General features: G+C 54.7%; 103 protein-coding genes and 1 tRNA gene. 29 read left to right on the forward strand and 75 right to left on the reverse strand.

The window, feature by feature from the left end:
- Positions 1 to 369 precede the first annotated feature (369 nt).
- The 9 genes from M0R70_06995 to M0R70_07035 all read right to left on the reverse strand — a co-directional run bounded on the left by M0R70_06995 (position 370) and on the right by M0R70_07035 (position 9,474).
- Complete coding sequence (locus tag M0R70_06995; GenBank protein ID MCK9419107.1) at positions 370 to 2,268, reverse strand: DUF294 nucleotidyltransferase-like domain-containing protein; 1,899 nt, start codon at positions 2,266 to 2,268, stop codon at positions 370 to 372.
- Positions 2,269 to 2,305: 37 nt separating this feature from the next.
- On the reverse strand, positions 2,306 to 2,674 hold the full coding sequence (locus tag M0R70_07000; GenBank protein ID MCK9419108.1) for a response regulator: 369 nt from the start codon (positions 2,672 to 2,674) through the stop codon (positions 2,306 to 2,308).
- Between the two features lie 469 nt (positions 2,675 to 3,143).
- Positions 3,144 to 4,484, reverse strand: a complete 1,341-nt coding sequence (locus M0R70_07005; protein MCK9419109.1) for a sigma-54 dependent transcriptional regulator — start codon at positions 4,482 to 4,484, stop codon at positions 3,144 to 3,146.
- Between the two features lie 156 nt (positions 4,485 to 4,640).
- A complete protein-coding gene (locus M0R70_07010) occupies positions 4,641 to 6,212 on the reverse strand; it encodes an ATP-binding protein (GenBank protein MCK9419110.1) in 1,572 nt (523 codons plus the stop codon).
- Between the two features lie 233 nt (positions 6,213 to 6,445).
- On the reverse strand, positions 6,446 to 7,300 hold the full coding sequence (locus M0R70_07015; GenBank protein MCK9419111.1) for a universal stress protein: 855 nt from the start codon (positions 7,298 to 7,300) through the stop codon (positions 6,446 to 6,448).
- Positions 7,287 to 8,369 (reverse strand): sulfite exporter TauE/SafE family protein, encoded by a 1,083-nt coding sequence (locus M0R70_07020; protein MCK9419112.1) that lies wholly within the window; start codon positions 8,367 to 8,369, stop codon positions 7,287 to 7,289. The genes M0R70_07015 and M0R70_07020 overlap by 14 nt, the downstream gene beginning before the upstream one ends.
- A gap of 1 nt (position 8,370) precedes the next feature.
- Positions 8,371 to 8,622, reverse strand: coding sequence for a hypothetical protein (locus M0R70_07025; protein ID MCK9419113.1), 252 nt, complete (start codon positions 8,620 to 8,622; stop codon positions 8,371 to 8,373).
- A gap of 138 nt (positions 8,623 to 8,760) precedes the next feature.
- Complete coding sequence (locus tag M0R70_07030; protein ID MCK9419114.1) at positions 8,761 to 9,264, reverse strand: universal stress protein; 504 nt, start codon at positions 9,262 to 9,264, stop codon at positions 8,761 to 8,763.
- Between the two features lie 39 nt (positions 9,265 to 9,303).
- A complete protein-coding gene (locus M0R70_07035; GenBank protein MCK9419115.1) occupies positions 9,304 to 9,474 on the reverse strand; it encodes a hypothetical protein in 171 nt (56 codons plus the stop codon).
- A gap of 268 nt (positions 9,475 to 9,742) precedes the next feature.
- On the opposite strand from M0R70_07035, the gene lon reads away from it, so the two are divergent.
- The 3 genes from lon (at position 9,743) to M0R70_07050 (ending at position 14,806) form a co-directional block, all read left to right on the forward strand.
- Positions 9,743 to 11,749: an endopeptidase La gene (gene lon / locus M0R70_07040; protein ID MCK9419116.1), complete on the forward strand. Its 2,007-nt coding sequence runs from the start codon at positions 9,743 to 9,745 to the stop codon at positions 11,747 to 11,749.
- Entirely contained in the window at positions 11,749 to 13,278 is a 1,530-nt protein-coding gene (locus tag M0R70_07045) for an ATP-binding protein (protein MCK9419117.1), read from the forward strand. The genes lon and M0R70_07045 overlap by 1 nt, the downstream gene beginning before the upstream one ends.
- Positions 13,279 to 13,444: 166 nt before the next feature.
- Complete coding sequence (locus M0R70_07050; protein MCK9419118.1) at positions 13,445 to 14,806, forward strand: sigma-54 dependent transcriptional regulator; 1,362 nt, start codon at positions 13,445 to 13,447, stop codon at positions 14,804 to 14,806.
- 124 nt (positions 14,807 to 14,930) lie between these two features.
- Here M0R70_07050 and M0R70_07055 read toward each other — a convergent pair whose 3' ends face one another.
- The 31 genes from M0R70_07055 to glnE all read right to left on the reverse strand — a co-directional run bounded on the left by M0R70_07055 (position 14,931) and on the right by glnE (position 49,821).
- On the reverse strand, positions 14,931 to 15,956 hold the full coding sequence (locus tag M0R70_07055; protein ID MCK9419119.1) for a hypothetical protein: 1,026 nt from the start codon (positions 15,954 to 15,956) through the stop codon (positions 14,931 to 14,933).
- Between the two features lie 35 nt (positions 15,957 to 15,991).
- Positions 15,992 to 16,495: a hypothetical protein gene (locus M0R70_07060; GenBank protein ID MCK9419120.1), complete on the reverse strand. Its 504-nt coding sequence runs from the start codon at positions 16,493 to 16,495 to the stop codon at positions 15,992 to 15,994.
- Positions 16,496 to 16,782: 287 nt separating this feature from the next.
- Positions 16,783 to 17,601 (reverse strand): alpha/beta hydrolase, encoded by an 819-nt coding sequence (locus M0R70_07065; protein ID MCK9419121.1) that lies wholly within the window; start codon positions 17,599 to 17,601, stop codon positions 16,783 to 16,785.
- A gap of 8 nt (positions 17,602 to 17,609) precedes the next feature.
- Complete coding sequence (locus M0R70_07070) at positions 17,610 to 18,143, reverse strand: hypothetical protein (GenBank protein ID MCK9419122.1); 534 nt, start codon at positions 18,141 to 18,143, stop codon at positions 17,610 to 17,612.
- A 119-nt stretch (positions 18,144 to 18,262) separates the two neighbouring features.
- Positions 18,263 to 18,799 carry an NADH-quinone oxidoreductase subunit NuoB gene (gene nuoB / locus M0R70_07075; protein MCK9419123.1) on the reverse strand — a complete coding sequence of 179 codons (537 nt, stop codon included), beginning with the start codon at positions 18,797 to 18,799 and terminating at the stop codon, positions 18,263 to 18,265.
- Positions 18,800 to 18,980: 181 nt separating this feature from the next.
- Positions 18,981 to 20,552 (reverse strand): NADH-quinone oxidoreductase subunit C, encoded by a 1,572-nt coding sequence (locus tag M0R70_07080; GenBank protein MCK9419124.1) that lies wholly within the window; start codon positions 20,550 to 20,552, stop codon positions 18,981 to 18,983.
- 90 nt (positions 20,553 to 20,642) lie between these two features.
- Positions 20,643 to 22,091 carry a hydrogenase 4 subunit F gene (locus M0R70_07085; GenBank protein MCK9419125.1) on the reverse strand — a complete coding sequence of 483 codons (1,449 nt, stop codon included), beginning with the start codon at positions 22,089 to 22,091 and terminating at the stop codon, positions 20,643 to 20,645.
- Between the two features lie 131 nt (positions 22,092 to 22,222).
- Complete coding sequence (locus tag M0R70_07090) at positions 22,223 to 22,894, reverse strand: hypothetical protein (GenBank protein ID MCK9419126.1); 672 nt, start codon at positions 22,892 to 22,894, stop codon at positions 22,223 to 22,225.
- A gap of 310 nt (positions 22,895 to 23,204) precedes the next feature.
- A complete protein-coding gene (locus M0R70_07095; protein MCK9419127.1) occupies positions 23,205 to 23,612 on the reverse strand; it encodes a hypothetical protein in 408 nt (135 codons plus the stop codon).
- A gap of 124 nt (positions 23,613 to 23,736) precedes the next feature.
- Positions 23,737 to 24,678, reverse strand: coding sequence for an FRG domain-containing protein (locus tag M0R70_07100; GenBank protein MCK9419128.1), 942 nt, complete (start codon positions 24,676 to 24,678; stop codon positions 23,737 to 23,739).
- A 112-nt stretch (positions 24,679 to 24,790) separates the two neighbouring features.
- Positions 24,791 to 25,240, reverse strand: coding sequence for a hypothetical protein (locus M0R70_07105; protein MCK9419129.1), 450 nt, complete (start codon positions 25,238 to 25,240; stop codon positions 24,791 to 24,793).
- Between the two features lie 96 nt (positions 25,241 to 25,336).
- Positions 25,337 to 25,960, reverse strand: a complete 624-nt coding sequence (locus tag M0R70_07110) for a hypothetical protein (protein ID MCK9419130.1) — start codon at positions 25,958 to 25,960, stop codon at positions 25,337 to 25,339.
- Positions 25,961 to 26,125: 165 nt separating this feature from the next.
- The gene (locus tag M0R70_07115; GenBank protein ID MCK9419131.1) at positions 26,126 to 26,872 is read right to left on the reverse strand and encodes a CsgG/HfaB family protein; all 747 of its coding nucleotides are present in this window, start codon (positions 26,870 to 26,872) and stop codon (positions 26,126 to 26,128) included.
- A 358-nt stretch (positions 26,873 to 27,230) separates the two neighbouring features.
- Positions 27,231 to 27,413: a hypothetical protein gene (locus M0R70_07120; GenBank protein MCK9419132.1), complete on the reverse strand. Its 183-nt coding sequence runs from the start codon at positions 27,411 to 27,413 to the stop codon at positions 27,231 to 27,233.
- Positions 27,414 to 27,434: 21 nt separating this feature from the next.
- Positions 27,435 to 27,971 carry a hypothetical protein gene (locus tag M0R70_07125; GenBank protein ID MCK9419133.1) on the reverse strand — a complete coding sequence of 179 codons (537 nt, stop codon included), beginning with the start codon at positions 27,969 to 27,971 and terminating at the stop codon, positions 27,435 to 27,437.
- Positions 27,938 to 28,141 (reverse strand): ribbon-helix-helix domain-containing protein, encoded by a 204-nt coding sequence (locus M0R70_07130; protein ID MCK9419134.1) that lies wholly within the window; start codon positions 28,139 to 28,141, stop codon positions 27,938 to 27,940. Before M0R70_07130 ends, M0R70_07125 begins: the two co-directional genes overlap by 34 nt.
- Positions 28,142 to 28,222: 81 nt before the next feature.
- The gene (locus M0R70_07135; GenBank protein ID MCK9419135.1) at positions 28,223 to 28,423 is read right to left on the reverse strand and encodes a type II toxin-antitoxin system VapB family antitoxin; all 201 of its coding nucleotides are present in this window, start codon (positions 28,421 to 28,423) and stop codon (positions 28,223 to 28,225) included.
- Between the two features lie 143 nt (positions 28,424 to 28,566).
- Complete coding sequence (locus tag M0R70_07140) at positions 28,567 to 29,226, reverse strand: formate hydrogenlyase (GenBank protein MCK9419136.1); 660 nt, start codon at positions 29,224 to 29,226, stop codon at positions 28,567 to 28,569.
- 129 nt (positions 29,227 to 29,355) lie between these two features.
- A complete protein-coding gene (locus M0R70_07145) occupies positions 29,356 to 30,294 on the reverse strand; it encodes an NADH-quinone oxidoreductase subunit H (GenBank protein MCK9419137.1) in 939 nt (312 codons plus the stop codon).
- A 268-nt stretch (positions 30,295 to 30,562) separates the two neighbouring features.
- Positions 30,563 to 32,608 (reverse strand): hydrogenase 4 subunit B, encoded by a 2,046-nt coding sequence (gene hyfB / locus M0R70_07150; GenBank protein ID MCK9419138.1) that lies wholly within the window; start codon positions 32,606 to 32,608, stop codon positions 30,563 to 30,565.
- An 83-nt stretch (positions 32,609 to 32,691) separates the two neighbouring features.
- Positions 32,692 to 33,126: an NADH-quinone oxidoreductase subunit B family protein gene (locus tag M0R70_07155; GenBank protein ID MCK9419139.1), complete on the reverse strand. Its 435-nt coding sequence runs from the start codon at positions 33,124 to 33,126 to the stop codon at positions 32,692 to 32,694.
- A 202-nt stretch (positions 33,127 to 33,328) separates the two neighbouring features.
- On the reverse strand, positions 33,329 to 34,897 hold the full coding sequence (locus M0R70_07160) for an NADH-quinone oxidoreductase subunit C (protein MCK9419140.1): 1,569 nt from the start codon (positions 34,895 to 34,897) through the stop codon (positions 33,329 to 33,331).
- A complete protein-coding gene (locus tag M0R70_07165; protein ID MCK9419141.1) occupies positions 34,897 to 36,387 on the reverse strand; it encodes a hydrogenase 4 subunit F in 1,491 nt (496 codons plus the stop codon). Before M0R70_07165 ends, M0R70_07160 begins: the two co-directional genes overlap by 1 nt.
- A gap of 194 nt (positions 36,388 to 36,581) precedes the next feature.
- The gene (locus M0R70_07170; protein ID MCK9419142.1) at positions 36,582 to 37,241 is read right to left on the reverse strand and encodes a hydrogenase; all 660 of its coding nucleotides are present in this window, start codon (positions 37,239 to 37,241) and stop codon (positions 36,582 to 36,584) included.
- Positions 37,242 to 37,408: 167 nt separating this feature from the next.
- The gene (locus M0R70_07175; protein MCK9419143.1) at positions 37,409 to 38,326 is read right to left on the reverse strand and encodes an NADH-quinone oxidoreductase subunit H; all 918 of its coding nucleotides are present in this window, start codon (positions 38,324 to 38,326) and stop codon (positions 37,409 to 37,411) included.
- Positions 38,327 to 38,344: 18 nt separating this feature from the next.
- On the reverse strand, positions 38,345 to 40,339 hold the full coding sequence (locus tag M0R70_07180) for a hydrogenase 4 subunit B (GenBank protein MCK9419144.1): 1,995 nt from the start codon (positions 40,337 to 40,339) through the stop codon (positions 38,345 to 38,347).
- Positions 40,340 to 40,449: 110 nt separating this feature from the next.
- The gene (locus M0R70_07185) at positions 40,450 to 41,598 is read right to left on the reverse strand and encodes a Na+/H+ antiporter NhaA (GenBank protein MCK9419145.1); all 1,149 of its coding nucleotides are present in this window, start codon (positions 41,596 to 41,598) and stop codon (positions 40,450 to 40,452) included.
- Between the two features lie 338 nt (positions 41,599 to 41,936).
- A complete protein-coding gene (locus M0R70_07190; protein ID MCK9419146.1) occupies positions 41,937 to 42,434 on the reverse strand; it encodes a hypothetical protein in 498 nt (165 codons plus the stop codon).
- Between the two features lie 12 nt (positions 42,435 to 42,446).
- On the reverse strand, positions 42,447 to 43,478 hold the full coding sequence (locus tag M0R70_07195) for a sulfite exporter TauE/SafE family protein (GenBank protein MCK9419147.1): 1,032 nt from the start codon (positions 43,476 to 43,478) through the stop codon (positions 42,447 to 42,449).
- 468 nt (positions 43,479 to 43,946) lie between these two features.
- A complete protein-coding gene (locus M0R70_07200; protein MCK9419148.1) occupies positions 43,947 to 46,403 on the reverse strand; it encodes a hypothetical protein in 2,457 nt (818 codons plus the stop codon).
- Positions 46,404 to 46,698: 295 nt separating this feature from the next.
- Complete coding sequence (glnE, locus tag M0R70_07205; GenBank protein MCK9419149.1) at positions 46,699 to 49,821, reverse strand: bifunctional [glutamate--ammonia ligase]-adenylyl-L-tyrosine phosphorylase/[glutamate--ammonia-ligase] adenylyltransferase; 3,123 nt, start codon at positions 49,819 to 49,821, stop codon at positions 46,699 to 46,701.
- A gap of 102 nt (positions 49,822 to 49,923) precedes the next feature.
- Here glnE and M0R70_07210 point away from each other — a divergent pair, with 102 nt between their 5' ends.
- The 14 genes from M0R70_07210 (at position 49,924) to M0R70_07275 (ending at position 69,158) form a co-directional block, all read left to right on the forward strand.
- Positions 49,924 to 50,364: a PaaI family thioesterase gene (locus M0R70_07210; protein MCK9419150.1), complete on the forward strand. Its 441-nt coding sequence runs from the start codon at positions 49,924 to 49,926 to the stop codon at positions 50,362 to 50,364.
- Positions 50,365 to 50,421: 57 nt separating this feature from the next.
- The gene (gene rnr, locus M0R70_07215; protein ID MCK9419151.1) at positions 50,422 to 52,563 is read left to right on the forward strand and encodes a ribonuclease R; all 2,142 of its coding nucleotides are present in this window, start codon (positions 50,422 to 50,424) and stop codon (positions 52,561 to 52,563) included.
- A 217-nt stretch (positions 52,564 to 52,780) separates the two neighbouring features.
- A complete protein-coding gene (gene selA / locus M0R70_07220; protein MCK9419152.1) occupies positions 52,781 to 54,220 on the forward strand; it encodes an L-seryl-tRNA(Sec) selenium transferase in 1,440 nt (479 codons plus the stop codon).
- 196 nt (positions 54,221 to 54,416) lie between these two features.
- Positions 54,417 to 56,318 carry a selenocysteine-specific translation elongation factor gene (gene selB, locus M0R70_07225; GenBank protein MCK9419153.1) on the forward strand — a complete coding sequence of 634 codons (1,902 nt, stop codon included), beginning with the start codon at positions 54,417 to 54,419 and terminating at the stop codon, positions 56,316 to 56,318.
- Positions 56,319 to 56,458: 140 nt separating this feature from the next.
- Positions 56,459 to 56,659 (forward strand): hypothetical protein, encoded by a 201-nt coding sequence (locus tag M0R70_07230; GenBank protein MCK9419154.1) that lies wholly within the window; start codon positions 56,459 to 56,461, stop codon positions 56,657 to 56,659.
- A gap of 161 nt (positions 56,660 to 56,820) precedes the next feature.
- Complete coding sequence (locus tag M0R70_07235; GenBank protein MCK9419155.1) at positions 56,821 to 57,621, forward strand: RluA family pseudouridine synthase; 801 nt, start codon at positions 56,821 to 56,823, stop codon at positions 57,619 to 57,621.
- A 1,254-nt stretch (positions 57,622 to 58,875) separates the two neighbouring features.
- On the forward strand, positions 58,876 to 59,181 hold the full coding sequence (locus M0R70_07240; protein MCK9419156.1) for a hypothetical protein: 306 nt from the start codon (positions 58,876 to 58,878) through the stop codon (positions 59,179 to 59,181).
- A 1-nt stretch (position 59,182) separates the two neighbouring features.
- Complete coding sequence (locus M0R70_07245; protein MCK9419157.1) at positions 59,183 to 60,565, forward strand: efflux RND transporter periplasmic adaptor subunit; 1,383 nt, start codon at positions 59,183 to 59,185, stop codon at positions 60,563 to 60,565.
- A gap of 55 nt (positions 60,566 to 60,620) precedes the next feature.
- Positions 60,621 to 63,695 (forward strand): CusA/CzcA family heavy metal efflux RND transporter, encoded by a 3,075-nt coding sequence (locus M0R70_07250; protein MCK9419158.1) that lies wholly within the window; start codon positions 60,621 to 60,623, stop codon positions 63,693 to 63,695.
- Between the two features lie 49 nt (positions 63,696 to 63,744).
- Positions 63,745 to 63,981, forward strand: coding sequence for a hypothetical protein (locus M0R70_07255; GenBank protein MCK9419159.1), 237 nt, complete (start codon positions 63,745 to 63,747; stop codon positions 63,979 to 63,981).
- Positions 63,982 to 64,068: 87 nt separating this feature from the next.
- Positions 64,069 to 66,051: a cation:proton antiporter gene (locus M0R70_07260; GenBank protein ID MCK9419160.1), complete on the forward strand. Its 1,983-nt coding sequence runs from the start codon at positions 64,069 to 64,071 to the stop codon at positions 66,049 to 66,051.
- Between the two features lie 149 nt (positions 66,052 to 66,200).
- On the forward strand, positions 66,201 to 67,103 hold the full coding sequence (locus M0R70_07265) for a PAS domain S-box protein (protein MCK9419161.1): 903 nt from the start codon (positions 66,201 to 66,203) through the stop codon (positions 67,101 to 67,103).
- Positions 67,104 to 68,942, forward strand: a complete 1,839-nt coding sequence (locus M0R70_07270; protein ID MCK9419162.1) for a PAS domain-containing protein — start codon at positions 67,104 to 67,106, stop codon at positions 68,940 to 68,942.
- Between the two features lie 117 nt (positions 68,943 to 69,059).
- A tRNA-Sec gene (locus tag M0R70_07275) sits at positions 69,060 to 69,158 on the forward strand.
- A 58-nt stretch (positions 69,159 to 69,216) separates the two neighbouring features.
- Here M0R70_07275 and M0R70_07280 read toward each other — a convergent pair.
- Together M0R70_07280 and M0R70_07285 are read right to left on the reverse strand one after the other, a co-directional pair.
- Complete coding sequence (locus tag M0R70_07280; GenBank protein MCK9419163.1) at positions 69,217 to 69,537, reverse strand: cytochrome C; 321 nt, start codon at positions 69,535 to 69,537, stop codon at positions 69,217 to 69,219.
- Between the two features lie 95 nt (positions 69,538 to 69,632).
- Entirely contained in the window at positions 69,633 to 70,649 is a 1,017-nt protein-coding gene (locus M0R70_07285; GenBank protein ID MCK9419164.1) for a cytochrome c3 family protein, read from the reverse strand.
- Between the two features lie 215 nt (positions 70,650 to 70,864).
- Between M0R70_07285 and M0R70_07290 the strand changes: the two genes are divergently transcribed.
- From M0R70_07290 to M0R70_07300, 3 genes are read left to right on the forward strand one after another with little or no spacing between them, the layout of a single operon-like run.
- Entirely contained in the window at positions 70,865 to 71,278 is a 414-nt protein-coding gene (locus M0R70_07290) for a ubiquinol-cytochrome c reductase iron-sulfur subunit (protein MCK9419165.1), read from the forward strand.
- 5 nt (positions 71,279 to 71,283) lie between these two features.
- Positions 71,284 to 72,378: a cytochrome bc complex cytochrome b subunit gene (locus tag M0R70_07295; protein MCK9419166.1), complete on the forward strand. Its 1,095-nt coding sequence runs from the start codon at positions 71,284 to 71,286 to the stop codon at positions 72,376 to 72,378.
- Entirely contained in the window at positions 72,375 to 73,226 is an 852-nt protein-coding gene (locus M0R70_07300) for a cytochrome C (protein MCK9419167.1), read from the forward strand. The genes M0R70_07295 and M0R70_07300 overlap by 4 nt, the downstream gene beginning before the upstream one ends.
- A 308-nt stretch (positions 73,227 to 73,534) precedes the next feature.
- Here M0R70_07300 and nrfD (M0R70_07305) read toward each other — a convergent pair whose 3' ends face one another.
- From nrfD (M0R70_07305) to M0R70_07375, 15 genes are all read right to left on the reverse strand, one after another.
- Positions 73,535 to 74,776, reverse strand: a complete 1,242-nt coding sequence (nrfD, locus tag M0R70_07305; protein MCK9419168.1) for a polysulfide reductase NrfD — start codon at positions 74,774 to 74,776, stop codon at positions 73,535 to 73,537.
- Positions 74,777 to 74,787: 11 nt separating this feature from the next.
- On the reverse strand, positions 74,788 to 75,714 hold the full coding sequence (locus M0R70_07310; protein ID MCK9419169.1) for a 4Fe-4S dicluster domain-containing protein: 927 nt from the start codon (positions 75,712 to 75,714) through the stop codon (positions 74,788 to 74,790).
- Between the two features lie 18 nt (positions 75,715 to 75,732).
- Entirely contained in the window at positions 75,733 to 76,248 is a 516-nt protein-coding gene (locus M0R70_07315) for a hypothetical protein (GenBank protein MCK9419170.1), read from the reverse strand.
- A gap of 151 nt (positions 76,249 to 76,399) precedes the next feature.
- Positions 76,400 to 77,653 carry a polysulfide reductase NrfD gene (gene nrfD / locus M0R70_07320; protein MCK9419171.1) on the reverse strand — a complete coding sequence of 418 codons (1,254 nt, stop codon included), beginning with the start codon at positions 77,651 to 77,653 and terminating at the stop codon, positions 76,400 to 76,402.
- A gap of 2 nt (positions 77,654 to 77,655) precedes the next feature.
- Positions 77,656 to 78,444, reverse strand: a complete 789-nt coding sequence (locus tag M0R70_07325; protein MCK9419172.1) for a 4Fe-4S dicluster domain-containing protein — start codon at positions 78,442 to 78,444, stop codon at positions 77,656 to 77,658.
- Positions 78,441 to 78,917 (reverse strand): cytochrome c3 family protein, encoded by a 477-nt coding sequence (locus M0R70_07330; GenBank protein MCK9419173.1) that lies wholly within the window; start codon positions 78,915 to 78,917, stop codon positions 78,441 to 78,443. The genes M0R70_07325 and M0R70_07330 overlap by 4 nt, the downstream gene beginning before the upstream one ends.
- Positions 78,918 to 78,953: 36 nt before the next feature.
- Entirely contained in the window at positions 78,954 to 79,403 is a 450-nt protein-coding gene (locus M0R70_07335) for an ATP synthase subunit I (GenBank protein MCK9419174.1), read from the reverse strand.
- The gene (locus M0R70_07340; protein ID MCK9419175.1) at positions 79,400 to 79,645 is read right to left on the reverse strand and encodes an AtpZ/AtpI family protein; all 246 of its coding nucleotides are present in this window, start codon (positions 79,643 to 79,645) and stop codon (positions 79,400 to 79,402) included. The genes M0R70_07335 and M0R70_07340 overlap by 4 nt, the downstream gene beginning before the upstream one ends.
- Before the next feature lie 130 nt (positions 79,646 to 79,775).
- A complete protein-coding gene (gene hemL / locus M0R70_07345; GenBank protein MCK9419176.1) occupies positions 79,776 to 81,059 on the reverse strand; it encodes a glutamate-1-semialdehyde 2,1-aminomutase in 1,284 nt (427 codons plus the stop codon).
- Positions 81,060 to 81,717: 658 nt separating this feature from the next.
- Complete coding sequence (mobB, locus tag M0R70_07350) at positions 81,718 to 82,209, reverse strand: molybdopterin-guanine dinucleotide biosynthesis protein B (GenBank protein MCK9419177.1); 492 nt, start codon at positions 82,207 to 82,209, stop codon at positions 81,718 to 81,720.
- 311 nt (positions 82,210 to 82,520) lie between these two features.
- A complete protein-coding gene (tatC, locus tag M0R70_07355) occupies positions 82,521 to 83,321 on the reverse strand; it encodes a twin-arginine translocase subunit TatC (protein MCK9419178.1) in 801 nt (266 codons plus the stop codon).
- Positions 83,314 to 83,664: a TatA/E family twin arginine-targeting protein translocase gene (locus tag M0R70_07360; GenBank protein ID MCK9419179.1), complete on the reverse strand. Its 351-nt coding sequence runs from the start codon at positions 83,662 to 83,664 to the stop codon at positions 83,314 to 83,316. Before M0R70_07360 ends, tatC begins: the two co-directional genes overlap by 8 nt.
- Before the next feature lie 123 nt (positions 83,665 to 83,787).
- Positions 83,788 to 84,147, reverse strand: coding sequence for a preQ(1) synthase (gene queF / locus M0R70_07365; GenBank protein MCK9419180.1), 360 nt, complete (start codon positions 84,145 to 84,147; stop codon positions 83,788 to 83,790).
- Positions 84,148 to 84,650: 503 nt separating this feature from the next.
- Entirely contained in the window at positions 84,651 to 85,664 is a 1,014-nt protein-coding gene (locus tag M0R70_07370) for an HNH endonuclease (GenBank protein ID MCK9419181.1), read from the reverse strand.
- The gene (locus M0R70_07375; GenBank protein ID MCK9419182.1) at positions 85,651 to 86,793 is read right to left on the reverse strand and encodes a PDDEXK nuclease domain-containing protein; all 1,143 of its coding nucleotides are present in this window, start codon (positions 86,791 to 86,793) and stop codon (positions 85,651 to 85,653) included. Before M0R70_07375 ends, M0R70_07370 begins: the two co-directional genes overlap by 14 nt.
- 283 nt (positions 86,794 to 87,076) lie before the next feature.
- Here M0R70_07375 and M0R70_07380 point away from each other — a divergent pair, with 283 nt between their 5' ends.
- The 8 genes from M0R70_07380 to M0R70_07415 all read left to right on the forward strand — a co-directional run bounded on the left by M0R70_07380 (position 87,077) and on the right by M0R70_07415 (position 95,711).
- Entirely contained in the window at positions 87,077 to 88,126 is a 1,050-nt protein-coding gene (locus tag M0R70_07380; protein MCK9419183.1) for a methionine synthase, read from the forward strand.
- A gap of 241 nt (positions 88,127 to 88,367) precedes the next feature.
- Entirely contained in the window at positions 88,368 to 89,168 is an 801-nt protein-coding gene (locus tag M0R70_07385) for an energy transducer TonB (protein MCK9419184.1), read from the forward strand.
- Positions 89,165 to 90,361, forward strand: coding sequence for a DUF401 family protein (locus M0R70_07390; protein MCK9419185.1), 1,197 nt, complete (start codon positions 89,165 to 89,167; stop codon positions 90,359 to 90,361). Before M0R70_07385 ends, M0R70_07390 begins: the two co-directional genes overlap by 4 nt.
- 137 nt (positions 90,362 to 90,498) lie before the next feature.
- A complete protein-coding gene (locus tag M0R70_07395; GenBank protein MCK9419186.1) occupies positions 90,499 to 90,720 on the forward strand; it encodes a hypothetical protein in 222 nt (73 codons plus the stop codon).
- A gap of 151 nt (positions 90,721 to 90,871) precedes the next feature.
- Positions 90,872 to 92,065, forward strand: coding sequence for an acetylornithine transaminase (locus tag M0R70_07400; GenBank protein ID MCK9419187.1), 1,194 nt, complete (start codon positions 90,872 to 90,874; stop codon positions 92,063 to 92,065).
- A gap of 120 nt (positions 92,066 to 92,185) precedes the next feature.
- A complete protein-coding gene (gene argF / locus M0R70_07405) occupies positions 92,186 to 93,106 on the forward strand; it encodes an ornithine carbamoyltransferase (protein MCK9419188.1) in 921 nt (306 codons plus the stop codon).
- A gap of 294 nt (positions 93,107 to 93,400) precedes the next feature.
- On the forward strand, positions 93,401 to 94,108 hold the full coding sequence (locus tag M0R70_07410; GenBank protein ID MCK9419189.1) for a gamma-glutamyl-gamma-aminobutyrate hydrolase family protein: 708 nt from the start codon (positions 93,401 to 93,403) through the stop codon (positions 94,106 to 94,108).
- A gap of 34 nt (positions 94,109 to 94,142) precedes the next feature.
- A complete protein-coding gene (locus M0R70_07415) occupies positions 94,143 to 95,711 on the forward strand; it encodes an ABC transporter substrate-binding protein (GenBank protein ID MCK9419190.1) in 1,569 nt (522 codons plus the stop codon).
- A gap of 110 nt (positions 95,712 to 95,821) precedes the next feature.
- On the opposite strand, the gene ccsA is transcribed toward M0R70_07415, so the two are convergent.
- The 17 genes from ccsA to rph all read right to left on the reverse strand — a co-directional run bounded on the left by ccsA (position 95,822) and on the right by rph (position 112,448).
- A complete protein-coding gene (gene ccsA / locus M0R70_07420) occupies positions 95,822 to 97,057 on the reverse strand; it encodes a cytochrome c biogenesis protein CcsA (protein ID MCK9419191.1) in 1,236 nt (411 codons plus the stop codon).
- A gap of 24 nt (positions 97,058 to 97,081) precedes the next feature.
- Positions 97,082 to 98,590: a cytochrome c biogenesis protein ResB gene (locus tag M0R70_07425; protein ID MCK9419192.1), complete on the reverse strand. Its 1,509-nt coding sequence runs from the start codon at positions 98,588 to 98,590 to the stop codon at positions 97,082 to 97,084.
- 248 nt (positions 98,591 to 98,838) lie between these two features.
- Positions 98,839 to 100,263, reverse strand: a complete 1,425-nt coding sequence (gene gltA / locus M0R70_07430) for an NADPH-dependent glutamate synthase (GenBank protein ID MCK9419193.1) — start codon at positions 100,261 to 100,263, stop codon at positions 98,839 to 98,841.
- 16 nt (positions 100,264 to 100,279) lie between these two features.
- Positions 100,280 to 101,146: a sulfide/dihydroorotate dehydrogenase-like FAD/NAD-binding protein gene (locus M0R70_07435; protein MCK9419194.1), complete on the reverse strand. Its 867-nt coding sequence runs from the start codon at positions 101,144 to 101,146 to the stop codon at positions 100,280 to 100,282.
- A gap of 80 nt (positions 101,147 to 101,226) precedes the next feature.
- A complete protein-coding gene (locus tag M0R70_07440; protein MCK9419195.1) occupies positions 101,227 to 101,463 on the reverse strand; it encodes a heavy-metal-associated domain-containing protein in 237 nt (78 codons plus the stop codon).
- A 14-nt stretch (positions 101,464 to 101,477) separates the two neighbouring features.
- Entirely contained in the window at positions 101,478 to 102,386 is a 909-nt protein-coding gene (locus M0R70_07445; protein MCK9419196.1) for a hypothetical protein, read from the reverse strand.
- Between the two features lie 116 nt (positions 102,387 to 102,502).
- Positions 102,503 to 102,961: a universal stress protein gene (locus M0R70_07450; GenBank protein ID MCK9419197.1), complete on the reverse strand. Its 459-nt coding sequence runs from the start codon at positions 102,959 to 102,961 to the stop codon at positions 102,503 to 102,505.
- A gap of 149 nt (positions 102,962 to 103,110) precedes the next feature.
- Entirely contained in the window at positions 103,111 to 104,427 is a 1,317-nt protein-coding gene (locus tag M0R70_07455) for a PhoH family protein (protein ID MCK9419198.1), read from the reverse strand.
- A gap of 195 nt (positions 104,428 to 104,622) precedes the next feature.
- On the reverse strand, positions 104,623 to 105,246 hold the full coding sequence (locus tag M0R70_07460; protein ID MCK9419199.1) for an L-threonylcarbamoyladenylate synthase: 624 nt from the start codon (positions 105,244 to 105,246) through the stop codon (positions 104,623 to 104,625).
- Between the two features lie 78 nt (positions 105,247 to 105,324).
- On the reverse strand, positions 105,325 to 106,194 hold the full coding sequence (locus tag M0R70_07465) for an ARMT1-like domain-containing protein (GenBank protein MCK9419200.1): 870 nt from the start codon (positions 106,192 to 106,194) through the stop codon (positions 105,325 to 105,327).
- A 55-nt stretch (positions 106,195 to 106,249) separates the two neighbouring features.
- On the reverse strand, positions 106,250 to 106,966 hold the full coding sequence (gene purE, locus M0R70_07470; GenBank protein MCK9419201.1) for a 5-(carboxyamino)imidazole ribonucleotide mutase: 717 nt from the start codon (positions 106,964 to 106,966) through the stop codon (positions 106,250 to 106,252).
- 66 nt (positions 106,967 to 107,032) lie between these two features.
- Complete coding sequence (locus M0R70_07475; GenBank protein ID MCK9419202.1) at positions 107,033 to 107,818, reverse strand: Nif3-like dinuclear metal center hexameric protein; 786 nt, start codon at positions 107,816 to 107,818, stop codon at positions 107,033 to 107,035.
- A 162-nt stretch (positions 107,819 to 107,980) separates the two neighbouring features.
- Positions 107,981 to 109,258, reverse strand: a complete 1,278-nt coding sequence (purD, locus tag M0R70_07480; GenBank protein ID MCK9419203.1) for a phosphoribosylamine--glycine ligase — start codon at positions 109,256 to 109,258, stop codon at positions 107,981 to 107,983.
- 75 nt (positions 109,259 to 109,333) lie between these two features.
- Entirely contained in the window at positions 109,334 to 110,209 is an 876-nt protein-coding gene (gene larE / locus M0R70_07485; GenBank protein ID MCK9419204.1) for an ATP-dependent sacrificial sulfur transferase LarE, read from the reverse strand.
- A gap of 70 nt (positions 110,210 to 110,279) precedes the next feature.
- On the reverse strand, positions 110,280 to 111,083 hold the full coding sequence (locus M0R70_07490; protein ID MCK9419205.1) for an IclR family transcriptional regulator: 804 nt from the start codon (positions 111,081 to 111,083) through the stop codon (positions 110,280 to 110,282).
- 61 nt (positions 111,084 to 111,144) lie between these two features.
- On the reverse strand, positions 111,145 to 111,744 hold the full coding sequence (locus tag M0R70_07495; GenBank protein MCK9419206.1) for a TMEM165/GDT1 family protein: 600 nt from the start codon (positions 111,742 to 111,744) through the stop codon (positions 111,145 to 111,147).
- Positions 111,741 to 112,448, reverse strand: a complete 708-nt coding sequence (gene rph, locus M0R70_07500) for a ribonuclease PH (GenBank protein MCK9419207.1) — start codon at positions 112,446 to 112,448, stop codon at positions 111,741 to 111,743. The genes M0R70_07495 and rph overlap by 4 nt, the downstream gene beginning before the upstream one ends.
- Positions 112,449 to 112,811: 363 nt before the next feature.
- On the opposite strand from rph, the gene M0R70_07505 reads away from it, so the two are divergent.
- A complete protein-coding gene (locus M0R70_07505) occupies positions 112,812 to 113,420 on the forward strand; it encodes a nucleotidyl transferase AbiEii/AbiGii toxin family protein (protein ID MCK9419208.1) in 609 nt (202 codons plus the stop codon).
- Between the two features lie 50 nt (positions 113,421 to 113,470).
- Here the strand turns inward: M0R70_07505 and M0R70_07510 are convergent, their stop codons facing one another.
- Entirely contained in the window at positions 113,471 to 114,925 is a 1,455-nt protein-coding gene (locus M0R70_07510) for an integron integrase (protein ID MCK9419209.1), read from the reverse strand.
- Between the last annotated feature and the right edge of the window lie 418 nt (positions 114,926 to 115,343).

Raw genomic sequence — 115,343 nt, forward strand, 5'->3', positions numbered from 1 at the left:
AAGGCAACGTTTCCCTCACCTCCTGCCATCCAAGCTACATGGCTTTGGCTTATTGCCATGGCGGGACTTGCACCCGCAAGTGTGTGCGGCCCTTCGCTGGGCACGCCAATCTTTAAGTCTGACCCCATACGGTCCCTTAAGTCTGACCCCATACGGTCCCATACGGTCTTGCACTTCGAGATTGAATTCGCAACAAAAAGATGTTGCTGATCGGGAAAGATATCTGATGATCGTAGGAGGGATATATTAAATTCGGAATACTTGAGTACTTGAGGAAAAACCATTAAGGAGAAATGGAGAAAAAGGGGGAACTGGGGGATAAAGCTTTTATACAATGGTAGTTACCCCCTTTCACCTTGAAAGAGCCTGCTACATTGCCACTATTGAGCCATATTTTTTCATGGTCTTTTCCTGGACCGCCGCGATCAGCTTGAAAGACGACTTCAGCATTGATCTCTCCAGTTCAGCGAGGTTCCGCGGATCGATATAATTGTCCGGTTCCAGCCCGTTCTGGATCTGCTGGTACTGGTGTCTGAGCCTCAGTGACATCAGAAACTCAAAGGCAAGTTCAAGCTCACCGGTGAATGGGCCCACGGTACAGGAGCGGTCCTTCAGTTCCGAGAGCCGCTCCACCGTGGACGTATGGTACACCTTTTCCTCCAGTGCGGACAGCCGTGCGGCATCGATGATCGGGCAGAGCCCGTTGATCTTGATATTGAATGTCCCCTTATTGGCGCCGCTTTTTTCACATTTAAAATTTCCCAGAAAATTGATGGGCGGTCTGTTCTTAACCACGACTCCGGCCATGTGGGCGAGGAACAGGGTCTTGTCCTTTATCGCATGGCCCAGAAATGCCCTGAGCCGTTCCGCAAGCAGCGGATCGCCGTGCACGGGCCGGAAGTCGAAAAAGATAAGTGACCGGAGGACCGCCTCCGGCGTGGGTATGTTGATCCAGTCCGAGAAATACTTTTTCCAGACACTGAGCGGCTGGCGCCATGCCGGATTGCTCGCCATATAGTCCGCGCTGCACGGGGGAAACCCGCACCGCGCCAGGGCATCTTTCATCCGGACGGCAAACTCGGCAAAATATTCAGCAGCGTCTCTGCCCCGGTCGGCTGTGTCCTCGTAGATGATGGCGTTGTCCTGGTCCGTCTTGAAGGTCTGTTCCTTTCTCCCTTCGCTCCCGAAGACGATCCAGCAGTAACCGACGGGCGGAGGCCCCATCCAGGATTCGGTGATCTTGAGGATCTTTTGTACAAGCCGGTCGTTGATCTCGGTGATGATCCTGGTTATTGTGCTTGCCTTGGCACCTTCCCTGATGAGAATGGTGATGGTGCGGTCGATTTTTATCGACGCAGGAACGAGCCCATCGAGCGTGTCCAGGCTCTCGATCTCCCGCGCAAGGAACAGGGGAGACGCCCCTTGCAGCATCATAAGGTCATGGCTGGACAGGATCCCTTTCAGCTCTCCCTTGCCGACCACAAGCAGGTGGTGAATATTGTACCGCATCATTTTCAGGAGCGCCTCAAAACAGTGGTCCCGCTCTTCCGCCTTGATGAGTGCCACGCTCATGATATCGCCCACCCGTCCCTCAATGTCCCTGCCCCGGGAGACGACCTTGTTTCTGAGGTCCCGGTCAGTGACCATTCCCGACGGCAAGCCGTTTTCATCGAGCAGGACCAGGGAACCGATACCGTTGTTCTCCATGATCTTCGCTGCCTCACGGATGGACACGTTTTCCGACGCAGTGATCACCTTCCTGCTGGCGAGATCGCACAGTACGTTCGTGAACAGGAGTTTGTCCCCGCCGCCGTACAACAGCGTCCGGTCGTGCATCTCCTTGTAGGCCATGTGCATGAGCCGTTTCAGCAGAGAACGCAGGCAGAATTCCGAGAATTGCGCATTCGTTTTCAGCAGACCGAGGACCGTTTCCCTCGGGATCCGGTAACATGAGGTGTCTTCCGCGGCAACGATCGTGTCCAGCGAAATGTCGCCGAATAAAAAAGAACGCATACCGAAGAATTCCCCCGGGGTCCGGGTGTCGACCAGCACCTGTTCATCTTCATTCGTTTTGACATATACCCGGACCGCGCCGCTTATAATGAGGACGAGTTGCTCTGCTGCAGGCCCGTTCTGGCGGAGGATGACATGTCCCTTGCGATAGAATGCCGGAGACAGGTCCTTTACGATACCAGCGAGGGCTGCTTCTTCAACGAAACTGAAGGGCGGTGTTTGCTTGAGGAACGTAAATGCGTCGTCTTTTGTCATGGCACTGCTCCGGGACCCACCCCGCGAACGGTTCTGGTCACCTTGGTGTATCGAGGGCCTTTCTGACGGCCCGCTTCATCTCGTCATGCATCAGGGGCTTTACGAGAAAATCGCAGGCGCCGGCCTTGATGGATTCCATCGCTGTGGTCAGAGAGGCATAGGCGGTGATGACCATTACTTTTTGTGCGGGATTTGTCCTGCGGTATTTCGTCAGGAGTTCGATGCCGCTGATGCCGGGAAGGATGATGTCGGTAATGATGAGGTCGTAGGAACCGTGCTCGAGAAGGATGAAAGCAGATTCGGCGCTGTCGGCGATGTCCACCTCATAGCCCTCGCGCTGTAAGATCCTCTGCAATGACCTGCAGAGTGTGTCTTCGTCTTCTACTATGAGCAATCGCTCAGCCAAACTGCACCTCCAGGAGGTCTTCGCCTGCGCTGTTCATTTGAAGTGGTGAAAAGATCGCGAAGTGCATCTGATGTACCTATCCAATAGTATACCAGTTCAGGAGAAATAAGGGTACAATTCATAGGTTCGAGTCTTGTATCTTGCTAGTCGAGGATATATATCAAAATAAATGAGATTGGATTAAAAAATGTGAAGTTGTGGTTTTGTTCAAATCTAAAACGAGGAACTGTTTCTAACCTGGGAAGATATCTGATGATCGGAGTGAGGGTAAATTAAATTTGTCTGGTGTGATGAATGGAGATGTGGAACAAATGGGGTCAGACTTAAAGATTGAGTTATAGGCAGACTTCATTCAGAAATAGCAAATAGAAATTCTATGCAGTGCTGTATAGTTATAGGTGAAGCAAGGTAACAAACTGCATTTACAACAACGTTCAACATAAATTCTGCCCACAACTAATCAATGCCTTCACTTCTTTTCGCCTTCTTTCAGTATCCTCCACAAACTCGTCCTTGAAATACCAAGCACCTCCGCAGCCTTTGACTTGTTATCGCCGTACATTTCGAGTATCTTCTCCGCATAATCCTTGTTGAGTTCCTCGATGGTCCTGACCTTGTCCGGCTCGATCGTTTCTATCTGGAACATCTTGATGGTCTGGGGCAGGCTGGCCGGCGTTATCACTTCGCCCTTCTCGAGGATGATCGCGCGCTCAACGATGTTCTCCAGTTCACGCACATTGCCCGGGTAGCTGTAATGCATCAGCACCTCAAGCGCTTCTTTTGTGAACCCCGAGATCTTCTTGCGGGAACTGAGAACGTGTTTTTCCAGAAAATAGGTGCAGAGCGGCAGGATGTCGTCCCGTCGATCGCGGAGCGGGGGGATGGATATCTCCATGATGTTCAACCGGTAGTACAGGTCCTCCCGGAACCGTCCCTCGGCGATAATGGACCGCACGTTCTGGTTGGTGGCGGCGATGAAACGAACGTCGACCTTGATCGGCTTGGTCCCTCCCACGCGGTAGAACTCCCCTTCCTCTATCACCTTGAGCAGTTTGGCCTGGAGGTTCGGTGCCATCTCGGCAATCTCGTCCAGGAACAGCGTGCCTGTGTCGGCGATCTCGACGAGCCCCTGCTTGGTCCTGACCGCTCCGGTGAAGGCGCCCTTCTCATGGCCGAAGAGCTCGCTCGCGAGCAGTTCCTCGGTCAGCGTGGCACAATTGATGGAAAGGAACGGCATGCCCTGCCGCCGGCTCGTGAAGTGAATGATCTTGGCCAGGAGGCTCTTGCCCACGCCCGTTTCGCCGGTCAGGAGCACGTTGCAGTCCGAGTCCTTCATCCCGTCAATGGTGCCGAGGATGTTGTTCATGCTCGCGCTCCGGGCGATGATCGAGACCTTTTTGTCCATGCCCGCGTAGGCCTTCAGCGCGATATTCTCCTTCTTCAGGATCTTCTGATCGCGAATCTTGTTCACTTTCAGGACCAGTTCGTCAAGGTCGAAAGGCTTCGTAACATACTCGATGGCGCCCTTCTTCATGGCCTCCACGGCGGAACCGATGCTGCCGAAGCCCGTGATGATGATCACGTCTACCTCGATCTGTTTCGCCTTGATCTTTTCGAGCAATTCAATGCCCGTGAGCCCCGGCATCTTGATGTCAGCGATCAGGATGTCGAACGACCCTGATTCGATCTTCGTCAGGGCATCGAGTCCGTTCAGCGTACTGGTGACCGCGTAGCCCTCGGCCGTGAGGGTCTTCACCAGGTGCTTGACGGTGATCTCTTCATCTTCCGCGATAAGTATTTTGAATGCCATAATAGTTCCTCTTTTGTAACTGCTCAGGTCAATATATTATCCACAGATTACGCAGATGGACGCAGATTTTTTAAAAACATAATTCAGATTTGTTTTAATCTGTGAAATCTGCGTAATCTGCGGATAAAGGGTTTTTCTCTGGTCCGGTTCTTCGCCTTACATCGATCTCGGCAGCGTTATCGTGAACGTCGTACCCTTTCCCTCGGTGCTCGCCACGTTGACCTCTCCATAGTGTTTTCTGATGATATTGAACACGATGGCCAGCCCCAGCCCCGTGCCCTTGTCCTTGGTGGTATAAAACGGCTCGAAGACCTTGTCCTGCGATTCCCGGGGAATGCCCTTGCCGCTGTCCGTCACGGAGACGGTCAGGGCATCGTCAACGGTACTGACCCTCACCGCGAGCTCTCCCCCATCCGGCATGGCCTCCACCGCGTTGGTGAACAGGTTGATGAAGACCTGCTCCATTTGCTCCGGGTCGGCCGCGAGCACGGCATCCGGCGGGTCGGCATCCAGGGAAAACCGCACCTTCCCGGTATCCGCCGTGATCCTCTTATACACGCCCCTGATCAGGTCGTTCAGATTCACCTTCTGCAAACGGGGTTCGCGACCCCGGGCGAACTCCAGAAGATCGCCGACGATCCGTTTCACCCGGACCGTCTGGCCCAGGATGTCCGATACGGCCTCTTTCACTTCAGGCCGGCAGCCCTCACCCGATTCCTTCGAGAGTACCTGCGCTGAAAGGTAGATGTTGTTCAGGGGATTGTTCAGCTCATGGGCCACACCCGCGGCAAGGGTTCCGATGGCGGCGAGCTTTTTGGTCTGGATCAGTTCTTTGTTCTTCCGTTCGATCTCCGCCGCCCGTTCGGCAAGCTGGTCCTCCATGGTATTGAACCGGTCGATCAGCACCCCCACCTCGTCATGGGCATTCCCGCGGGAAGACGGGATGGACAGATGCGGGTAGGAGCCTTTGCCCGTCCTCTCCACCACATTGATCAGAAGCATCAGCCTTTTTACAACGTTCGTACTGATGAAGAACAGCGTCCCTATCCCCACGGCAAAAAAGAGCGGGAAAAATATCAGGATCGCGATCTGCGATACCCGTATCACCGTCTCGGCCTTTTCCCGGGCGATCTTGTCGAGGTCCTTGGAGATGACCAGGATCTCCTCACCGGTTTTCCTGAGCGCCAGGATGTCCGCATCAAGGGCACGGAGACCGACGGGCAGAACATGACCGGGGGGCAGAAGGAAAACCTTTTCCAGAAATTCCGCGGACTGGGCAGGCCGTTCGAGGAACGTCGCCTCGACAAGGGAAATATATTTTTTGTCGCTCCGCCCGTGCGAGATCTTGGCCTTTTCAAAGAGCTCGGTCAGACGCTTCGCCTCGACCTCGATGGAACCAAAACGGTGTTCATATTCATTGATCCGGTCCCGCAAAGAGATCCGCTCCGACCTATCGATCCCGGGGTTCTTCGCCAGGGTGTCGTTCAGCTCGGCAAGATAAGCGTGGACCGCCGCGGACTCTTCTTCCATCTTCTGGGGGCTGTAGAGGAAGTAATTCTTCTCGTGACGCCGGAGCTGAAGCGACTTGCGGCTGATCGTGTCGGTGATCTCGAGATACCGGATCTCCTTCTTGATCTCAACAAAGCTGAAATACTCAAAGGCCGCGAGGATGGCGATGATGAAGGCGCTGATGAAGAAGCTGAGGACTATTTTTTTCTTCAGTGACATAATTCACAGTATCATACTTAAACGGTCTCGTGCAATAATAAAAATTGGCACTAATCCCAAGTGTGCACTGTTTTTTTGGGCAGCTCATCACTCGGCCGCACGCCTAAATTCTCGAATGGGAGTAAAGCAACAAAGCCTTCGCCCTACCCCAACCCCGCACGTCCCCGGAGAAGAGCCGTAAAAAAAGGCTGAAGGAGCGTTCTCCTTCAGCCTTTTGTATCCATTCTCTATTCTTACGCCTTTACCACAAGCACCGGGCAGGGTGCAAAACCGATGACCCTTTCCGCCACACTTCCCATGAGAAGCCTGCGAAGGCCGGTCCTTCCGTGCGAGCCGATGACGATCATGTCCGCGTTCTGTTCCTTCGCAAGTTTGGTGATCGCCTCGTCGGCCTCGGCCTCTCCAACAAAGGTTTCAGCCTTTACTCCCGCCGCTTCGGCCTGCTTTTTCACGTCAGCGACAAAACCTTTCGCTTTACGGACCAGGTCTTCCACAGCCTGGGGCGCCTCGGCGTAAAATTCGGATGGAACGTCCACGACCGAAACGACCCTGAGCTCACCACCATAGGATTGCGCGAAGGAGATCGCCCGTTCCGTGGCTTTGGCGCTGTGCTTCGATCCGTCGGTCGCAAGCACGATCTTCTTCCACCCGACAACAGTCCCGTTCGGGACCACCAGCACATCACGCTGGGTGTGGCCGATGACCCTCGCCGTGACGCTGCCGATGAGCGCGCGCTCGATTCGGCGAAGCCCGCGCCTTCCCATCACGATAACGTCGCAGTTCTCGGCGTCGGCCAGGTCCACAATGCGTTCGTGGACCTCGCCCTCTTCGCAAACCGTCTTGACGAGCATGCGCTCGGTTTTGGCGATCTTCTCCACCTCCGCGAGGGCCTCCTCGCAGGGCTTCCGGAGAGCGGCCCTGATGTCATTGACACCGAGCAGTTCGATCTCGCCTTCGTACGGCGGTACCACGGAAGTGACCGTTATCCAGCACTTCTCCTCGTTGGCCAGCTTGAACGCCTGATGGAGCGCGTTCCTGCCGGATTCCGAACTGTCTACGGCAACGAGGATCTTTCTATATCTTCCCATGCTCCAGGGCTCCTGATGCATGCTGTAGTTTCTCGGCCTGTTTCCCCTGCCACATGGCCCTCAGGACGATGAAGGCGCCGAGCAGCAACGCAAATATCATTATAGCAAAGCTGGAGGTCTTGAGCAACTTCACCGTTCCTTCGCTGATCTGATCAATGAGACCGAGCTGTGCGAGGTATACCGGGACCATCAGGCCGCGGCTGAAGAGCACGATGACCATGATCACGCCCATGACGACCTTGATCATGAAGGGCTTTACATAGGTGGTGCCGATGGCGCCGAGCTGAATGCCGAAGAGCGAGCCCGCGAGGATGATCATGGCGAGCCGGATGTCGACCATGCCGTGCATTGCATACTTGAGCGAACCGCCGAGGCCCATGACAAAGGCGATCACCAGCTCCGTGGCCGAGGCCATGAGGCTCGGCGCGCCGAGAACATAGATCATCGCGGGGACCCCGACGAATCCGCCGACCGCGATCGTCGCGGCCATCATACCCGTCGCGAAACCGAGGGGGATGGTGAACAGAACGGAAACGCGCGCATTGATGCTCTTGAAGTATACCATGGTGCCGGGAATGTTGATGGACTGGATCCAGAGGGCGAGCTTACCCGCCTTTTCCGCCGTGTTGGCGTTGCCTGACCGGTAGGTCTTCCACGCATCGTAAAGAACAAAGCCGCCGACCGTCGCGAGGATGACCACAAAGGCCACGCTCACATAGAGGTTGGATCCCGCGTCGCCGTAGGTCGCCTTGATCTTTTCCTGGATGCCCGCTCCGTACAGGACCCCTGCTTCAGCAGATACGCCGAGTATGAGGCCGAGCTTCACATCTACCTGTCCGTATTTGAAACGCTTCATGGCGCCCACGAGCGCCTTGGGGAACTTGTGGCACATGTTGCTCGCCACTGCCATGAGACCCGGGACGCCGAGGCTCATCATTCCCGGGGTGAGCACAAAAGCTCCGCCGGAGCCGATAAAACCGCTGACAAGACCACCCACAAAACCCACGCCGAAGAGATAAAGGATGGTGATCGCATCAAGATTGATGAAACTCGTCACTATGTCATGCATGTTACTTTACCTCCTTTTTCTTGCGCGCTGCCTCGACGCCCAGAACGGTCCAGAAATGACCGGTGAACCCGCCGTGAAAATAGGAGAATACGAATGCCACGATGATAGGCAGCAGCGCATACCATCCTCCCTGGGCGAAGGTGCTGTTGATCACGTCCTGCTTGATCAGAAGGGTCGCGTACAGCGCTATGGAAATGACGCCCATAACGATCATCGCGGCCACCGGCTTCTTTTTTGTGTTACTCTGTGCCATGATAATTCCTCCTTGATTTATATTTATGTAGTACAGATGTTTATTTTCTTGCTGTGTGGTGTTACTCCGAACTCCCAACTCCGAACTGGTTCGACTCAAGCTCACCATCATGAGCGACAGTCGAATGATCTCAAATCCTCAACCCCTCGCCCCGTCCATGACCACGACGAGCGGGCATTTCAGCTTCTGCCAGAGCTCCGAAAGCGTCTTGTCCTTCTTGTTGCAGTCCACATCCAGGCTGTGCGGGGACTCGATGACCGCGAAGAGAATGTCCCTTTCACTGTTCGTATAATCGATGATCTGCTGTTTGAGACATCCGGTCCGCGTGATCATGCGGTAGACAATGCCTTCCGCCTTCAGCTCTGACTCGAAGTTCGAAAGCAAAGGGTCGATGAAGAGCGCGGTATTGCCCGGAGCGGTGACATGCAGAATATCGAGGTCAGCGCCAATCCTCCTGGACGTGTTCAACGCATACTTCAGGGTCCTCGCATCGATCCGGCTTTCCTTGAGAGCAAGCAGGACCCTCCGCCCTTCCTTCATGATCGATCTGGCCGTCTCAGCCTGGCCTTCCTCGGCAAATGTCGCGGCGGCCAGCGCGTCTTCGACGTTCTTCATTAATTTTTTTATCTTTGTTGCTTCCATGGCAAACCTCGCGGGATCAGTTCTCCCGGTTCTTCGTTCTTAGTCAGCGCGCAGTTCTTTTCTCGCAGCCGGTCTCTTGTAATCATACTGAGAAGGTCGCTCGCTCTTTCTGTCCTCATTCATGATCTTGCGTGCGGTCTCAAACTCCCCTTCTTCCGCGAATGAAACCGCGACCATTGCCGTCTCGAATTTCTTGAGTAAGGTCTTCATTGGTTTTTCCTCCTTGTCGATTTATTTTGTTTCCTTGCTTATCTCTATTTCAACTCCTGTGCCAAAACTGAAAAGCATGCTAACTCATTGACAGCATGCTATTATTAAACACGAGTCTCCAATCAGTCCTCATTCACCACTGTTATATAATGCAATGGCTTTTGGATGAACACTCATATCATATTGATTTTTATGATTAATTTTACCTGTTGCATCAGAATTGAAAACGTTGTAAAATGCAACCATCTCAATTTATCAAGGGTGTTGCATGAAATTCTTTAATAAATCGGAAGACAGTCATCAGGAATTCATCATTGAAGAGCTTCGCCGGAAGCTCTCTGAGGCCGCCATGCCGAACACTGTGCAGAAGATCGCCGGGCAGGAACTCGATCTGCTGACCAGGATCAGTCCTTCCTCTGCCGAGTATACGATCGGCGTCACCTACATTGATTACCTCGTTTCCCTTCCCTGGAACAAAAAGACCGAGGACAACCTCGATATTGTCCGCGCCGAGCGCATCCTGAACGAGAACCATTACGGCCTGAACAAGATCAAGGAGAGGATCATGGAGCACCTTGCCATCAAGGTGCTCATCAGGAACAGGAAGGCGCGGGTTCTGATCGTCGACGATGAGGAGATCGCGAGAAAAAATCTGGCGCATATCCTGACGAAGGAAAATTACGACGTGGTCGCTGTCGCTGACGGCGAAGCAGCGCTTCGGGAGCTGGAGTCCTCTGACGTGGATGTGGTGCTGACCGACCTTCGCATGGGCAGGATCGACGGCATGGACCTGCTGGACCGGATCAGGATAAAACACGCCGACACGAAGGTCGTGATGGTAACCGGCTATGCCACGGTCCCCTCTGCCATCGAGGCCATGCAAAAGGGCGCGTTCCATTACCTGGCCAAGCCCTACAAATTCGATGAGGTGCGCGAGACCGTGAAACGGGCCATGGAACAACGGACGCTCAAACCCAGCACCAAGGGCTCCGTACTCTGTTTCACCGGCCCTCCTGGAACCGGCAAGACCTCGCTCGGGAAATCCATCGCGCGCGCCCTCGGCAGAAAGTTCACGAGGATCGCCCTCGGAGGTCTCAAGGACGAGGCCGACATCCGCGGACACCGGCGCACCTATGTGGGCGCCAAGCCCGGCAGGGTTATCGAAGAGCTTCGCAGGGTGGAATCAGCCAATCCCGTCATCATGCTCGACGAACTCGACAAGATAGGACATGACTTCAAGGGAGATCCCGCTTCGGCACTGCTTGAAGTGCTCGATCCTGAGCAGAACCGCGCGTTCACGGACCACTACCTCGACGTTCCCTTCGACCTTTCGAGCGTCATGTTCATCCTGACCGCGAACGTCCTCGATACCATCCCCGCGCCGCTCCGCGACCGCATGGAGGTCATCGAGTTCACCGGCTACACGCGGGAAGAGAAGACCCATATTGCGCAACAGTTCCTCTGCGCCAAACAGATCCGCGAAAAAGGCCTCTCTCAGGACCAGGTGGTCTTCACTGACGAGGCCGTTGACAGGATCATCCAGGAATACACGCGCGAGGCCGGCATCCGGAACCTTGAGCGCAGGATCGCCACAATCTGCCGGAAGATCGCGCGGGAATCGCTCCAGACCGCGGGTAGCGCGGAGCTCGTGACCATAACCCCCGGGTCCGTGGAACGCTACCTCGGCAGGAGAAAATTCCAGTTCGAAGTGATCGAGGAACAGGACCGCGTCGGCGTGGCCACCGGCCTCGTTCGCACCGAGAGCGGCGGCGAGATCATCTTTGTCGAAGCCGCCCGGATGAAGGGCAACAAGGAGCTCATCATCACCGGATCGCTCGGCGACGTGATGCGCGAATCGGCCCAGGCGGCGCTCAGCTATATCCGCAGCAACGCCGGGTCCTTCGGCATCGCCGAAGACTTTTTTGAGCACCAGGACATTCACATCCATGTTCCGTCCGGGGCGATCCAGAAGGACGGCCCCTCCGCCGGCGTCACGATCCTCGCGGCGCTCCTGTCGCTGTTGACCAAACGGCCCGCGCGCAGGGACGTGGCCATGACCGGCGAGATAACGCTGACCGGCCGGATACTCCCCGTCGGCGGCATCCAGGACAAGGTGCTCGCGGCAAGGCGCGCAAAGGTCAAGACCGTGCTCGTGCCGGCGCGGAACCGGGCCGATGTGCAGGAACTGCCGGAAGATATGAAGAGGGACATCGACATTCGCCTTGTCGACACCGTGGCCGAGGTGGTGGACGCGGTGCTGGGCGGTCAACCGTGATGAACTACACCCCGAGCATCAGACAGAAGATAACTCTCGGCTATTTCGCCATCGTCGCGATGATCATCGGGCTGTCCGTGTTCACCTTCCTGGAACTGCGGTACATCGAGAAGAAGATCATGTTCGGCGAGGCCATTTCGGAATTTTTCGACACCTCGCTCGAGATCCGGCGCTTTGAAAAGAATTACTTCCTGTACGGTCAGCAGTCGGACTACGACGAGAACATCCAGTACGTGTCCCGGGCCCGGGACATCATCGACAGCAACATCAAGGGATTCACCGCCATCGCACCGTCGGAGCAGATATCGTCCCTCCAGGCCGGCCTGAACGAGTACAAGGACCTCATGGAATTGTATGCGAAGACCGGCGGCACGCATCCTGCCCGAAAGACCATACTGGCCGCGAATATCCGCAGCACCGGGAAGGACATCATCACCATTGCCGAAGGAATAGCGAAGACCGAGCGGAAGGACCTTCAGCAGATACTGAGCAGTTCCCGGCATGTCCTTCTCGTCTCGATCGTATTTCTCTCCCTGGCGGCGATCGCCATAGGCCAGGTCCTGTCGCGCATGGTGGTCAAACCGCTGAAATCGCTCGAGCAGAGCATGGGAGTGATCGCCGAGGGCGCGTTCGAGCGAATTTCGATCGACTCCCGGGACCGTGAGATCGTCTCGCTCATGAACGCGTTCAACAAAATGCTGAAACAGCTTGAACTGCACGAGCGGCACCTGATCCAGTCCGAGAAGCTCGCGTCCCTCGGCACGCTTCTGGCCGGTGTGGCCCATGAGTTGAACAACCCCCTGTCGAATATTTCATCGTCGAACCAGATCCTGATGGAAGAGCTCCAGGATGCCCTCGAAGAAAAGTCTCCCCGTCCCTGGCCGTTGGACCCCGATCTCACCAAGGAACTGATGTCCCAGATCAATGAACAGACCGACCGGGCGCGGAACATCGTCCGCTCCCTGCTCGACTTTTCACGGGACCGGGAATTCAAAAAAGAATCGCTGTCGCTCAAGCACCTTTTCGACGAGACCATCCAGTTCGTGAAAGGACAGGTGCCGACAAAGATAGGGATCTCTCTTTCCATCCCCGAGGACATCATGATCTTCGCGGACAAGCAGCGGATGCAGCAGGCTCTTTTAAATCTGATCAAGAATGCCATTGATGCGATCTCGCCCGATGAAGGAACGATCACCATCAAGGCAGTGAAACGCCGGGCGATGGACGATCTTGAGGATGAGGAGAAGACCGGCATTTACAACTATCTCAAGTACCGAGGCAAGTGCACGCTGGACCAGGACACCGTCGACATTGAAATACAGGACAGCGGTTCCGGGATACCGCACGATATCGTTTCAAAGATCTTCGACCCCTTTTTCACGACCAAGGACGTCGGCAAAGGCTCCGGGCTCGGCCTCTTCATCGTCCATGAGATCATCGAGGAACATGACGGCTGCATCGCCGTGGACAGCCAGCCGGGCAAGGGCACACGGTTCCTGATCCGGCTGCCCTTAAAGGACAACGCGTAATTTTGGGATATTAAAACCATATTCTCACACGAAGGCACAAAGCACACGAAGAAATACAAAAAGTCCTTTTTGGTTTAAACCCAAGGGTATAAAGCCGTTCTTTGTGCCTTCGTGGCTTTGTGTGAGACAGACTTGAGTAGTTACATTTTTTTAAGGAGCAACAATCATGGAAGGCACAGCAAGGCTGCTCATCATCGACGATGAACGGATCGCGCTCAGAAACCTCGAGCACGTTATGAAGAAGGAAGGCTACGACGTGACAAGCACGCAGAGTGGGCCGAACGCGCTCAAGCTGCTCGATGAGGGGCAGTTCGACGTGGTGCTCACGGACCTGCGCATGGAAAAGGTGGACGGCATGCAGATCCTGAAAAAGACGCGAGAACTCTACCCGGACACGGAAGTCATCATGATCACGGGCTACGCCACGCTCGACTCGGCCGTCGAGGCCATGAAGCAGGGCGCATTCTACTATATCGCCAAGCCCTTCAGGCTCGAAGAGGTTCGCAAGGTCGTCCAGGAGGCCGTGCACAAGGTCCGGCTCAAGACCGAGAACCGTCATCTCCGGGAACAGCTGGAGACCTACCAGGGAAAGGTCAAGATCATCACGCAGGACCCGACCATGCAGAAATTACTCGATACCGCGCGCCAGATCGCGCCCACGGACTGCAACGTCCTCATCACGGGCGAGAGCGGCACGGGCAAGGAACTCTTTGCGCGGTACATCCACCTGAACTGCGGCCGCGCCGGGGGACCGTTCTTCGCCGTCAACTGCGGCGCCTTTACCGAGGAGCTTTTGTCAAACGAGCTCTTCGGCCACGAAAAGGGCGCCTTCACCGGCGCGAACAACCTGAAAAAAGGCATCATCGAGATGGCCTCGGCCGGCACGCTCTTTCTCGATGAGATCACCGAGATGCCGCCGTCCATGCAGGTAAAGCTCCTTCGGGTCATCCAGGAAAAGGAGGTCCTGCGCGTCGGCGGCATTGAATCGCTCAAGGTGGACGTGCGGTTTATTGCCGCGACGAACCGGGACATTCACGATTCCATGAAGAGCGGCGCCTTCCGCCAGGACCTCTACTTCAGGCTGAACGTGGTCTCGCTCCGAATTCCGCCCCTCGCGGAGCGCAAGGACGACATCCCCCTGCTCTGTTACTATTTTTTAAAAAAATACACCCTGCTGATGAAAAAAGAAGTGGCCGATATCAGCGAGGACGTGATCGCCCTGCTCATGAACTACGACTTTCCGGGGAATGTGCGGGAGTTGGAGAACATCATCGAACGCGGGGTGGCGCTCACGAACGGCGGCGTTATCGAGACCGGCCATCTGCCCGAGGACCTGCGGGAACTCAGCATCAAGACCTTCCGCAAGAAGGAGGGCAAGATCCCGTCGCTCGAAGAGCAGGAAGAGGCCTATATCAAGTGGGTGCTCGGAGAGGTCGGCGGCAACAGGACCCTTGCGGCCCAGACACTCGGCATCGACCGCGTATCGCTCTGGAGAAAGCTGAAAAAATACGGGCTGGAAAGCGAGTGAGCTTTACCAGCGCTGCCTATTTCTTCCAACCGAACGATTTATAGAATTACCCAGTCATGATTTTCCATCTAGTCGTTTGAGAGGGTCGGGCAAAGAACGCCCTCCGTCTCAATCCGTTTTCCCATCACTTCGTGAACAGGAACTCCCCCACGTACAGGAGCAGCAGCACGAACCATCCGCCGAGGATGACGAACTCGATGGTCGCCCGGTAGGACACGCTGAAATTCTCCGTGGCCATGGTGTACACGTCCTCGAGGGTGTCGAGCTTTTCCTTGATCTCCGCCTTCCAGCTGTCCAGGTGGAACTTCCTTGAGATCAGCGTGTAGAGTTTCGCGGAATACCAGTCCCCGATCAGCTTGATGTTCCGCTCCACGGCCTCTGATTCGAGAATGGACTGCGTCCGGATCTCGATGATCTCCCTCACGATCCTCCTCACCTCCGCGGAACGAATGACCGGGAGCTTCTTGGGCGCCTTAACGAGACGGAGGGTCTTTTCGAGCCGTTCATCAAGATCGTAGTCGAGGATCCGCGATTTCAGGAGCTGGAGGTTCGCGATCTCGAACAGTTCGATATTGCTGTCAAAATCACCTGATGAATCGAAGAGAAAGGCGCCGTCCCAATCCACGATCGTGATGTCGTTCTTTCCGTACTTCAGGTAGGTCGACAGCGTGGCCTGCACCTCTTCCTCGTCGAGCGCGATCCGTTCGTTCTTGAGGAACGCCGCGATCGTGTCCCCGTACAGGGACAGATACACTTCGGGGTCGCCGCTGTAGGCCGAGATGCAGAACACGCTGTATTCTTCATCGAACTTCGGGTCGCATCCGAACTCACCCAGTATCTTCCGGCATTCGTTGATGAGCCTGCGTTTGAGCTCCAGTGTGGTATCGGACAGAATACTGTCCATATCGAGCGTCGCCTCAACAACGACCACATCAGGCAAATAGGCCTTGACGGTAAACTCGACCTCGAGGCCGTCGACCGCGCGTTTTTCCACTTTGATGATCTTCTGCCGGGGGATGACGTCAGGATAGCTCGGGCCGCTCTTCAGGGTCCTGCTCTCGACCACTTCGGAGGTCTCGAGGTTCATCGCGGTCTCGCCAAAGAGGAAAACCACGAGTTTCCCGGGGACAGGTTTTGTTTCTGGTTGCATTATCATTCCTTTTAGTGTGATGAATAGATCGGAGGCTACGCCTCCGGAACTTCAGGTGAATAGGGGAAATGATCCGCCGTGAACGCCTGGTACCCAAACACGATCAGCGAAACAAGACCCCATGCCAGTCCCACGACCACGCTTCCATCAATGATCCCCCGCCAGGGCTGGGGCAGAAACCGGACCAGGATAACGAGGACGATGATCCCCGCGGTGACCGAGATGGACACGATCTGCCGTCTTTTCCGCGCATGAAAATACGCCATGCAGAAGAACGGAGCGAATAGAACATGAAGCGCGACAGGATGGTCACGGAGATACCGCGCCCGCGCCGCCACCCGGGGAGAGAACCCCTGCTGGAACGCCCGGTATCCCTCGGCATAGGCCATGAAAAACAGCATGAGCGCGAAGGACAGCCAATGATGCCAGGACCAGTCATAGACAAAGGCGTCGAGCGCCAGCGGCGTCAGCCGGTATATCGCGCTGCCGAGCAGCAGGGCGACCCCCGCAAGTCCCCAAAAAGCACCGAAAACGCCCATCAGATATACCACACCTTCCCGAAATAAGTTTCTGTAAAGAATAAACCACAAAAGCAGTTGTTCTCGCGGAGGCGCAGAGTTCGCTGAGAAAAACTTAAAAAATATAAGCAGGGTTAAAACCAAGACCTCAAGGTTTTGATTTAACTCTGCGTTCTCCGCGTGCTCTGCGAGAGACGCCCTTTTGTTCCGTCTTGTCTTGTCAGGTTAATTCAACTGTACTGAAAATCGGATTCAGATCAAGAAGAAGTGGCGGGAAATATGCCCGCCGCATTGCTTCTGCGAGACCCTCACGGTCCGAAGATATTCTGATCGAGGAAGCGGTCCCACAGTTTTTTCCATGTGGACCAGCCATGCCCGCCGTCGATGGCGATGACCTGCTCCGGCGGCAGCAGCGATGCCAGGAGATCCTGTGCATAAGTGAAGCGATCATTCGTGCCGTATCCCAGGTATATCTTCGGAACACATCCCTGCTTCTTCGGGCAATCCTTGTCGCCTGCCCTGGATTGTCCCTGTTGGCCATGCTCCTTAAGCCAGATCCACACATGCTTTTCAGCGTCTTCCCTGGTTTTCAGGATGACATCGCCAGGCTCCCATCGCAGCAAACCGCCCGCGTGTCTGATCTCCTCGATAAGAGGGCGTTCTCCCAGGAAAGGCCCCAGCAGAACAACGCCGGTTATTTCATTCGGGTACTCCCGGACATACGAGAGAGATCCGGAACCTCCCAGCGAATTGCCGATCAACCATATGCGCTCATACCCTCGTGCCCTGGCCGGATCGATCACATCCTCTTTGAGCCTCGTCAGGATCGTTCCGTTTATATAGTAGCCGATATGGGCGTCAACAGAGATCATGTCAACAGGCAGCCCCCGAGCCCGGACAGCCGTGACAAAACCCTCCTTATCGAATACGGAGTTCCGGTCCCCGTTGCCGTGCAGGAACACGAACAGGAGACGCGGGCCTTTGACATCCCCTGCATCATAGTGGACCGTATCGATGGGGACTTTCGTCGCAGAATAACAGCCGGGGGAAAAGACCCACGCCAACAGCGCAGCGATGAGCCCATAGACTGGCAACGATCTGATGCTATGCTTAATGATCCTGATCACCGATCAGGTCATTTGCCTTTCCCTTTCCCCTTCTCTTTGCTTTTACCTTTGCCGGATTTGCCTCCAAACGACCCTCCGTCACCCGACTTCTGTTTGACAAATGCCTTGCTCTTTTTCGGCTTCTCTTGCTTATCCCAGTGTTTATTATGTTCCCAGGTCTTCCAGTTCTTCTTGAGTTGGCCGTACGGAATACGCTCGTGTCCCGGCGGCACGTTTCGGTATCCGGACGGCAGGTTGATCAGGACACCCGGGACCCTGTTCGATTCAATAAATCCCCAGGGCCCGCCGTAGTGCGATGAACTGTACCAGCCTCCTCCGTGGGGCCGGTACCAGTAGCCGCCATAAAAGAACAGATCAACTTCCACTTCAGGGGCGAAATAGGTATATGTTCCCGGTATCAGAAAAACCGGGGGTGGAGCGGGAATGATAAGCGGCGGAAGCGGCGGAAGCGGTAATCCCGCGTTGCTCGCAGCGGGAGTAAAGATCATAGCCGATAGGATCAGTAACGAGACAAGGGTTGCTAAGATATAATGTTTCATCATGCGAAGTCCTCCTTTTTTTCTTGCTGAATAGTTGAACAGCTTCGGGGAAACATCTCCATATTTTGTTATTGTATCACAAAGAGAAGGGGATTTCTGAACAGGGCCGGATCATGCATCTGTTACGGCTTCTTTGAACGTGGCGAGGGGCCTTCTCCAAGCGCCTTGAGAATTCCCTGGAGCAGTGCCGTGGGCGTAGGCGGACAGCCGGGGATGCAGGCGTCCACGGGGATGACCTTGTCTATACTTCCAAGGGACGCGTAACTCTCGCCGAATATTCCGCCGGTGCATCCGCAGTCACCCACGGCAACCACGATCTTGGGTGTCGGTGTGGCGTTGTAGGTCCTCTTGAGAGCTATCTCCATGTTGTGAGAGACCGGCCCGGTGACCAGGAGCATATCCGCGAACCGCGGCGAGGCGGTAAAATGAATGCCGAAACGCTCGCAATTGTAGATGGCGTTGTTGACGGCATGGATCTCGAGTTCGCACCCGTTGCATGATCCGGCATCCACCTGGCGGATCGCGAGGCTTCCCCGGAAGCGCTGTTTGACGACCTCCGCGAGCCGTACTCCGATCTTTTCGATCTCCGGATCAGTGATGGGAGGGACCGGCTCGGTGACGATGCCGGTGCGGAATGCTTGTTTAAGAATGCGGATCATGGTTCTCCCGTTTTAAATCCGAAGGACGATGGACGCGGCAATTCATGCGAGACGATGGACGACCGCTCACTTCGTTCGCTAAGACGATGGACGAAAAAGCTTTCTCGTCCGTCGTCCGTCGTCCGTCATCCCTCGTCCTTCATCCGACGTCCCTCGTCCATCGTCCTTCGTCCCTCGCGCTTCATAAGTCATTCCCCGAATACGACTGATTAAAGCTCTTGTTGCATACCGGGAAATCGGGGACGATGTTCCCGTGGATGCACTGCTCCAATCCCAGCCAGTTCAGGCTCGACGGATCCCTGACCATGCAGCGATTGATCTCCCCCTTGGGCCCCGACTGGACCCAGTAAATGATCTCCCCCCGCCATCCCTCGACCGCGGCGAACCCGGACCTGTCCGGGACCGATCTGTTGAGGGGAATGTTGATCCTGCTCGTCGGCAGGGTTTTCAGGATCTCGCGGATGATGCGGATCGAATCACGCACCTCTTCCACCCTGACCCATGCCCGCGAATGGACATCGCCCGAAACGAGCACCGGTATGGTAACCCTGATACGGTCATAGGGAGGAAAGGGATCATGGATACGGCAATCGAGGTTCAAGCCGCTTGCCCGGGCCACAAACCCCGTCATGCCAAGGTCCCGCGCCTTTTCGGACGAGAGAATACCGGTATCCCTCACTCGGTCTTCGACGGAGGAGTTCTCATCGTAGATGATCACGAGCCGCTCGAATTCCTTTGAAAGCCAGTCCATTTCCGAAAGGACCTTCGCGACACCTTCTTCGTTGATATCGACGTCCACCCCTCCCGGAATGATCCGGTCCATCATGAACCGGTGTCCAAAAAGGGTCAGGTTCGTGCGAAGCAGAATTTCCTTGAGCCGATGAAACTGATAGAGGAGGAACGCAAAGGCCACGTCATTGCATATGGCGCCCAGATCGCCAATATGGTTGGCGATGCGTTCGCGTTCGAGGAACAACGCCCGAAGCCACAGTGCGCGGTCCGGAGGAATGCACTCCGCCATGGCCTCCACTGCGCGGGAATAGGCCAGACAATGCGCCACGGTCGTGTCCCCGGAAACCCGGCCGGCCAGGCGGGACGCCTCATGCCAGGGCATGGACTCGAACCGCTTTTCTATCCCTTTGTGCACATAACCGAGTCTTGCTTCAAGGTTGATGATATCCTCGCCCATGGCCTGAAAACGGAAATGGCCGGGCTCGATGATACCCGCGTGCACCGGGCCCACGGCTATCTCGTAGACACCGTCTCCTTCAGCACGGATCCAGCGGTACTCGCCGTCAACCCGCGCCATACGTTTCGAAGCGTCAAAGGACTTTCTGAGCGGCCAGGCGTCCTCGGGCCAGTCCTCGTGCTTTATCCAGGGCCGTGGATCCGGGTGCCCGATGGGAATGACGCCCATGAGACTCCTCATCTGGCGCTCGAACCGGTACGCGGGAACAAACTTTTTCGTCAGGCTCGGGAACGTCGGATCATCAACAGGCACAGTGGTCTTTATGATGAGATATTCCGACTCCTTCCGATAGCAGGCGTAGATCCCGAACCCCCGGTTGAACAGGGTCTCGTCCGATGCCCACTCGGCCGCGAGCAACGCGTAGTCTTTCTTGAGCGCCTTTGCCGCGACGGCGAACTTTTCCCGGGGAACGGAAAGCGATACCACTGATGCAGGATACAAAGAACCATCCTGCGTCGCATCCGCTCCAAGGGCCGCCATGACTATATCCTGCAATCTGCTCATATTAATTCTTTCGTCTCTCGTCCGTCGTCATTCGTCCCACGTCCCACGTCCTACGTCCGTCGCGCCTCATCCGTCGTCCGTCGTCTCTCGTCATTTCAACAGCTCCACCGCCGTAGTGAACCAGCCGGCAAGAAATTTCGGCACGTACAGGCCCAGAACAAGTACCACCAGCATGTGCAGGATCACCGGGACATTCGCCGCCTTGATCGAATGCTGATAAGGTGGTATCTCCCCCGCGACCATGGGCTGGACCTTGCGGAAAAGGGCCGCAAAGGACACCCCGAGCCCCAGCAGGAGGAACGGCGCCAGAAGCGGCGCATCCTTGATCGTTGCCGTGAGGATCAGGAACTCACTCGTAAACACCCCGAAGGGCGGCATGCCGACGATCGCCATCACCCCGATCGCCATCCCCCACCCCACGAGAGGATTGCCCCTGATGAGACCTTTGATCGAGTCCATGTCCTGCGTTCTGTGCATTTGAGAAGCATGGCCCACCGTGAAGAAGATGGCGGACTTGGTCAAACTGTGGACCAGCATGTGCAGCAAGGCCCCAAAGGTCGCTACCGGACCTCCAAGACCGAAGGCAAACGTGGCGATGCCCATATGCTCAATCGAAGAATAGGCGAACAACCGCTTGATGTCCTTTTGACGAAGAAGAGAAAAAGACGCAACGATGATCGAGAGGATTCCGAAGCCCATCATGATGTCCCCGGAATGGTGGGTGCCCGTGGACCCGTCCACGAGGACCTTGCACCGGACCAGCGCGTACAGCGCGATATTCAGAAGGAGCCCGGAGAGTACCGCGGAGATGGGCGTGGGCCCCTCGCTGTGGGCATCGGGAAGCCAGTTATGGATCGGCACAAGCCCCACCTTGGTGCCGTACCCCACCATCAGGAACACAAAAGCCAGGGACAAGATGGTCGGTTCGAGCTGATCGCTCACCTTGCTCAGGTTCGTCCAGTGAAGGGCCGCGCCGCCCGCGCCGAGCACCTTTTCCGCGGCAAAATACAGGAGCACGGTCCCGAACAGCGCCAAGGCGATGCCCACACCGCAGAGGATAAAATATTTCCAGGCAGCCTCGATGGCCGCGGGCGTACGGTAGAGAGACACGAGCAGGACCGTGGAGAGCGTGGCCAGTTCCATGGCGATCCAGAGGATTCCGACGTTGTTCGTCAGGAGGCAGAGCAGCATGGCAAAGATAAAGAGCTGGAACATGGCGTGATAGAAACGAATCCGCTTGGAACCGATCGTGCCATGCTCGCGCTCGCGGCGCATATATCGGCGACTGAATATGGCGGTGGTCATTGATACGAACGCGGTGAGCACGGTGAGGTAGACACTGAAAGCGTCAACGAAGAAGAAATTGTCGCCGGCCAGTATCGGCCCCTGCTCGTAGACCTCGAACGCCAGCACGATGCTCGTCACAAACGTGGCGCCGGACCCGAGGATGTTCACCTCGGGCGCGTACTTCCGGTCGCCGATAAAGGCGAGCGCCAGGGCTGCGATGAGAGGAACGATTAAGAGGATGAGAAGAGACATAAAACCTCGATACGTTTAAAACAGGTACAGTAGAATTGCAATTAACACCCTGAGTGAGCGGTGTGACGGCTGACCCGAATAGTTAAAATTATTGCTGTTTTTCGATCCAACAACACTAACTGCGGAGCTTTCTATTGAATTTCCACCGGAGCTACCTTCTCCTTATAAAGAGTTAAGAGCTCTGCCCTAGCATCCTCAACCCATCGGGAATATATTTTGTCTGATGGACCCGCTTCCGAAGATCCATAAGAAGGAAACAGCGGCATGGCAAAATTGGCCTTCTCAGTTTTAACGTCTTTTCCTGGGAGACTTTCCGCAATAAAAGGAAGGAATTTTACAAAGGGTTTCATATCGGCTGATCGTCTATACACCAAAACAATACCGTAAATATTCATTCCAGCTTCCAGGTTTTTAGCTTGACCTGTAGGAATGGGAATTAGATGTGCTGTTACATCAATATCGAAGCTTTCTCCTGGTGACAGAGATTCCTTCACGGGTTGATACATTCGTGAAATTTGGTACCCTAATATTTTGTTCTTATTACTATCAAACCAACCGCCAATTACCGCAGTCTTATATATCTGTTTAATATCGATCGAGCCATCATTTGTCAGGCGTATTGTAGTACCAAACATTTGTGGTGTTAGAACTGGATTAATTGTGGATTCTAACTGACGATTTGCAAGGTTGAATAATTTCGTATTTTGCATAAGCGTCCATAGCATTAGAGCTGCAATGCTCGTTTGAACAATTGCTGAAATCGCTTGTATAAGGCTTGTATTTTCACTGACCCATTTTAACATTTCAAGATACCCCCCCTGGTCTTTAACCAATCGTAGGTTGGGTAGAACGAAGTGAAACCCAACATATTCAAAATAACTCTTCGTAAAGATCGTTCAACGTTATTACGTCGGATTTCGCATTGCTCTATCCGACCTACCATCTGAATAGTTTCTTCATAAAGCCCAACTTATCGTCATCGAAAGATGTTGGGCAAGGTGAGGCATTTTGCCCAACCTACCGGCTACCAACTTCAAAGCGATCAAATCCTCGATAATCCGCACTTGTCCAACTATCCGCCCTCTAAAATGTTAAAATTGGGACAATTCCCCTTTATTCAGGTAGTGGCCTAGCCGCTGCCTTTAATTCCCGAACTGTTCTATCTGTACGCCAACCCACAAGACCATGTTCGTTAAATACCAACTCTATGCCGATTTTTTCATAAGACCAAACTTCGAGTGTATCTTTGCCCTTAAATAATCCTCCACGAGCACCGCCCCAACTAGCACTTACATACTCTTCGCTTGAAATGGTTTTTGTTCTATCTGGATCGCCCCACACGTCTATAAATGCCTGCTTATCGATTGTTTGTTCTAAAATACCACTACGTACAATCGAAGAGTGTCTATGCTCTGATCTCCATTTATGCCCCAGTGTGCTGCTACACGAACTAAGCAATAAAATCATAGATAAAAATAACAAGCATCGAGCAATCATAATTATTTTCTCCTCCTTGATCATTCTCTTAATAAGCTACGAGCTGCAATTATATCAGTTTGTAGGTTGGGCTACGCATCACAGCCCAACGTCTTTTGAATTCTGTTGGGCAAGGTGAGGCATTTTGCCCAACCTACCGGCTATAAATCTATGGTTGCTCGGTCTTAACCTTTATCTCCAAGTCGAGCTTAAGAGACTTGCCAAATCCATCGAGACCAGGGTAGAGCGCGGCACTATGAATATTCATCTCCCGAAGATGTCTCAAAAAATCGATCCTTAGGCTTTTTCCCACTATGATTTTTCTGAGAACAGGTTGGTCTGGCACGTCGGGACTGCTCATCATGTGCACTAGAACTCTATCGAATAGCCAAAAATGTAGCAGCTTACATAGAACAATACCCTGTTGAGCTACCATGCGTTCATTAATTCTTAAAGGATCAATTTGAACAATAACTGGTTTTTTTTGCGAAAGAAGTTTGTTCAAAAATATAGATATGGTCTCAACATCATCCAGTGCCGCAGTTGCGGTTTCCGATCCCAGTAACTCTCGCCCCTTATTCTTTAACCAATCAAGATTTATTGCCCAGACTGCAGAGCATTCCTCCTGAGGTTCATCAGCGATGGCGAAGTACAACGCAACGTATGACGATTTTGTCCAATCCAGAAGTCGGGTTGGCACACCATGATGTTGCATGAGTGCGAGCCAGCTACTGTGGTCATCCATCGATGGAAGATGGACAATGTGATGATGAGCTTGCTGCTGGAAGCGAAACAGTAAATCGCGTTGTTCGGCTTCTCTGTCCCGATAGTAATGGCCGGACCCTGAAGCATCTGAATGTTCAAACTTAATAGCCCTGTCCAGAGATGTGTCAAGTGACCACGAAGACTCGCGTTGCCCGCGAAAGCACCACGAGCCTTGCAACTCGTTTACCCATTGGAGCAACTCCTGCCAAGACGTTGCTTCTTCAGCAAGTGCGAATTTATCTAAATAGCTGTTACCTAGATAAAATTCGGCGTCGAGCCCTTCCAGAGATTTAAATCCATTCACATACTCTCTCAGTTGCTGAGACCAATCAGACGGTACAGGCATGCTCTTCTCCAATTGTTTGCAAGCTGGATAGCCTTCGCTTTAACGCGCACGCAGCGCGCGAAGCCGCGTTTACGAAGTGTCGCTGTCGATTGTGTGGCCAGACGTTGTGCTGTCACCATAGACCGCGCTTCTGTAACTCACCCCTTAAGGACTCCTGCTCGGCCTTTACCTTCTGCAACCATTTCTCAACATCGGCGCCCTGTGACATGATCTGCTTTGCCAATTCGTCGGGCTCGGCGTTCAAATCCATCTTTGTGAGGTCAAGACCTACTGCCGCGTCTCCAACACCTTGCTGCCAATCAGCGAGCGTGATGTAAGCGATTTTCAATTGCTCCCTCATCTGCGGTTCTTTAGTCATGCAAAGCGCAAACACAAGTGCCTGTTTAATGTGTTCCTTCGGGTGCGGCAATTTGCGTTCATCTGCCACGCACCCGGGAGCGGGTACCGCCGATGCCAAAACTGCACCGTAGTCGTTAACGATTTTTTCGGCAACTTCTGGAGTTAGCGATGAATCCGTTTGCTTGCTCTTGGCTCTGCCAAAGAACCGGCCTAATAGTCCCATGAAGCTCCTGCGTTTATATAAACGTCTAACGGGGCGGCGCGTGCAAGCACTCATGCCAAAGTTAAAACCTGTTTATCTCGCGTCCGCTCGATTTGTTTATTGGGACTTCTTTGATAATATTAATAATCTGGCATCATTAAGAATTCTATACCCTGTAGACGTAAACATATTAATCGAGCCATCTTCTTGAATTGAAAATCTTGTTTTCTCAAGAGCATCAGATAGCTGCTGACACTCAGTGCCATTTTTAATCAATCGTTTGCTTAAATAAGTCAAAGAAACGGCTCCTTCTTCCTCCTGTGTATGATCAAACCAGGAAACCCCGATCCTGTCGGACAGTATGCGACAAAGGACATACGCTCGATATAGATCATTGTCTTCGATAATGCGGCCTTCTTTGTCTAGCGGTCGTGCACACCATGTTTTGCCACCTATAGCCCTGTGATTATCAATTAAATGTCGTGCTATTGATTCAAGAAAATACAGGTATTTCCAGATGTCACTGGTCACAAGCGGACTGAAATGTTTAATTTCAGAGTTGTTATCATCTTGTACTGCAATGCCGATGTGATAGAATCGCCCAAGAAGTTTCTTTTTTCTGTAGCCAATTACGCCAACGATAGTTCCCCAAGGCAACCGGTTCTTGGAGAAACCAGAGGCAAAGACACCACCCTCGTCAATTTTCAATTCTGCAAGAAATGTTTTATTATACAGTTCCATATTCTATTGCGGCCCATTGAACTTAGTCATAGGTTGGGTAGAACGAAGTGAAACCCAACCTATTCAAAATAACTCTTCGTAAAGATCGTTCAACGTTGTTACGTCGGATTTCGCATTGCTCTATCCGACCTACCAGCTGCTTGAAGAAGACAAGATGAAGAAAATCTAATTAACATACACGACAACATAGGGTTCACCGATTATTTCTTGGTAAATGACTTCTTTATGCTGGTTACCTTCTACAAATTTGTCGAACAACGTTTTATTAGCGAAATAATTAACAGAAATATCCTTAGCACTGGCAGCCTTGGTTATTTTTTGTGATGCTGCTATTGCCTTTACTATTGACCTGATTATCACTGGATTTTGAATATCTTCACGCTTTGCAATCCCGTTAATAAATGCGCTTACGACTATCTCAGCGGTTTCGAGGTTGACAATTCTAATATATGCATAGTAATCATCTACTAACCCAAAAAATATCATATGCGAAATGCCCAGCACCTCTCCCAGTTTTTTTAGGTCGCTTTTCGTAAATTCCTTTTTCACTGGCTCCTTGCCGTCGCGATTTATTGCTTCTTTAGTTGACTGCTCTTTTTCTTTTACCAATCCAGTTTGATCCATCGCCAATTCGCGTAGTATCTTATCAAACTGCACTCGTTCGATCACAGTGTATCCATTCGACATTAGTTCTTGTGCCAATATCTCTTGAAACAATATTTGGTCATAGCTGAGTCTTAACTCTATTGATATTGCTACATTCTTTTTAGTGTAATCAAAATTCTTAGAAATTAAAATGCGTCCATTAGCCTTACTGTCAAATTGCATATCTCTGGCAAAAATAGATTGCATAGGCAGTAGCAAACTAATAAAAAATATCATAAAAATGATTCTATGGCTAAAATATTTCATTAATTAGTCTCTCCTTATTAATTAATTTTCATTCATAGTAGTGTGCAATCTTTCTGATTCTAGGCTATAAGAACTTTGGGGTCTTTAGGGTCACCCATTTGAAGGCTCCCTGTCAAGTGCAAAAGTCCACCCCATGACGAGAAAAAGAAATTTTCTCATCGATGTTTATGCAGTCATCGATTACTTTACCATTGCCGTAGTTTCATTCAGTTCGGTATCAGTTCTTCACTGTACCAGTCACCCATCTGGATTAACGTCTGCTGGTGATACGACAGCGGGGCGTTGATACCCGACGTGCATTTAGCCTATCTATCGCCTATTCTCGACCTGAAGCCGGGCATATTTAGAACCGGCATTATTATCTCGCATGAGCGACATCTTTTTTCTTTTTCAAATATCCGAACTTCCCCTTTAACTCCCGCAATTCATCTTTTTGGAACTTGGCGTATTTCTCCCCCAATTTCGCCCGAATGTCGCGCATCAATTTCACGGCATCAATTTTATTTTCCGTAGAGCGCCTCCCACGGGCTTCTGATTCCATCGGATATCTGCGATGAAAAAATCACTTTGCCTCGAACATCTTCTTCAGCGCTCCGTGCGCGTCCGACATGATGTTCTTCGATATCCAGAGCGATGTGTGGGACAATTTTTCCAGAGCGGAGCTGGCGCCGTCGTAATCCAGATGGCCGACAGCCGCCGACCATAAAACGATACCCAACGACCCATGGACTTCGAGGCCTGAGGAAGAGGATAATATCCGGGCGGCAGTGTCATCCGTGATAAACCAGTCTGAATTGAGCCGTTTTGCAAGAAGAACGGCCTCAGCCTCCGCATAATCCAGAAGGCCGGCGAGTGAGAATGATCTCGCTTGATTGATTTCTTCTTCTGTAAGCTTTTCAACGTGGAGCCATGCCGGTTTCTGCCGGTCCCAAGCGGGACGTAGAAGATTGCTCAGCTCGACATGGACAGCGCCGGGAATACTGACGGAACCGGCCTTTTGGAGCAATTCGAGAATGCCTGCCTCGGCGAGATGCAATATCGGTCCGGTGTTGGACACTATGCGTTTCACTTTGTTCCCGCTTTCACTTTCAACGCCCATTCTATATCTTCCTTCATGAACTGGTCCATGAGCTTCAAGCGGTTATGGCGGATGAACTCCTGCAAAGCGACCCGCAAAAGGTCGGCTTCGTCCGTAAACCATCCGCTCTTTACATAGTTATCCACCTCGGCTCCCAGTTTGTCCGGAATCGAAACTTTTATCGTTTTCATGTTTAACCACCTCGCTCTATGAGCTATACGTATTAGTATTATGACTTGCGGCTCTGCATTCCTCGATTACCTCCAAAAGGATCATACCCTGTCCGCTCTCATCTGGCGTAGGTTACCCTCCCACTGGATCTTGCCTTCGAGGTCCAGGATACGCTTTCTTCTCTCTTTTTTAATCAATTCCTCCAATGCGTAATTCACCAACTCCTTTTTCGTTTTCAAATGAGTGATCTTGAGACCTTCCTTTAATAATTTATCGTCTATATCAATATTCGTTCTTGACATGATCCCCTCCTAAAAGCATACAGTTAATATAACAGGATCGTGTGCATGACACAAGTATTCCCTCGGTGCGGTTCATTAACTTCAAAAATGTAGCCTTACCCCTCACCCTCCGCCCTCTCCCTCAAGGGGCGAGGGAACTTTAGTCAATCTTCTTCCTTCAACCTCGCCATCTGGTCCACATCCAGACTGTCAAAGGTGGTGCTGATGTGAAAGAAGAACATTCCGAAAATGAACGCCGCGATCAACAGGTCCAGAGCCACGCCGAGCTCGACCACCAGGGGCATGCCGTAGGTCGCGCTGGTTGCAGCGAACAGGAGTCCGTTCTCCATGGCGAGGAACCCGATGATCTGGGTGACCGCGTGCCGCCGCGTGATCATCATCAGAAAACCGAGCATGACCGTAGCGAGGGCCACCGCGAGCGTGGACCGGGTCACGAGTGTTGAAAGCTCCCTGATCGGAGCCGTCAGATGATAAGAGAAGATCACCAGGGCTATCCCCATCAGCATCGTGGTGGGGATCTTCACGACCGTCTCCACTTCCTTGTGGATCCTCAATTTCTGTATCAGGACATGCAGGATGTACGGCAGCACAATGACCTTCATGGAGAGCGTCAAGATGGACGAGATGTAGAGATGGTGCGCCCCGCCCACATAACCAACCGTGGCAGTGCTCACCGCAAGCAGGAACCCCTGCAGAGCGAACAAATGGAGCAGGCCGTTCATCCTGCGCTGCACCAGAAGGCCGAAGGCCGTCAGCAGGATCAGGGCCGCCAGAAGACTGTTGATCTGCGCTGCAAGCTGCATGTTCACGGTGAACTCCGTTCAATTGAAAATTGCAAAATGCAAATTGCAAAATTTATCAAATGTTGCTACCTACAGTGGTTCTTCTGACATTTTGCATTTTGCACTTTTCATTTTGCAATCGCGTAAGCGTCACTCCAGCATAAAATACGAAAGCATCCCAAGCGTTGCGAACAGGAACGCGGTCCCCAGGAATTCAGTAATACGGAATATCCTCATCTTCGCCATGCCGGTCTCGATCAGCACCAGGGCCGCCCCCACAAACCCGAGTTTGAGCAGCAGGATGGGAAACGCGGAGGCGATCGCCGTCAAGTCATCATTCATCGCAATGCCCCACGGGAAAAAGGACGCGATCCCCAGAACGACAAAGAGAAAGAGTTTCATCATGCCTGCCCATTCGATGAGCGCCAGATGTCTGCCGGAATACTCCAGGATCATTGCTTCGTGGATCATGGTGAGTTCGAGATGGGTGGCGGGATTGTCCACCGGCACCCTGCCCGTCTCAGCCAGCGCGATGAGGATGAATGCCAACAGGGCGAACACAAGTGACGGCCTCAGCAAAGAATGCCCCTGCGAGATGACCAGCACGATCTGGGACAACGACGTGGATTTACCCACCAGCGAGACGGCAAAAACAGCCATGAGCATGGCGGGCTCGGCCAGAGAGGCGATGGTCATCTCCCGGCTCGAACCCATGCCGCCGAAAGCAGTGCCGATGTCCATGCCTGCCAGCGCCGTAAAGAAGCGTGCGATGGCAAAGAGCGCCACGAGCGCAATGACATCTGCCGTGGCAGAGAACGGCAGGTCGATTGACAGCATCGGGATGATGCCTCCCGCCATGACCGATACGCCGAACACCAGATAGGGCGTAAAGCGGAAGATCCACGACGCGTTCTCGGCCAGTATCACGTCCTTGGACAGGAGTTTTCTGATGTCCCGGTAGGGCTGGAACAGACTGGGAGACGTGCGGCCCTGGATCCAGCACTTCACCATTTTCACCCAGCCGGCAAAGAGCGGAGCAAGGGCAAGGAGAAGAACGATCTGCAGTATCTCTATGATGAACGGATTGATAGTCAAACAAAACTCCTTAATCACGGATGAACACGGTGCAATGTGTAGGGGCGGCCCTATGTATTGTCATCCCCCGCTTGATTCATGCGGGGGCAGGCCCCGAATCTTGCCCTCGAATTTGTAATCGGGGGGCTCCCATCGGGGATATGGTTTAACACCAGATTCCCGATAAAACCTTCGGGAATGACAGTCTTAGAATCACGTTCATAGTGTTTCTATTTTGAGACGATTAATATGTCTCTATGCCTCCGCAATGAAACGTTTTTATTCACCTCAAAAATATCAGCAGCACGACGATCGTCACGAACGAATAAATGAGATAAACCTGGATATGACCATGCTGCATCCTTCCGATCCGTCTCGAAAGCCAGAAGCTTGCGTCAACGACCGGCTGGTACAACCAGCCCCAGAAGCGGTCCCTCACCTTGAGATGGTAATGCAGCCGTTCCGGGAAGGACGGATGGGTCGCCGGCGGAAGCTGACGTACGTGCTCCTTGATGTTGAAGAGATAGCCGAAAATCCTCCGAAGAGGCATGGCAAACGAGGTTGCCGTGTATTGCATCCGGTTGGTGATCTTTTCGAATCCGCAGTCCCAAAGCGGTACGCGGCGGATGGCGCCGGGGCGCGTATGGAGCAGCAGATAGGTAGCCACCACGACCGACAGGATGCCCAAAAAAGCGATAGGCGCCGAATACGAGGCCCGTTCAGCGGCGATCGGCGTGAGCCACATCCAGCCGAAACCGGATGCCGATGCGGCGATCGTGCCGCCCACCAGATCTTCGGCAATGGGGTCCATCCATTTAATCATGAACGTGGGCATGACACCGAGGACAAGACAGGTGAGTGCCGCCAGCAGCATGCCGATGCGCATGGACCAGCGCACCTCGTGGACCTGGCCCTGATGCTGTCCGCGCTGGTGACCCAGGAAGGTCACGCCGAATGCCTTTACGAAACAGGCGGCCGCCAGCGCGCTTGTCAGCGCCAGGAGCGCGGCGCCCAGCGGGATGAGCAGGTTCAGGAGCGGGCTGGGAAGCGCGGGAGAAAGCAAAAAGGCCTGGTAGGTAAGCCATTCTGATACGAACCCGTTAAAGGGGGGAAGCGCCGAGATTGAGATGCACCCGATAAGAAAAAGAACGGCGGTCCAGGGCATATAGCGGATGAGACCGCCCATCTCCTCCATATTCCGCTCATGCGTGGCTTGAAGCACGGCGCCCGCTCCCATAAAGAGCAGTCCTTTGAACATGGCATGGTTCAAGGTGTGATAGAGACCGGCAATGAGCGCAAGGGCGGCCAGCAGGGACATATCGAAGGAGGTGAAGATCATCGCAAGCCCGATGCCGATGAGGATGATGCCGATGTTCTCAACGGAATGGTACGCGAGGAGCCTCTTCAGGTCATGCTGCATCAGTGCATACAGAACGCCCATTACCGCGGACACCAGCCCGAACACCAGAACGAGGGCGCCCCACCACCAGGGGAAAACGCCGATCAGATCGAATACGACGCGCACGATGCCGTAGATGGCGGTCTTCAGCATAACACCGCTCATGAGAGCGGAGACATTCGAAGGCGCGACCGGATGCGCCTCGGGCAGCCAGACATGGAGGGGGATCACTCCGGCCTTGGCGGAGAACCCGAAGAACGCAAGAAGAAACGCCACGGAAGCCCATCCAACCGGAAGTTCGGTCTCTCGCATGGCATCGAACGTATAACTTCCAAATCCGGTAAAACCCGTGGCAAGGCCGGCCATGATACCGAAGGACAGGAGTATCGCAATGGCTCCCACATGGGCCACAACCAGGTAGAGGAACGCCGCCCGCCTGTTTTCTATCTTCTCGTCCTCGAAGAGCACGAGAAAATAGGACGCTGCCGCCATCATCTCCCAGGATATGAGGAAAAAGAAGGCGTCATCGGCCAATACCACGAGGAGCATGCCGGCGAGGAAAAGCGCATAGAAAACCACCAGGCTCGTTATGGACCGGTGGCCCAGGTACCCTTTGACATATCCGATGGAGTAGATGGACACAAAAAAGGAAAGCAGTCCGACGACCACCAGAAAAAAACCGGACAGGAGGTCAAGCCTCAGATGGAACGGCAGGTCAGGCAGGCCCAAAGGCACGATGACCTGGTAAGGAATGCCGCTCGATACCGCCCAGATGCCGGCGATCGTGGCCAGCAGGGAAGCTATCGTGGTAAGGGAAAAACCTATGGTAATGAGAAGCCGCTGGTTCAGACGCAGAAACGGCGTCAGCGCCAGCAAGAAAAGAAGCATTGCGAAAGATGAGGCGATAAAGGTGATGGGTGAAAAATCCACGTCCCTGACTCCACAAAAAGCCCTGCATCGGCTACTGGAAACCGATCAGTGCATGTGCGAACAGCGGATGACTTGCAGCAGGTTCATTTGGTGCATGCATCTACAAGTTGGGAAAGCCCCAGCAGGATCGCCACAGGGGTCGGTGGACAACCCGGGATATACCCATCAACAGGAATGACGTTCGCCACGCCGTTCGCAACTGCATAGCTTCCCTTATAGATGCCACCGTCCTTTGCGCAGTCGCCGCAGGCGATCACGAGCCTTGGCTCAGGCGTCGCGATATACGTTCTTTTGAGCGCCAACTCCATTTGACGCGACACCGGACCGGTCACGAGCAGTACATCCGCGTGACGGGGTGACGCAACGAAATCGATGCCGAACCGCTGGACATCGTAGATGGGATTAGTGAGCGCCGTACATTCCCATTCACAGGCGTTGCAGGAACCCGCGTCGACATGCCTGATCCGGAGCGACCTGCTAAAGATTGTATCAATCTTTTTCTGAAAGTCAACAATCATCGCCGCCTGCTCGGGGGTGACGTTGAAACCCGCGGGAAACGGGATGACTTTCTTTTTTGTGATTATATTTTTAAAAATCTCTTTCAGCATATTTTATATCTTCCGTCCGTCGTCTCTCGTCCCTCGTCTCTCGTCCCTCGTCTCTCGTCCATCGTCCCTCTTCTCTCGTCCGTCGTCCCTCGTCCGTCGTCTAAATCGCCTCTCACATGTCCGTCCCCGAATACGACAAATTAAAGCTCTTGTTGCAGAGCGGGAAATCCGGCACAATATTCCCGTGGACAGCGAAAGGCACTGCGGGCCAGTTGCAGTACGACGGCGAGCGGAGCTTCACCCGGAGCGGTTTCCCGTCCTTGTCCGCCATGACCCAGTAGAAGAGCGATCCCCGCGGCGATTCAACATATCCCAGCGACGAGGCATACGGCGCGGCCTGTTTCGTCGGAACGATCAGTTCGCCCTTATACCCGCTTTCGATGAGCTCGTGGATCATGGAGATGGAACATTCCGTCTCTTCGGCCCTGATCATCATGCGCGCAAACACATCCCCTTTTTCCAGGGTATGCGATTCAAAGATCAGACGGTCGTAGAGCAGATGGGGATGGGCCTTCCTCATATCGTCTGTCAGGCCCGATGCGCGGGCAGCCACACCCGTGACGCCGAACTTCCGCGCGAGGTCCTTCGACAGGCGCCCGGTGTTCTGCAGCCGCTCGATGTGCGAGACCGAGCCGAGCAGCAATTTCATAAGCTCCTTGTATTCCCGGGTGACAATATCGAGGGTCTTGAGAATATCATCGGCCCGGGCAAAGACATCTTTCGTGACGCCGCCGATCACGTTCACGCCGCGCAGATACCTGCTGCCCGCGAGCCGTTCATTGAGCTGCATGAGCTGTTCCTTGATGACCGCGCCGTTCATATATCCCAAGGCTAACGCTGTTCCGGCGCACATGTTCCCGATATCGCCGATATGGTTGTAGAGGCGTTCGAGCTCGAGAACAAGGGTCCTGACCGCTGCCGCCTTTTCAGTGAGCTCGACGCCCGTCATCCGCTCAACAGCCATGCAGTACGCCGCCCCGTGCGAAAAGGAAGAGGTGCCTGACACGCGTTCAGCGAGCTTCACGCCTTCGACAAACCCGAGCTTTTCGAAATGCTTCTCCGTACCCTTGTGCGTATAGGACAATCGTGGTTCGAGGAAGAAGATCGTCTCTCCCACGGCACTGAACCTGAAGTGTCCGGGTTCGATAATGCCCGCATGCACCGGTCCGACGGGGATCTCGACGATGCCTTCGCCGTCAACCTCCATGAACGGATGGGGGACCTTTTGCAATATCCCCTCACCCCACTCTTTGAGATCCGATCCGGAAATGGACCAGTCTTTGCGAAGCGGATGAGAACCCGCGGGGAAGGCCTCGTGAAAAACAAGTCTGCGCTGGTCTGGATGGCCCTCCGGGATGAGGCCGAACATATCCCTGATCTCGCGCTCGTACCAGTGGGCAGCGGGGATATGCGGTGTCAGCGACGGGAACCGGGGATCGGATTCCTTCATTGGCAGAACAATGCGGAAGAACCGGTCCACGCCGGGCACGGTAAACACAACAGAGACCCTGAACAGTCCGTCCCGCTCACGCTCATCGGTCGCGAACATGAGCCGCAGCAGGGCATGCTTCTCTTCGGACAGATAAAGACAGATGTCCTTGAAATCATCGCGCTTGACCTCAAGACAGGACTCGTTCAAAAATTCATTGGTCCTGACCGCTTTTTTGAAAACCATTTCCATCAATTCACTCCAAGGATCTGAACGCAGGTCCTGATGGTCTCGTCGATGAACCCGGGGACCTTGACACCCATCACCACGATCGCAATTGCCATCACGATCATAACGCTCGTGCCGAGCATATTCCCGAGTTTAGATCCTGCAGCGTGGTGATGGCCGGGATCAGCAGAACCGGGTTCCCCGGGTTTCCCGAACAGCATCTTTCCGAAGCCGGAAAGCACTCCGTAGAACACAATGACCACGAAGAACAGGAAAAGGGCCACCACGAACCACAGACCCCTGTCCACGCCGGCCTTCAAGACCGTGAACTCGCTCACAAAGATATTGAACGGCGGCGTACCGGAGAGCGACAACGCACCGATGAAGGTCAGCGTACCCAGGAGCGGCATGGACGTGAGCACTCCGCTCACGTTGGCGATGTTGGTGGACCCGAAACGTGACTGGATCTTTCCCGAAGCGAAGAACATGAGCGGCTTCGCAAGCGCATGGTTAAGGATGTGCAGGAGCGCGCCGTAGATGCCGATCGGCCCGCCGATGCCGATACCGAGCGAAATGATGCCCATGTGCTCGATACTGCTGTAGGCAAGGAGCCGTTTGTAATTGTCCTGTACCAGGATGAAGATCGCCGAGATGCCGAGGGAGATAAGGCCGAAGATGATCAGCAGGTTGCCGGTAAAGGCGCTGCCCGTCGACGGTTCGACGATCATGACAAAGCGCATGATCCCGTAGAACGCGGTGTTGAGCAGTATCCCCGATAGCAGGGCGCTGATAGGGCTCGGCGCCTGGCTATGGGCATCGGGCAGCCAGTTGTGCACCGGCGCCAGACCGGCCTTGGTGCCGTAACCGACCAGCACGAAGATGAAGGCGAGCTTCATGGTCTCGGGATTGAGCTTACGGGCAACGCCGCGGAGCACGGTCCAGTTGAGCGCGCCTTCGGTCCCCATGACCGACGTGGACGCGTAGTAGGTAATGAATGTGCCGAGCAGGGCAAAGGTGATGCCGACCGTGCACAGGATGATGTACTTCCACGCGGCCTCGATTGCCAGCGGCCGTTTGTGGAAACCGAGACCGATGAGGAGCGCGGACACGATGGTCGTTGCCTCGATCCCGATCCACATGACGGCAAGGTTGTTCGCCATGCAGACCAGCAGCATCGTGAAGACAAAGAGATGGAACAGTCCGTAGTAGGTCCTCACGCCGCGGAGGTTCATCAGTCCCGTTTCGTACTCGTGCTCAAGATAGCTGATGGAGTAGATGGCCGAGGCAAGGCTCAGGAATATCACGAGCGACATGATATACCCCGAAAGGGCGTCCATGGAGAACGCGCCGCTCATATCGGAAACCGACGCGGTGAGCGAAGCAACAATTATCGGATACGCGTACCCTGCGAGCGCAACCGTCCCGGCAAGGCTCACGTAGCCTACGACGCGCGGATTCCGCACGTTATAGCAGATGACTGCGGTAAGGATCGGTATTATTAGTATGGCAATCATTTAATAATCTTCTGAAAATAGAAGCAACACGAACGTGATTCTAAAGCTGTCATTCCCGAAGGTTTTATCGGGAATCTGGTATTAAACCATATCCCCGATAGGATCATTCGGGGATGACAATCTATTTGATATTCGAAATATATGTAAATACAATTATGAGACTGTAAATAATTCCTCGTACTCCGAACTCTGTACTATCCTTTCAGCACCGTCAGCTTGTCCAGGTCCGCGGAAGCAAAGGCCCGTTTGATCTGAATGGCGAAGATCCCCATAATGATCACGCCCATGAGCATGTCGAACAGCACGCCGAGTTCAATCATCGTGGGCATGCCGAAGGTCAGCGAAAAACCGGCCAGAAAGAGGCCGTTCTCCATGAACAGCAGTCCAAGCACCTGCGTCAGCGCCTTCTTCCTCGTGATCATGATGAACAGACTGATGAGGATCACGGCTATGGATATCTGGAGAACATTCCTCGAAAAACCGGTGACGAAGATGCCGTCTTTCAGCGAAGCATACACCACGGCAACCAGAACGCCCGATATGGCAAGTGAAAGGGTATTGCTGATATACGGCTGCACCTCGTGGGTCACCCGCATCTGGCGGACTATCCTCCGCAGGAAGAGCGGGATAATGATACCCTTCGTTGCAAGGGTCAGGAACGAAGCGATATACAGGTGTGTCTCGCCTGCGAGGACCGCCACCACGGCGATCAGGCCGGACAGCAGCCATGAATTGATGGTGTACGCCTTCACGTATGACTCGATGCTCTTGAAGGCGTTCAGGGTCACCGCCGTCAGGAGAATACCGACGGAGATATAATCGATTATGGAAAAAGCTTCAAGCCAGGATTTCATGTCGCGGCGCTCCATTGGAAATTGGAAATTTAAGATTGGAAATTTAAAATTTTTAATTCACTCATTTTTTCTTCTTTGCCGTGATAAGTGATTTTGCGATGATTTCGTATCTAACACTTTACAATTTCCAATCTTCAATTTCCAATAGCGACACGCTCCGCATGTCGCTATTTCCCCATCATAATGTGCGTCACGAGCGACAGGAACGCAAGCACAAAGGCGCCGCCAAGGATCGACGGAAGCTGGAAGAACCTCACCTTCGCGCGCGTGGACTCCACGGCGGCCATCAGCACACACATTGAGAGCATTTTGATCGCGTACATGCCGGAAGCGGCAGCCATGCCCAAGCCGCCTGCAGCATGCGCCATCCCGAAGGGGATGAAAACATCGACTGCCAGCGTGAACAGGACCATCTGCTTTATTGAGTGCGCCCATTCCATAAGGGCCAGATATTTGCCGGAATATTCGAGGATCATGCCTTCGTGAATCATCGTAAGTTCAAGATGCGTGTCCGGGTTATCAACCGGCACTCTGCCCGTTTCAGCGATGATCGCCACGATGAACGCGGCCAAGGCCAGCAGGTGCGATGGTGAATAGGCAATGCCCTGCGCCCCGGCAATGCGCGCGATGTTCGTGGATCCTGCCGCTATGGCGGCAGTGAAGAGGGCGAGCATCATCATGGGCTCCACCAGGATCGCAACGGTCATTTCCCTGCTGCTTCCCTCGCCGCCAAAGGCCGTCCCGGCATCAAGACCGGCAAGGGCCATGAAGAACCGGGCCAGGGCAAAGAGCGCGATAAGCGCAATGATATCTCCCATCACGTCAAAGGCTGATGCGGTGGTGATCACCGGAACGATCATGGCCGCGGCCACCATCGACGCATACACGATATACGGTGCGGCCTTGAATATCCACGACGTGACCGTGGAAACCACCATGTCTTTTTTGAAAAGACGCAGGAGATCATAGTAGGACTGGAGCACGCCGGGCCCCTTCCTGCCCTGCATCTCCGCCTTGAACGTCTTGATCAACCCGTTCACCAGCGGTGAAAAGATGATGATTATGAGAAACTGATAATACTCCATGTCGTTGCGCCGCCCCCGCTATGTTCCAAAGATCAATAACACAATCAGCGTGATCAGAATATATCCCAGATAGAGCTGAAGACTGCCGGACTGCAGCAGCTTTACGTTGCCCGCAACGATCTGTATGAATCTGGTGACCGGCTCATACACATATCGGTCGAAGAACGGCGTGATCTCGCCGCCATACCGAATTGACTTCACAAAAAAAGGCTTGATGAGATAGGACACCTTCAGGTCTCTGCTCGGAAGATAGATGCGCTTATAGATGATCCTGAGCGGTTTGGTGAATGCCGTGGCCGTGTACTGCATCCGCGAGGTAAGCCCCCGGATACCGCAGTCCCATGAATCGGCATACACGATCTTTCTTTGTCCTCCGACGATCCTGATGAAAAGCAGCGCCGCAAGCAGCATCACGGCCATGGTGATCAGGATCGCGACCGGTGACAGGGTCGCCGATGTCTGCGGTATGCCAAGAACGCCTTGCTGGTAGACAAGGGTGGATGCGCCGGTGACGCCATAGACAGCGGAAGCCAGAAGAGATATCGCGGTTGCGGGAAAAATGCCGAAGAGGAGGCACGGAACGGCAAGCAATGCCATTCCCAGTATCATCGTAATCGACGTCTCCTTTGCCTCCCTTGCTTGAGCGCTCCTCGGCATGCCGAGAAATGAGATGCCAAAGGCCTTCACGAAGCCCGCCGCGGCAAGGGCGCCGGTGAGCGCGAGCGCCGCCCCGCCGAGCGGCGACACGATCTTCGCGGTCACCGAGGGGACTTGAAAACCGAGAAGCAGAGACTGATAGGTAAGCCATTCGCTCACGAACCCGTTCAGCGGGGGAAGCGCGCAGATCGAGAGTGAACCGACCAGAAAGAAGAAACCGGTGTACGGCATCCGTTTCAAAAGACCGCCCATGGTTTCCATATTGCTCCTGCCCATGCTGGTGATCACCGACCCCGCGCCCAGAAAAAGCACGCTTTTAAACAAGGCATGGTTCAGCACGTGAAAAAGGGCCGCGGTAAGCGCCAGCGACGACAACGCGTAGAATCCGTTGCTCTTGAACATCATGGCGGCGCCGACGCCCAGCAGGATGATCCCGATGTTCTCCACGCTGGAGTAAGCAAGGAACAGCTTCACCTCGTTCTCGATCAGGCTGTAGAGAATGCCGAGGATCGCCGAGACCGCGCCGACACAGATGAGCGCGATCCCCCACCACTCAGGCCCCTGCCCCATCACATCCATGCAGATCCGGATCAATCCGTAGATGCCCATCTTTACCATGAGTCCGGACATGATGGCGGCGATATTCGACGGCACCACCGCGTATGCCCGGGGGATCCAGGTGTGAAGCGGGATGATTCCCGACTTGGTTCCGAAACCGATGACGGAAAAAATAAAGATGATCGATCTCACACTTACCGGGATCCCGGAGAGCCCCGCCTTCATCCCTTCGAAGTCCATCCTTCCCGTGTAACGGTAGAGGATAAAGAAAAGCGCTATGATGAATGCGGTCCCGATGTGGGTCATGACCGCATAGAACAGGCCGGCGCGCGCGGCCTTCTCGTTCCGTTCGAAGGTCACGAGAAAGTAGGATGCGATCGCCATCGTTTCCCAGGAGATCAGAAAGGTAAAGATATTTGCCGACAGTACCACGGCGTAGAGACTCAGGATGAGGGTGTTATAGAAGAACCCCATAAGACCCGCATGCCGGAAGGTACGCGTAAATCCGATGGAGTATATTGATACTGCGAAGGTGACCAGCGATATCGTGATCATGAAGAAGCCGGCCAGCGCATCGCCGCGGAAGGAAAACTCGAACACCGATGACACAGACAGGGCCTGGTAGGTTACTGAAGGCGCAACGGTAAGATATATGCCGATCGCAAGAAAACTTAAGGCCCCGAAGAGGGAGAAGAGATAGGAGGTTGTTCTGGTTTTTCCGGCTGGTACGAGTGCGATGACCGCACCCACTGCAAAAAATAAGATCCCCGAAAGAAGAAAATGTTCCGTTTCTATCAAAATATATTCCCGCTTTGTCAAAAATCAGGCGTTCAACAACGCCGTGTTACGTTTTTGCAGTATATTCCAATAGGCCGTTTTGTCAAGACTAAATTCAAATCCCTTTACGTTCATCCGGCTTTTCTTATCTTCAACAACTTCGCCGCCATCACGGCGATCAGCGCAGCAACGCAGCTCAGCATGGCCCCCATCTTTGCAGCGCCCTGAAGCACCGGATCGATGAAGGCCACCCCCGCAACAAACAGTGCCACGGTAAACCCGAAGCCTGCAATGATCCCCACGACCAGAAGCTCCTTCTTCTGCATGCCCCGGGGCATCGGAAAACCGAGCAGAACGGCAATACTGCCAAACGCGAAAATTCCCGCGGTCTTTCCTGCGAGGAGCGACAGCAACACCAGCCAGGTGACCGTGCCGACCTGGGAAAATCCAACTCCCGCGTTGGCGAGGCCGAACAGGAAAAGTCCGAAGTCGACGATGATCTTCCACTCATGTTCGAACTGAGCCATGGCCGCACGGTCATCAATGTCCTCCTCAAAGAGGTGCTTTTTTTCAACCATCGCGTGCGGCAGGAACGGAATGATAAAGACCAGCGCAAGCGCCGGGTGGAGATGTGCCATGAACAGTCCGGCCCAGGAGAGAACACCACCTATGAGGATATAAGGCCAGTATGAACTGATCCGCCGCGTCCTCAGCGCATAGGCGATCAGCATTCCTGCCAGCGTCAGCAAGAGACATAGTGGTTCTATGGGAAATCGGGGATCAGGGTAGAAGAGGGCGATAATGGCAAGGCCAATGCCGTCGTCGGCCACGGCAAGCAGGAGCAAAAATGAAATTGCCGGATGGTTCTTGCCAAAGATCAACCGTGCAACCAGCCACGCAAAGGCGATGTCCGTCGCCGTCACGATCCCCCACCCGCGCTGCAGTTCGGGTGCGCCGATAACCTGATTGAGCATCAGGTAGACAAGGGCTGGACCGACCACCCCCCCTGCGGTCGCCAGCAGCGGATTAACCGACTTGCTAACGGGATAAAGGTCTCCTCCCGGCAGGAAGCTCTGGGTGATCTCCACCGTGGCGATGCCGAAAAAAAAGACCATGAAAATATCATTGGTCAGGAAATAAAAACTGAGGGGACCGAGCAAGCGGCCGTGCAAGAAACGGTCGTAGCTCTCCGGTGCGCCATTGGCCCAGGCAAGCGCCAGGATAACACCGCCCAGAAGCGGGACGGAAAACTCACGAAGAAGGTTGATTCGTTCTTTCACGATCAGCGCCTTTGAATGATTAATCAGTGTACGAAATACTGAGGCTCTTGCAAAACTGTTTGTCATCCCCCGCTTGATTCATGCGGGGGCAGGCCCCGAATCTTGCCCTCGAATGTTTTAATCGGGGGGCCCTCAATCGGGGATATGGTTATTCAAGCAGTTAGAACCAGATTCCCGCTCAGAATCGCTGCGAGAATGACGGGCTTGGGACATTTGCAAAAGGCTCAGTTATTCAAGTTAGAAACATCGTAACAGCCGTCATGAACGATGTCAAACAAAAAGGGCGGCTTTTCAGCCGCCCTGCAATGGTGTTTTTTCTGATTAATGTCTATCCTGATTTAATGTCCGCCCACTTTTAACAGGCCGCTGGCCGCCAGAGACAGCACCAGCACTTCCACGATCGCAATGATAGCGTAAGCGGTGTCCTTTTTCCTGAACAGGATCGGCAGGATAACCAGGTAGCAGAGGATTGTAAGGCCTGCAAGCATGGCAATACCGATGAAATTCAGGTAATCGCCTTTCCCTACCAGTGCGGCCCAGTGCCAACCCGTAGGCGCTTCTTTAATATGATTGAACTCGTTAACTCTCATGCTCCATAATGGAGTGTTCTGCAACTTATATTCTTCCACATACTGCCACTTCCAGGCGGGATCACCTACCTTTGCCATGTAGGGCCGCGAAAGATCTTCAAGTGGCACAAAGCTCGGGAGCACACCCGAGATATAGATAAAGAAGGTGATCACCAGAATGGCGAGACCCAGCCACATTCCGATATTGAGAACACCCGCATATGCCATTTGTTCTTCAGATGCCTTGTTATTCTTTACTTCCGTCATTATTCGTTCCTCCTATTTCCAGATTTCAAGTCCCTTGAGCAGGGACCTGAGTCCCGCGAAGAGCAGGAGACCGATGACCATCCACTTGATGGCCTTGGGTTTCGACCTGGCGAGGATCTTAACGCCTATGATCGAACCGAGCATGATGCCCACGAGAGACGGCACCACGATCATCGGCAGGACCGCGCCCTGATTCAGGTAGACCCAGGCAGCCGATGTGTCGGTAATCGAGAGCAGGAACTTGCTCGTGGCCACCGAGATCTTGAGCGGCGCGCCCATCAGCAGGTTCAGCACCGGTACGTTCGCCCAACCCGCGCCCAGACCGAACATGCCCGCCATGATACCGATCACGACGAACAGGGCAAGGCCCATCGGCGTCTTATGAACGGTCCATTCCACGTCCTTGCCGAGCGACTCTTCCCGGTAGATACCCATGATCCCAAGGCTCTGAGCAAGATTGTCCGGCTTGGGTACATGGGGAAAATCTGACTTTTTAGCAGTTGCCATGATGACCACGATGAACAGGATCGTCGCGCCGAGGAGTGTGTTCACCGTGTTCGGCTTGAGCGCGAGCCCGATCATCGCGCCGCCAATCGCGGCCGCAGACGCGATTACCGCCACGGGAATCGCCAGCCGGAGGCTCGCGAGGTTCCTCTTCAGCAGTCCCGGACCCGCGGCAAGAGCGCCCGCGAGCGCAACCAGAAGACCGGCGCCTCTTACGAAATCAATATTGAACGGGAAAAATCCGCCCACGATCGGCACGAACAGCACGCCGCCGCCAACACCGCCGAGCACCGCCAGGATGCCGAGGATGAATGTCGTGATGAACAATGCCAGCGGCCATACCCACCAGGGTACGGTCGACTCCGGCACTGCGGAAACCGGGGTTGTCGCTGTTGCATGGGCATCGCCGTGTCCAACAACCGCCTCAGCGGCGGGGGCAATGGGCGCCGGGTCGTTCGATGCGAACACCGTCCCGGCCGCGGTCAGCATGGCAACAACGACCAGCAGCATAATAGAGACCGTCAAATAACGCTGTACCATTTACAGTCCTTTCTTGTATCTACTCAGGTCAAAATCTGTTAGCCGCGAAAGAACCCCCGAGAAGACATTTCGAGGGCAGGCTCCAGGACCGCAGAGAGAATTAAAACTGAAATACAGGGTTTCACAGGGTTTCAGGTTTTTTCTTTGAGTTCTTTGCGTTCTTTTGCGGCCAATCTGAGCAGTTACCCTTTCTTTCCGAATGAGTTCAATAGAGTATTTGTTTCAAACCAATCCATTGCGTTATGCAATTGCGTGGTTTCAATTTGCACGGGTTGTCATGTTATTATAATGTCGGAGAAGTTGTCAAGAAAAATGTTGCCGTTCTGCGCTGGAACTCCATAAATTCATTCGATGAATCGATAAGGAACACTTATGAGCGCGATGAGAAAGAACAGGCGGGGTTTGAGGCCCCGCCTGAAGAGAAACATTATTAAAAGGAGAAACAGGATATAATCTTGATAACGGTAATTACTGAACCACTCCACCGATGACCGCCGGGGCGGCCGTTACCACAGGTTCCGTTCCGAGCGCGGGATCCGTCCACTCGGTAGCAATATCCGGAAGAGGATAGCTGGTGACCGACAACGCAGAGCAGTTGCCGACATCAACCTTCATCATTCTCTGCTCCAGTTCAAGCGGTTTCACAAGATACTCGGTAGCATCCACCATTACCTTGGTTAATGATCCGTCTGTCTGTACCGGCGGGATCACAAATGCCGGGACATATCTGATCTTCGGATCGCTGGCGCATTGCGCTTCCAGGCCACTATCCATATCCACGCATTTGCCGGGGATGCCATTGAGATTGCCGAAGCCGCTGTAATCCAGCATAAAGGTCGCGCCATCCAGGGAGGAGCCGGCCTTATGATGCACATACTTGACCGAAAGCGGCGGTTCGAACTTCAACATGGTACCGGTTGCATCCTTAAGTGCTGAAAACTGGTTCCAGCTGCCTGGACCCGTTTCCCAGGTATAGAAGACATCAAGAGCGCTCCATGCCTTCCAGCCGCAGACCTCAGCATTAGTTGCAGGATTATTATCCCAGTCCCAGTTGCAATCAAGCGCAGCCAAATTTGCGGTAGTCGGATTGAACAGTGCGCCGCTATTCACACCCCACTGATTGGTCGTGGTAGCTACGGTCATGATCACGGGTTTGGACCCGGCATCATTCAGGAGCATCGTGATGGGATCAAAGGTGTACGTCGTCACCGTATTGGACGGACCTGACGACATCATGGTAGTATATGCCTCGCCGTCCGCTCCGACCTGCGGACAATTGTCATAGCAGGCAAATGATGCGGGGATGGTGTCTGTCGGGTACACAATGTCCTCTGCGAAGAAGATGATGTTTGTGGTATTCCCAGGTGCTTCGCATGTGGTTGTGGGTGGTGCTGGGACCGTACCCGTTGGAAATGTTTGTACGCAATTGCTCAAAGGCACCCTCACCTGTCCACCGAGCGACTGAGAATAGAAGTTCAGCTCGCCCCACTGAAGGGTTGTGAGATCCAAAATCACCGGAGGCGTAATATTCTGCCACTGGCAGTTATTGCTGCAGTTCTGAGGCATCTCCGCTGTTTTATTGAATACCTGATTTGTCCCATCCCACACAACCTGGTAGTTAGCGCAGCCACTATTCGGATCGCATACAGAATAATTGAGCGGTATGCCTTTGACCTCTGCAAGGGTCATTGCCTTCTTGGTATGCTTTTTCAACTTGCCGCCGGCCTTCATGACGGTATACTGGAGCGGCGCTGCACCGGTGTTGCTGTAGTCGAACTTATACAGGAAATCGCCGTTGTTCAACGTCACATTGTTGTCGATCCAGAGTCCATAGTAGCCGATGAACCCATACTTCCCTGACCCGTCGGCCATGGTATTGACGGAGAACCCGGAATTACGATTCACCCGTGCACCGGCCGTATCGTAGAGACCATATCTCCACGCGCTCTCCTCAAACTGGTTCCTGTCCAGACATATTGTGTTGCCTGCAACTTTTGTCCGCAAAAAGTTGTCGGCATTGAACGCTATGTCAAACTGGGATGTCACCGTTGTATCCATCTCAGGATGCTGGTCATAGACCGAACCTTTGCCGGAACCATCTGCCAGTCTGTTCAAGGCTATCTTCCGGATATTAGTGTAGGGGCCGAAGTTTTGCTCCGCGAATCTGAGCAGGACCTCGCCGGCGGCGTTCTTTTCAGACTTCATCACGCCTTTAAAGGAGATCTGGGACGTATCCATGACGCCATCGGTTGAGGGGTGCCCCAGAAAGTTCATGGTGAACAATCCGTAGGGATTGGTGTCGCTTTTACCTTCCGTAATGGTGAGATTCACTAATATCACCTGTTCGGGATCGCTTCCTTTTGCCTTCATGTGAACCCATACCTTCGCGTACTGAGGCGAGTTGTTATCAACCCGGGTCGCGAGGACCGTGAAAGTCGTATAATCAGGCATGTTCGTCGATGAGGACTGGTTCTGGGAATCCTGGCCCGCGCTCGACGCGTCGGACTTGCTCGTATCGCACTGGGTCTCATCCACCAGTGCCACATAGGCGCCCTTGTTCAACATGGCATCGCCCTTGCTTTGCGCTATCATGCACAGGATGTTGTTTATCTCGTTGAACGCTTCCGCTGAACGCTCGGACACCCAGACCTGTGTCTTGTCTGTCTTGTAATCCGAGGCCGCCGCAAGTTCAGCGCCGGTCACCCTGAACGCGCCAATATGGAGCGGAGCGACAGCCGCCACATTACTGGACAATTTGGCGTCCACCACGCTCACCTTGTCCGCCACCTGCAGAGACGAAGTGTCAGTGGGGGTGGGGGTTGCGGTAGCATCTGAACCGGAGCCCCCGCTGCTGCAAGACAACAACATCAACGGAAGCAGCAATACCAGCATCCATGCAAAACTCTTTTTCATGCTCTTTTTCATTTTAATTTCCTCCTTTAACAAAATTAATTGCAGTAATTTTTCGTTTCGATACATAATAGTGCAATATGATTGCCAACAGTATTATTCATTAATAATCAACAAGTTGAAAAACAGACTGAAGTGGCGGGGTCATTTTTTAGACGGTGATAAGGGATTATGATGGATTATGATTTAATAACTAGTTGTAATTAATGTGTTTTTATATTGTGTCAATTTTTAAACAGGTAGGGAAATCAGGGAATTACGAAGCGTGAATATCATGCTATTCTTCACATCGAGGAATTGGTAATCATGACTAACTGAGCATTTTATCGAATATATTCCTCACGTTCCGGCTCATCAGGTAATAATCGTCGAGAAGCATCTGTCCGGCTGTTGCTCCGTCGGCAAGGTACCCCATGCGCTGTGCGAGGGGAATCAGCTTTGCGGGGTCCCTGCTCAACTCGTTTGTCGCCTGGTTCGAGACGATCCTCATTCTGCTTTCGAGCTGTCTCATGAAAAGGTAAGCCTGCATCAGGGTCTGATATGATCCCGTGTCAAGAAGCCCTTGTCTGTTCAAAGCCCGTAAAGCGTTATACGTTCCGGGGACACGCACCCGTTGGTGCTGCTTCCCATGAAGAAGCTGTAAATACTGGACAAGGAACTCGATGTCCACGATCCCCCCTTCACCTTGTTTGATATTGTAGAAAGCATCGTTTTCCCTCCCGACCTCATCCTCCATCTTTTTGCGCATCGAGGTGATGTCATTGGCCACTGATGCCCGGTCCACGTCCCGATACAGAAGCTCCTGGATACCGTGGCAGAATATCTCACCGACGACGCGGTCCCCTGCCACGCACCGCGCTCGCAGCAGCGCCTGGAGTTCCCAGGTCTCCGCCTGATGAGCGTAGTAGTTCTTGAACGCGTCAACGCTCTGCACCAGCGGTCCTTTGGATCCCGTGGGCCGGAGCCGGGTGTCCACGCGAAACACGAACCCCTCGCGCGTGAGCGTGGAAAGATAGGAGATCGTCTTTTCCGCTACCTTGCTGAAATATTCGAACACGGTCACGCCATCCGGCGGGGCTGCGGCCCGCGCCTCGGTGAAGACAAAAAGAATGTCGAGGTCGGAACCGTAGGAAAGCTCCCTGCCGCCGAGTTTGCCCGCGCCGATAACGGCGAGGCCGGTTGTGGCTCCCTGCGCGTTGTACCGTTTTGCGACCTCTGATGCTGCAAGCCAAAGTGCGGCCGAAAGACAGCTCTCCGCGAGCTTCGACAGGTCGCGGGAAACCGCCCGCAAAGGCACATTCGACAAGAGATCCGCCATGCCGATCCGTATCTCCTCCAGGTGTTTGAACCGGCGTAAAGCGTCAAGCTTTTCTGCTAAGTCCGTGGACCGTTCCAGGGCGTCTCCAAGGTCCTTCGCAAATCTCGCACACGTTCCGGCTCCGGATGACTTGCGGGACTCGATCAGGTTTTGAAGGAGTATCGGCCTGCTCACCAGCATTCTCGACAGATACCCGCTGTTGGCGAATACCGCGATCAGCACCTTGCCGGCCGATGGATCGATCCTCATCAGCGTCTGGAACGCTTCCCACGAGCCCTGCGCCGCGAGAAAGGACTCGAGATGGTTCAGCGCCATGTCGGGATCGGGTGAAGAGATGATCTCCTGGAACAACGTCGGAAAGATCTCGTTAAAAAGTTTGCGGCTTCGCGGCGTTTGATGAACAAAGGCGGTGCCTTCACGAAGCAACAGAAGGTCCCGGTACGCCTTGCCGGGGTCCTTGAAACCAAGCTTCCCCAACAACGAGACCGCCTCCTGCTCGGGCGTCTCAGGGTCGAGCAGCGCTGAATAGTCCTTGACCGATGGTTCGACGGCCCCTTCTTCGCCCGTAAAAGCGAACAGGTCGTCATAGATGCCCCTTACCTTTTTCGTATGCTCTGCATAATCGCGGAGCAACTCCTCCGCTTCTGCGCCGTGGCCGAAATAACCAATACGCCGGGCAAGGGTACGCAGTTCACGTTCATCGCCGGGAAGCGTCTGGGTCTGAAGATCATCGAGGATCTGGATGCGGTGCTCCACGGTCCGCAGGAACGTGTATGCCCGGGAAAGGACCTCGTGCTCCTGGTAGGAGATGAGCCCCTTTTGCGAAAGGACATGGAGCGCCTTGAGCGCGTTCTTTTCGCGCAGCGTTCGGTCCCTGCCGGAATAGATGAGCTGAAGCGCCTGGATCACGAACTCGATCTCCCGGATGCCGCCGTATCCGAGTTTCACATCGCGGTGCGTCCTCCCCTTCTGCAGTACATCCCGGTTGATCTTCTGCTTCATGTCGCGGATCTCGGCGATCGCGCTGTAGTCGAGATACTTCCGGTACACAAAGGGCTCAATACGTGCCATGAATTCCCTGCCTACATATTCATCGCCGGCCACCGGTCTGGCCTTGAGCAACGCCGACCGCTCCCAGGTCTGGCCCCAGGACTCGTAATAGATCTCATACCCGCCCAGGCTCTGGGCCAGAGGACCACGCTGTCCTTCGGGCCGGAGACGCATGTCCACACGAAACACGAACCCATCCTCGGTCTTCTCGTTGATGGCCGCGCTCAGTTTCTCCGCGAGCTTGATAAAATATTGGTGGTTCGTTATCCGGTTCGTTCGGAGATCGCCAGGAGTGAGGACCCCCTCCGTCTCACCGTCAGCGGTATAGACGTACATGAGGTCGACATCGGAGCTGAAGTTCAGTTCCCGTCCCCCGAGTTTGCCCATGGCAATGACCGCGAACCCGGCGGGAACCAATGTTCCATCGGCTTTTTTGATGATCGGCCTGCCATATCGTTTTGTGATCGCTGCATCAGCCCATGCATAAGCCTTCTGAAGACAGACTTCCGCCAGATGAGACAGGTCCTCCACGGTCTCCCCGAGGTCCGCCCTGCCGAGCAGATCGCGCAGCCCGATCCTGAGCATCTCTTTTTTGCGGAACAGACGGAGCATCCGGAAGAACGTGTGATCATCGGGATGACCGTCAACCACTGCCGAGAGCCGTTCGGCCAGTTGCTGTTTGTCGGTTGGATGGGAAAGAACAAGCGGATCGGACAGCATCATCAGGCTTTCATCGGCGATCGTAACGAGGAAGGTGGACAGGAACCGGCTTGCGCCGAAGATCGTGATAAGCGCGCGAAGAACGTCATGTCTCCTCCGACAAAGCGAGACAAAGGAGGGAAGGTCCGCAAGCGCGCCCACGAAGCGCTCAAAATTATTCATCGCCATGTCAGGATCGGCGGCCCTGGACAGGTCGGCAAGCAGCAGCGGAACGATCTCCGAAAATCCCCCGGGGCCGATCTTCGCGCCCAGAAGCTCAAGGTTTCTGAGCGCCTGAGCCGTGTCCTGTACTCCACAATGCGATAATTGTTCAGCAGTAGGCGTTATATGTTTGTCAAATGACATTTTTTATATTATACTGATAAGTATCAGGAGATACAAGCGAATCTGTGATGGCTAAGAGCAGAGGGCATAGCGCAAAGGATCAAACACCATGCGCTATGCCCCATGCGCATTTATATCATGATCCAACTCCGCGACAACCAGCGCTGCTACGTCTGCGGCAAAGAGAACCCCGCCGGCCTTGGCGTCGATTTTGAAATCGACAAAGAACGGCGCGCCATCAGCGCGAAATTCACGCCATCGGATATTCACCAGGGGTATGAAGGGATCGTCCATGGCGGCATCCTCTCGACCCTGCTCGATGAGGCCATGGGCAAGCTCACCGTCAGCCTCGGGATCCCGGCTGTGACCGTGGAAATAACGGTCACCTTCAAATCCCCGGCTGCTCCGGGAGAAGAACTGTTCATTTCCGGCAGGCTTACCCACGAGATCAGGCGACTGATCCATGCCGAAGCAAAGATCGAACGGGGCCCGGTCCTGATCGCGGAGGCGACGGGCAAATTACTGAGAATCAGTTCGGAGTCGGGAGTTCGTAGTTCGGAGTGAATGGGGTGCAGTTATTTTTTTACTCCGAACTCAGCACTCCGAACTCAAAACTAAACTATGGAACACACCCACAAACAACTCATAGCTCTGATCAAGACCCGGACCGGCAAACCGGTGATGGTGCGCGAGCTGATGCGGCTGCTGAAGCTCACAACCGAGGACCGGCACGAGCTCAAGCGGGCGCTGAATGAACTCGTCCTGAACGGAGAGATCGTCAAAACGCGCGGAAATCGCTACGGCCTGCCCGAGAAGATGGACCTTGAGACCGGCATCTTCCAGGCCCATGCCCAGGGATACGGTTTCGTGATACCGGAAACAAAGGGCAGGACCGACATCTATATCTCCGCGAAAGGCAAACTGGACGCCATGAACGGCGACAAGATCGTGGCCCGCGTAACACCGCCGGCCGGGAGAAAGAAGATCGCGGGCAAACGCGAGGGCGTGATCATCCGCATCCTCGAACGCGCGCACACGCGGGTCGTCGGCACGTATGAGCTCCCTGATCCGAAAACCGGAGGTTACGGGTTTGTAACGTCCCAGGACCCGAAGATAACCCAGGACCTCGTTATCGGCAGGGAGAACGCGGGCAACGCAAAGAACGGCGACATCGTGTCAGCCGAGATCATCGCCTATCCTCAGCGCGGCAGACCGCCGGAAGGCAGGATCGTCAGGGTCATCGGCCGGCCGGGTCAGCCCGGCATCGACTCCGAACTGATCATCGAACAGTACGAACTCCCGGTCCATTTTACACCGGACACGATCCGGGAAGCTGAAGACATCCCGCAGCAGATCACTGCCGCCATGCGCAAGGGCAGAAAAGACCTCCGGGACCTGGTGACGGTCACCATTGACGGAGAAACGGCCCGCGACTTCGACGACGCGATCTCCATCGAAAAGATCAAAACAGGATACCGGCTCTGGGTGCACATCGCGGATGTTTCCAGCTATGTCAGGGAAGGCACGTCCCTTGATGAAGAGGCTTACCAGCGCGCGACGAGCGTGTACCTTCCGGACCGCGCCATTCCCATGCTCCCCGAGGCGCTCTCGAACGGTATCTGCAGCCTGAACCCGAACGTGGACCGGCTCACCTTCACCTGCGAGATGGACGTCTCGCCGGAAGGAGAGATCCTGCGGTACGACATCTACGAGAGCGTCATCAACAGCAACGAACGCATGACCTACACCGCGGTGCGCGAGATACTCGTGGACCGTGACGCGGCCCAGCGGAAACGCTATGCCGCGCTGCTCGACGAATTCGGGCTCATGGAAGAGCTCATGTCAGTGCTGCGCGCGAAACGATCGAAACGGGGCAGCATCGACTTCGATCTGCCCGAACCCCAGATCGTACTCGACCTCCAGGGCCGCATGACCGACATCCTCAGGGCCGAACGGAACATGGCGCACCAGATCATCGAGGAGTTCATGCTCGCCGCGAACGAGACCACGGCGCGCCACATCGAGCGGAAAAAAGCGCCTTTCATCTATCGTGTCCATGAGGAGCCGGCCGAGGAAAAATTGACGGACCTCATTGATTTTCTCGCCACCCTCGGAATCACCCTCCCCGCGGTGAAGAAGCTCAAGCCCCTGCACCTGCAGAAGGCCCTTGCCAAAGCCAAGGGCACGCCGGAAGAAACGCTGATCAACACCGTCCTGCTCCGTACCATGAAGCAGGCGAAATATTCAGCCGAGAACGTCGGACACTTCGGCCTCGCAGCCGAGACCTATACGCACTTCACCTCGCCCATCCGACGCTACCCGGACCTGATCGTGCACCGGATCCTGAAGGCGGACCTGAGCGGCAAGTTGAAAGACCCGGCGTATGTTGAAAAGCTCGCCGAGAAACTGCCCGGCAATGCGGAACATTGCTCCCGCCGCGAGCGGGTCGCCATGGAGGCGGAGCGTGACGTGGTCGCCATGCTCAAGCTCGAATTCATGAAGGACAAGGTCGGCGAGGCATACGACGGCATCATCACCGGGGTACTGCAGTTCGGCTTTTTCGTTCAATTGAACGAGTTCTTCGTGGAGGGGCTGGTCCACGTTTCATCGCTCAACGACGACTACTATCATTATGTGGAGAAGATGCACACTCTGCGGGGGGAACGGAAGAAGCGATCTTTCCGCATCGGCGATGCGGTGCGGGTTCGGGTGGACCGGGTCGACCCCGTCAGAAAGCGGATCGACTTTTCACTGGCGGAGTAAGCCTCGTTGGAGAACATGTTCTCCAACGATGACAGCATGTGGCCTTGTGCAGCTATCGTTAATAAGCAAATATCAATTTGGACAGGATCCACTGGCTTTCTCTAACGGAGCAAACGACACAATCTCCTTGAATTCCTCATCAGCTTTATCACGACCAGCACAACTAATCCAAAGTGGAAATGTCCTGTTGAATTTCAGTAAAAGCTATGCTATGGTACTGTTCATGAAGGAGCTGCTCAAACAACTTCCATCAGTGGATGACGTGTTGAAGGAAGACAGGACGAAACAGTGGATTGAATCGCATCCCCGCGTGCTGGTACTCGACGCAATCAGGACGGCGATCGACGCGAGAAGAACGGCAATTCTCCAGGCCGCGGACAGCAAAACGGGCCGAACAATCGATAACGCGCTGTTTTCCATCGAGGGTGTCCTGAATCACGCGGAGATCATCCTCAGGGAGCTGTCCGAGCCGAGCCTTCAGCCGGTCATCAACGCCACGGGCGTGATCGTGCATACCAACCTTGGCCGTTCCCTGCTTTCGGAGAAAGCCATCCAGCGTGTTGTCGAGGTCAGCAGAAGCTATTCCAATCTTGAGTATGACATCCCGGCAGGCGAGCGCGGCAAACGACATGTCCACGTCGAGGGAATCCTGAAGCGGCTGACCGGCGTCGAGGCCGCCACTGCCGTGAACAACAACGCGGCTGCGGTACTCCTCTGTCTGAACACCCTTGCCCGCGGCAAAGAGGTCATCGTCTCGCGCGGAGAGCTGGTGGAGATCGGGGGGTCCTTCCGCGTGCCGGACGTGATGGAGCGGAGCGGCGCCGTGCTTCGGGAGGTGGGGACCACGAACAAGACCCATCTCAAGGATTACGAGAAGGCGATCAACGAAAAAACAGGCCTCCTGTTAAAAGTGCATACCAGCAATTACAAGATCGTCGGGTTCACCAAAGAGGTCTCGCCCGAGGAGCTTGCGAAGCTTGGCAAAAAACACAAACTGCCCGTGATGTGGGACCTGGGCAGCGGCAGTTTCGTGGACCTCAGGGCCTACGGATCGGGCGACGAACCCACGGTGCAACAAGCCGTGAATTCCGGCGTTGACGTTCTCACCTTCAGCGGCGACAAGCTGTTGGGCGGGCCGCAGGCGGGCATGGTCCTCGGTAAGAAGACATATGTTGAGCAGATCCGTTCCAATCCCCTTGCCCGCGCGCTTCGGCTTGATAAAATGACCCTTGCCGCGCTCGATGCCACGCTCAGCCAGTACCTTGACATGAACAGGGCCGTTCATGAGATCCCCACGCTCTGGATGCTGACCCAGCCGCTTTCCGAGATCGAACGCAAGGCCGCGTTGTTGTCATCAGGCGTCAAGCAGATCGAGAATACCGGTCTTACGGTATCGATCCAGGACGACACATCCCAGAGCGGCGGCGGCGCACTGCCCACGGGAAATTTCCCGACAAAGACCGTCTGTCTCCGTCACAGGACGCTCAGCGCGAATCAGATCGAATCCCGCCTTCGCACGGGCAAACCGCACATTATTGCGCGCATCAAGGAAGGCATGGTCCTCTTCGATCCCCGGACGCTGAATGATGAAGAGATCGGGAAGATCGTGGAAGCGGTGGACAAAATGACGCAGGGGTCAGGGGTCAGGGGGCAGTAGTCAGGAGAGCATCAGCCCGCGCTCATGCTTTCTTCCGGTTATCATTGTCCAGCTATCCTATCATTGTAATTAAAGCCAAAGCACTCAATCGTGTCATTACGAGCAACCGACGGGAGCGCAGTACTCGCCTGTCGAATTAGCCACATACAATATTTACTCAAAATTTACTGACCCCTGACCCCTGAACCCTGATTCTATGAAATACATCATCCTCGGCACAGCCGGACATATCGACCACGGCAAATCAAGCCTCGTCAAGGCGCTCACCGGCACGGACCCGGACCGTCTGAAGGAAGAGAAGGAGCGCGGCATCACCCTTGACCTCGGGTTCGCGTCCCTCGACCTTCCGGGCGGCAACCGCCTCGGCATCGTGGATGTGCCCGGCCATGAAGGGCTCATCAAGAACATGCTTGCCGGCGTCGGCGGCATGGACATCGTGATGCTCGTGATCGCCGCGGACGAAGGCGTCATGCCCCAGACCCGGGAGCATCTTGCCATCTGCGATCTCCTTCGCGTGAAAAAGGGACTGATCGTGCTGACGAAAATGGACATGGTGGACAAGGACTGGCTCACGCTCGTGCAGGACGAGGTCCGCGAGGTGGTCAAAGGCACGTTCCTCGAAAAGTCCCCTCTGGTCCCGGTCTCATCCAAGACAGGCGAGAACCTGCCGCTTCTCGTCCAGGAGCTCGGCAAGCTCGCGGCCGAGGTGTCTCCCAAGTCATCGAACGGCATCCTTCGTCTCCCCATCGACCGGGTCTTCACCATGAAAGGTTTCGGCACGGTCATCACCGGCACCCTGCTTTCCGGCACGATCAGCGCGGAACAGGAAGTCGAGATCCTGCCGAAGGGAACCAAAACAAAAGTACGCGGTATCCAATCCCACAACCAGGCGGCCCAGCGCGCCGTGGCGGGCCAGCGTACTGCCGTGAACCTTCAGGGGATCGAGAAAGACCAGCTCTCACGCGGCGACACCATCGTAAGCCCCGGGTTCTTCAAGCCGACCAAGACCCTCGACGCAAAGCTCGACCTTCTGAAGCAGTCGCCCCGCGGGCTCAAGACCGGTTCGCGTGTCCGGTTCTATAACAGCACCCAGGAGGCCATCGGCAGGATCACGGTCCTCGGAACGAACCAGCTTGCGCCGGGTGAGGAGGCCTTTGTACAACTCCGGCTGGAACAACCCGTGATCATCCAGCAGGGAGACCGGTATATCCTGCGCTTCTACTCTCCCATGGAAACACTCGGCGGCGGCGTGGTGCTGAATCCTCATACGCGTCGTCACAAACCTTCAGCGATGAAGGAGTCTCTCGCGAACCTCGGCATTCTTGAAAAGGGAAAAGCCGAGGAGCGGCTGGCGCTCTTGATATCCGGCAAAGGCCTTACGGGAATGGAAGAGAACGAGGCCGTCGGCACCATCGCCGCTGACAAGCAGGAGACCGTTTCCGCGCTCGCATCCCTGGCGCAGAAAAAAATTGTTCTGCGGGTCGACAATCTCTACGTGCACACATCCCATCTTGCGGCGCTCGAGAAAAAGACGCTTGACCTCATCAAGGTATTCCACAAGGACAATCCTCTCAAAGCCGGTCTGGACAAGGAAGAGCTCAAGGGAATGCTGCGCATGAGGATAAACCCGAAGGTCCTGAACACGACCATCGAAGGCCTCTTGAAGAAGAAGGAATTGGAGTCTGAAGGCTCCAAGCTCAAGGTCCCGGGGTTCAAGGCGGCAGGCGGCAAGATCAATGAAGAGGTCAAGAACAGGATCGTCGAGGCGATCAAGAAAGGCGGCACCCAGCCCCCGCTCAGGGAAGAGCTCCCCGCCCTTTTCAGCATCTCGGACAAGGACGCAAGGGACCTGCTGAAACTGCTCGCTGATGAAAGCCGTATTGTCCGGATCACGGACTCGGTCCATCTTGACAAGGATGTGATGGAGAAGATCAAGGCAGATCTGATAAAGTATCTTCAGGAAAAGAAAGAGATCACCATGGGCGAGTTCCGGGACCTGGCAAAGACCTCCCGCAAGTTCGCCGTGCCGCTCATGGAATACTTCGACACGCAAAAGCTGACGCAGCGGGTCGGGGACAAGAGGATGCTGCGGGGGTGATCAGCATTTCATGAATAGTTGCCTTGCCTTTTCAAAGGGTTTGTAGTATGATTTTTTCAAGGGAGAATGATCATGTCGAAAGGTTCAACCATAGAAAAAATCGAGAAGGAGATTGATAAACTTCCGCAGGAAGACCGGGTATGACCATCGCTGAAGAGCTGAGTCGGCTTAATTCCCTCTTTATTGATACCGCGCCCATCATCTATTACATTGAAGCTCATCCCCAGTTCGGGCCCCTTACCAAAGAAGTTTTCGACGCATTCCTCACCAATGACAAGAAGCTCAAGAAGATCAAAGAAATTAAAGTCCTTGTATTGACAGATTTTACGACCACTGCATAATAGTCTTGCAGGTTGTGCAATGCACTTTCCCAAGCCCAACGAATAAAATATTGTTACCTGTAGGGCAAGGCTTTAGCCTTGCTTTAAGCAACCCTGAAGGGTTGCCCTACAAATGATATAGCAACAATTATTGCGTTTGTATTAATGATAGAGAATTTGCTATGCGAAAACGATCTGTTTCAGGCGCCAGATTCCTGCCGAAAGGCCTCGCGATCCTTTACGAGGACAAAGACATCCTTGTGGTGGATAAACCAGCGGGCCTGTTGACCGTTGCCACGGAGCGGGAAAAATCACTCACCGCCCATTCCATTTTAACGGATTACTTCCGCACGGGTTGCGGCAGATCACGAAAACGTCTTTTTGTCGTTCACCGGCTCGACCGGGACACCTCCGGGGTACTCATCTTCGCAAAAAGCGATGAAGCGAAGTTCCGTTTGCAGGACCGGTGGAAACAAACAAGGAAAAAATATCTTGCCGTAGTGTATGGCACGTGTGAGAAGAGCTCGGGGACCATCACCACCTACCTGGCAGAGGACAAAGCATATAACGTTTACTCTACCTCCGACAGCACGAAAGGCAAGCTTGCCCAAACGGCGTATACCGTGCTCAGGATGATAAAAGGCCTTTCTCTGCTGGAGCTGGACCTGTTGACCGGAAGGAAGAACCAGATCCGGGTGCATCTGGCGGGAATTGGACACCCGATAGTCGGAGACACGAAGTACGGCCACGTGGATGATCCGGCTTCCCGCATGGCTCTTCATGCCAGATCGATCTCCTTCAAACATCCCTTCAGCGATAAACAGCTCAGCTTCGAATCAACAGTTCCTGATTTTTTTACAACTCTGGTGGGTCGCATCGATAGTGAGAACAGCCCGACAATCCCCCCGCCTGTTCAGACACTGCGAATATCGGCCAATCAGCCGGGCAGGCCGGGTAGAGTAAAGCGAAACCCGACACAATGAAATAAGCAGCGAGTCCGGAACGACGTGCAGAGGACGCGCGTCTCCCCCCTGCGTTAACAGTTGCCAAAATCAGGAAATACATAAAGGTAAAGGTAATCAACACTTCAGCAAAATTCATATCTGTTTTTCTCCAGCCTCTTTTCCAACAGACTGCCAGGTGATATACTGTAATAAATAATCCGTATTATGCCGATACAAGAATCCTCAATAATAAAAACCCTCTTCCGCTCCCTGCGTCACCGGAACTTTCGGTCGTTCTGGTCCGGTCAGTTTATATCTCTCATCGGCACCTGGATGCAGCTGTGGAAGATTCCATTCCTTGAAACGATAATATTGTCAACCTGCGTATCGCTGCTATCGTACCTGCCTTGTATCATCCGGAAGCATTGACAGAGAGCCAAATCGGACAGACATCCGCAATAAAACACGTCACTAATCCAATGCATGCACTCTACGCTCAGTGCCATATATAGAATATATCTATTTCCAGCTTGAGAAGTGCTGTCAAGTGGGGTTCCCTCCAGTTGGAACCGGGGGATAGTAAGTCGCGGGATTCACCTTTCATCTTGACATTCCTCAGTCGTATGTGTTAATACTTTCTTAATACTTTTATGATTATTTTGAGTCAACTCCATATCATTTTTTCCAGGCGTCTCTATTGCAAGGCAATAGCTGTGGCACAGCTTATAGTTATGGTATTGCTTGTGGCGCCGGCCTGCTGTTACGAGCTGGAGCCAGGCCTTAAAAAGGCCGACGTAAACCATTCCGCGAAATCGAATGATGCTGACCAGGGCAAAGACCCGTGCTGCCCCGATGAAAACAAACCAGATTCCGATAACTGCACGTCCTGCGGTTGTTGCTCATCTTATGCTCCGTTAACCCCGGCAATTTCCGCCAACAATGATCCTTCAATAGCTCAACTGATTTCTCTGGAACAGTTTACGATTTTGCCTGACGTCAATATCCCCATTTTTATACCTCCGCAAAACCTCGCCTAACCCCAATTGAACACAGACAACCTGAGTTGATTCTCCATAGGAGATGAAACACCGATGGCCCGAGTGATAGAAATCTCAGCGGCAATCGCTGCGGAACTTCGGCCGTGAACAGCGTTGCAGGTGCACTGTTCTGTTTTGTTGAGACGCGGCGGAAATGCGCGAAGCGACTGTTTGAAGCCGCCGATGCCGTCGTTCAGCTCGTCTCAGCCAACGAAAGATGGTCAACAAACTATTCCATAATAAAAGGAGAACTATCATGCGTCGTTCAATTCTGCTGTCAATCGTCCTGTTCGTATCCCTATCAGTATCCGCTTATGCGGCAGAGTCCGCCAAACCGGCCAAGGACCTTCATGGTGCGAAAGAAGCCAAGCCGGGTTCTTACGAAGACTGGTGCGGTGAGCACGGAGTTCCCGAGTCTCTGGACACTCGCTGTGACAAGTCGCTTATCCCGGCCTTCAAGGCTACCGGCGATTGGGACGAAAAGCACGGTCTGCCCAAATCCCAGTGCAAGAAGTGCAACCCGCAACTGAACATCGTACGTCCGCCCAAAGGGAGCAAGTGACATGCGCCGGTTAGCCATTCTGGTAACGCTCATTGCTCTTGCCGCGATCTCCGGTTGCAGCAAGAAGGAGACTGCAACAGCGCCGATGGCGGTCAAACAGTCGGCTGCCGATCCCCGGAAGGCTGCTCAGGAAGCGGGCCTTTGCAAGGAACACGGGGTGCTTGAAGCTCTCTGCACCAAGTGCAATCCGAAGCTCGCCCCCATCTTCCAGGCCAAGGGAGACTGGTGTGCCGAGCATGACTTACCCGAGTCGGTCTGCCCAATCTGCCACCCCGAGCGGGGCGGGCGGCCGGCTGTGGACGTCGCCGGCGATGACGCTCCACCTGACGGGACCAAGGTGATACTCAAGGGCAAAAACACTGACCGTCTGGCCGGGATTGAAACCACAAAAGCAGTAGCCGGCCGGGGTATGGCTGAGATTATAGCCCCGGTCGTCATCAGGTACGATGCCACCAGAGTCGCCCAGGTGACAGCCCGCGCTCCGGGGATGGTCAGGGGGGTATCGGCTGACATTGGCTCCTGGGTGTCGGCGGGATCAGTACTTGCCGTCATTGAAAGTGCCGCAGTGAGCAGTGACCAGTCGCGACTCACTGCGGCACGTTCCAGGATGCAGACGGCAGAGGCAAGCTACCGTCGTGAGGCGGAACTGGAGAAAAAAGGGATTTCTTCCAGGAAGGAAGTTCAAGCCGCCCAACAATCTCTTGACGAAGCAACCGCCGAGCTTGAGTCGCTGCAGGCATCGCTGCGCGGAGTGGGCGCCACTACCGGCAATAACGGCCGCTACTCGGTAACAGCGCCCATCTCCGGGGTAATCACCCAACGCACCGTCTCTCTTGATCGCTATGTGGAGTCCCAGACGCCGCTCTTCGAGATCGTGGATACGTCATCAATGTGGGCGGAGATTGCCCTGCCCGAAGCAGAGCTCGGAACCGTAAAAACCGGGACAGGCGTCGTCATTATCATGGATGGACTCGCTGGACGCGAGTTTCGCGGCGCCATCGCGCATATCGCGCCGTTGATCGATCCCCAGACGCGGACTGCAACGGCACGAGTTCGGCTCGCAAATCCCGAGGGACTCCTCAGGGCCAACATGTATGGCCAGGCACGCATCTCCGTCGGAGATTCCCGGTCGTCGTCGGCTGTGCCCCGAGACGCCATCCAGAGGGCAAAGTCCGTGAAACTTGTCTTCGTTAGACTGGCGCCCAACGAATACGAAGCCCGACGGGTACAGGTGGCCTCAGGCAGCAGCAATGGCGACCTGGTGGAGATTGCCTCGGGGGTCGAGGTTGGCGAGGAGATTGTTGTGGCCGGCAGTTTCCTGCTCAAAACGGAAACACTCAAGGACTCCATCGGCGCCGGCTGTTGCGAAGTGGACAATAAATAGTTTCCATCCGGAGTTTCCGGATGGAAACTAAATAGCAATCTGACAGGGAGATGTAATGCTGAATAAAATCATCCATTGGTCACTCAACCACCGGCTGGTGGTCATCGTTGCCTGGTCCGTGGTTGCTGTTCTCGGGATACTTGCAGTTCTACGGCTGCCCCTGGACGCCTTCCCGGATACGACCCCGATTCAGGTCCAGGTGAACACCGTGGCCCCGGCTCTCTCGCCGCTGGAGATTGAGCGCCAGGTTTCGGCGCCCCTGGAACAGGCGATTTCGGGGCTGCCAAAACTCAAGGAAGTCCGATCCACCTCCCGTTTCGGCATGTCCCAGGTAACGGTGATCTTCGAAGATGGGACCGACATCTACCTTTCCCGCCAAGTGGTCATGGAGCGGGTCCAGGGCGTTGCGCTTCCTTCCGGAATCGAAAAACCTCAACTCGGGCCGGTGGCTACAGGACTCGGGGAGGTCTTTCACTACCTGCTTATTGCCAAGGACAAGTCTCTTGCCGAGCTCCGGACGCTGCATGACTGGGTGGTGAAGCCCCAGATGCGCTCGGTGGCCGGGGTGGCGGAGGTGAACACCTGGGGCGGTGACGTGCGGCGCTTCGAGATCGTCGTTGATCCGGAGGTGCTGGCCAGGCGCGGCCTGACCATGGATCTGCTGATAGAGGCTGTCGAACGGAACAACGCCAACGTGGGCGGGGGCACCATCGACCAGGCGGGTGAGTCGAGCCTGGTACAGGGGGTTGCCATCGTTACGACGCCAGCGGATATTGAAGGTATCGTTATTGCCGCCAAGGAAGGGGTCCCCGTTCGGGTGGCGGATGTGGCCCGGGTGGTGGAGGGGCGTGAAATCCGTCGCGGCGCGGTGACGGCCGATGGCAAGGGCGAGGCAGTCCTCGGCCTCGGTTTCATGCTCATGGGTGAGAACAGCCACGATGTCACGACCCGGCTCAAGGCCCGTTTGGAGGAGGTCAAGAAGACCCTGCCCAAGGGGGCGGAGGTTGCTACCGCTTACGACCGGACTTCGCTGGTGGACAAGGTACTCCATACCGTGGAGAAGAACCTCTTCGAGGGGGCGATCCTCGTCGTCGCCGTTATCTTCGTCTTTCTGGGAAATATCCGCGCCGGGCTGATCGTTGCCCTGGCCATCCCGCTCTCCATGCTGTTCGCCTTCGACCTGATGCTTCGCTTCGGTATCGCCGGGAGTTTGATGAGTCTCGGGGCCATCGACTTCGGCCTGATCGTGGACAGCTCGGTAATCATGATCGAGAACGCGGAGCGCCGTCTCGCCGGAGACAAGAGCGACCGGAGCATCATTGACGTGGTGCGCGAAGCGGCCATCGAGGTCCGTAAACCGACCATGTTCGGCGAACTGATCATCATGATCGTCTACCTGCCGATTCTGGCTCTGGAAGGGGTAGAGGGCAAACTCTTCCGCCCCATGGCCCTGACCGTCATTTTCGCGCTCTTAGGCTCCATGGCCATGTCGCTGACCCTCATGCCGGTGCTGGCCGGCTTCAGCCTCAAGCGCAAAAAAGAGGACCAGGAACCCTGGCTCGTCCGCAGGCTCAAAGATATCTATCGCCCGATCCTGGGCTTTGCCTTGCGCCGGCGCACAGCCGTACTTGCCATCGCTTTCGGCAGTCTCTGTATTGCCGGCATTCTCGCGACCCGGCTCGGCTCGGAATTTGTGCCGCGCCTGATGGAAGGGTCCATCGTCATCAACACTGTTCGCCTTGCCAGCGTGTCACTGGATGAGTCCGTGCGCTACGGCACCCGCCTTGAGCGGGCATTGCTGGATAAATTTCCGAACGAGATCGAACGGATCTGGACCCGCACCGGCAGCGCCGAAATTGCCACCGATCCAATGGGGGTGGAGCTCTCCGACATCTTCATAACTCTCAAGCCGAGGGAAAAATGGCAGCGTGCCCGCACCCAGGAAAAACTGGTTGCGGTCATGGAGAAGGAGCTGAAAGTCATGCCGGGCATGCGAATGATCTTTACCCAGCCGATTGAGATGCGGGTAAACGAAATGATTGCCGGCATACGCTCCGATGTGGGGATCAAAATCTTCGGAGATGATTTCGAAATCCTGAAGACCAAGGCAAAAGAAGTCGAAAAATTGGTCAGGAAAGTATCCGGAGCCGCCGATGTGAGCGTGGAGCAGGTTACCGGCCAGCCTTTGCTGCAGGTTGAAGTGGACCGAAACGCCGTTGCCCGCCATGGCATTCATGCGAGAGAGGTCCTTGAGATCATTGAAGCCCTCGGTGGCAGGGAGGTCGGCATGTTGCAGGAAGGAGACCGGCGCTTCCCCATCGCGGTGCGCATTGCCGACAAGTATCGTTCAGAGACGGAGGATCTTGGCCGCATCCTGGTGACCACGGAGAGCGGGAAGCGCATCCCGCTGTCGCTGCTCACTAAAATCAAATCGTCTGAAGGACCATCCACCATCAACCGTGAATGGGGCAAGCGGCGGGTCGTCGTGCAGGCGAACGTGCGTGGCCGTGACGTGGGAAGCTTCGTGGCCGACATCAAGGAGTCAATCGAGCAAGAAGTCAAGCTCCCAAGCGGATACTACATCCGTTACGGCGGCCAGTTCGAGAACCTCCAACGCGCGCAGCAACGGCTGATGATCGTCATCCCGGTGGCTCTGGCCCTCATCTTTACGCTGCTCTATTTCACCTATGGGCGGGTCCTGGATGCTGCCCGGGTCTTCACCGGCGTACCCTTCGCCGCGGTCGGCGGCATCGTTGCCCTGTGGTTGCGGGGCATCCCCTTCAGCATCTCGGCTGGGGTCGGTTTTGTTGCTCTTTCGGGTGTTGCGGTCCTCGGCGATATGGTGCTGGTCTCCGCGGTGCGGGACCTGCTCGCCAAGGGGACACCGCTGATCGAAGCAATCCAGAAGGCGGCCGAACAGCGCCTTCGCCCGGTGCTCATGACCGCACTGGTCGCCAGTTTCGGCTTCATCCCCATGGCAATTAACACCGGCATAGGGGCCGAGGTGCAGAGGCCGCTCGCCACAGTCGTCATTGGCGGTGTTGTTTCCTCGACACTGCTTACCTTGCTCGTGCTTCCGGTATTATATGCCGTATTCGGCCGGGCAAAGGCAATCGACGGAGAACAGTAAACTGATTTAAGCGCTGATGCATTATCTGTTGGTAGCAGCTTACATCAATATGGCCAACACAACGGTCCAGCTGAATACCCAGGACCGCCTGCGCGGCCGCGTTATGAGACCGTACACCTTGGCCTTCGGCGGATTAACACCGTTCGGCAGTCTGTTTGCCAGCACCGTCACCCACTGGATCAAGGCGCCGCTCACCTTTGCCCTGGGCGGATTGATATGCGGGCCCGTTTTTCTGGTCGTGATAGTGAAGCGCAGGAACAGGATTGCGCGGGAACGAGATCGTTAACAAGCCAACACATTCTTTCCCTTTTTTCACTGCACAAACTATTTTTCTCTCCTGTGCTATTTCTTAAAAATATGCTATCATAATTGAATGCAGGATCAGGAAATCACCATACTTCGAGAGCTGATCATCATCCTCGCCGTCTCGCTTCCGATCACCTATCTCTTCCACCGCGCAAAACTGCCGGCGCTCGTGGGGTTCCTGATCACCGGCGTGCTCATCGGCCCTTACGGCGCCGCCATTATCACCGAGACCCGCGTCGTTGAACGGCTCGCTGATATCGGCGTTGTTCTGCTCCTGTTCACCGTCGGACTCGAGTTCTCGATCGCTGACATCATGAAATCGGGCCGCCAGTTCCTGATCGGCGGCGGCACCCAGGTTCTTTTGACGATCGCCGCGGTCACCGGCATTGCGCTCCTGTTCCACTATCCCCTGCCCCAGGCCTTGTTCTTCGGCTTTCTCGCATCGCTCAGCAGCACCGCGATCGTGCTCAAGATGTACTCTGACCGGTCGGATCTCGACACGACCCACGGCAGGCTTGCCACCGGCATTCTGCTGTTTCAGGACATTGCCGTCGTGCCCATGATGCTCATGCTGCCGGTCCTCGCCGAGTCAAGCGCACTCGGCGCGGTCACGCCGCTGTCCGTGCTTCTTTCCCTGGGCAAGGCCGTGCTGGGGCTGGTCGGCGTTTTTTTTGCGGCTCGCCAGGTTGTCCCCTTCCTGCTCCACCAGGTGATCCGGCTCAGGAATCGGGAGATGTTCTTCCTCCTCGTGGTGTTGCTGTGCCTGGGTACGGCGTGGATCACCTACAGTCTCGGCCTTTCGCTCGCCCTCGGCGCGTTCCTTGCGGGCCTCATCATTTCCGAATCAGAATACAGCCATCACATCGTGGTCGAGATCATGCCCTTCCGCGATTATTTCGCAAGCATCTTCTTTATCTCCATCGGCATGCTGCTCCAGACCGACTATTTCATGGCCCACTGGGTCCTACTCCTTGTCATGGCGCTCCTGCTCGTTCTTCTGAAATCCGGGCTGGTGGCCGTGACCGCGGCCATGCTGCGTTATCCGGTCCGGAGTTCCCTGCTCGCGGGACTCGGCCTGGCGCAGATCGGCGAATTTTCATTTCTGTTGGCGCAGCAGGGCCAGATAAGCGGCCTGATGGGTCAAGACATTTTCCAGATGTTCATCAACACCTCCATCCTGAGCATGCTCGCAACGCCCTTCCTCATCCAGGCGGGTCCGTGGATCACGGGACTGCTGCCGAACCTGGCCTCTGTACCGGGAGATAAAAGCGATGTTTGCACGCTCACCGGGCATACCATCATTGCGGGATATGGCTTGAACGGCAGAAACCTGTCCAGGACGCTCAAGGCCACTCACCTCCCCTATGTGGTGCTGGAAGTGAACGCCGATACCATCAGGAAGGCGCGTGATGCGGGGGAGTCCATCATCTACGGAGACATCACGAGAAGCGAAGTGCTGATGCGGGCGGGCGTTGACTGCGCCAAGGTGATCGTGTTCGCCATATCAGACTTTGCCGCAACCCGGATCGCCGTGCGCACGGTGCGCGAGCTCAACCCTTCGATATTCATTCTCATCCGTACGCGGTACGCTGCCGACGTCGACGAGCTCTACAAGCTCGGCGCAAATCAGGTGATCCCCGAGGAGTTCGAAACCTCGATCGAGATATTTTCGCGCGTGCTGCATGAATATCATGTCCCGAACAACGTCATCGCGAACCAGATCCAGCTCGTGCGGTTCGGAGGGTACAAGATGCTGCGCGGGTATTCCCTGGACCAGGAGAACCTCGGCCGCATTGCGGCGCTCTTCGCCGATGCGACGGTGGACCATGTCCAGCTGGATCCCGGATCGCCCGCCGTGGGCGGTACGCTCCGTGAGCTTGATCTCCGGAAGAATACCGGCGCCACGGTCATTGCCATCGCGCGGAACGGAGAAGCGAACACCAATCCGGGGCCTGACTTCACGTTGCAGCCCGATGATATTGTCGTGCTCATCGGCGGGCATAAGGAACTTGACGAGGCGATGAATCTCCTGACGCGGAAACAGCCGTGATCGTTCATTGCGAAGGACTGTCCGTGATTTTGAGAATTGCAGGGGTCTCTTCGCACTTTTTTTGATGCTACCGCCGAAGACCGCACAAAACAACAATATCTAAGATATAGTTGAACAGTATTCACCGATCCATGCGAGGAGAACGTTCCATGGCTGACACTCAAAAATCGGATACGAACTCAAATCAGCCGCTGTGCAACGGTGAGGACCTCACCGAGCGCAAGCAGCTGGAAAAGAAACTCCAGGAATCAGAGGGGAAGTACCGTACCCTGGTGGAGACGGCAGATGATGCCATAATAGTGACCGACTTGCAGGGGCGCCATCTCTTCGCGAACAGCGCGTACTACGCCAGCCTCGGCTATGCGGTCGGCGATGATCCGAATCCGGATGGCTTCAGCAACCTTCATCCGGATGACGCGGTAATGATGAAGAACAGAATGAGCGAATTGATCAATACGGGGAAGCTGCTCTCTGAATACCGCGTCCGTCATAAGGACGGCGGCTGGCGTTATCGTTCCACCCGGTCCACACTCATTCGTGATGATGAGGGCAGTCCCAATAGGTTGCTGGCTATTTGCCGCGACGTCACCGAACGCAAAGAGACAGAAATACTCCTTCAGCAGCAACGGTCGCAACTCGAAGAAGCGCAGAGAATCTCCCATGTCGGAAGCTGGGAACGTGACATCTCGACGAACGTCATAAGCTTGTCCGACGAAATGAAGCGCATATTCGGCATCAACCCCCGCGAAAAGAAGTTTACCTTCCAGATGCTGCTGGACATGATGCATCCCGATGACCGGGAACCCTTCCAAAAAGCCGTCAGAGAAGCCGTCTTCGGGAAAAAGCCGTACAGCACGGAGTACCGCATTGTCCACGGCGACGGCTCGACGCGATTCATCCATGCCCGCGGCGAGGCGCAATACGACGGCTTGGGAAAACCCGTGATCTTCCGGGGAATCGCCCAGGACATCACCGAACGCAAACAAGCGGAAGGGGCCTTGCGGGAAAGCCGGAAATTCCTGGAGACGGTCATCGAGGCGGCGCCCACCTGAGTGAAGCTGATCACTGCGGACGGGACTCTGCAGAGTATGAACCGCGCCGGACTCGACATGATCGAGGCTAATTCACTCGACCAGGTGCGGGGCCACTGTTTGTATCCACTGGTGTCCGAAGAACATCGCGAGGCCTTTCAGGCCCAGGTGCAGGATGTCTTCCAGGGCAAATCCGGCGCCCTTGAGTTCAAGATAATCGGCCTGAAGGGGAGACCTCGCTGGTTGTATAGTCATGCCGTGCCCCTGCGCAACGACAGGGGAGAGATCGTCTCCGCGCTTGCGGTAACCATCGATGTCAGCGAGCGCAAGTTAGCCGAGGAGGCGCTCCATGAGAGTGAACGGTCACTCAAGACCTTGATGAGCAATCTTCCGGGCATGGCTTACCGCTGCTGCAATGACCGGAACTGGGCCATGGAATACGTGAGCGAGGGCGCAGCCGGCCTGACAGGTTACCAGCCTGCGGACCTGATCGGGAACGCGAAGATCGCCTATAACGACCTGATCCGCCCCGACGATCAGAAGCTGGTGTGGGATGCTGTGCAGAAGGCCGTTGGATCGAGGGACAAATACACGCTGAACTACCGGATCCGCGGGGCCGACGGGCAGGAGCGATGGGTCTGGGAGCAGGGGCAGGGGGTTTTCTCGCCGGCGGGCTGCCTGCTTGCCCTGGAGGGGTTCATTATCGATGTTTCGGAGCGCCGCCTCCTTGAAGAAGAGCGGCTCAAGACCCAGAAGCTCGAGGCCATCGGCACGCTCGCCGGCGGGATCGCACATGACTTCAACAATCTCCTGCAGGGCGTGTTCGGCTACATCTCCCTCGCGAAACTGAACGCGGACCACAAGGAAAAGAGCGTCGAGGCGCTTGAACAGGCCGAGAAGGCTCTGCATATGTCGGTCAACCTAACCTCCCAGCTCCTTACCTTCTCAAAGGGGGGGAAACCGGTGAAGCAGCGGACCGACCTCCGGCCGGTGATCGAGAACGCGGTACGGTTCGCCCTGAGTGGCTCGCGCTCCGATCATATCCTCAACATCAGCGGAAATCTCTGGGCCGTTGACGCGGACAGCGGCCAGCTCGGGCAGGTGATCCAGAACATCGTGCTGAACGCCGATCAGGCAATGCCGGAGGGGGGCCGTGTGGAGATCACGGCTGAAAATGTCGAGGCCCCTGATAGCGATCTGCCGCAGGATTTGAAGGGCGGGCGTTACGTAAAAATATCCATCAAGGACAACGGGGTCGGCATTCCGGAACAATACCTCGTAAAGATTTTCGACCCCTATTTCACGACCAAGGAAAAAGGCAGCGGCCTGGGCCTTGCCACGTCCTATTCAATCGTCAAGAACCATAGCGGTTTAATCGACATACGATCACTGCCGGGCAAAGGCAGCACCTTTGTCGTCTATATTCCGGCGGCCGCGCCGGCCGCAACAAAACCAATTGTTGCTGTCGTTACCCGGCCCGTGCGCCGGGGCAGGATTCTGCTCATGGACGATGATGAAGTGGTCAGATCGGTCGCCGGTGAATTGATACACGCCCTCGGACATGACGTAGACTTCGCGGAGCACGGTGAAGCGGCCCTTTTCAAATATAAAACTGCGCGGAAAGCCGGCCATCCCTATGATATCGTCATTCTCGACCTCACGATCCGGGGCGGCATGGGCGGAATTGATACGATCCAGAAACTGCGGGCTATCGATCCCGACGTGAGGGCGGTCGTATCGAGCGGCTATTCGGATAATGCCATGGCAGCGGACTATCAGAAGCTCGGGTTCAGGTCGTTCCTGAAGAAGCCATATAATATCGAGGAACTGCGCGACACGCTGAATGCGTTGCTGACGTGAAGTCCGAAGTGCTTTGCGATGGGAATATAGTTGCGCTCCTCGGTCACCTCAAGTATAATGAAGCCCTGAATCAGTAGCTCCATCGTCAATTCTTCATTTTCAATTGCCTGTCAATACGGGAGAGGATGCCGATCTGGTGACGGCCCCGGACTTCAAATCCGCTGTTTCCTGGCTTTGGTCAGGAAAGGTGAGTTCGATTCTCATGCTCTCCCGCCATAAATAAAAAAACCCTCACGAAGTGATCCGTGAGGGTTTGTACGTCTATAAAGACAGCTTATTTCTTGTGACACTTGGCACAGGTTGCTTTATCCTTTACACTAAAAGCCTTGGTGCCGTTGTGGCATGCGCCGCAGGCTTTGCCGTCCTCCATGTCTTTCATGGAAATGACGTCAGCACCCTTCTTCATCGCGAAGAGCTTGGGGGACGTATGACAATCTTTGCAAACTAAGCCTTTCGCTTTATGTGCGGCACCGTCAAAAATGACTTTACCCGCTCCCTTGCCTTCGAATTCCACCGTCTTCATGCTGGCAAATACTGAAGCAACCATAGACAGCATCATTACAATTGCGAGGGCCAATACGAATAATTTCTTCATTTAGTTTCACCTCCTTCCGTGTTTAAAATATATACAAAGCAATCAAAGCAATCTGTTGCAGCGGCCGGTCATTGATTCGTCCCTCCATCACTCTCTTAGAAAAACGCCTTCGGACTCCGATACTCGTGACAGGCGACACAATCCGTTTTCGCCGATGCCTCGGTCACGATCCAGACATGCTGTTTGTGACAGTCCTGACACTTCATGTCAATCGCGAGGTGGACGTTGTGTTTTCCGATCTTCGGCACGCCCGTATGGCAGCGCAGGCAGTCTTCATTATGGGGCCGGACCCTGCCCGCCTCATGCGGTTTGTGGCACTCATAACAATAGAACTGCATAGGCGACTTTTCGTTCAAGCGAATCTTCTTGGCCTTCCGGATCGTAATGGCATCGGGCGTAAAGAACCGCACGTCAAGGGTGGCATCGTCCTTCAATTGCCTCTTAATGCTTTCATCGTTGCTGTGGCAATAGAGACATTTAAGGCGCCCGGGCTTAAGGTCCTTGCTCCGGTCAGTATGGCAGTTGAGACAGGCAAGACCGCCCATGCCCTCGCCATGCACCTGCCTGCCCATATGACACTTGGTACAGAATTTTTCCGTGGGCAGGAAGCGGTGGAGACCGCTCTTGTCGGCTTTTATCTCGCCGTGGCACTGCGTGCATTCGAGCTGTTCCATATACACGTGCTTGGCATGGAAGAGAGACTTATTGATCCTCGCCGCCTTGCCCTCGGTGTGGCACTGGTTGCAGTATTTCTGGCTCACGATGACATGCTCTTTATGACGCTCGGGCACCACGGTCGGACGCTTCAATACGAAGCTGAGCAGCAGTGAGTTCAGTTCAGCGACCGAGAGGTGATGGCAATCGTGACAGTTGAGCTGTTTGTGCTCGCTCTCCGCCCAGGTGTCGTATGCCGGTTGCATCAGGTGACACCCGACGCAGAACTTGGGATTATTCTGGGAAAAATCATAAAATCGATAAGCAACGTAACCGCCGCCCAATACAATGATCAGGAGCAGCGCGATAATAAGCAGTTTTGCCTTCAGGGAAATAGGTTCTTTGAGCCGCTCCGCGAGCTGATTGATCTTTTCTTTTGTCCAATCGAATAACTTCATGCACGCCTCAAATTATAATTAATAATCGCTAAAACTTGATTAGGATTTATAGCATAGGTCAAACCTGATGTCAATACTTTACCGTGCGCAAATTAAATAAATAAATTGTGGCGGTCTTCCTGCTATTAGCTTGACAGCCTATTGCAATTTTGTTAGTATTTTTTTCGACGCTATGACTGACTTATGAAAAAAATCCAACGTCGGGGTGGGCAGAGATGAAGCGGCGAAGATTCCTGAAAATTATTCTGACCTTTCTCGGATCACTTACTTTCTTTTCGTTCGCTTATTCCCTTGTAAAATTTCTCACGTCACTCCCGACAGCAAGAGCCGGCAATAAAAAGCTCGTCATCAGCAAAACCGATATTCCTTCCGGCAGCGCCAGAAACATCATTTACGGAAATGTACCTGTTGTCGTCATTAACCGGCCTGAGAGGGGATTCATCGCTTTTTCAAGAGTGTGCACCCATCTCGGTTGTTTAGTCGACTATAACGAGAGAAAACAGTTATTCCTCTGCCCCTGCCACGCAGGGATCTATGACATCGAGGGAAACGTAGTATCGGGACCGCCGCCGAAAGCGTTGAACATCATTCCGATCAGGATCGAAGGCGGGAACATAGTCTTAGGGTGATAATCATGTGGGTAAAAATCAAGAACTGGCTTGACATTCGAATCGGTTCGGACAGTCTCGTCCAGACAAAGGTGATCGAATACCGTATCCCGAAGAACATCAACATCTTTTATACCCTCGGATTTATTGCCGTCATTGCATACGTCATCGAGGCAGTGACCGGCATCCTCCTGCTTGTCTATTATATACCCCACCCCGACCACGCCTTCAGGAGTGTACAGGAGATCATGACCAGGGTCCCCTACGGCTGGCTGTTCAGAGAAATGCACGCCGTGGGCAGCAACCTCATGATCACGGTCATTCTCCTGCACATGATCGTCGTCTTCCTCATGGGAAATTATAAACAGCCCCGGGAATTGACCTGGCTTGGGGGGGGGCTGTTGCTCCTTTTCGTCATCATCTTCGGTCTCAGCGGCTATCTCCTCCCCTGGACTCAGCTCAGCTACTGGTCGACAACCGTCGTGACATCGATGCCGACGGCTTTTCCTCTTATCGGGGAACCCATCGCCCGGATCCTCAGAGGAGGAGACCACGTAACGGCGACAACTCTCAGCAGGTTCTTCGCTCTCCATGTGGCCATTTTACCGCCTATTTTCCTTACGCTGATCGGCATCCATCTGTTTCTCATCAACCGGACCGGCATCTCCGCAACACCTTTTGGAAAGGCCGATGAGGAAAAGCGGCCGATGACGGAATACAAGAGAAAAACGCACCCTGACGGAAATCCGTATTATCCTTATTTTTTCCGGAAACAAATGTTAATGATGATGGCATATTTCGCCGTCATGTTTTTCTTCATCAGTTTCCTGCCGTCCCTGATCTTCCCCGAAGAAGCGAATATGCCGGCTGACCCCTTTAAAACCCCTCCGGAAATCCGACCGGCATGGTACCTGCTCGCGCCCTATCAGGTCCTCAAGCTCATTCCGAATAAATTCTTCGGCATCACGCTTCAGGCTGTTCTGATCATCGTATTTCTGATCTGGCCGTTCCTGGATACCTACAAGGAGAAAAATATTATGAAACGACCCGTTTTGCGCGGGTTATTCTTAATTCTGCTTACCCTGTGGCTCATTTTCCTGTTCTGGGGGAGAACTTCATGAGATACCACGTCTTTGCGTTGATGATGATCTTCCTGCTCCCCACGGTGGCCACGGCGGGATACAAGGAAGAGTTTGAAAAAGAGTTTCTCACGAAGACTTGGGCGGGTCAACAGATCGAAGAGAATCTCTGTATCTCATGCCACTCATCGGACACCATGAAACCGGAGTTCCGCGTGATCACGGATGCCTGGCAGTCAAGCTGGCATGCTCAGAACAATATTTCATGCGAGCATTGCCATGGGGGAGACCCGAAAGACGCCTCGCTGTCCATGTCGCCCCACCGTGGCTTTGTCGGCAGTCCACAGCCCAAGGAGGTGCCGGAGTTCTGCGGGAAATGCCATATCGGCATCCTGTCCCATTTTATGGAAAGCGGGCATGGAAAGGCCCTCGCGGCCTCCCAAAAAGCCCCGAATTGCGTAACGTGCCACGGGGCCCATAATATTCAAAAAGCAACCATTGATATTATCAATGAGCAGCTCTGTACAAAGTGCCATGCCTATGAACGGGCAAAGGTCATGAAGCAGGCCCTCTTCCTTACTGAAAAGAAATTTGCAGAGCTCGATAAACGCCTTCAGGAATTGAAGCGTGAGGGGATCTACTCTGACGAGGAAGAGAAGGGCCTGTTCAATATCCAGGCTGAATTCCGCACCCTCTTTCATACGGTGGATGTCAATCTGGTTAAGGAGCGAACGGATGGCGTAACAGCAAAGCTTGACAAGCTTGATGCCGATATAAAGGCAATGTTCCGGGAGCTCAATTTTAGAAAGAACTTCTCCGCATTTCTCATGCTGGTGTTCTCCGGCATGGGGATCATTATCTTAGTGCTGTGTTGTTTTCATGAGGATTAGATTCTCTATCCTGAAAAGAGCGGTTAGCCTCAGAGAACGCAGCGATCAAAGAGATACAACAAACATTTTGAGAAGGAAATTGTACCAACGAGAAGGTAAACATTTAGCGGTCAAGTAAGTGCAACAGATTTTTGTGAGGTCCTTGGAAGTAAAGGACGGGCTTGCCGTATCATGGATCGAGGACGGTCATATGCTTCACGCCGTCATTCAGACAAACTCCTTGCCCTGCACAGCAAGCCGGACGCTCTCCCTCTAAAACTCCGAAGAACAACCATGGCCCTTCATTCCAGTGTTTTTCCTCTATTCCTTTACGATAACGAAGACCGGCAACCCGGCGGCGCTTTTATTTCGAACCTCAGTTTTCCCGTATAGATCGGCACCGCAAACTTGAGCAGGAGGGTGTAGAGAAGCGCGCCCGCCGCCCAGATCCCCATGGTCACGATGATCTCCGACATTTTCGGCGAGTACTCATAGATCTCCCCGAGGGTATCGGGAACGAACCCCGGCATCACGAGTCCCATTCCCTTTTCTATGTATATCCCTATAATGATGAGAATGCATCCGATGTTCAGCGTCGTGAAATTCTCTCGGGTCTTCGGAAAGAGAAAAATAAAAAATGCCGTGATATTAAACAGGGTCGCGGCCCACATCCAGGGGACAAGGCTTGTTTTCCCATGGAGGCCGAAGTACAGATAGGTCATGGAATAGGAATCGATGCCTCCTGAGTAAAATTCCTTGAACATCTCCGAGCCCAGCAGGAACAGATTGATGGCCATGGCGTAGGCGATCAATTCTGCGATCTTGAAGATCGCCCGGTTATCGATCTCGACCTCCGAGCGCTTTCTGATGATCTGAAAGAGGATCAGCATGATGGCGGGTCCGGAACAGAAGGCGGATGCAAGGAACCGGGGAGCAAGGATCGACGCGTTCCAGAAGGGTCTGGCCGATGTCCCGTTGTATAAGAACGCCGTCACGGTATGGATGCTCACCGCCCATGGTATGGACAGAATGATGAGCGGCCCGATCACGGCCATGCTGTACTCCTTCCCGATCGAAAGCCGGTAGAGCACGTAAAATGCAATGATCACGTTGATGACAAGATAGCCGTTCAGGACGACCACGTCCCAGGCGAGCAGTGACGCGGGGAAATGCATGGCGCCGATGACCGGCAGTATATGCCAGGCGCGCAACGGCTGGCCCATGTCGACCATGATGAACATGAGGCACATGATGATGGCGGTGATGGCCAGCAGTTCGCCGAAGAGCACGATTTCCTTGATCGGCTTGAAATTATACAGGTAGGCCGGAACAACAAGCAGTACCGCTGCTGCCGCGACGCCCACGAGGAAGGTAAAGTTCGAGATATACAACCCCCAGGAGACCTGGTCCCGCATGGCCGTCGTGATGAGCCCGCGATGCAACTGGTCAACATAGGCGCTGACACCCAGAAGGATAAAGAAGGACAGGAACGCGACCCAGAGATAGTAGGTCCAGTCCCCGACGAATATCTGACGCAAGGCGATGAAAAAATTCTTTATCATGTGGCCCATAAGTGCGCCTCCTACACGCCGTAGGCGAAGAAATAGTAGAACTTGGGATTGGTATTCAGGTCCTCTTTCAGCCGGAAAACCCGTTTATGCTCGATGGCGTAACGGATCTCGCTGTTCGGATCGAGCAGGTTGCCGAATTTTCTGGCCCCCACGGGACAGGCCTCCACGCATGCGGGATACCGCCCGTTTCGCGTCCGCTGGATACAGAACGTGCACTTCTCGACCACGCCCTTGGAACGCGGGCGGTTGCCGAGATAGTGTGTCTGCGGATTGATCTCTTCGGGCTTCAGCTTCGGCTCGGCCCAGTTGAAATGGCGCGCTCCATACGGACAGGCGGCCATGCAGTACCGGCAGCCGATGCACCAGTTATAATCCACGACCACGATGCCGTCCGGCTCCTTCCACGTTGCCTGCGTCGGACAGACCTTTACACACGGGGGGTTCTCACACTGCTGACATTGGACAGGCATATAAAAATAATCGGGCTCGGGGACCAGTTCGGGATTGTAGTATTTTTCCGATTCTTCGAGGTCTACCCATTTTTCACCTTTTTTAAATCGAAGGACCGTTATCCAGTGTATCTGCGGGTCCCTGGACTGGTTGTTCTCATCCACGCAGGCGTACACGCATCTTCTGCAGCCGATGCACCGCGAAAGATCGAGGCCGTAACCGAAAAGAACTCCCGGCAGTTCTTTCTCATTGCCTACCTTGATCGCCTTTTTGTATTTTTGCTCGTACTCTATTTCCAGCCGTTCAAGGACCTTCTTTATCTCCGCATCGTTCAGTTCCCGAAAGTGTTTCTGAAAGAACGCTTCCCAGAACGAAGCATCGGCCTTGTTCAGCGGGAGCGCTGTCCCCGCCAGTCCCAGTGCCGTCCCCTTGAGAAAGGTCCTCCGGTCGAAATGGATGCCCTCGCGGTCTTTTTTTATTTTTCCCATGATATGCCTCGTCAGTTTCTACTTGATTTCGGACGGCCTCACCGGCGGCAGCAGCGGTTTGATAGGCTTGAACCGCGGCTCATGCGGCCAGTGGCAATGGACACACAGGAGGTATTGCTTCTCGCCGTTCCACATTCCCGTTCTCTTGCCATGGAGTCCGGCTTTCCATTCGCGGAGGATCGTGCCGTGGCACTGGCCGCAAAGAATGTAGGATTCTTCAAAACTGACCCGTTTCCCGTTCGCAAGCCGCAAGGTATCCCGGTTGTCCGGATTGTGACAGTCGAAGCACCAGCCGCCGGGCATGTGTTTCAGCTCGATGTCCTGATGCATTTGTTCCAGTTTTCGGGGTTGCCGGTTTACGGGCATCCCCGCGTGGCACTGGGAACAGGGGAAGATGCCGGGAGTAAACGGAGGCGGCGGAACAAAGAACTTCTTCGGAATATCATGTTCTTGTGCGCGAGCGATCAGCGGGATCCCGGTGATCGTCAGAATTGTCATAATACAGATAAACCAACCTGCTTTGTTTTTATTCATGGCATCTCATCGCTTTCGACAGGTGAAGATCCATTACATCATCTTTTGAAATCTTACTATAATATCGCCCGGAGCATATTGCAACGTATAATTATAATTTTGCTTTATATACAGGGACCGTTTACCTGGTCTCGACCTTGCATTTGAGTGCTTACGGTGTGGGCTCATAGTCGAACACCGGAAAGATCTTGTCGATCACCCAGAACAGCGCGAAGGGCATGATGAAAATGCCGAGCGCTCCCACCAAGCCCTCCTTCGCGGTTTCCAGGTCATGGGGCACGATCGGCAGTTGATAGTGCATGTAACCTGCGTATGTCTGCGAAAATGATTGGCCGCCGATAACGACGTTCCACCGCATCATGAACACACCCATGAGCACGAGCAGAACAGCGATAACCGTTCTGCGCAGGGTCAGCCCCGGTATCAGCAGAAGAATGAGCGGAACAAGGTTCCCGAGACCATACTGAAGGATGAAAATGCCGGCGAAGTCGCGTTCGTAGATGACGCTTCGGAGAACGTCCCATGACTTCATGGCGGTATATCCCCGGAAAATGAGGTCCAGCATCTCAAGGCTGATGGCGGCCACCAGGAACACCAGCAGGTATTTTGAGGTCATCTGGATGACACTGATCTCAGCGCTCTTGATATCTTCCGTGGTCCGGTATCGGCCATGGACGGCTTTTTTGCGCGAAGCCAGGAATTTCCGTATCTCCATGGTAACGACGTAGGTCAGCATGCACAAAGCGATTCCCGACACGATGGCCGACATGATAAAGATAACGGGCATGAGCGGCGTCATCCAGAGGGCGTTTGCCTTGACGGAGCCGAAGATGAACCCCGCGTAGCCATGGAGAAAACAGGCAACGGGGATACCGAGTCCCGCGAGAAACTTGATGGCCTTCTCGTCGCGATGCAGTGCCTCTTCGCTGACATCAGTGACGCCCAGCGTCAGGGCGGAGAAAATGAGATATTTGATCCGCTCCGCGATCGTCTTATCCTGCTTTCCTCTCAGCGTCAGGTAGACCCCGACCAGGTGTTTCCGGTACAGGAACCAGAGTTCCGATGCCACGATGGCGGCGTAGGTGAAGAATACGATTCCGAAGGCCGCGATGGCCGAGGTGAAGTGAGGGGTAAAAAATACATAGAGCCCTCTCTCGGGCCGGAGGAGATGAAGAAGGAGCGGCATCGGGGCCGCAAAGAGCAGGGCAAAAGAGAACACGAGGGCGAATCGCGCCATGTCCTTGAGCTTCTGGATGCCGAAAACATGGTAGAGTGACGACAGCACGAATGCCCCGGCCACCAGACCTGTCATGAAGGGATACATCACGATCTGGATGCTCCAGTAAATATACTCGTTCGGCGCAACAAATAACTCCTTGATGGTCCAAATTTCTCCATGTACCATGGCTATCTGACCTCCTCATCCAGCCCGATGTAATAGACCTGCGGTTTTGTGCCGTATTCGCTCTTCAGGACCCCGACCCGCTGCGTCCTAATGGCCTTGGTCACCGGGTCATTGGGGTCCTTGATATTGCCGAGCTGCCGCGCCCCGAACGGACAGGCCTGAACGCAGGCTGTCTTCAAGCCCTTGGTGATCCGATGATAGCAAAAATTACACTTGTCGGCGGTATGGGATGCGGGATGGAAAAACCGTACCCCGTAAGGGCATCCCATGACGCAGTAGCCACAACCGATGCACCACGTCCGGTCAACCAGCACCACGCCGTCCGGCGCCTGGTAGGTGGCGCCCACGGGGCAGACTTGGACGCACGGAGGATTTTCGCACTGGTTGCAGAGCTTCGGCACAAAGAACGCCTTCTCGATGCCTTCCTTGCTGATGTCCCTGAGTCCGTTCGCATTCTGGTCTATCAGAGCGGTCGTAAAGCCGTCGCGGGCCCCCTTGGGAGAATCCGCATACATCCTCCCCTTTTTTGTCAGAACGTACCGCTCGACCCAGGTCCGGGTCACGTTTGCATCATACGGAATTTCGTTCTCACGCTTGCAGGCCTTCACACAGAGCCCGCATCCCACGCATTTATAAGTGTCCACCAGGAACACCCATCGCACAGAGGTGGTCTCTGCAGCCACCTCGGCGAACAGCTTTTCAGGGTCCACGATCTTCAGGGCAGCCAGGGGAAGCGACGCTCCCGCGATCCCGAGAGCCGTCTTTTTCAGAAAATTCCTGCGCGATATCATCTCAAGCCCTCCATCGGTTTATGCGGATTGTGGCACGACGAGCATTCACTATCAGGATTGTGCGTGTCCGGATCGATACTTTTTAGCTTCGCGCGTCCGCTTGAGGTATACGGAAGCGGGAAATGGCACCGGAGACAGAGCTCCCTGCTCCTGTCGATCTCGAGCTTGGGCGGGTCCGACGGGTGGTCGATGGCGGGCCCGTGACAATTCTCGCACTGAATGATCCGGTGCGGCGTCTTGCCGATGCTGTCGTACTTGTCCGGGTGGCAGTCCTTGCAGTACTCACTGCCCTGGTACTTTACCTTGGTGATCGTGTTCTTCCACTCTTCCTCATTCCCCAGACGGTGCCATCCATACATGTATCCCCGCTCCCCAACGCCGAAATCCTTCGGGACCAGTACGATCCTGGCCAGAAGTACCAGGAGAACGATACCGATAAACACGAATAGCGGCCTAAAAATATGATTCTTCATGCTGACTCTCCTTCACGAATGTTGTTCCACGTTTCTTCATTTCTGCGCACTGCTCTTGGACGTCTCCTGTGTCATCGTTGACCCTTCCCAGAGAATCGCCAGAAAGCAGAGTGACAGCCCGCCCACCAGACCAAAGACATGGAGAAGCTGCCATTTAATGACAACGAAAAGGATGATGAATATGAGCGAAAGCTTTAACAGGCTGATGATCACCACCGCGAAGCTCGATCCCGCGGGCGTTGCACCCTGCCGCAGATACACCCGCTGAACGGAGCGTGCGAGCCACCGGAAGTTCAGCAAACCGAGCGCCCCGCCGAACAGAACGCTCGCGGAAAGGAACCACCAGGGCTGCGCGGTTTTCTGGATCACCGAGAAAACCACGACACCCGCAGAGGCAATGGAAACGATGAGGGCTGTTTTTTTTGCCACGCCTTTGAGGATGGCGTCCACCGCCTGTTTCCGGAGCTGAGTTTCATCGGTTGTCATTTCTTGTCCTTGTCGCTCTTGTCGAACGTCTCCTGGCTTCTTTTGGAATACATGAACAGGTTTCTGAATCCCGCGCCGATGCCGATGAAGAGAAAGATCGCCGTGAACCAGGGAGACGTGCCGAGCCATGCATCCAGCTTGAGCCCGACGTACAGACCGATCACCGTTGCGAACACCAGGGTCAAGCCCACAGTGCTCAGCACGCCGGCCAAACGGATAAGCTTACGGTCTTTATCATCCATACGACAAAACCCAAATTCCAGATTCCAAGCACCAAATCCCAAATAGTAATCAATGATCAAAGATCCAAGCACGAAACGTTTGGAGTTTCGTTATTTGAAATTGGTGCTTGCTTTTTAGTGCTTCCCTGTCTTACAAACCCTTCAAGCTCTTCCTCGCCGCTTCGATCGTTCTGCCGATGTCCGCTTTGGTATGGGCCAGGGACAGGAACGCGGCCTCGAACTGCGAAGGCGCGAGGTTGACCCCGTTCCTGAGCATACCCAGGAAGAACTTTCCGAACCGCGCAGTGTCCGAGGTCCTGGCGCTCTCAAAGTCCCTCACCTTCTTGTCCGTGAAGAAACAGGTGAACATCGAGCCGACCCTGTTGAACGTTGCCGGCACTCCTGCCTCCGCTGCCGCGGCGCGAAGTCCTTTTTCGAGGTCCGCCGCGTTTTTTTCGAGCGTCTTGTATACGCCTGGTTTTGAGAGGGCCTTCAGCGTCTCGATGCCCGCGGTCATGGCCAGCGGGTTGCCCGAAAGCGTGCCCGCCTGGTAGATGGGACCGATGGGCGCGATCCTCTGCATGATCTCGAACTTGCCGCCATAAGCGCCGACCGGGAGTCCGCCGCCGATCACCTTGCCGAGGCAGGTCAGATCGGGTTTGATCTTATACAGCTGCTGCGCGCCGCCGTAGGCAACGCGGAAGCCGGTCATCACTTCGTCAAAGATGAGCACGATGCCGTACTTGTCGCAGACGTCGCGCAGGTATTGGAGGAATCCCGGCTCGGGCACTACGCAGCCCATGTTGCCCGCGACGGGTTCAACGATGATGCAGGCGATCCGCTGGCCCTCGCGGACCATCATCTCCTTGAGCGCGGCAATGTCGTTATACGCGATCGTCAGCGTAAGTCTCGCGAGGTCGGCGGGAACGCCGGGACTGTCGGGAAGGCCGAAGGTGGCCACGCCGCTCCCTGCCTTCACGAGCAGGCTGTCTGCATGACCGTGGTAGCAGCCGTCGAACTTGAGTATCTTGTCCCGGCCTGTGAATCCGCGCGCCGCGCGGATCGCGCTCATGGTGGCCTCGGTGCCGGAACTCACCATGCGCACCATTTCGATGGAGGGGACGGCCTTCTTGACCATCTTCGCGAGCGTTGTCTCGAGTTCCGTGGGCGCGCCGAAGCTGGTGCCGCGTACGATGGCTTGCTTGAGCGCCGCGATTACTTTCGGGTGAGCATGCCCCAGGATCATCGGACCCCACGAAAGCACGTAATCAATGTATGCCTTGTTATCGACGTCGTAGATCTTCGATCCCTTTGCCTTCTTGATAAAGATCGGCGCGCCGCCCACGGAGCGGAATGCGCGCACCGGGCTGTTCACTCCGCCGGGAATATGTTTTTTCGCGTCTTCGAACAGTTTTCTTGATCTCGCTCCTGACATGCATGCTCCTTTCGATACAGGGAACATCTAAACCCGAAAAAGGTTCTTCATAAAATATGAAAAACCGCTCTGAATGTCAATGGAAAATGTTGGATTTTAAGGGCTAATTACAAGTAAACATTATATCACAATCATAATTTGCATGGTAATTGCCCGGGTTGTCAGATTCACGGTTCAAGGACTTCGGCGAGCTCAGTCGAGCCGTTCAAGGTTTAGGCTGAACAAACAATGCCGGAGCGACTCGGCTGAGCAGTTCGGCCCTTAGCAGGCTGCTGAAAAACGTTCCGTTTACCCTTCGACGGTGCTTCGACTTCGCTCAGCAGAGCGCTCAGAACGGCGAACGGAACGGGCATTGAAATTGTTGTTCTTTATCCGTTCGTGGTGAGCTTGTCGAACCACTCTAATGACTTTTTCAGCAACCTGTTAGCTCACTACCGAAGGGATCGCCGAAGTCTTTGAATCTATCATTTTGGAATTGGTTCAGAGATGTCTACTCTTCAAATCGTTCGATCATCACGGCTTTCAAACCTTGAACGGCTCGACTGAGCTCGCCGAAGTCCGTGAACGACTCGACTGAGCGACTCGACTGAGCTCGTCGAAGTCTCGTCGAAGTCCTGGAACTTTGAACCTGAGCAGTTACTTTGCATGAACATGCTTCTCACGTCGCGATCGCGCGGACGATAAGATCCGCCACGCCTTCCGCATCGTTGAGATCAAAACAAGGGATCGAAACATCGAATGGTTGATCGCTCACCAGTGCGAGACAGGATGGGTCGTTCAGCGAAAAAGGGTATTCACCCGAGACACCCTGCCGAAAGACCTCGACCTTGTTCTTCACCTCTTTTTTGAATCCCTCGGTGATTACGATGTCAACATCCCCTGCCATCCTCGCAAGCTCATCGGGGGTCGGTTCCTGTTCGATCTTCCGCATGAGCGCCACCCTGCCCGGTCCCGAAAGGATGACCGTATCGGCCCCTGCCTGCTGAAAGCGCCATGAGTCCTTGCCCGGTATGTCGAGGTCGAATCCCGCCGACGTATGCTTGATCACAGCCACACGCAGACCGCGGCCTTTCAGGATTCTCACCACTTTTTCTATGAGCGTGGTCTTGCCGCTGTTCGATGACGCGGCGACAAAAGAGACAATCCGCATTCTTTTTTCCTTGTAACTACTCCGTACATCTGAACCCAAAAGGGTGTTACACCAGAGAATAACCCTTTTATCCGCAGATTTCGCAGATGGGCGCAGATTTCATAAAACATAATTCAAATTCGATTTCAGACTTGTCCAGTTAGATTTTCGCAGTCTTTATTCCTCCCCTTGAAAGGGAGGGAGTTTTCGAGCAGTGCAATTTTATTACAGAACAATGCTGATTCGATTTAATCTGTGAAATCTGCGTAATCTGCGGATAATATTTTGACCTGAGCAGTTACTTTTATTCCGCACTCCGCATTCCGCAGTTGCTATGTCTCCGTCACGTCCGTGGACGGCGGCGTCCGCCTCCTGCCGAAAAGGCGCACTCCGAGGATGCCGATCTCATAGAGTATATAAATTGGCAGGGACATGAGCGTCATATTGAACACATCCGGGGTAGGCGTGATGATGGCGCCGATGAGGAAGGAAATGAGAAAAGCATACTTCCGGAACCTGGCGAGGACATCGGCGCTGATGATCCCCATGCGACCGAGCAGGATCATGATGAGAGGCAGTTCGAACACCGCGCCCGCGCCGAGCATGAATTTGAGGGTAAAGTCGATGTAGTCCCCCAACTTGATGATCGCCTTCAAATGCTCGGTCTTGTAGGTGATGAGGAACGGGACGGTAAAGGGCAGAAGCAGAAGGAAGCAGAAAATGACGCCGAGGTAGAAAAATAACGTCGCAAAAAACACGAACTGGCCGGCGTATTTCCGTTCCCGCGGCAAGAGACCGGGTGAGATGAACTTCCATACCTGGTAGAGAATAACGGGGACCATGAGCATGATGCCGGCAATGAACCCGATCTTCAAATGAGACATGATGGGCTCGATAAGCGTGGTAAAATAGAGGTCCTGGGTGGTTTTATTGGGTTCAAAATGCAGGAAGGGAAAGGTCGCGTGATACGTCATCGTTGAGTTCATCGGCAATAACAAGAGTCCGAGGATATCCTCTGAAAAGTTGAAACAGATGAGGAATCCAATGCCGATGGCGATCGCGATGTAAACGATCCTTTTCCGGAGCTCCGTCAGATGGCCCCAGAACGACATCCCCTGGTCCGGTTCAGCCATTCCCATGGGCCTCCCCGCCCTTGTTTTGCTCCGGCTTTTGCTCAGGTCCCGATCCGGTCTTTTGCTCATCCTTGCGCGGCTCCGCGGACGTCGCGGCATTGATCTCCCTGGAGAGAGACTGATCAGCGAGATTGCCGAGCTTTTTGAGCTCGTCCAGGTTGGCGGTCTTCTGGACCTCTTTCATTTCAGACTGCACTGATTCCTGGAATTCCTGCTGGGCCTTCTTGAATTCTGACATGGCGCGGCCGATGGACTTGCCCAGGTCCGGCAGCTTTTTCGGACCGAAGACCACAAGAGCGATAACGAAGATAACGATCAGTTCCGGTATTCCAAGACCGAACATGGCTTTCTCCTCATTTTTCTTGAAGGCTGATACCTGCGGCTAACCAGTAATTGTACTCCGCACTCCGCACGGAGCCTGTCCCCGAAAGATCCTATCGGGGAAACTCTATCCATTCCGTGCTGATCACATCGCGACCCGGATGATGGTCTTCACATTGCCCCGAACGTTAAAATCGCCCACCACTTCCAGTGCCCGCGGTTTAAGGTTCTTCCTGAGCGCGTCGAAGATCAGATTTGTCACGGCCTCGTGAGAAACGCTCTGGTCACGGAAGCTGTTCAGGTAGAGCTTCAGCGCCTTAAGCTCCACCACCTTGTTGCCTGGCGTATAGGTGATCCTGATGGTCGCAAAGTCGGGATAGCCGGAGCGCGGACAGAGACAGGTGAATTCGGGATAGGATATGTCGATGGTGTAGTCCCGGTCCGGATTGGGATTGGGCCACAACTCGAGTTTCGCCTGTTTGACGGCCTTGGTTCCGTATTTCATGAGAGCCATATTACAGGGTTTAGAATGACGTGTAAAGATGAAAATCGGCGTTGTGACCGCAGCCCCCGCTCGAGGCGGGGCTGCTGTGGGATTATCTTGTGCCGGTCGACAAGGGCGATAAGATCATCGAGTGTTCGGCCTCAATAGCCGAGTGTTTACTCGGTTAAAAAACAGTATCTATTGTTAATATTGATTTCTTGCCGCCAAACTCCTCATACTTATTATGTAGATGCCATCACGAATTAGCATTTCTTTCTAACGGAGTGAATAGTGTATCAGCCATATCATCCTATCTTTTCAAAATACAACAATATAGACCTGGCACTTATAAATCCGGGGCTTAGTATGTTGTTTGAGATAAGAAGGCCGAAGTAAACAGAGTCTTCGCCAAAGCACGGTTTTGTTTAGCAGCGTACCATTTGCTTTAGTGAAAAGTCCGGAGTTTGTCAATGTAACGGCTGAGGTGATGCACGACAAGAAAGGGCGCGCGGCGAATCATCGGGTTAAATATTTAGAGCACCGATGAACTTGTTTTTCCTGTGCCACTCGAGGCTGATCTGACTCGGCCAATGCGCGGAGTCTATCCACGAGAAATCAATTTGCCGATCGCTGTGTTCAGACAATGAAACTTGCTTGGGCGCATTTTCAGAAAATCTTCCTGTAGCAACGAGAACTTTGTAGTCCACCCCAAGTGTCCATAGCCCCTGATCGAAAGCCCAATGATGATTACGGCAGAGTGCCATACCATTAGAGATATCATCATTTCGGCTGGCGGAAAACGGATGTATATGGGCGGCCTCAACCATCGTTACACCTGATGGGAGCAGTACCTTCATGCCACAAAGCACACAGGAATAGCGATAAAGCGGAATGAGTTGAAGACGGAACTTTATGTCACGACCCTGTTTACTCTCTTCCGATTCAGGAACAGCGCCAGTCGCTGGAGCTGGATCGTTGTTTGTCTGTTCGAGTCCAAGCATAGCTTCGAGTTTGATCTTTTCTGATGGAAAAAACCAGTCGCCTGAAATCAAAATCCGTCGGGCAATATCCCGGCTGGCTTTATTCTGCATCAGACTAAACAACTCTTCTGGCATTTCCGCGTGAGAGACGACACGGTTCAGCAGCTCGACAGAAGTCGGCCTGATACTTTCGAGTGCGGCTTCCAATCCCGGATAGGCAATGTGTCGGAGAAGGCCGTCGCTTCGCAGATAGAAAAACGGGAGCTCAACGCGGCCTACGTTTCGCCCTCTTGAACTGACGACTTCCCAATAACCAAGGAAGCGAAACGCCAGCTCTGGGGTCAAACGAATGATGTTGGAAAGAATTGCTCCTTGTTCGATTTGATCGAGAATCGCCAATAGCAGCAGCGGTTTATGAGGTGCGGGGGTTTTCGATGCCCTATCCACACGCAGGTTTGCAAGTTTTATAAGCCAGGTATCAAGCATGAGTGGGCTTGAAATAACACCTTCCCCTCTGCCCCCACCTGCCGCACGCCGAGTCCTTTTATCTGCTTCCATACCGCGCCCCCCGCTCCCTAACAATCATCGCCTTCTCCCGTTCGACCTCCTCGATCAGTTCCTGTTCGCTGGGCAGATAGAGCTTGTACTTGGAGGCAAAGAGCTGCTTATTTTCCTTGAGCACGGAGTACTTGACCACGGTTTCGTCCTTGTCGGTGCAAAGGATGATGCCGATGGTGGGGTTATCGTCCTTACTTTTGTACTTATCCTCGTAGAGCCTGACGTACATGTCCATCTGGCCGATGTCCTGATGGGCCAGCTCGCCCGTTTTCAAGTCGATAAGGACGAAGCACTTGAGGAGGTAGTTGTAGAACACCAGATCGATAAAGAAGTCCTTGGTGTCGGTGCTGATGCGCTGCTGACGGGCGACGAAGGCGAAGCCTTTGCCCAGTTCCAGCATGAATGCCTGCAGCTTGCCGATGATTGCCTGTTCGAGGTCCGATTCCCGGAAATCGGGGTTGTCCTTGAGCCCGAGAAATTCGAGCACGTAGGGGTCTTTGATGAAATCCTTTGGCGAGGGCGCGAGAAACGCGGTCTTCTCCTGCATTTCTTCGATAACGGGCTTCTTATCGCGGCTCATCTTGAGACGTTCAAAGTAAAGGGAATTGATCTGGCGCTCAAGCGCGCGAACAGACCAGTTCTGCTCAGCGGCTTCACGGGCATAGTAGTCGCGGGCTTCGAATTTTTCAACACGCAAAAGCAGCTTGAAGTGCGACCAGGTCAATAGGTGCCACGGTGTAGCACCTTTTGCAGATTCAGCCAATCCTGCTGCTCCGTCTGTAGATTTTCCATACAGTGTGTGGAAAATTGGGAAACTCAGATAAAACTGCCTGAAGTAAGCCAGATTAGTAACACCGAACCCCGCCCCGAACTCGATGGTCAGACGCTCAGACAGCGCTGGAATCAGAGTCTTGCCGTAACCCGCCCTTTTTTGCCCCTGTTGCTCCTCCTCGACAATCATTCTACCGATATTCCAGTAAGCCTCGACCATGACAAAGTTAACTGCCCGGTAAATGTTGGTCCGGGCGGTGCGGAGCACCGCTGCGACTGATTCATAGAATTCGCTACGCACTGCGTAGCGAATCGGCTTTGCAGTCTTTCGCCGAGTTACGGCTGACTTTTTTATCATACCCTATCCTCTGCAGAATCTCCTTAAGCGCTTCATCGGTTGCTGAGATTAGGATCGTTGAAAACTTCCTTTTTTCGAAACCTATTTTCCGCCTCTCCCTATTTGTAAAAAGATGGTAGTACAATCAGGCTGAAATTGCAAGCAACAACGGCGAGAAAAACTTTCTTTGACTGTGGCTGCTCAAGCGATATAATTGTCAACTTTTTAATTTAAGTTGTTTTTTCCCGGCGGTGAATATATAATCGTTGATACGATATCATCTTGTGCGAAAGAGAGGATCAGAATGACCCGTCGCTTCAACTGCATCGCCACCGGCATCGGCAGTCTTCCGATCTCCGATCCCGACAAGGCCGCGGCGCTTTCGCTCCAGTACCTGCCTGAAGCGCCGTTCTGGCCCCAGCTCCCGCAACGGGACTTTCGCGAGCACATGGACGCGCAGTACAGCGAGACCCTGCCGGGACTGATCGTGGATGACGTGAAAAAAAGGGTTTTCTTCGACACAGCCCGGGACCTCACACCGGCGCTTGAGATATTCTTCGAGCGGTACCTGGCAAAGGACTACGGTTTTTTCGGAATGACCGAGGAGTATGCCCCTGGCTTCTCCGCTTTTGTCCGCGCCATGAAAAAAGGATTTCCGCGGGGAGTGCGGTTCGTCAAGGGACACATCACCGGTCCGCTTACCGCGGGCACCTCATTCAAGGATGAGACCGGCAGGGACATCATTCATAATGAGATGCTCTTTGATGCCGTGGTCAAGGGGCTCGCCATGAAGGCGGCGTGGCAGATCCAGGAGCTGAAACAGTTCAACAAACCGACCATCATCTTTATCGACGAACCTGCCATGGAGTCCCTCGGCTCGGCCTTCTCCGCCGTATCGTCCGAGGTCGTTTCGGAAAAACTGAACGAGATCATCGACACGATCCACGAACTGGACGGCATTGCCGGCATCCACTGCTGCGGTAACGCGGACTGGCCCGTGATATTCAACACCAGGGTGGACATCGTGAATTTCGACGCCTTCGGATATATGGAAAAGGTGCTACTCTACCCCGAAGACATTAAAAAGTTCTTCGGCCGCGGAGGCGCGCTCGCCTGGGGTGTCGTGCCCACCGGCGCATTCACCGGGAAGGAGACCGCGGACACGCTCATCGCGGCGCTCCATAAGGGCATGAACCGGCTGGAGAAGGAAGGCGTGGACCGTAGAACGATCCTTCGGCAATCTCTCATCACTCCTTCCTGCGGCATGGGCAGCCTGACGCCGGACAAGGCCGAGGCGATCCTGAGACTGCTCAGGGAAGTTTCGGACAGGATGCAAATTCTGATTGCAAAATGACACACTCGTCGTTCTGGCTCCAAAACCTTCATGGTGCACTGGTAACTACTCAGCAGAGGTGAATCCGCAAGAGTGTTGCACCAGAGAAAAAACCTTGTATCCGCAGATTTCGCAGATGGACGCAGATTTATAAACATAAGTCGGGTTCTACTTGATCTGCGAAATCTGCGTAATCTGCGGACAATGTTTTGACCTGAGCAGTTACTGGTACTTTGCATTTTACTTTTTGAAATTACAACTCATGCCCCTTCGTTTACACTTCACGATATTTCTCGTCATCTCCCTCGCACTCCACGCGCTGGTCATCGCGGCTCTGTTCCTTATAAAGCCGACACATCCGGAGATGCCCCTGATCACGCCGGTTACGATCGTGAACCTGCCTCAGCAAAAGATCAACCAGCTGCCGCCGCTGGATCGGCCGACACCGGTGCCTCCATCTCCTCCTGCTCCTGTTCCGGAACGATTTAAACCGGAAAAACCACTGCCTCCCAGCGCTGTGCCCCTGCCAAAGAAATTCGGCACAAGCGAGGAGGTCAAGCTTCCAAAAACCGTGCCGCGCACCGGGGTGCCGGAGGGAGCGGAGCGCGGCAAGAAGACGGGGAAGACGGGCAGCAAACCGCATAAAGAGACCGGCCCGCTCCCCTTTTTGACCCAGAACGACATCGACGAGCTCGCGCGCAAAGGCATGCCCAAAAAAAGACCGGGTGATGATTCCGTCACCCTCGATACGGACGAATTCAAATTCATGTCCTACAACCGCTGGCTCAAGGTCAAGGTCGAGAGCGTGCTCCAGTATCCCGAGCTCGCGGCAATATCCGGCTACCAGGGAACGCTTTACCTCCTGTTCGATATTATGAAGGACGGCTCTCTCGGCAGACTGGAGATATTGAAGTCGTCCGGGTACAAGATACTGGACGACGAGGCGCTCCGCTCGATCCGCGATTCTGCGCCGTACCAGCCGCTCCCCGATGAGTGGAATCTGGAGCGGTATTCCATTCGCGCCGCCGTGCTGTTCTACCTGGGCGCCGGGTATATTCGATGACTGACTTGATTAAAATAGGCGCAGCCTTCGCTCTCATCGTGTTCCTTCTGCGCCTTCGCTGGAACCTCGGCCTGGTGATGCTGCTCGGCGCGGTCTTCCTCGGATCGCTTTATCTCCTCGGCCCGATAAAACAGGCGCGAGTCCTGTTTGACTCGACAATCGATCCAGTGACGATAAACCTGGTGACCGGTCTCGTTCTCATCATGGTGCTCGAGAACATCATCAGGAAACGGGGCGTTCTCAAACGCATGATGGAGACCGTCGTGAACGTGGCCAGAGACCGCCGTATCGCCATGGCCGTGCTGCCCGGTGTAATCGGCCTCCTGCCCTCGGCAGGCGGGGCGGCCTTCTCGGCGCCCATGGTGCAGGAGGCCGCGGCCGACGCGGACATGCGGCCGGAGCACAAGGCCTTTGTCAATTACTGGTTCCGGCACATCTGGGAATATATCTCGCCGCTCTACCCCGGCATCGTGCTGGCTGCCGCGGTAACAAAAATACCGACCAACAAGCTGCTTCTTTCCCAGCTCCCGCTGCCGATCGCGGTCATCGTCGTCGGCGCGCTGCTTGGATTCCGGGGAACAGCGGTCCGGGCCATCGCGGGAAAACGGGACTGGAACGAGTTCAAGGCGCTCTTCGTGTCCCTGCTCCCGATCACGATCTCGATCGTTCTTGTTGTCGCGTTCAAACTGCCGCTGGCGATTGCCATGGCAATGATCGTGGTCGCCATGCTTCTATTCTTTCGGTACACGAGGAGCGAGCTTTGGACCACGCTTCGCGAAAGCGTTTCGCCCAATGTCATGCTCATGGTCATCGGCATCATGGTGTTCAAGGGGATGCTCGAAGCGTCCGGCGCCATTGAGGCCTTACCCCTCTTTTTTGAGCAGAGCGGACTTCCAACGGGTATTGTTCTGTTCGCGCTTCCGTTCATCGTGGGCCTCTTGACGGGACTCACCGTCGGCTTCGTCGGCGCCACCTTCCCGATCATCACGGCCATGATGGGCGGCCATCCGGACCCGGCCACAATCACCTTCGCCTTCGCGAGCGGTTTTGCCGGCGTGATGCTCTCCCCCACCCACCTCTGCCTGCTGCTGACGATCCGGTACTTCAAGGCCGACATGGCCGGAACCTATCGTTTGCTCTACCTTCCGACCGCGCTCGTATTCCTTGTCGGCCTCGCACTGTTTCTGGTGTAACTGCCTGAATTTCCGTCACCTTATTCTTCTTGCCTTTTCAGCGTATTTATAGTAATTTTTCATCATCCATGGACTTCAAAACCGTCATAACAATGCTGTTAAGCCGCTTTCAGACGCACAAAGTAAGACGGGGAACCATGATCTCCCGTGCAGCGGAAAAGGAAATACGCGAGGCGGCGCATTCGGAATCCTTTCGTAATGACATGAAGACCGTCGCGGACTCCCGGCACAATCCGTTCATAAAGGACGGCAACGCTGATGTCGATGCCTATATTGTATTCGTTTCCGACTTCAACGAGTTCATCAATCATGCGCCCAAACGGTTCGAGCCCATGGTGAACACCGATATGCGACTGTAACATGCAGTATTCCGCAACCGGCTTATGAAATCTTTCTGGTTCTCCCCATCCGCTCTCTCCCGCCCTCACATGACGCAACCATCTCCCCTCCGCGTCGTTTCAATATAATTTCCGTTTGATTTTTCAACGTATTTATGTTACTTTCGTCAACATGATCACTAACGATATACTGTCAGATTCCCAGAAATACATTATGAATACCTACAGCCGGCAGCCGCTCGTGCTCGTGAAAGGCCGGGGCACGAAGGTCTACGATTCCGACGGACGGGAGTACCTCGATTTCGTTACCGGCGTGGCCGTATGCAACCTCGGTCACTGCCATCCGCGGGTGGTGGTGGCGCTCCAGAAACAGGCGCAGCGGCTGATGCACGTGTCGAACCATTTTCACAATGAACCGCAGATCAATCTGGCGAAGCTGCTCGTTTCCAATTCTTTCGCGGACAAGGTGTTCTTCTGCAACTCCGGCACCGAGGCTGTCGAGGCCGCCATCAAGCTCGCGCGGCGATATGCCCGGGAGGTGCTGAAACAGGACCGGTTCGAGATCATTACCATGCGGGGATCGTTCCATGGACGGACCTACGGTGCCCTGTCCGCCACGGCACAGGAAAAGTTCCACAAGGGGTTCGAGCCGATCGTGCCGGGATTCCGGTACGTCCCGTTCAACGATGTCGCGGCCGTCGAAGCTGCGGTGAATGAACACACCTGCGCCGTGCTCGTGGAACCGGTCCAGGGCGAGGGCGGGGTGATCGTGCCGGCGCCGGCCTATCTGAAGGAGCTCCGGGACCTCTGCGACAGGAACAACATGCTGCTCATGCTCGATGAGATCCAGACCGGCATGGGCCGGACCGGAAAGTTCTTCGCGTATGAGCATGCGGGAATTACACCCGATGTCGTCATGCTCGCGAAAGGGCTCGGGGGAGGCATGCCGATCGGCGCGCTCCTTGCCACGGACAAGGTTTCCCAGGCATTCACGCCCGGGACCCACGGCTCGACCTTCGGCGGCAATCCGCTGGCCTGTGCCGCGGCAATTGCCTCGATCGAAGCCCTGATCGAGGACAACATCATCATCCCGAATGTGGTCCAACTGGGCGCCTATTTCCAACAGGGTCTTGAGAACCTGAAACAAAAATATTCTTTTGTGAGGGACGTCCGGGGGCAGGGACTCCTGATCGGCATGGAACTTGACGTGAACGGCAAGGAGATCGTCTCCGCCGGCATCAGGGAAGGCATGCTGATCAATTGCACCATGGATACCGTGCTGCGGTTCATGCCGCCGCTCATCGTCACCGAGGAGGAGATCGACCTCCTTATCGAGGCGCTTGACCGGATCTTCGCGAAGCGGTGACCTGAGAAGCAGCTCATAGTCGATAGCCCATAGCTGACAGCGAACAGTTCTCAACTCACCATCGTACATTAGCACTATTTATCCATCAGCTATGAGCTGTCAACTTCCTCTGGAGATTACATGAAAAAAGATCTGCTCGCGATTTCCGACCTTACCCCGAAGGACATTGAGAATATCCTCACGCGTTCCGCGACATTGAAAAAGCTGCTGGAGCAGGGGAAACCGCATCAGACGCTCAAAGGCAAGTCTCTCGGAATGATCTTCGAGAAGGCCTCGACCCGTACACGGGTGTCCTTCGAGGTGGGCATGTTCCAGCTCGGCGGCCAGGCGCTGTTCCTGTCGCAAAACGACCTTCAGATCGGACGCGGCGAACCCATCGCCGACACGGCGCGCACCCTCTCCCGCTACCTCGACGGCATCATGATCCGCACCTTTGCGCAGAAAACGATCGAAGAGCTGGCGCGCTTCGCGTCGATCCCGGTGATCAACGGACTGACCGACGCTCATCACCCGTGCCAGGCCCTTGCGGACCTGCTCACCATCCAGGAGAAGAAGAAAAAACTGAAGGGGCTTACGCTCGCGTACGTGGGAGACGGGAACAATGTCGCCAACTCGCTTATCCAGGCCTGTGTGAAAGTCGGCATGCATTTCGCCATCGCCTCTCCGCGCGGGTACGAGCTTGACGGTGCTATTATGAGGCAGGCGAAAGCCGAGGGAAAGCAGACCAACGCGGAGGTACTCGTCACGAATGACCCCCTCCAGGCGGTCAGGAACGCGGACGTTGTGTACACCGATGTCTGGGCGAGTATGGGACAGGAAGCGGAACACACGAAACGGATGAAGGCATTCAAGGGATACGCGGTGGACGCGAAACTCATGAAGTCCGCCCGCAAGGGGGCGATCGTGATGCACTGCCTGCCCGCCCATCGCAACGAGGAGATCGCCGCGGAGGTTATCGATGGTCCGCAGTCAGTGATCTTTGACCAGGCAGAGAACCGCCTGCACGTGCAAAAGGCGGTGCTCGATATGCTCCTGGGTTAACATAATAAATTGCAACTACGCAGGTTCAATGTTCCAGGTTCACGGTTCAAGGTTGGAACGCCATGAAAATAAAGCAATTTTAAAGATACCTCTCTGATCGAATTTGAAATGATGGATGACAGGATCAAAGCTCCCGTGGTTTATTCTGCCTAAACCATGAACCTTAAACCGTGAACTTGACAACCTGAGTGGTGATAATAAATCTCAAATTAGAATGTTACACTGACAAACCTCCCAAAATATGGTACAAATATTTGCATCGAGCGTTATCATTCTATTTTGGGAGGAATGCGCATGAAGCCCTTGATCGGAATCACCATGAACCACGAGGCTCAGCCCGGCAGGGACCTGAACATACTCGATCAGGATTACGGCAAGGCGGTGTTTCGCGCAGGCGGGTTTCCCGTTCCCATCCTCGGGATCGAAACCGCCATTCCCGATCTGGTGAAACGTCTGGACGGTTTTATCTTCACCGGAGGAGATGATATTGACCCGCGTTTCTACAAAGAGAAGCCCTTGTCCGGCGCCCGCATGCAGATCTCTCCTGATGCGCGCACCCGGTTCGAGCTCGAGCTCTTCAAGGCCGTCTTAAAAGCGAAGAAACCCGTGCTGGCCATTTGCTACGGCGCGCAGCTCGCAAATGTCGCGTTGGGCGGTAAACTGTATCAGGACATCGGGCTTCAGGTTCCCAACCCGATCAAGCATGGCGCGGCGCGACCCGGGGAAAAGGTCTTTCATGATGTCGATGTGTTCGAGGGAACGCTGCTCTCGTGTGTCATGGGCGCTCCCCGGATCCGGGTGCGGAGTGCGCACCACCAAAGCGTAAAAAATCCCGGCAGGGGGCTCCATCTTTCCGCAGTGTCCCACGACCGGGTGATCGAGGCGCTGGAGACCAGGACAAAAAACTTTTTCCTTGCAATACAGTGGCACCCGGAAAAGACTCCCAATGACCGATATACCAAGAAACTGTTCAAGGCACTCGTCAACGCAGCAAAAACATGACCCCGCCGGAAAGGCCCGGACGCGAACTGCGTTCGTGTGCCTTCTCCTCCTTACGCTGATCATAACGCCTGCTGCCGGTTGCCATCGATCCGATGATGAGCGCCTTCCCGGACATCTCTACCTCCGGTTGAACAGCAACCCGACAACCCTCGATCCCGCCCTGATCACCGATGTTCAGGGCGGAGGAATCGCCGCAAAGCTCTTCAATGGTCTTGTCCGCTTCAACGAGAACCTCGACATTGTTCCCGATGTCGCCCGTTCGTGGAAGCTGTCCGACGACCATGTGACGTATACCTTCCATCTCAGACGTGATGTCCGCTTCAGCAACGGCAGAAAGATCACGGCGCGGGACTTCAAATATTCCTTTGAACGCGTGCTCACCCCTGAAACGAAAGCGCCTCTCACCTGGGTCCTTGACCGGATCGAAGGAGCAAACGACTTTATCGCGGGCAAGGCCGGGAGCGTATCGGGTATCCGCGTCCTCAACGACCATACGCTCGCGATTAAACTGCAGAGACCGTTCGGGCCTTTCCTCTCACTCCTTGCAATGACCGCCGCATATGTGGTTCCCCGTGAAGAGGTGGAGCGGCTCGGCCAGAACTTCGGCACCCACCCCGTCGGCAGCGGTCCGTATCTTCTCACCGAATGGAAACATGGTCAATTCATCGTGCTCGCGGCGCGTGAGGATTATTTCGAAGGCAGGCTGAAGCTGACCGGCATCTTCTACCGTGTCATCCCCGAGGACCTCACCGCAGTAATGGAATTCGAGACCGGGCATCTTGACGTGCTCCAGATACCATCATCGGAATACAAGCGCTACACGACCGATCCCGAATGGCGCGACCAGGTCTACGGCAAACCGGGCTTAAACAGCTACTATCTCGGCCTCAACTGCACGCGCCCCCCGTTCGACGATATCCGGGTCCGGCAAGCGGTGAATATGGCTGTCGACCGAAAGCATATTTTAAATACGATCTTTGAAAAACGCGGGGTGCTTGCCGGTGGACCGATCCCGCCGGGTCTTTGGAAGAGCACGGCGTTGTTGAAGAATAGTGAGGGATACGGTTTCGACCCGGACAAGGCCAGGAAACTGATCCGAGAGGCGGGGGCTGAGGGAAAAACAATCAGGATTTTCATCACCGCTGACCCCGAGGTCCTGGACATCATCGAGGTCGTCCAGAGCTATCTCTCCCGGGCGGGGCTCAAAGCGGAGATCGTACAACTTGACTGGAGCGCCTTCAAAGCAGCCGTGAACGAAGGAGAACCTGACGCGTTCTGGCTTTCCTGGTGGGCTGATTATCCGGACCCGGAAAACTTCCTCTTTCCGCTCTTTCACTCAGCGAACGCCGGCTCCTCCGGGAACCGTACACGCTGCCTGGATCCGGAACTCGACCGGCTGATCGAGACGGCACAACAAACCATGGACGCGCATCTGCGCTATCATCTCTACCGTCAGGCCGAGAAAAGGGTCATCAGAAACGCGCCCTGGCTCTTCATGTGGCACAAAACCGATTACCTGGTGATCCAGCCGTGGGTAAAGGATTTCAAGATCTATCCCCTCTACTCCATTGACAAGCGCGTGGATATCACGGTGCAGAGGTAAGGATTAATATAAAAAAGGCGCCTTGCTAAACAAAAACCGCCGGTTAAAATATCTTTAACCGGCGGTCATAATTATTGAGACATTGCCTTACGAAGACGGATTTTTTTCTCTTAGTTCATCCCGCCGTACGAATGGAGACCGGAGAGCACCAGGTTGACCCCCAGGTAGGTGAAGATCACCGAGAGAAAACCCAGGCATGCGATCACCGCCATCTGAGTGCCCTTCCAACCGCGCACATAGCGCGCGTGAAGGTAGATGGCATATACGAACCAGGTGATGAGCGACCAGGTCTCTTTCGGGTCCCAGCTCCAATAGGTGCCCCAGGCGCTGTTCGCCCAGACCGCGCCGGTAAGGATGCCCGCGGTGAGCAGCGGCCAGCCCACAGCGATCATTTTATACGTAATTTCTTCGAGCATATCGCTCGACAGCGTGTATTGTTTTATCAGTGTCTCCAGTTTCAATCCCTGCGTCCACACCAGCGTAAACAGTGCGGCAACAGCGGCCCAGGACACAACGATAACAAAAACCGACTGGTTCAAAAATGTTGATTCGAACATATGCTTTCGGAAACTTTCTTCGGATGCCGCCTGCCTGAAAAGCGCAAAATCAACCCCCATGGCAATAAGCAGTCCCACGGCAAGGGTTACACATAACGACCAGAAAAGGTACACTTGTCTTTTATTGCGCGCGCCTGCCACCGTAAGATAAACCACCCAGGCAAAAAATATGCTGCCGAGTCCATACCAGAACACCCTTTTCATATTTCCGCCCGCGGCCGCCATACTGTAGCCCAGGGTAGTAAGACCCGCTATCAATCCAAGGGCAATGAAAAGGTGCAAAACGGAGCCGCGGTCCTCCATATCGTTCAGCATATAGATTATGCATACGGAAAAAGCGACGCTGAAGGCCGCGTACCCCAGAAAACTGATGAGGACGTGATAGAACAGCCAGTTGCTCTTGAGCGCCGGGACCAGGGGCGTGATGTCGGTTTCGATCCCCGCCACATTGATGAACGCGAGCGCGAGAAAGGCGACCGGCAGCACGAATGCTCCGAAGGCCCTGGTCTTATATTTGTACTCAACGATGAGATAGATGAGCACGGTGCTCCACGTGAAGAATACCAGGGATTCGTAGAGGTTGGTCAGGGGGACCCTGCCGATGTCCATCTGATACGACTCGCGCCACCGGAGGAACAGGGCGATCGTCTGAATGACAAAACCGCCCAGCGTCACGATCGTGGCGGTCTTTCCTATGATCTCCTTTTTAAAGGACAGAAAACTGATATAGCATACCATGGCAGCCAGATACGCCAGGGTCGCTATGGTGAAGAGCAGTGAACTTTGCATTGAACCCTCCTGAAGAAAACGCTGTTACTTCGAAATTTCTTCCGCGATCCTGTTGAACTCCCGCTCAAACCCGATCCGGTTCCTGTTGGCAGAGCCCGCCACCGTGACCACCACCTGACCCGTCCGGTCCTGGACCCTTACCCACAGCTTTTTGTGGGAACCGAAGAACGCGATCAGCGGTCCGATGCAGAGCAGGATAAATCCCGCATACACCACCCAGACTCCCGGGTCTTTCGTTACCTGCAAACCGGTGTACCGCGTGCCCCAATAACCGGCGTAGCTGATGAGGTAGCCTTCGGGCAGATAGGGTTGTCCCGCGTCCGTCTTCATAATAGTGGTTTTGTATATCGGCGTCTTGCCGTCATAGACCTCGAGTTCCACCGTGGGATTGATGTATTCATCATTTTGAGATTGGTAGAACATCACCTGCCCGGAAGCCGGATTTCTCATTCCATACGGAGCAAAGCCCAGCACGGCAATCGTCCTGTTGATCGAGGGAACGTACACTGATGCGCCTGGATCGACGGTCACCAGTTCACCGACGGACTCGGGACTGTTCTTGCTGCGGATGGTCAGGAGAATCTTTCCACGGGCGTCCGGGATCGTCCCATAGCTGGACTGATAGAAGGTGACGCCGTGATAGGTGAGCGGATCGTTCACCCGGATGCGCTTGTCCAGTATCTTCTGTTTGTTGAGATCATACACGCTCAGGATACTGTGATATTCCGACGGCATCCCCGTCGGCTGTCCCAAAGGACTCCGGTAATAATCCACGTCGAAGTTGTCGCAGTACACATAATATCCGAGCGGCATGGCAGGCACGCCCCCGTCGGTACCGGGGATCACCGGGCTGTCGGCGATCCCGAGGGCGGCCATGATCTTGTCCCACATGGGTTCATTTCTGAGATAGACGAATTTGGATGCCTGTCCCTCGGGCAGGTTCAAAAATGCCTTGAATCCGAAGAAAGAGCCGATCAATGCCCCGACAAAAATGAGGATAATGCTGGCATGGGTAATGTACACACCCAGCCGGCTGTATACTCCTTTCTGAGTCATGAACTGGGTCATGCCTTCGCTTTTTGATTCAACAAAGCGGTATCTGCGCGCATTCAGCACCTTGACCGCGCGCTCCCCGGCCGTGTCCATGCCGCCATTGAACACTATCTCTTTTTTAAAAGGTATTGCCTTCAGGGTGTCGTCGTCAACGGGCTTGAGCGGCGCCATGATGATCCGCAACGTATGGGGGAAGCGATCGAGGGTGCATACCGTCAGGTTCGCCGTGAGGAAGAACAGGAGGAGCACGAACCACCAGGTATGGTACATGTCGAAGAGGCCGATCGCCTCGAACAGCCGGACCGTCGACTGGCTGTACTCGGCCAGGTATTTTTCCGGGGCCTCATTCTGCTGGATCAACGTGCCGATGACCGAGACGATCGCCAGAATGATGAGCAGCACGACCGCAAGCTTCACGGAAGAAAAAAATTTCCAGGCCTTATCCGCTGCGATTTCGACTATTCCTTTTTGATTTTCCAACGCACCCTCCCGCGTGAAAACAGTGGCGACACCTTACCATATCGGCAACCGGCGTGTCAAGAGGATTGCCGAACTTCTGGTATTAAGAGATCCAAAATTGATACATTGGTAAAAAGGCTAAATCCACCACGCCATGGCGCGGAGACGCGGAGAAATGCTCTTTGAAATAATAAAGATTTTCTCTGCGTGCTTCCCTCAGTGGCCGCCTTTCTTTTGAAGGCTACTGTGCCTCTGCGGTTAAATTCTACTTATTGCGATTTCCCGATCAAATAGATATGGATCGCCTGGGCCGCTTTTCTGCCGGCTCCGAGCGCAGAGATAACGGTGGCGGATCCGGTAACGATATCGCCGCCGGCGTACACCCCCGTGCGGCTGGTACTGCCCGTTTGCTCGTCGGCGATGATGAATCCGCAATCGTTGACCGCCAGGTCCCGGGTGCTCCGCGACACGAGCGGATTGGTGTTCGTCCCCACTGCCATGATCACCGTATCAGCCTTGACCAGGAACTCCGACCCCTTCTTCGGGAGCGAACGGCGGCGGCCCGATGCATCGGGCGCTCCCAGCTCCATGCGTACGCATTCAACGGCAATGGTATGGCCGTTCTCGCCGACGATCCTGACCGGACTCGTCAGCAGTTCGAGAATGACCCCCTCTTCCTTCGCATGATGGACCTCTTCACGCCGCGCAGGCATCTCCGCTTCCGAGCGGCGGTAGATAACGACCGTTTCCCGGGCCCCCAGACGCAGAGCGGTCCGGGCGGCATCAATGGCCACATTTCCTCCACCCACCACAGCCACGCGCTCTCCCCTCCTGATCGGTGTGTCGTATTCCGGCGTCGAATAGGCCCGCATCAGGTTGATCCGTGTCAGGAACTCGTTGGCCGAATATACGCCGGCGAGATGCTCGCCCTCAATGCCCATGAACTTCGGCAACCCCGCACCCGTGCCGATAAAGCAGGCATCGAAGTCCTCCATGAGTTCGTCCACGCTCATAAGTTTTCCTACCACGACATTCGTTACGATCTCAACGCCCATTTTTTTCAGGACCGCGATCTCCCGCGACACGATCTTCTTCGGGAGGCGGAACTCCGGGATCCCATAGACCAGCACTCCGCCCGCCTCATGAAGGGCTTCATAGATGGTTACCGCATGGCCGAGCTTTGCGAGATCGTACGCGCAAGCCAGACCGGACGGGCCGCTCCCCACGACCGCGACCTTCTTTCCCGAGAGCGCTACTGCCGCAGGCGCATCCTGCCGCCCCTGCTCCGCCGACCAATCCGCGATAAACCGTTCCAGACGGCCGATGGCCACGGGTTCGAATTTTTTCCCCAGGGTGCAGCGTTGCTCGCACTGGACCTCCTGGGGACAGACGCGGCCGCAGACGGCGGGCAGAAGATTTTCACTCCGGATGATCGTAAGCGCCTGGTCGAACTCGCCCGCCTTGATCGCCTGGATGAACCGGGGTATGGGGACGCTCACGGGGCAACCGGTGACGCATTTCGGGTCCTTGCAATTGAGACACCGCCCTGCCTCGACCATGGCCTGCTCCGGCGTGTATCCGAGTGAAACCTCGTCAAAGTTCGTACGTCGTTTCCGGGGGTCCTGTTCGGGTATCGGTGTTTTATGAGGGATGATCTTTGCGGGCTTTTTCTTTTCTCCTCCCGCTCCGGTCATGGTGGAATGATCATGATTACTCACAGACAGGCTGCCTCTCTTTGCCCAGCATCCGTTCGTGTCGCAGCTTCCACGCTTCAAAGGACTCGCGCTCTTCGCTGGCATATGCTTTCTGGCGGTTCATGAGCAGGTCCCAGTCCACCAGGTGACCATCGAACTCAGGGCCGTCGGTGCAGGCGAACTTCGTCTCGCCGCCCACGAACACGCGGCAGCCGCCGCACATTCCCGTACCGTCGATCATGATGGGATTCAGGCTGACGGTCGTCCTGACGTTGAATGGTTTCGTGGTCTCGCACACAAACTTCATCATGATGGCCGGTCCCACTGCCATGACCAGGCCGATGCCGCCCGTTTCGAGTTCCTGCTTCAAGGCCATGGTCACGACACCTTTCAATCCTTTGCTTCCGTCATCCGTGGTGACCAGCACCTTGTCGCATACCTGCCGCATCTCCTGTTCATAGATCAGCAGGTCCTTGTTCCTCGCCCCCATAATGACCGTCACCGCATTTCCCGCGGATTTAAAAGCCCTCGCGATCGGGTACAGTGGCGCGACACCGAACCCGCCGCCCACCAGGACCACGTTCCCCACCTTTTCAATATGGGTCGGCATGCCCAGGGGTCCGCACAGGTCGAGGATCTCATCACCTTCCCGGCAATGTGACAGCTCGGTCGTGGTCTTGCCGACTGCCATCACGATCAGGCTGATGGTCCCTTCAGCCGGATCGATATCGGCAAGGGACAAGGGAATGCGCTCGCCTCTATCGTGGAGGCGAATGATAACGAACTGGCCAGGCTGCGCTTTCCGGGAGATCAGGGGCGCGGCAATTTTGTAATAATACACATCGGGAGTACGAATGAGCTTTTTCTCAATGATCTTGGCCATAGCTTGTCATAGTACCACAGTAAAAAGATTTTTTTCACACTTAAATTTCCTGAGGGCCCGTTGCATGATGCCGGGAAGGATCAGGCGTTTTGTTCTTCTTGTTCATCGATCAGCTTATAGCCGAGCTTCTCCACGCTGTCCCGCGCGATGGTTCTCACCCGGTCCCCGGGTATCATCGATGCATCGAAGCTGATCACGATCCGGCCGTTCTCCACATCAACGGACTCCACTCCATCAATGTTTCCGACGAACCTGCGGAGCGCAAGCGAACACTCTTCGCAAAGTTTGCTCTGCACATGCAATGATATCTCGCTCATGGCTCTGCCCCCGTCTATTTGCAGACTTCATCCTGCTTGCACATCCCGTCTTCATCCGAAGACACCGGCCCGTTCAAAAAGGAAGGTTGATTAAAAATGTCGATTGCCGTACCTGTTCCCTGAGAAGATACAACGGTCGGTGCTGTTCCGTCCGAACGTGTACTTTTCCCGATATCGTCACAGGCGTCCCCCGACGGTGAGCAGCGACACAGGTAGTTAAGAATGGCGTCCTTGCCACTTAAAAAGAGCCGCTGATTTAGCGCGTTCACCATGATCGTGGGAACGGTATCGATACCCATGCTTTTCAGGAATGCGGAATATCCCTTGACATCGAGATGTTTCACCTCAATCTTCTTTTCAGCAAGATGTCGAATCACCTCGGTGCAATGCTTACAGTCCTTGCTGAAAAACAAAACGACACGATCACTGGTGGGAAGGCTGACCGGCGCGCCCGCCGGCAGCACCAGGTAGAGCATGCTGAAAACGGCCGCCAGAGACAGTAATCCCGCGATAATCTCTCGTTCCCCTGCAAGCAGCCTGATGATACTCAGGACGCCTATGAACGCGAAGATAATGAGACAAAAGAGACAGGGGGTATGGATGCTGAAGGCTTGATACCCGGTGAAGAACCCTTCGCATGCCAAAGACACGATCAGGACCAGATTGATGAACGGACCGGCGCCTGGTTTGTTCAGATAAAGTTCCCGGAACGACAAGAGCGCCAGAAAAGAGAAGGTCACGAGACCGATGAGCAGGATTGAGATATCGCCGTAGCGAACATACTGCGCCACGACTTTGCATCCCTCGGTCTGGCAAATGCTCTTGCCGAATGACTGCATGATGATCTCAGTCAGGACAAAGATCGTTGCCAGCACGCTCACCGCTAAAAAGATTTTTTTGTTTACTTGTTGTCGGTCTTGCATTTCGTTTTTCAATCCCTCCCGGTATGGCAAATAGATGCCGTGCACTGTACACCTTTGAAACGATATAATTCAACCCCCGTCTTGATGGCGAGAAAGAAGGAACGCTGTTCAAGAATCTATTTCTTCACGGTTGCCGGGACCACCAGCACCTTGCAGTGCGCATGACCGATGACCCTCGAAACAACGCTGCCCATCATGAGCCGGGTGAGCCCGGTCCGGCCGTGGCTTCCCATGATGATCGTGTTTACCTTCCGCTTTTTTGCCTCGGAGACAATATCCTTGTAAGGCTCATTGCCCAGGTGCATGATGGCCTCGCATTGAACGCCCTGTTTGGCGGCATTCTTTATTATTCCATCGAGGTATTTTCTCAGCTGCGCTTCAAGCTTTTCCGTTGACAGCGCATCCCAGAGCTCGACTTCTGCGCTTATTTCGAACACGAGCAAAACAAACAAGCGGCTCGAACAGGTACCGGCGATCTTGATCGCCTCCCGCACCGCTGCATTGCTGAACTCCGAACCATCGGTTGCAACCAGCAACTTCTCAAAACCTGGCGTTGGACAAACCTTCTTGGTCATGGGTCCCTCCCTGTAGTGCAATTGAATGAATTAGTTCGGTTGTCAGGTTCACGGTTCAAGGTTCAAGGTTGAACAAGGGGATTCATGGCTTTCCAACCGTGAACCTTGAACCCGGAACCTTGAACCTGAGCAGTAACCTGCCCTTTATTTTACAGCAGCGTAGCCGCAAGTTCCGCGAGGTCGGAGCGCTCTCCCTTAACAAGCGTAATGTGTCCGGCTATTGACTCTTCCTTGAACCGGTCAACCACGAAGGTAAGTCCGTTGCTCGATGAGTCAATGTAAGGATTGTCGATCTGGTACGGGTCGCCGGTCAGCACGACCTTGGTCCCTTCGCCCGCACGGGTAATAATGGTCTTGATCTCGTGTGGTGTCAGGTTCTGGGCCTCATCCACGATCAGGTACTGGTTCGGCATGCTGCGGCCGCGGATGTAGGTGAGCGGCTCCACCTCGATCATTCCGAGATCGAAGAGGCTCTGGAGGTCCTTCTTGCCCTTGACCCGTCCGGGGCCTCCCGAGGAGCCCACGAGGAAGTCGAGGTTGTCGCGGATCGGCTGCATCCAGGGCCTGAGTTTCTCCTCGACGTCGCCGGGCAGGAACCCGATGTCCTTGCCGAGCGGGAATACGGGTCGTGAGACCACAAGCCGCTGGAACGTCCGCGCCTCGATGGTCTTCTCCAGTCCCGCGGCGAGCGCCAGCAGTGTCTTGCCCGTTCCGGCCTTTCCCACGAGCGTGACAAGCCGGATATCATCATTCAAGAGCAGATCCAGGGCAAACTGCTGCTGTTTGTTCTTGGCCGTGATCCCCCAAACGCCGTGCTTCGCGGTCGTGATCGGCACAAAGACGTTTTTCTGTTTGTTATACCGGGCCAGCGCCGTCTGCGACTCGTTGGCGCTGTTCTTGAGAAGCGCGAACTGGTTCGGCAATGGCTTCGGGTCCGCGGGCTCCATTTCTCCCCGGGCATAGAAATCGTCGATCATCCCGGGCGCGACCAGCAGTTCAGACTCTCCGGAATAGAGCTCATCGAGCGTGATGGTGTCCGACTCAAAATCTTCGGCAATAAGCCCGAGCGCGTCCGCCTTGATGCGCAGGTTCGTGTCCTTGGTCACGAGGATCACCGGCAAGTCATCGTGCTTCAGGTTGAGTGCCGTGGCAAGAATCCGGTTGTCCGCCTTGGTCGCGATCAGTTCGCTCGGCAGGCGTTCCGGAGACGTGTGGTTGAGCTCCACGCGCAGGTTTCCTCCGCTCTCAAGCTTCACCCCCAGAGAGAGCTTTCCCTTGAGCCGATGCTCATCGAGGATCCGCGAGACCTGGCGAGCGTTCCTGCCGATCTCGTTGACGTCCTTCTTGAACTTGTCCAGCTCCTCGATCACCACGATCGGGATCACCACATCGTTGTCCTGGAACGAAAAGATCGCCCGCGGATCGTGGAGCAGCACGTTGGTATCCAGCACGAATATTTTTTTCATTTAATGATCCTTTAAAGAGAATTTAACGCCCTACGCCGGATAAGCCGAAACCAAAATTTACCACGAAGACACTAAGACACGAAGAAATGCATCGCGGCTTCAGAGTTTGATTACCTCGCAAATTTTTAAGACTTTCTTTGTGCCTTCGTGTCTTTGTGGTGATACAGTTCTTTTCCTTTTCGCGATGAATTGCAACTAACCCAAAATCTCCCGCGAGGGGATCGCCCCTTCCCTGATCATTCTCGGTTCATCATCGCTCACATCCACGACCGTCGAAGGGTTGCCGCCTTCGGTCCTGCCTCCATCGAGGACCAGATCAGCCATCCCGCCGATCGCCTCAGCGGCCTCCCGAGCGGTGCGAGGACTCTGCCTGCTGGAGATATTCGCGCTTGTACCGGTGAGCGCGGTGCCGAGCGACGCGAGCAACTGCCGCGTCAGCGCATTTCCAGGAACCCTGAGCCCGATCGTCCCGGTGCCGCCGGTCAGTTCCGCCGGCACCTCCGACCTTGCCTTGAACACCAGGGTGAGCGGACCGGGCCAGAATTTTCTCATGAGCTCCCCGGCCCCGGGAGTGATCGCCGCTGCCCAGTCCCGCACCTCGTTTGCATCCCTGATCAGCAGCAGGATCGGCTGGTCAGCCTGCCTGCGTTTGATGGTGAACAATTTTTTGACCGCCGCGGGATTCTTCGGATCCGCGCCGAGGCCGTACAAGGTGTCTGTCGGGTACACAATTACGCCGCCCGCGCGGATCACGTCCCTGCAGCGGGTAAACGCCTGTTCGGGATAAGCAGGATCGATTTTGACTATCGGCGTCTGCATAGAACCACGCTCATTTCAGATTGCGGAATACGGACTTCCTAAGCTGTTCACTCCGAACTCCGCACTCCGAACTCCGCACTATGATCCCCCTCCCGTCAGAATGATATCCCCGTTCCCGCGCTTCAGGAAGGCGGCCACGACCGGGCACTTGACCTTAAAGAGGAAAAAGGTGCGGTTATCCTTTTCTTGCACCAGTGTTTCATAATTGGCCTGGCCCTTGCTGATGATCAGATCGGCAGATCGGTACGCATCCATGAATTGCGCGGAACACGCTTCCAGCAGGGTGCCGATGCCGTCATTGCCGTTGTCGATCATTGTCGCGCATTCAGGGAGACCAGCGGCACGCGCGTCGTCGAGCGTGGCATCGTTGATCACCGGGGAGCCTTTGACCACGGCGATCACGTCCTTGCCCATGTCGCGCAGGATCTCGATCAGCACCCGGTCGAACACGATCTCTCCGGCATTATCGCAAAGGTAGAGGATGCTGCGCGCGCGCACTACCGCGCGGGAAAAATTGCGAAGATCGGTTTTAGACAAGGGCAGTCGAAAGGACTCTTCGAGCGAGCGGTCCAGATCAACGCTGTCGTAAATGCCGAAATCGATCACGTTGCCGGCGATCGCGATGCGAACTCCGCCTTCAAGACGATCGGCTGCTCCGGCAGCCATGCGTCTGAGAGCGGGAAGCCGGTCGAGCGCGCTCCGGTTATACGTTTCCTTGACCTGCGCATACGGATCGACACCCGTCTCGTTGCGCAGTATCCGGTGGATCCGCGTAGTGGTCCTGGCCGGGACCTCGTCGAGGGAAGCGCTTTCGATGACCTTTTCCGCCAGGCGACCGATGGAACGGCCGCGGTCTCCGTTCACACCCGCGTGGCCCAGCGCGCGGGTTATCTGCGCGTAAAAACAGGGCAGACACTCGAGTTCGGTCTTCATCCCGGAAAGAGACATGGTTCGTTTCACCTCGCCATGCTTTCGTCAAACAGCAGGTCGTCTCTTTCGGGGTTCACGCTGCCGGTCCCTGGGTTGTGCCGGCTTTGCCTGGTTTTTTCTTCCACCGCCTGCGCCTTGGCTTCTTCTTGGCAGGAGCGCTCGCAACAACGGGCTCCGCTTTCACGGTCTGCGCGGTCAATTTGGCGGGTGCCGCTGCCTTGGCAGGCGCCGATGCCTTGACCGGCAACGATTCCTTGACCGATGCCGGTATCTTGGCGGGTGCGGCGGTCGGGCCGATGGCGACGAGCCGCTTGGCCTTTTCCTCCACCTCGCGTTCCATTTCGACCTTGAAGACCTTGAGGCGGTTCGCCACCTTCACGTCGCTCACGGCGATTATCTGCGCCGCGAACACGCCGGCGTTCTTGGCGCCCGCCTTGCCGATCGACATGGTCGCCACCGGCACGCCGCCCGGCATCTGCACGGTGGCGAGAAGCGCGTCGAGCCCCTTGAGCGTGGACGAATCGATCGGCACTCCGATCACCGGCAGCGTGGTCTGCGATGCCACCACCCCGGCGAGGTGTGCTGCCCAGCCCGCTCCGGCGATGATCACCTTGAGACCGCGCTTCTCCGCGCTCTGGCTGTATTCCAGCACCTTCTTCGGCGTTCGATGCGCTGACGCGATCGTCATCTCGTACTCGATCCCGAACTCCTGGAGCATCACCCCTGCCTCCTGCATCACCGGCAGATCGGAATCGCTCCCCATCAATATCCCCACGACTGGTTTGGCCATATGTCTCCCTTCGAATTCATAATTATCGTTCAATGCGCTTTACACTATGCGCTATGCTCTTTGCAGTTACATATCCTTCGGATCTTCTATAAAGACCGTCTCGATGCCGAACACCTCGCTGACGACCAACATCAACGCCTTGACACCGACGGTTTCCGTTGCGTAGTGGCCGGCGACAAGAAGGTTTATTCCGCAGTCCTTCGCCGCGTTGTACACGGCCAGATCGATCTCTCCGACAAGAAAACAGTCGAGCGATAAGGCGCAGGCCTCTTTCAGGATGCTTCCCCCGCCGCCGGAGATGATGCCGATCGAACGGACGCGGTCTTTTCCGAATCTGAACACGCGGCAATCCGTGTGTAATTTTTTATTCAAGACCGATGCCATGGAGTTCAGTCTCGTGGTTTTTCGAAACGTCCCCGCATAGCCGATCTTGATGCCGTGATATCGGCCGAATTTTTTCGGTCCCTGTGCTCCCAGGATACGGATCAACTGCATATTGTTCCCGTATTCTTCGTGAAGATCGAGCGGCAGATGTGCGGCATAGAGCGCGATATTGCTTCTCTTCAGGTATGCCGCTCTTTGGGTCTCGAGGTCCCTGTCCTTTTGCGGCCTCCACGTGATGCCATGGTGAACAACGAGGAGATCGACGCCGAGTTTTTTTGCCTTCTCAAAGGTGGAGATGCAGGCATCAACGGCAAAACCGACCTTCCTTATTTCGCCGCTCTTGCGGGACCTCACCTGCAAGCCGTTCACGGAAGCGTCCTTGATCTTTCCGACTCGCAGCGTCTTGTTCAAAAAACCCGCTATGTTCTTGATCGTCGCTGGTTGCATTTTATATTTTGCATTTTTCATTCTTAAATAATTGAAACTAGTCAGTACGTCTGAACCCAAAAGAGTTTTACACCGGATACAACCCTTTTTATCCGCAGATTTCGCAGATGGATGTCACGCCAAGGCGTGATGAAATCTGCGTAATCTGCGGACAATATTTTGACCTGAGTAGTTATAATAATTTTAATTTCCCGTCTCCAGCGCCCGCGCCCCGATGTCCCTGCGATAGTGCGCTCCCTCAAAGCTGATCTCCCGCGCGCCGCGGTACGCGTTGTCGATGGCGGCGGCCACCACCGGGCCGAGTCCCGTGACCCCAAGCACCCTGCCGCCGTCAGTCACGACTTTGCCGTTCTTCATGGCCGTGCCCGAATGAAAGACCATCACGCCCTCTATTCCCGACGCTTTGTCGAGCCCGGTGATTACCCTGCCCTTCTCGTATTTCCCCGGATATCCGCCCGATGCCATGACGATGCACACGGCTGATTCCGGTTTCCACTTGATCTCCAGCGATGACAATCGCCCATCGAGAATGGCTTCGATGATCTCGACCAGGTCCGTATCGAGCCGCGCCATGACCGGCTGCGTCTCGGGATCGCCGAACCGTGCGTTGAACTCGAGCACCCTGGCTTCATTATTCCGGATCATGAGCCCGGCGTACAGTACTCCCTTGAACAGACGGCCCTCTTTTTCCATGGCCCGCACCGTGGGGATCATGATCGTGTCCATGACTTTGCGCTCAAGCTCTCTGGTCACGACCGGCGCGGGAGAATAGGCGCCCATTCCGCCGGTGTTCGGCCCCTTGTCCGCGTCGAACACGCGCTTATGGTCCTGCGACGATGCCATGGGCACCACGTTCCTGCCGTCGGAAAATGCCATGAACGAAGCCTCTTCGCCTCTCAGACACTCCTCGATGACCACGCGATCGCCGGCTGTACCGAAGGTCTTATCGGTCATGATGATATTGAGGGCCTTGAGCGCCTCTTCCTCGGTCTCGGCAACGAAAACACCCTTACCGGCCGCAAGTCCGTCCGCTTTGACCACGATGGGAGCGCCCTTTTCCCGTACGTATGCCGCTGCCGCGGCCTTGTCAGTGAATACTCCATACTCAGCCGTGGGAATATGATACTTCTTCATCAGGTCCTTGGAGAAGCGCTTGCTCGCCTCGATCTCCGCGGCCTTCCGGCTCGGTCCGAAGACGCGCAGTCCCGCTTTGGTAAACTCGTCCACGATCCCCATCGAGAGAGGTCCTTCGGGACCGACGACGGTAAGATCGATGGACTTGTCTTTGGCGAACGCAAGCAGGCCCGGAATGTCCTCGGCCTTGATCGGCGCGCATTCAGCGAGCCCCGCGATTCCCGCGTTGCCCGGCGCGGCATAGATCTTCGTGACCTTCGGGCTCTGCGCGATCTTCCAGACAAGCGCGTGTTCCCTGCCCCCGCCGCCTACTACGAGTACTTTCATTGTTGCCCCCCCGATAACTTCACGATGGACGCGCGAACTGCACGACGGACGATAGACGATCGTTCGCTGCGCTCACTAGGACGATGGACGCAAAAGATTTTTCGTCACTCGTCCGTCGTCCCTCGTCTCTCGTCCTTCGTGACGCTTCCTCATTCCCTCATTCATGCTCCCCGTCCGATATCCCGCGAGGTCCAGACAAACGTAGGTATAGCCGATCTCCTTCAGCGCCGCCGTGATCTGCTCCGCAGCATTGCTCGAAAGCAGCTTCGCAAAATCCATGGGATCAACCTCGATCCGCGCCAGGTCCCCGTGGTGCCGCACGCGCACCTGCCGAAATCCGTGAGCGCGCAGATGGTCCTCCGCCGTCTGAACAGCCTTGAGTATCGCAGGCGTGATCCGTGTCCCATAGGGAATACGGGAGGAAAGGCAGGCAAGCGAGGGTTTGTCCCAGACAGAAAGTTCAAGACCGCGAGCGAGTTCCCGGACCTCTGACTTCGAAAGTCCGGCCTCGACAAGGGGGCTGCGAACGGAATGTTCCCCCGCGGCCCTTCTGCCCGGACGATGGTCATTCAGGTCGTCGGTGTTCGAACCATCGATGACAAAAGAGATCCCTTCAGTATCGGCAATCTTCCTGAGCTTTTCAAACAACTCCGTCTTGCAGAAATAGCAGCGGTCCGGGGAGTTTTTGACGAAGTCTTCCGAGGCAAGTTCGTGCGTGTGGAGGATCCGGTGGGTGACGCCCAGAGACCGGGCAAAGTGCTCAGCCGACTGCAGTTCACCGGCGGGATAGGTCTCGGAAACTGCGGTAACCGCGATGAGGCCCTGACCCATGACTTCGGAAGCGGCCCGGAGCAGAAGCGAGCTGTCCACGCCGCCGGAATAGGCGAGAACGGCCGGTTTCATCTCGTGAAGCAGCGCCTTGAGGTGTTCCCATTTTTGATCGATCACCATTCCAGCGATAATAACACAGCTTGAACGGGAGTGTCAATAAAGTCCTGCGACCGGCGCAGAGTTTAACGGCTTATTTTTTCGCGGCCGGCAGGATGAATCCCATCTTCGCTGAGATGGCTTTGCCGGCATCCTGCACCATGGAGATAAGACCGCCCTTTTCCATCCGCTCTTCCGTAAGCCGGTGCGAAGGCGCGACAATGCCTACTGCGCCGATCACCTTGCTGGAGAAGTCCCTGACCGGCACTGCAATGCTCCGCACATCGAGATCGGCCTCCTCGTTCTCCAGCGCGTATCCTTTTTCAGCGATCTTTTTCAATTCATTCAGGAGAACATCGCGCGTCTTGATGCTCTTGTCGGTAAGCGGTGTCAAATTCATTTCCGGATACAGCCGGGTGATCTCAGCCGCCGGGAGAACCGCAAGCTGCACCTTGCCAACCGCGGTGCAGTGGGCGGAAAACATGGCGCCGATTCGAGAGACCGCGCGTACCGTCCTGGTCGACTCCGCGCTGTCCATATAGATCACCTTGTTCCCGCGCAGGACCGCGACAACCGCCGTCTCTCCCGATGCCGCCATAAGGCCCTCGATGATGGGCCGCGCATGGCGGCGGCACTCGCGCTGCTCGAAGAAGATAGCGCCGATCTGGAGCACCTTGGGGCCAAGGCGGTAGTTCTCGGACGACTTGTTCTGCTCGATGTAGCCGCGATGCTCGAGCGTGGCAAGCAGCCGGAACACGTTGTTCTTGTGAAGCCCAAGCCGCTTCGACAGCACGGTAACGCCGAGTTCGTCCTCGGTTTTGGTAAATGATTCCAGGATGTCGAGCGCGTGTGAAACTGACTGGATCGTGTAATTTTGTTTTTCCCTTTTTATAACCATAGGATGACACCCCCTTCGCTTTAAAACACGTGTTTAATAGTAAATCGCGGAAAAGGGTTTGTCAAGAGAAAATAACGATATTTTGAACCTTAAGTATTACCACGTTCGACACAGCCTCATAAAGTCCCCAGAGGCCGAAGGCGATAAACACCAGCGCGGCAAACCATTTGATCTGCTTTTCGGGGATGTTCTTGTGAAGCACGATGCCGGCAATGATCCCGATCGCGTCCGCGATCATCATCCCGGCGGTGGTGCCGGTCCATACCGGGATAATGGTATTGAACTCAGCGGCAAGCGCCACGGTAGCGAGCTGGGTCTTGTCCCCCATCTCGGCGAAAAAGAACGCGATGGCGACGGTCCAGAAAGGGCCGAAGTTGAACCGTTTGTCCTCGCCCTTCAGCGTATCGCCGCGGAGGGTCCAGAGGCCGAAGATAATGAAGGACGCCGAAGCCGCGATCTTGATGGTATTGAGCGGAACAATATTGGTGAGATAATTTCCCACAAGGACGGCGAGCAGGTGGTTTGCCGCTGTCGCGACGAACACTCCCCACATTACCGTCTGCCACCTGAACCGGGAGGCAAAGGCCATGGCCAGGAGCTGGGTCTTGTCGCCCATCTCGGCCAGGACAACGATCGCAAGCGACGTGAGAAACGCCGTCATGCAAGGATTTCTTTCTGCTTTTTTACGAGCGCGCGAATGCCCTTTTCGCCGAGCGCGAGAAGCTCGGTCAATTCCGCCTTGGAGAACGGTTCGCCCTCGGCAGTGCCCTGCACCTCAACGATCTTTCCCCTGCCCGTCATCACCAGGTTCATGTCCACTTCCGCCGATGAATCCTCAGTGTAGCAAAGGTCGAGCAGGGGTTTGCCGTCCACGATGCCGACGCTGATCGCGGCAAGATGGTCGTTGATTGGCACGGCCTTGATCAGCCCCTGCTTTTTCATATGGCGAAGCGCGTCCACGAGCGCGACATAGGCCCCGGTGATGGATGCGGTGCGCGTTCCGCCGTCCGCCTGGATCACGTCGCAGTCGATCAGCACGGACCGTTCGCCGAGCGCCTTCATGTCCACCACCGAGCGAAGGGACCTGCCGATAAGCCGCTGGATCTCATGCGTACGGCCGCCCACCTTGCTCCGCTCGCGCTGGATCCTCTGGCCCGAGGAGCGCGGAAGCATGGCGTATTCCGCCGTGACCCAGCCCGTGCCTTTGCCGCGCAAAAAGGGCGGAACGGAGTTCTCGACCGTGGCCGTGCAGATGACCCTGGTGTCGCCCATCTCGATCAGCACCGAGCCCTCCGCCGTCTTAATGTAGTTCCTGGTGATCTTCAGCCTGCGGAGCTCGTCCGCCTTTCTTCCGTCTTCACGCACAGCACAACCTCCAAAGGTAACGACTGATATCGAAGCCAGGGATCATAAAATGTTTCTGCAGGTATTTGCTCCGGTCATCATAGTAATATGAAAACGATCTGTCAATTCTATTTTTTCAGCCCTCGTTTTGAGGTCATATGCCAGGGCTGTTCTCGGCCGAGTGAAAATATCCTTGGAATTGCCTTGTAAATCACGACCATATTTGATAGTCTGTTTCCATGAGTTCATCCATCATGAATATTCTTAAAGAAGAGGGACAGAGAGCCTTTCTCAAGCGCTCTCCGGTGGAGCGTTTGCGTACAATGCATGATCTCTTTCTTCAAGTCGTCGCCTTGAAGGCGCGGGGAGAAGGGGTCTCCGAATATGAAATCTATAGACGATACCTTAAAGATAATCCGCGACATTACGAGCGCAATCCCCGCCAAGCTTGACATCGTGCTTATCGGGGGGATCGCCGTCATCCTTCACGGCGTTGAGCGAACGACCATCGACGTTGACTTCAGCCTTTATTCCGACGTCATTCGCGATTCCGGTCCGTCTGCGTTCTTTGATCAGCTCAGAGCGCATCTTCCAAAACGATTTTCAGCGCGTCTGATGCAAGGCAGCAAAATCCCCGATGATCCGCTCAAGCACGATATCATTGTTATCGACGACAACGAAGGCGACTACGAACGGATCGACCTGCTCATAGCGCGCTATAAATGGGAGCTGGAAGGCATTGAACAAGCGGTCCGACTTCAGGGCATCCCTTTTCCCGTACTGGGCAAACCCCACCTCGTGGCCATGAAACTACTGGCCACGGGATACAAGGACGCCCACGATGTCATGACCCTCATGGCTCTCATGACAGACGAGGAAAGAACAAAGGCCCGGGAGCTTGCACAACGAATGGGAAGAGAAAAAAAACTGGACCGCCTGCTTTCACCGCCGCCGGAAGATGAAGTGCGGGAGATGCCCGAGGAATATATATAGGAACATGTGCGGACCGAGAGGGCGAAATTGCGAATCGTCTCCTCTCAGTATTAAAAATCCAGCGGGCTCTTCCGCTCTTTCATGGTCTTGCTCGGCACGCAATGCGTATAGATCATCGTCGTCCTGACATCTGCATGACCGAGCATTTCCTGGATCGTGCGGATGTCGTAGTTCGCCTGAAGAAGATGGGTGGCAAAGGAATGGCGGAAGGTGTGGCACGTTACGCGTTTTTTCAGACGCGCTTTCCGGACCGCTCCGTAGAGAGCCTCCTGCACGTCGGTCTCATGCAGGTGATACCGCCGCAGCTCGCCCGTTTCCCGAACCTTTGTCAGCGACGCCTGCGGGAAGAACCACTGCCAGATGAACTCCTTGGGGGCATTCCGGTATTTCTTTTCTAGCAGGTCGTCGAGAAACACGCCGGCATACCCCGCTGCACAGTCCTCGTCGTGAAGCCGCGTTATGCGCTCCATCTGCGCTGTCAGCTCCGGCATGATCGTCCGCGGAATTGGAACGGTTCGCGACTTTTTTCCCTTGCCGTCCTGGATCGTGAGAATCCCTTCGTCAAAATTGAAGTTCTGTACGCGCAGTTTCAGACATTCAAAGATCCGAAGACCGCACCCGTACAGAAGTTTCACAACCAGATCCTGGGGCTTGGCAAGGTGCTTGAGCACCGCATCGATCTCGCTCCGCGTCAGAACCACAGGTATGTAGTTAGACCGCTTTGCGCGCGGAATATCCTTGTGCTCGCCGAAATCCTTCTTCAGAATATGCCGATACAGAAAGAGGATCGCATTGAACGCCTGGTTTTGCGTCGATGCAGCAACTTTGCAATTCACCGCAAGGTACGTCAGATAGGCCTTTACCTCCTCCGGCGATAACCGCGCCGGCGGTTTGTCCTTCAGGAAGTGCTGAAACTTCCGGGTCCAGTTGGCGTAGGTAACGAGCGTTTTTCTCGCATAGTGCCGCGTCGCGATCTCCGCTTCAAGCTTTTCGATGATGCCATCCCACTCCGGCGAGGCCGTCTTCACGCGAAAGCGCATCTCATCGTACCGCCGCCCGGGCCGGGCTGACTTGGCAGCCGTCTCCGTTGTTGCGCCAGCACTGGAGGCCGGTCCTTCCGCGTGGACAACCGCAGCTTGATAGACAGCAGTGCTCGCCGACATATCCGATTTTCGTGAGGCCGGCGAAGAGGCAGCGGTCGTACCGGGGGGTTCCCCACTACCCCGCATTACCAAAGAGGGCGTAGCCTTGGGCTGCGAGGAAAAGAAAAGCGAGATCGCCTGCGCGGCATCATTCAGATGCCTATCCGACTGTCCTTTGGACCGCAGCTTCTCGATATACAGCCTGACTTGCTCGGACCGTGAGTCAGGCGGACGATACTTTGCCCGGAAGTCGAGAAAATAACGAAGCCATTTTCGGCAATCCGTTCGGAATTCTTGGGGAAGAGCTTTCTTCGCCAGAAGCGCGTTATAGGACTTCAAAATCTCGTCAGGAATTGGCAGCATGGCAGGAATGGGCTCCTTTCCTTTTAAAAAGACTATTCCATAATTTTGGAATAGTCTTTTCAGCAAGTATAGCGGCGACACAAGCAAACGTCAAGCCATACTTTTTCCACAACCTATTGATAATTATATTTACCCGTGCTATAGTTCCGTTTGTATAATAACTGGTTCATTACGGCGCTAGGAAAGTCACGAGCGCTTCCATCCTTTGCAAATCAGGCATTTACTGTGTCCTTTATATTTGCGCCAGTAGTGGTGACAACGCTTTTCGCCGTGGAATAAAAATTTATGCAGCCTTAATTTGAATGCCGGCCTTAGATGCGCTGTTGGATCGTACACGTTCACCTCGCTCGTGACTTACTGTGTCTATGGCTTGCGCCGTAATGAATGCGGCGATAACTCGCTATTGCCCTGACCCTAC

It is taken from the genome of Nitrospirota bacterium (assembly GCA_023229435.1).
GTDB lineage: Bacteria > Nitrospirota > UBA9217 > UBA9217 > UBA9217 > JALNZF01.

Excerpts from the sequence above, each read along its gene's own strand:
- M0R70_06995 (MCK9419107.1), bottom strand. The coding sequence starts at position 2,268 with ATGACAAAAGACGACGCATTTACGTTCCTCAAGCAAACACCGCCCTTC.
- M0R70_07005 (MCK9419109.1), bottom strand. The coding sequence starts at position 4,484 with ATGGCATTCAAAATACTTATCGCGGAAGATGAAGAGATCACCGTCAAG.
- M0R70_07010 (MCK9419110.1), bottom strand. The coding sequence starts at position 6,212 with ATGTCACTGAAGAAAAAAATAGTCCTCAGCTTCTTCATCAGCGCCTTC.
- M0R70_07015 (MCK9419111.1), bottom strand. The coding sequence starts at position 7,300 with ATGGGAAGATATAGAAAGATCCTCGTTGCCGTAGACAGTTCGGAATCC.
- M0R70_07020 (MCK9419112.1), bottom strand. The coding sequence starts at position 8,369 with ATGCATGACATAGTGACGAGTTTCATCAATCTTGATGCGATCACCATC.
- M0R70_07025 (MCK9419113.1), bottom strand. The coding sequence starts at position 8,622 with ATGGCACAGAGTAACACAAAAAAGAAGCCGGTGGCCGCGATGATCGTT.
- M0R70_07030 (MCK9419114.1), bottom strand. The coding sequence starts at position 9,264 with ATGGAAGCAACAAAGATAAAAAAATTAATGAAGAACGTCGAAGACGCG.
- M0R70_07035 (MCK9419115.1), bottom strand. The coding sequence starts at position 9,474 with ATGAAGACCTTACTCAAGAAATTCGAGACGGCAATGGTCGCGGTTTCA.
- lon (MCK9419116.1), top strand. The coding sequence starts at position 9,743 with ATGAAATTCTTTAATAAATCGGAAGACAGTCATCAGGAATTCATCATT.
- M0R70_07045 (MCK9419117.1), top strand. The coding sequence starts at position 11,749 with ATGAACTACACCCCGAGCATCAGACAGAAGATAACTCTCGGCTATTTC.
- M0R70_07050 (MCK9419118.1), top strand. The coding sequence starts at position 13,445 with ATGGAAGGCACAGCAAGGCTGCTCATCATCGACGATGAACGGATCGCG.
- M0R70_07055 (MCK9419119.1), bottom strand. The coding sequence starts at position 15,956 with ATGCAACCAGAAACAAAACCTGTCCCCGGGAAACTCGTGGTTTTCCTC.
- M0R70_07060 (MCK9419120.1), bottom strand. The coding sequence starts at position 16,495 with ATGGGCGTTTTCGGTGCTTTTTGGGGACTTGCGGGGGTCGCCCTGCTG.
- M0R70_07070 (MCK9419122.1), bottom strand. The coding sequence starts at position 18,143 with ATGATGAAACATTATATCTTAGCAACCCTTGTCTCGTTACTGATCCTA.
- nuoB (MCK9419123.1), bottom strand. The coding sequence starts at position 18,799 with ATGATCCGCATTCTTAAACAAGCATTCCGCACCGGCATCGTCACCGAG.
- M0R70_07080 (MCK9419124.1), bottom strand. The coding sequence starts at position 20,552 with ATGAGCAGATTGCAGGATATAGTCATGGCGGCCCTTGGAGCGGATGCG.
- M0R70_07085 (MCK9419125.1), bottom strand. The coding sequence starts at position 22,091 with ATGTCTCTTCTCATCCTCTTAATCGTTCCTCTCATCGCAGCCCTGGCG.
- M0R70_07090 (MCK9419126.1), bottom strand. The coding sequence starts at position 22,894 with ATGTTAAAATGGGTCAGTGAAAATACAAGCCTTATACAAGCGATTTCA.
- M0R70_07095 (MCK9419127.1), bottom strand. The coding sequence starts at position 23,612 with ATGATCAAGGAGGAGAAAATAATTATGATTGCTCGATGCTTGTTATTT.
- M0R70_07100 (MCK9419128.1), bottom strand. The coding sequence starts at position 24,678 with ATGCCTGTACCGTCTGATTGGTCTCAGCAACTGAGAGAGTATGTGAAT.
- M0R70_07105 (MCK9419129.1), bottom strand. The coding sequence starts at position 25,240 with ATGGGACTATTAGGCCGGTTCTTTGGCAGAGCCAAGAGCAAGCAAACG.
- M0R70_07110 (MCK9419130.1), bottom strand. The coding sequence starts at position 25,960 with ATGGAACTGTATAATAAAACATTTCTTGCAGAATTGAAAATTGACGAG.
- M0R70_07115 (MCK9419131.1), bottom strand. The coding sequence starts at position 26,872 with ATGAAATATTTTAGCCATAGAATCATTTTTATGATATTTTTTATTAGT.
- M0R70_07120 (MCK9419132.1), bottom strand. The coding sequence starts at position 27,413 with ATGGAATCAGAAGCCCGTGGGAGGCGCTCTACGGAAAATAAAATTGAT.
- M0R70_07125 (MCK9419133.1), bottom strand. The coding sequence starts at position 27,971 with ATGGGCGTTGAAAGTGAAAGCGGGAACAAAGTGAAACGCATAGTGTCC.
- M0R70_07130 (MCK9419134.1), bottom strand. The coding sequence starts at position 28,141 with ATGAAAACGATAAAAGTTTCGATTCCGGACAAACTGGGAGCCGAGGTG.
- M0R70_07135 (MCK9419135.1), bottom strand. The coding sequence starts at position 28,423 with ATGTCAAGAACGAATATTGATATAGACGATAAATTATTAAAGGAAGGT.
- M0R70_07140 (MCK9419136.1), bottom strand. The coding sequence starts at position 29,226 with ATGCAGCTTGCAGCGCAGATCAACAGTCTTCTGGCGGCCCTGATCCTG.
- M0R70_07155 (MCK9419139.1), bottom strand. The coding sequence starts at position 33,126 with ATGATTGTTGACTTTCAGAAAAAGATTGATACAATCTTTAGCAGGTCG.
- M0R70_07160 (MCK9419140.1), bottom strand. The coding sequence starts at position 34,897 with ATGGAAATGGTTTTCAAAAAAGCGGTCAGGACCAATGAATTTTTGAAC.
- M0R70_07165 (MCK9419141.1), bottom strand. The coding sequence starts at position 36,387 with ATGATTGCCATACTAATAATACCGATCCTTACCGCAGTCATCTGCTAT.
- M0R70_07170 (MCK9419142.1), bottom strand. The coding sequence starts at position 37,241 with ATGAAATCCTGGCTTGAAGCTTTTTCCATAATCGATTATATCTCCGTC.
- M0R70_07175 (MCK9419143.1), bottom strand. The coding sequence starts at position 38,326 with ATGGAGTATTATCAGTTTCTCATAATCATCATCTTTTCACCGCTGGTG.
- M0R70_07190 (MCK9419146.1), bottom strand. The coding sequence starts at position 42,434 with ATGACGGAAGTAAAGAATAACAAGGCATCTGAAGAACAAATGGCATAT.
- M0R70_07195 (MCK9419147.1), bottom strand. The coding sequence starts at position 43,478 with ATGGTACAGCGTTATTTGACGGTCTCTATTATGCTGCTGGTCGTTGTT.
- M0R70_07200 (MCK9419148.1), bottom strand. The coding sequence starts at position 46,403 with ATGAAAAAGAGCATGAAAAAGAGTTTTGCATGGATGCTGGTATTGCTG.
- glnE (MCK9419149.1), bottom strand. The coding sequence starts at position 49,821 with ATGTCATTTGACAAACATATAACGCCTACTGCTGAACAATTATCGCAT.
- M0R70_07210 (MCK9419150.1), top strand. The coding sequence starts at position 49,924 with ATGCGCATTTATATCATGATCCAACTCCGCGACAACCAGCGCTGCTAC.
- rnr (MCK9419151.1), top strand. The coding sequence starts at position 50,422 with ATGGAACACACCCACAAACAACTCATAGCTCTGATCAAGACCCGGACC.
- selB (MCK9419153.1), top strand. The coding sequence starts at position 54,417 with ATGAAATACATCATCCTCGGCACAGCCGGACATATCGACCACGGCAAA.
- M0R70_07230 (MCK9419154.1), top strand. The coding sequence starts at position 56,459 with ATGACCATCGCTGAAGAGCTGAGTCGGCTTAATTCCCTCTTTATTGAT.
- M0R70_07235 (MCK9419155.1), top strand. The coding sequence starts at position 56,821 with ATGCGAAAACGATCTGTTTCAGGCGCCAGATTCCTGCCGAAAGGCCTC.
- M0R70_07240 (MCK9419156.1), top strand. The coding sequence starts at position 58,876 with ATGCGTCGTTCAATTCTGCTGTCAATCGTCCTGTTCGTATCCCTATCA.
- M0R70_07245 (MCK9419157.1), top strand. The coding sequence starts at position 59,183 with ATGCGCCGGTTAGCCATTCTGGTAACGCTCATTGCTCTTGCCGCGATC.
- M0R70_07250 (MCK9419158.1), top strand. The coding sequence starts at position 60,621 with ATGCTGAATAAAATCATCCATTGGTCACTCAACCACCGGCTGGTGGTC.
- M0R70_07255 (MCK9419159.1), top strand. The coding sequence starts at position 63,745 with ATGGCCAACACAACGGTCCAGCTGAATACCCAGGACCGCCTGCGCGGC.
- M0R70_07260 (MCK9419160.1), top strand. The coding sequence starts at position 64,069 with ATGCAGGATCAGGAAATCACCATACTTCGAGAGCTGATCATCATCCTC.
- M0R70_07265 (MCK9419161.1), top strand. The coding sequence starts at position 66,201 with ATGGCTGACACTCAAAAATCGGATACGAACTCAAATCAGCCGCTGTGC.
- M0R70_07280 (MCK9419163.1), bottom strand. The coding sequence starts at position 69,537 with ATGAAGAAATTATTCGTATTGGCCCTCGCAATTGTAATGATGCTGTCT.
- M0R70_07285 (MCK9419164.1), bottom strand. The coding sequence starts at position 70,649 with ATGAAGTTATTCGATTGGACAAAAGAAAAGATCAATCAGCTCGCGGAG.
- M0R70_07290 (MCK9419165.1), top strand. The coding sequence starts at position 70,865 with ATGAAGCGGCGAAGATTCCTGAAAATTATTCTGACCTTTCTCGGATCA.
- M0R70_07295 (MCK9419166.1), top strand. The coding sequence starts at position 71,284 with ATGTGGGTAAAAATCAAGAACTGGCTTGACATTCGAATCGGTTCGGAC.
- M0R70_07300 (MCK9419167.1), top strand. The coding sequence starts at position 72,375 with ATGAGATACCACGTCTTTGCGTTGATGATGATCTTCCTGCTCCCCACG.
- nrfD (MCK9419168.1), bottom strand. The coding sequence starts at position 74,776 with ATGGGCCACATGATAAAGAATTTTTTCATCGCCTTGCGTCAGATATTC.
- M0R70_07310 (MCK9419169.1), bottom strand. The coding sequence starts at position 75,714 with ATGGGAAAAATAAAAAAAGACCGCGAGGGCATCCATTTCGACCGGAGG.
- M0R70_07315 (MCK9419170.1), bottom strand. The coding sequence starts at position 76,248 with ATGAATAAAAACAAAGCAGGTTGGTTTATCTGTATTATGACAATTCTG.
- nrfD (MCK9419171.1), bottom strand. The coding sequence starts at position 77,653 with ATGGTACATGGAGAAATTTGGACCATCAAGGAGTTATTTGTTGCGCCG.
- M0R70_07325 (MCK9419172.1), bottom strand. The coding sequence starts at position 78,444 with ATGATATCGCGCAGGAATTTTCTGAAAAAGACGGCTCTCGGGATCGCG.
- M0R70_07330 (MCK9419173.1), bottom strand. The coding sequence starts at position 78,917 with ATGAAGAATCATATTTTTAGGCCGCTATTCGTGTTTATCGGTATCGTT.
- M0R70_07335 (MCK9419174.1), bottom strand. The coding sequence starts at position 79,403 with ATGACAACCGATGAAACTCAGCTCCGGAAACAGGCGGTGGACGCCATC.
- M0R70_07340 (MCK9419175.1), bottom strand. The coding sequence starts at position 79,645 with ATGGATGATAAAGACCGTAAGCTTATCCGTTTGGCCGGCGTGCTGAGC.
- hemL (MCK9419176.1), bottom strand. The coding sequence starts at position 81,059 with ATGTCAGGAGCGAGATCAAGAAAACTGTTCGAAGACGCGAAAAAACAT.
- mobB (MCK9419177.1), bottom strand. The coding sequence starts at position 82,209 with ATGCGGATTGTCTCTTTTGTCGCCGCGTCATCGAACAGCGGCAAGACC.
- tatC (MCK9419178.1), bottom strand. The coding sequence starts at position 83,321 with ATGGCTGAACCGGACCAGGGGATGTCGTTCTGGGGCCATCTGACGGAG.
- M0R70_07360 (MCK9419179.1), bottom strand. The coding sequence starts at position 83,664 with ATGTTCGGTCTTGGAATACCGGAACTGATCGTTATCTTCGTTATCGCT.
- queF (MCK9419180.1), bottom strand. The coding sequence starts at position 84,147 with ATGAAATACGGAACCAAGGCCGTCAAACAGGCGAAACTCGAGTTGTGG.
- M0R70_07370 (MCK9419181.1), bottom strand. The coding sequence starts at position 85,664 with ATGGAAGCAGATAAAAGGACTCGGCGTGCGGCAGGTGGGGGCAGAGGG.
- M0R70_07375 (MCK9419182.1), bottom strand. The coding sequence starts at position 86,793 with ATGATAAAAAAGTCAGCCGTAACTCGGCGAAAGACTGCAAAGCCGATT.
- M0R70_07380 (MCK9419183.1), top strand. The coding sequence starts at position 87,077 with ATGACCCGTCGCTTCAACTGCATCGCCACCGGCATCGGCAGTCTTCCG.
- M0R70_07385 (MCK9419184.1), top strand. The coding sequence starts at position 88,368 with ATGCCCCTTCGTTTACACTTCACGATATTTCTCGTCATCTCCCTCGCA.
- M0R70_07390 (MCK9419185.1), top strand. The coding sequence starts at position 89,165 with ATGACTGACTTGATTAAAATAGGCGCAGCCTTCGCTCTCATCGTGTTC.
- M0R70_07395 (MCK9419186.1), top strand. The coding sequence starts at position 90,499 with ATGATCTCCCGTGCAGCGGAAAAGGAAATACGCGAGGCGGCGCATTCG.
- M0R70_07400 (MCK9419187.1), top strand. The coding sequence starts at position 90,872 with ATGATCACTAACGATATACTGTCAGATTCCCAGAAATACATTATGAAT.
- argF (MCK9419188.1), top strand. The coding sequence starts at position 92,186 with ATGAAAAAAGATCTGCTCGCGATTTCCGACCTTACCCCGAAGGACATT.
- M0R70_07410 (MCK9419189.1), top strand. The coding sequence starts at position 93,401 with ATGAAGCCCTTGATCGGAATCACCATGAACCACGAGGCTCAGCCCGGC.
- ccsA (MCK9419191.1), bottom strand. The coding sequence starts at position 97,057 with ATGCAAAGTTCACTGCTCTTCACCATAGCGACCCTGGCGTATCTGGCT.
- gltA (MCK9419193.1), bottom strand. The coding sequence starts at position 100,263 with ATGACCGGAGCGGGAGGAGAAAAGAAAAAGCCCGCAAAGATCATCCCT.
- M0R70_07435 (MCK9419194.1), bottom strand. The coding sequence starts at position 101,146 with ATGGCCAAGATCATTGAGAAAAAGCTCATTCGTACTCCCGATGTGTAT.
- M0R70_07440 (MCK9419195.1), bottom strand. The coding sequence starts at position 101,463 with ATGAGCGAGATATCATTGCATGTGCAGAGCAAACTTTGCGAAGAGTGT.
- M0R70_07445 (MCK9419196.1), bottom strand. The coding sequence starts at position 102,386 with ATGCAAGACCGACAACAAGTAAACAAAAAAATCTTTTTAGCGGTGAGC.
- M0R70_07450 (MCK9419197.1), bottom strand. The coding sequence starts at position 102,961 with ATGACCAAGAAGGTTTGTCCAACGCCAGGTTTTGAGAAGTTGCTGGTT.
- M0R70_07455 (MCK9419198.1), bottom strand. The coding sequence starts at position 104,427 with ATGAAAAAAATATTCGTGCTGGATACCAACGTGCTGCTCCACGATCCG.
- M0R70_07460 (MCK9419199.1), bottom strand. The coding sequence starts at position 105,246 with ATGCAGACGCCGATAGTCAAAATCGATCCTGCTTATCCCGAACAGGCG.
- M0R70_07465 (MCK9419200.1), bottom strand. The coding sequence starts at position 106,194 with ATGTCTCTTTCCGGGATGAAGACCGAACTCGAGTGTCTGCCCTGTTTT.
- purE (MCK9419201.1), bottom strand. The coding sequence starts at position 106,966 with ATGGCCAAACCAGTCGTGGGGATATTGATGGGGAGCGATTCCGATCTG.
- M0R70_07475 (MCK9419202.1), bottom strand. The coding sequence starts at position 107,818 with ATGAAAAATGCAAAATATAAAATGCAACCAGCGACGATCAAGAACATA.
- purD (MCK9419203.1), bottom strand. The coding sequence starts at position 109,258 with ATGAAAGTACTCGTAGTAGGCGGCGGGGGCAGGGAACACGCGCTTGTC.
- larE (MCK9419204.1), bottom strand. The coding sequence starts at position 110,209 with ATGGTGATCGATCAAAAATGGGAACACCTCAAGGCGCTGCTTCACGAG.
- M0R70_07490 (MCK9419205.1), bottom strand. The coding sequence starts at position 111,083 with ATGGTTATAAAAAGGGAAAAACAAAATTACACGATCCAGTCAGTTTCA.
- M0R70_07495 (MCK9419206.1), bottom strand. The coding sequence starts at position 111,744 with ATGACGGCGTTTCTCACGTCGCTTGCGATCGTTGTCCTGGCCGAGATG.
- M0R70_07505 (MCK9419208.1), top strand. The coding sequence starts at position 112,812 with ATGAAATCTATAGACGATACCTTAAAGATAATCCGCGACATTACGAGC.
- M0R70_07510 (MCK9419209.1), bottom strand. The coding sequence starts at position 114,925 with ATGCTGCCAATTCCTGACGAGATTTTGAAGTCCTATAACGCGCTTCTG.